Origin of the sequence: Streptomyces acidiscabies (assembly GCF_020010905.1) — a bacterium.
Lineage (GTDB): Bacteria > Actinomycetota > Actinomycetes > Streptomycetales > Streptomycetaceae > Streptomyces > Streptomyces acidiscabies.
In genome coordinates this window covers 3,392,224-3,507,566 of the sequence record NZ_JAGJBY010000001.1, presented here as the reverse complement: position 1 = coordinate 3,507,566, position 115,343 = coordinate 3,392,224, and the positions used below count along the sequence as shown (strand labels likewise).

Sequence of the window (115,343 nt, the reverse complement as noted above, 5' to 3'; positions counted from 1 at the left end):
GGAAGCGGACGAAGCCGGGCTTCAGGGCGGCGACCTTCTCGGCCAAGTCCTTGCGCAGGCCGTTGGGTTGACCCTTGTAGGTGTCGCGGGGGAACAGCGAGACCATGTCCAGCGCGGCGGCCCCGGTGGAGGCGACGGTCAGGCGGCCGGCGCTGCTCGTGCGGGTCGCCGTCAGCGTCACCTTGTACTGCCGCCAGCCGCCCGCCCGTACGGCGACCTCGCGCGCCGTCGCCAGGGTGCCGTCCGCGTCCTGGAGGGTGACCGTCAGCGCGGTGCCGGACTCGGCGCGGGCCCAGACCGAGAAGTCGTACTTCTCGCCCTGGTCGACATGGATCCCGGTGTTGTAGCCGGAGTTCGTGACCGCCGAACCGGCGCCCAGGGCAAGGTAGTTGCGGTTGCGGTCGTTGAGGCGGCCCGCGTCGTCCACGACGTTCGCCGAGCCGGTGACCGTCCACGCCGTCAGCGGGGTGTACGAGCGGTTGTCGACCGTCGAGTACTCGAAGGAGCGGTTCTGGACGAGTTCGGCGTACAGGCCGCCGTCCGCGGCCCTGTTGATGTCCTCGAAGAAGACGCCGTACATCGTGTCGTCGATCTTCGCGCCCTTCGCGGCGGGGTCGACGGTGATCGCGTAGTCGGTGGGGGCGGCGTGCGCGGTGGCGGGCAGGGCGGCCGTGGCCAGCAGGAGGGCGGTGGCGCCGAGACCTAGTCTCAGGCGGGTGCGTGACATGGGGGCTCCGCGGCTCGATGTGCGAAATATCGGACGATGGTCAGCACTTCGAACGGCAAGATAGGGAGGGGGCGCATGCGCGTCAATGAGCCGCGCAGTACCGAAAGTGTCGAAAGGCGGGGACGGATGAGCGAGTTGTGGCCGGTCGCGGATGCGCTGGGCTATCTCGCCGGGTCCTGGCTCGTCTCGCGGTCCGTGCGGGATCTGGCGAGCGGGGAGTCCGGGAAGTTCACCGGTACGACCGTTTTCCAGCCATCCGATTCCCCCGGGCTGCTGCACCTGGAGTCCGGGACGTTCACCTGGCAGGGCGTCGCCCGGCCCGCCTCACGCACCCTGCGGTTCCTGCCGGGAGCGACGCCGGGCTCGGCCGACGTCCGCTTCTCCGACGGGCGGCCCTTCCACGGCCTCGACCTCACGACCGGCCACCATGTCGCCGATCACCCCTGTTCCGCCGACCTCTACCGGGGCGAGTTCACGGTAGAGGACCCCGACCACTGGCTGACGGTGTGGCGGGTGGGCGGCCCGGCGAAGGACCTTGTCCTCACGACGCGTTACACCCGCCGGCCCTGAACTCACCCGAAATACAACGCCATCCACTGATCCGGCTTCTCCAGCGCCGCGAACCCCACCTTCTCGTACACGCCGTGCGCGTCGTGGGTCGCGAGCAGCATCCTGCGGATGCCGAACTGCGCGAGGTGATCCCGGACTCCGGCCACGAACGAGGTCCCGATCCCCTTCCCCCGCACACTCGGATCGACGTACACATCACACAGCCACGCGAAGGTGGCCCGGTCGGTGACCACCCGCGCGTACGCCACCTGCTCCCCCGAACCCACCGCGTACACCCCGAAGTTGAGCGACCCGGCGATGGCCGCGTCCTGCTTCTCCCGGTCCCTGCCGAGCGCCCAGTACGCATCGGTGGACAGCCACTTGTGCACCCGCTCGCCGTCGATGCGGCCGGTGTCGTGCGAGAACTCGTATCCCTCGGCGAGGGGGAAGGTGTCGGTCATGGGAGGAGGGTCGCAGGTGGGGGCGGCCGGCGTCGAAGGGGTTTGCGGGACCCACGGAGCCCACCCCACAGCCGCCTACTTGTAGTGGTCCTTCACCACCCGCGAGAACGCACCGATCGGGTCCGCCCTCACCTCGCGCGCCGCGAAATACACATGCCCCCGCACCTCGGGCCGGGCGTCCGCGAGGGTGAGGTGCCTGGAGAGTTCGGCCGGGTCCTGCCAGGGAGCGGCCTGCGCCGGATCGCCCGCCTTGTACAGCGCCTCGCCGATGTAGAGCTCCGTACGGCTGCCCTTCGCGACCTCCGCCCACCACGGCACCAGCTTCGCGTAGTCCGCCGCCGCGAAGCCGATGTTCCAGTACACCTGGGGGACGATGTAGTCGATCCAGCCCTCGCGCACCCACTTGCGGGTGTCCGCGAAGTTGTCGTCGTAGGACTGGGCGGCGCGGGTGTCGGAGCCGAGGGGGTCGGTCGTCTTGTTGCGCCAGACACCGAAGGGGCTGACGCCGAAGCGGGTGGCGGGGCGGACGGCCTTGATGCGGGCGGCCATGTCGAGGACGAAGCGGTCGATGTTGGCGCGCCGCCAGGAGGCGCGGTCGGGGAAGCCCTTGCCGTACGCCGTGTAGGCCGCGTCGTCGTCGAAGACCTGGCCCGCGACGGGGTACGGGTAGAAGTAGTCGTCGAAGTGGACGGCGTCCAGGGGATAGCGGCGTACGGCGTCGAGGATCGCCCTGCGGCAGAAGGCGCGGGCCTCGGGCAGCCCGGGGTTGTAGTACATACGCCCGCCGTACGTCACGACCCACTCGGGGTGAACGCGGGCGGGGTGCGTGGGGACGAGCTTCGTGGGGTCCGTGTGGTTGGCGATCCGGAACGGGTTGAACCAGGCGTGCAGCTGGAGCCCGCGCGCGTGGGCCCCCGCGACGGCCGTACCGAGCGGGTCCCAGCCGGGGTTCACGCCCTGCGTGCCGGTGAGGACGGCGGACCAGGGCTCGTACGGGGACGGCCAGAGCGCGTCGGCGGTGGGCCGCACCTGGAAGATCACGGTGTTGAGCCGGGACCGGACGGCGAGGTCGAGCCAGGAGACCAGCTCGGCGCGCTGCTGGGCCACGGTGAGGCCGGCCTTGGAGGGGAAGTCCCGGTTGGCGACGGTGGCGAGCCACATGCCCCGCATCTCACGCCGGGCGGACCCCCCGAACTCCCGCCCCGCCGCAGCCGCGTTCGTCGCCCCCGCCACCACCGACAGCGCCGCCACCGCGAACGCCCGCCGAGTCATTCGCCCCATAGCAGAACCCCTTGGAAACTCGATGTGCGGATCATCTCGGGGCACAGCATGCCCGACCCCGGCGATCGATCATCGATACTTGCTAGTAACGTGCACGTTCGGAGCAGGATCAGCACCGTGAGAGGAGCGATGTGACCGACATCGAACGCGTCGGAGTGGTCGGCTGCGGCCAGATGGGCGCCGGTATCGCCGAGGTCTGTGCCCGCGCCGGACTCGACGTGAAGGTCGCCGAGACGACCGGCGAGGCCCTGGAGTACGGCCGGACCCGGCTGCTCACGTCGCTGACGAAGGCCGCCGAACGCGGCAAGATCACCGAGGAGGAGCGGGACGCCACGCTCGCCCGCCTCAGCTTCACCACGGACCTCGGCGAGTTCGCCGACCGGGACCTCGTCATCGAGGCGGTCGTGGAGAACGAGCAGGTGAAGGCGGAGATCTTCCAGGTCCTGGACCAGGTCGTGACCCGCCCGGACGCGATCCTCGCCTCCAACACCTCGTCGATCCCGCTGGTGAAGCTCGCGGTCACGACGTCCCGCCCGGACCACGTGATCGGCATCCACTTCTTCAACCCGGCCCCGGTGCAGAAGCTCGTCGAGCTGATCCCGGCGCTGACCACCAGCGAGGGCACCCTCTCCCGCGCCCAGCTCTTCGCCGAGAAGCTCCTCGGCAAGCACGCGATCCGCGCCCAGGACCGCTCCGGCTTCGTGGTGAACGCGCTGCTGATCCCCTACCTCCTGTCCGCGATCCGGATGTTCGAGACGGGCATCGCGAGCCGCGAGGACATCGACAACGGCATGGAACTGGGCTGCGCACACCCCATGGGCCCGCTGAAACTGTCGGACCTGATCGGCCTGGACACGGTCGCGTCGGTCGCGCACTCCATGTACGAGGAATACAAGGAGCCCCTGTACGCCGCTCCCCCGCTGCTCCAGCGCATGGTGGACGCGGGCCGGCTGGGCCGGAAGTCCGGCGCGGGCTTCTACCCGTACGCCTGATCACGCACCGTCACCCGGAACGGGCCCGGCGCTCTTCGGAGCGCCGGGCCCGCGCCATTCACACACCGTGTGCGCGCCGGGCCCGCATATGCCCTCCGCACACTCTCCCGCCGCGCCCACCAGGGAGGTTCACTCTTCATGCGCATGCAAGGGATGGCGTTCCGTTACGGACCATCACGGATCATCGCGGAGAGGAGCGGAGAGGTGACCGGCGATCCGGAACATCCCACCAGGACGATGAAGGCTGAAGAACTCGCAGAGTTACGGCGCCGGCTCGACGTGGCGTACGCCCGCGTCGAGGGCGGCCTCGCTCTGCTGACCCACCGTACCGAGGAGACCGCCAAGGAACTCGACGAGCTGAACAGCCGGATCGTCACCTTGGAACACCGCCGCTGGCCGCTTCCCTCACTGGCCGCGGTCACGTCCATCGGCGCTCTGGTGGCCACCCTCTGGGAGAGGATGGGCCGCTAGACGTCACCCCAGCCTGAGGTGATGCAGGAGCATCAGGGCGGCGGCCATGTTCGCGGCCGGGACCTCCCCACGGGCGACCATGTCGGGGACGAGCTTGAGCGGGACCCACTCCCTGCGGTCCGACTCGAAGTCGTCGACCGGGTGTCCGACGTACTCCCCCTCGTCCGCCCAGTAGATGTGGTGGCGGGCGTCGGTGAGTCCGTTGGACGGCTCGACGGTCATCAGGTGGTGGAGAGGCCCCGGCCGCCAGCCGGTCTCCTCCTCCAGCTCCCGCGCCGCCGCGTACGCGACGTCCTCGCCGTCCTCGACGACGCCGGCCGCGAGTTCCCACCCCCAGCTGTCCGTAATGAAACGGTGCCGCCACAGGAGCAGCACCTCGTTCGCCTGGTTGACCACCGTCGCGACCGCGACCGGCCGCAGCCGGATGAGGAAGTGGTCCAGGTGCCGCCCGTCGGGCAGTTCGACGTCCGCGAGATTGACGCTGAACCACCGGTTCACGTACACGGCCTGTTCGTTTTTTTTCGTCCACTGCACGGTTCTGCCACCTTCCGTCGGGTAAGGGGCAATATCGCAGCAGGGGATGTGCGGCGGAGAGGTACGGAGGTGGGAGCGGGAGCACACAGGGGGCGGATCGGGGGTGAACCAGGGGGCGCTTTCGGGTACGCGGGCAGGGGCTAGTGGTGCGGCTTCCCCGTACGCCGCTCATCAGTCGTACGGGTACGGGTCTCCCTACAGCGGAACCCGCAGCGCCCCGTCGATCAGCTCGGCGGCCTCGGCCGTACCGGCGCCGCCGCTGCGGGCCAGGTGCTCGCGGACCTCGCGCAGCCGGTCGCGCAGCCGCTGGGACTCCATCCCCCGCGCCTGCTCGGCCATTTCGACGGCCGTGACGACCGCTTTGTCCGCGTTGCCCTGCCGCAGCTCGATCGTGCTGAGCATCGCGAGGCGGTGGACGCGGCCCCGGTCGTGCGCCGGGGTTTCGACGGCCGCGGCGGCGTGCTCGGCGGCGGCTGCGATGTCGCCGAGGCTCAACAGGGCTTCCGCGATCTGGACGTTGACCAGGCCCGGCTGGACGTAGCCCGTCTCGTCGGGCTCGTGGCCGCGCCGGATGCGGTCGGCCGCCGCCTCCGCGCGCCGGATGCAGGAGATCGCGCTCGTCCCGTCACCGAGGTGCGCGTACGCCTTCGCCTGCATCGCGTACAGGTCGGAGGCGAGAGCGGGGGTGATGTGCTTGCCGGCCGTCCGCAGCGCCGCTTCCGCGAACGCGACCGCCTGCCGGAACTCCCGCATGAACAGGGCCTGGTTGACGAGCAGCGCTATCACGTACGCGCCAAGTCCCCGGTCGCCGCTGGCCTTTGCCAGGCGCAGTGCCTGGTGGAAGTAGCGCTGCGCGAGGCCGTGCGCGTCCGAGTCGTACGCGCAGATGCCCGCGATCGCCACCAACCCGCCTGTCGCGCGGTGCAGTTGGCGTCCCGTCGCGTCCGTGTAGCCGCCCCTCAGCAGCGGGGCCGCCTCCGCGTTCAGGAAACCGACGATCCTCGCGCGCGTCGCCACGCCGCCCGCCTTGCGGTACATCTGCTCGTAGTGGGCGCGGGCCGCCCTCAGCATCTCGATGTCCCCGGCGGTCACGCGGTGGCGCCCGCCCCGGCTCACGTCCACGTCCTCCGGCGGGTTCTCCCACTCCCACACCGGCATCACCGCGGGGGTTCCGGTGACCGCCGGGGCCCCGAGGATGTGCGGGCGCTGCTGTTCGTCCGAGCGCCACAACGCCGTTGCTCGCTCCACGAAGCCCGAGAGTGTGCCCGAGTGGGGGGCGCCGGGTTCGCCCGGGACGCCGAGACCTATGTCGTCCAGCGTCACCGGGCGGTGCAGGCGCGCTGCCAGGACCTCGCAGATCAGGTCCGGGACCTGGCCTCTCGGGCGCTGGCCCTTCAACCAGCGGGCCACGGCGGTGTGTTCGTACCTGAGGGCCAGCCCTCGTCTGCGGCCCACCTCGTTGACGTGAGCGGCCAGGCCCGCGTGGGAGATGCCGGCTTCGTCGAGGATGGCGTCGAGGAGGGTGTTGGGCTGCATGCTGGCCCCCGTTGTGGCTCGGTGGGTCCAGCGTAGTGGGGGTGGGTTCACACGGGGTGTGAAGGGAGCGCTCGTGAATGTGGGGTGCGTACGGTTTTGGGGGGCGGGTCGGTGCCGGTTCACTGGAGTGCCTCCGGCCGGGGCGGCGGCTCCCCCTCGAAGTTGCGACGTCCCGGTCGGAGGGTGGGGGACTAAGGATGTGGGGCTAGAGGTGAGTTGTCGGGTGCGGGCCGGATGTGGCTGGTCGCGCCCCGCGGCGGAGCCGCTGATAGATGCTGCCCCGCGCCCCTGAAAGAGCTACCTGAGCGGGCGTTGCGAAGTGCCAGTAAGGCTGCGTCATCCCCTGGCCTTCCCGCCGTGTGTCGTAGGAGGTCCGTGAGGATTGTTGTCACCAACTCCCCTGGCGAACCGCCATGTTCCGCCGCCGCTCTCTCCAGCATGTACGGGAGCGGGAAGAAGCGGCCCCTCCTGTCCCTCGCGTCCTCCGCGCCATCCGTGAACAGGACCATCGACTCGCCAGGGAGGAGAAATCCGTGCTCCGCTGCCAGGTCGGCCGGCAGGGGGAACGGGCCCAGAGGTGGGAGGGGGTCCGCTCTCGAAAGGGGCAGCACCCGACTCCCCGTGATCAAGTACGGCCACGGGTGGCCGCAGTTCAGTGCCAGTACGCCGCCGTCCGCGCCGATCTCCAGCAACAGCACGGTGACGAACTCCTCCCCCACCGGACCCGACTCCAACTCCAGCCCGCTGGAGGGGTGTTCGGCGAGGGCGCGGTCCCGTAGGTGCCGGGCGAGCGTACGGTCCAACCGGCGTAGCACTCCCCCGAGTTCGGGCTCGTCGTACACCGCCTCCCGGAACCCCCCGAGCAGCGCCGCGACGGTCCCCAACGCCGCGAGCCCGTGCCCCCGTACGTCCCCCATCACGACCCGCACCCCGAACTCGGTGCCGACGACGTCGTACAGATCCCCGCCGACGGAGGCCCCCCGCTCGGCGGAAACCTGCACAGCGGCGACGCCGAGCCCCTCGACGCGGGGCGGCAAGGGCCGTAACACCACACTCTGGGCAACCCCGGCGACGTACCGGGCCTGCTTCAACTCCCGTCGCAGATGCAGCGCGACGGCACAGACCACCGCTCCCCCGACGAACGGACAGACCAACTGATACGAGGTGACCGCCACGGCCCCCCACATCACGGGAGTGACCACCCACCCCCACGACCGCCTGACGCTGAACATCCCCGACGGCCCCCCATCTAGGCCAGGAACGAAAACAGACCGGCCCCAATGAGACCGGTCTGCATTCTGTCGGCGGATGACGAATAGGGGCTACCGAGCAGGGACTTGTCACCCGTATGAGTGAAACCCCCTGAGCGGCAACGCCGCTCCAGGGGCGCGGGGAACTGCGCGACCAGCCGCAATCCACCCGCACCCGGCAGCGATACATCAACCCCGCAGAACAGCCCCCGTACGCTCCCCCGCGAGAGCAACAGCAGCATCCCGAGCGGCCGAAGCCTCATCAACCGTCAGTGTCCGGTCACCCGCACGGAAACGCAGAGCATAGGCGAGCGACTTCCGCCCCTCCCCCAACTGCTCAACGTTCTCGTACACATCGAACAACCGAACAGCCTCCAGCAACTCCCCGGCCCCCTCCCGAAGCGCAGCCTCGACCGCAGCAGAAGGAACCCCGCTCTCCACCACCAGCGCAACATCCTGCGTGGCAACGGGGAACGACGAGATCCGAGGCGCCTCAAGAAGCCCCACCCCGGCCGCCTCCACCGCGTCCAGGTCGATCTCCATCGCAGCAGTACGCGCAGGCAGCCCGAACGCCTTGACCACCCGAGGATGCAGCTCGCCCGCATACCCCACGACGGTCTCACCGATCACGAACTCGGCGCACCGACCGGGATGCCAGGGCCCGTACTGCCCCTGCCGCACCACAACCTCCGCCCCGGCCTCACGCACGACCAACCGCCCCGCCTCGACCGCATCGGCCCAGTCCGCAGGACGCCCCTTGCCCCACCACCCGGCCTGCTCCCGAGCACCGGCCAGCACAACCCCCACATGCCGAGGCTGAACCGGCAACACGGCGTCCAGAGACGCGAGTTCCTCATCCGTGGGCCGCCGATCGACCGGCAACACCGCAGCGACGGCCTGCTCTTCCCGAGGATGGAACACCAACCCCGTCTCGAACAGGGCGAGATCATGAGCCCCCCGCCCGTCGTTACGCCGCAGCGCCCCGAGCAACCCGGGCAGCAACGACGTACGAAGCGCGGGCTCCTCGTCATTGAGCGGATTAGTCAGCTTCACAACCCGGCGATGAACGTCGTCCGCGTCCAGCAGCAGCTGATCGAAGACCTGCTCCCCGATGAACGGGTAGGACGGCGCCTCGACATACCCGGCCCCGGCCAGCGCACGGCCCACCCGGCGATGCAACCGCTGACGCCCGGTCAGCCCCCGCCCGGCGGGCGGCTTCGGCAGCGTGGAGGGCAGGTTCTCGTACCCCTCCAGCCGAATGACCTCTTCCGCAAGGTCGTTGGGCGCGGCAAGGTCGGGCCGCCAGGACGGAACCGTCACGATCAGCTCGTCCTGCCCGTACACGTCGCAGCCGATCTGCTGCAACCGCCGTACGACGGTCTCGCGCCCGTACACGACGCCCGCGACGCTGTCGGGATGGTCGGCCGGAATGCTGATCGTGTGCGGCGCGGACGGCGAGATGACCTCGGTGACGCCCGCCTCGGCGGTACCACCGGCAAGCAGAACGAGCAGGTCGACGGCGCGCTGGGCGGCTGCGGACGCGGCCTGCGGGTCGACGCCCCGCTCGAAGCGGCGGGACGCCTCGGACGACAGCTTGTGGCGGCGGGCCGTGCGCGCGATGGCGACCGCGTCGAAGTGGGCGGCCTCGATGACGACGTCACCGGTGGCCCCGTCGTCGTCGATCTCCGTGTTCGCACCGCCCATGACGCCCGCGAGGCCGATGGGCCCGCGCTCGTCGGTGATGACGAGGTCCTCGGAGTGCAGGGTGCGCTCGACGGCGTCGAGGGTGACGAGCTTCTCGCCCTCGGCCGCGCGGCGGACGCCGATCGTGCCCTGGACGCTGGCGCGGTCGTAGGCGTGGAGAGGCTGGCCCAGCTCCATCATCACGTAGTTCGTGACGTCCACGGCGAGGGAGATCGGGCGGACCCCGACCTTCTGGAGGCGGCGGGTCAGCCAGATCGGGGAGCGCGCCTCGGAGCTGAGGCCGGTGACCGTGCGGGCGGTGAACCGGTCGCAGCCGAAGGGGTCACTCACCTGCACCGGGTAGCCGTACGCGTTCGGTCCCGGCACGTCGAGGAGCGCCGGGTCGCTGAGCGGCAGGCCGTACGCGATGGCCGTCTCGCGGGCGACGCCGCGGATGGACAGGCAGTCGCCGCGGTTGGCGGTGACGGCGATGTCGAGGACCTCGTCGACGAGCTGGAGCAGCTCGATGGCGTCCTTGCCGATCTCGGTCTCGGGCGGCAGGACGATGATGCCCTTGGTGCCGTCGTCGCCCATGCCCAGCTCGTCGCTGGAGCAGATCATGCCGTGGGACGTCCTGCCGTACGTCTTGCGCGCGGCGATCGCGAAGTCGCCGGGCAGGACCGCGCCCGGCAGGACGACGACGACCTTGTCGCCGACGGCGAAGTTGCGGGCGCCGCAGACGATCTCCTGCGGCTCGCCGGTCCCGTTGGCGGTGCCGACGTCGACGGTGCAGAAGCGGATCGGCTTCTTGAAGCCCTCCAGCTCCTCGATGGTGAGGACCTGACCGACGACGAGGGGGCCCTTGAGGCCGTCGCCGAGCTGCTCGACGGTCTCGACCTCAAGGCCTGCGGAGACGAGTTTGGCCTGGACGTCACGGCCGGTCTCGGTGGCGGGGAGATCGACGTACTCCCGCAGCCAGGAAAGCGGGATACGCATCAGATCTCACTCCCGAACGGCCGGGTGAAGCGGACGTCACCTTCGACCATGTCTCGCATGTCTTCGACGTTGTGGCGGAACATCAGCAGGCGCTCGATGCCGAACCCGAAGGCGAACCCGCTGTACTTCTCGGGGTCGACGCCGCAGGCGGTCAGCACCTTGGGGTTGACCATGCCGCAGCCGCCCAGCTCGATCCAGCCCTCGGAGGAGCAGGTGCGGCAGGGGCGGTCGGGGTTGCCGACGGACTCGCCCTTGCAGACGTAGCAGACCATGTCCATCTCGGCGGACGGCTCGGTGAACGGGAAGAAGTTCGGCCGCAGCCGGGTCTTCATGTCCGGGCCGAACAGGGAGCGGACCATGTGGTCCAGGGTGCCCTTGAGGTCGGCCATGGTGAGGCCCTCGTCGACCGCGAGCAGCTCGACCTGGCGGAAGACCGGGGTGTGCGTGGCGTCCAGCTCGTCCGTGCGGTAGACGACGCCGGGGCAGATCACGTACACCGGCAGGTCGCGGTCCATGAGGGAGCGGATCTGCACGGGCGAGGTGTGGGTGCGCAGCACCTGGCCGGAGTCGGCGGTGCCGTCGGCGGCCTGGACGAAGAAGGTGTCCTGCTCGCCGCGCGCCGGGTGGTCGGCGCCGATGTTCAGGGCGTCGAAGTTGAACCACTCGGCCTCGACCTGCGGGCCCTCGGCGACCTCGTAGCCCATCGCGACGAAGACGTCCTCGATGCGCTCGGAGAGGGTCGTCAGCGGGTGGCGGGCGCCGGCCGGGATCCGGTCGTACGGCAGGGTGACGTCGACGGCCTCCTCGACGAGGACGCGGGCGTCGCGCTCGGCCTCCAGCTCGGCCTGGCGGGCCGCGAGCGCCTTGTTGACGGCGCCGCGCGCCTGGCCGACGAGCTTGCCCGCGGCGGCCTTGGCCTGCGGGGGGAGCGCGCCGATCTCGCGGTTGGCGAGGGCCAGCGGGGAGGTGCCGCCGGTGTGGGCGACCTTCGCCTCCTGGAGGGCGTCGAGCGAGGTGGCGGCGGCGAAGGCGGCGAGCGCCTCGTCCCGCATGCGCTCGACTTCTTCCGGTTTCAGGGCCTCGACCTCTACTGGGTCGTACGACTTATTCGGTGCCGACATCTCTTCCCGTGCTTCCGATTGCTGGCTGGAGTCCCCGTGACCGGCTCCGCTGAGCTCTGTGGGACACAAAGGTGCCAAAGGCCGAGTCTAACGGGGTGCGGATGTTCGAACGCGCCCGTGGCGGCCTAGCTCAGATAAGCAGGCGCTGCCACGGGCAACGTAAATCGGAACTGTGCGCCGCCCTCGGGGGCGCGGCCGACCGTGATGACGCCGCCGTGGGCCTCGACGATGCCCTTGACGATGTAGAGCCCGAGGCCCGTGCCGCCGCGCTTGCTGCCCCGCCAGAAGCGGGTGAAGACGCGGTTCATGGACTCCTCCGGGATACCCGCCCCCTCGTCGCTCACGGTGACCGACGTGCCCGTGTCCTCCCCCTCACGGGGGGACGCGGCGGACGTGACGTCTATCGTGACGGTTCCCTCGCCGTGGCGCACCGCGTTTTCGATGAGGTTGCTGAGCACCTGGTCGACCTTGTCGGGGTCGGCCCACAGCGAGGGCAGGGGATGGCCGATGCGCAGGAGGAAGCGGTCGGCGGGGAGCCCGGCGGCGACGTACGCCTGGATGTGACGGCCGACGGCGGCGCCCATGTCGACGGGCTGGCGGCGGACTTCGAGACGGCCCGAGTCGATGCGGGAGATGTCGAGCAGCTCGGCGATGAGGCGGGTGACGCGGTCCGCGTCGGCGTCGACGGTCTCCAGCATGAGGCGCTTCTGGTCGTCGGTGAAGCGCTCCCACTTGGCGAGGAGCGTCGCGGTGAAGCCCTTGACGGAGGTGAGGGGGGAGCGCAGTTCGTGGGCGACCGTGGCGATCAGCTCGGCGTGGGAGCGCTCGGTGCGGCGGCGGGCCTCGGTGTCGCGCAGACAGACGACGACACTCTGTACGGGGCCGGCGGGGCGGTCGCGGACGTAGCGGGCGGAGACGAGGAACTCGCGTCCGCCGGGCAGGAGCAGGTTGCGTTCGGGCTGGCGCACCCGGGTGGCGAGGCCGCCGTACGGATCGGTGAGCTGCCACCAGCGGCGGCCCTCCAGGTCCTCTAACGGCAGCGCCTTGTCCAGCGGCCTGCCGAGGACGTCGGCCGCCGCGGTCGCGGTCATCCGTTCCGCGGCGGCGTTGAAACAGACGACCAGGCCGCGCTCATCGGCGACCACCAGGCCGTCCGGCAGTTCGTCCGGCCCCACCCCGGGCGGCCACCACACCCTGCGGGCTTCCGGCGTACCGCTCGTGACCGCACTCATCCTCGCACCCCACCTCCCAGACGAGGACCCCCGAGCACGTCACCCTACAAGTTCTCGGTGACGCTGCGGCACCCTCCTGAGGCGCGCTGTGCACGGGCTGACGCATAGAGACATACGGCGGCGGCGGTGGCCAGGTTCAGACTTTCAGCCTTTCCGTGGATAGGGACGCGCACGACGGCGTCCGCGAGCCCCCTGGTCTCCTCCGGGAGCCCCCACGCCTCGTTCCCGAACACCCAGGCCGTCGGGCCGCCCATCGTCCCCTTGTCCAGCTCGTCGTCCAGGTCGTCCTGACCCGCCCCGTCGGCCGCGAGAATCCTGACCCCGGCCGCCTTCAGCCCTTCCACGGCCCGCTCGATCGGCACACCGACGGCGACGGGGAGGTGGAACAGCGATCCGACGGACGCGCGTACGGCCTTAGGGTTGTACAGGTCCACCGAGGCATCGGTGAGGACGACGGCCTCCGCGCCGGCCGCGTCCGCGCACCGCAGGACCGTACCGGCGTTCCCGGGGTCGCGTACGTGCGCGAGGACGGCGACGAGCCTCGGCCGGGCGGCGAGGATCTCCTCGAAGGGCGTGTCCAGGAACCGGCAGATCCCGACGAGGCCCTGCGGGGTGACGGTGGTGGAGATGTCGGCGACGACCTGCTCGTCGGCGAGGTGGACCCGTACGCCCGCGTCCCGCGCGTCCCCGACGACGTCGGCGTACCGCTCGGCCGCCTCCACGGTCGCGAACAGCTCGACCAGCGTCCCCTTGGCCGCCTCCCGCACCGCCTGCGGCCCCTCCGCGAGGAACAGCCGCTCCTTGCTCCGGAAGTTCCGCTTGGCGAGCCGCCGGGCGGCGGCGACGCGGGGGGAACGGGGGGAGATGAGCTCGGGGGTCAAGGGGGGCATGGCTTCTCTCACCTCAGGAAATTCGGTTCCGCACTCAGCACAACGGACCCGCGGGGAAAACCCACGGGTCCGTCAAGTTACGTCGGCCTAGGCCAGCGCCAGCGTCACGCGGCCTTGGGGGCGTTCACGTCGGCCGGAAGCGCCTTCTGGGCGACCTCGACGAGCGCGGCGAACGCGTTGGCGTCGTTCACGGCCAGCTCGGCCAGGATCTTGCGGTCGACCTCGACGTTCGCGGCCTTCAGACCCTGGATGAAGCGGTTGTACGTGATGCCGTTCGCGCGGGCAGCGGCGTTGATGCGCTGGATCCACAGCTGACGGAAGTCACCCTTGCGCTTCTTGCGGTCGTTGTAGTTGTAGACCAGCGAGTGGGTGACCTGCTCCTTGGCCTTGCGGTACAGGCGCGAACGCTGACCACGGTAGCCGGAGGCTGCTTCGAGGATCGCCCGGCGCTTCTTGTGGGCGTTGACTGCCCGCTTGACGCGTGCCACTTGTTAACTCCTTGTAGCGGGGCCGTGGTTGGACTCACACGACCCGGTATCGATGGGGTCCCGGTGTAAGGCGTAGGGCGCTAGGCGCCGTACGTCACTTGCCGAGAAGCTTCTTGATCTTCGCGGCGTCGCCCGGGGCCATCTCGGCGTTGCCGGTGAGGCGGCGCGTCACGCGGGACGACTTGTGCTCAAGCAGGTGGCGCTTGCCGGCGCGCTCGCGCAGCACCTTGCCGGAGCCCGTGATCTTGAAGCGCTTGCTGGCACCGCTGTGCGACTTGTTCTTCGGCATGGCGCCGTACTCTCCTCGTCGGTGGCGCTCCGGTGCCCGGTCGTGAAACCGGGCACGGGGTGGAGCGTCGCTGTTCTGTCGGTTCGATCCGGGGGACTCGCGTCCCGTGGATCACGCCTCGGCGGGAGCCTCGGCAGGGGTCTCGGCGACCTCGTCGATCTCGACGGCGTCGTCGTCGAACTCGTCGGTCTCGTCGAACTCGTCGGTCTCGTCGAGGTCATGGACGTCGGCGTTCACGGCGTCGGCGTCGGCGGCGTTCTGCGAGCGGCCGGGGTTGGCCTTCGCCTCGGCCTTGCGGGCCTCCTGCGCCTGACGTGCCTCGGCCATGGCCTCGGTCTTCTTCTTGTGCGGACCGAGAACCATGATCATGTTTCGGCCGTCCTGCTTCGGGTTCGACTCGATGAACCCGAGGTCCTCGACGTCCGAAGCGAGCCGCTGGAGCAGGCGGTAGCCCAGCTCCGGGCGGGACTGCTCACGGCCGCGGAACATGATCGTGATCTTGACCTTGTCGCCCTGCTTGAGGAACCGGACGACGTGACCCTTCTTGGTGTCATAGTCGTGCGGGTCGATCTTCGGCCGGAGCTTCATCTCCTTGATGACCGTGTGCGCCTGGTTCTTGCGCGCCTCACGGGCCTTCATGGCCGACTCGTACTTGAACTTCCCGTAGTCCATGAGCTTGCAGACCGGCGGGCGGGCGTTCGCCGCGACCTCGACCAGGTCCAGGTCGTACTCCTGCGCAAGCTCCAGTGCCTTGGCCAGGGGGACGATGCCCACCTGCTCGCCACTGGGACCGACAAGTCGCACCTCGGGAACGCGAATCCGGTCGTTGATGCGGGGCTCGGCGCTGATGAGTCCTCCTCGGTTGCACCACGCGACTCCCTCCGTCGGGCGCCGCGTAACGTCTGTCTCTTAAAGACCTTCAACCATGCCGAGGCAGAAAAAATGCCCCGGACGATCACATGCGGGGTTCCTCGAACTACCGGAACACCGCCGCGGGGATCGCGGGGCGTACTCATCGGACGGCGGCGCCCCCACGAGGGACGGCCGTCTGACCGGTGACCCGCCGCCCCTGGGGGTGGTCGGGTGGGAGTTCGAAGCCTCCACTTGTGGGCCGGGCACAGTCATGCCCAGCCGGTCGTTCTCCAACGTTAACAGTTCGCGTCGGTGCTGGCCAATCCGGGCTCCGTGGTGGACCCTGTGCCGCCTCCCCCTATCGTGTTCCCCATGAGTGACAACCCCGACTTCAACGAAATGACCCGCGACATCGCCGAGGTCCCCGCCGTCGAGGTCATCGTGACGGTCGCCGTCAACCTCATGAGCGCGGCGGCGGTCAAGCTCGGGTTGACCGAGGAGGGCGAGAAGTTCAAGGATCTCGACGAGGCGCGGAAGTTGATCAGTGCGCTGGCGGGGCTTCTTGACGCGTCGGCCACGGAGATCAGTTCGTTTCATGCGGCGCCGTTGCGGGACGGGTTGAAGTCTCTTCAGCTGGCGTTCCAGGAGGCTTCTGTTGTGCCGGACGAGGTGGGGCAGGGGCCGGGCGAGAAGTACACCGGGCCGGTTTACGGCTAAGACGGGTTGAGTTTCGGCTGCCGGCCGGTGGGGGCTGGTCGCGCAGTTCCCCGCGCCCCTAAAAGACCCGCAGCGGGCCGGCGGTCGAGCGTCACGCTCGTACGAACAAAGGCTCACCCGGCGGGTTCGCCTCCGGCGGCAGCAGCGCCAGGTCCAGGCCCCGCACCAGCCTCGCCCTCAGCCTTTCGTCCGCCGCCAGGCGTTCCGCCACTGCTTGTGCCGTCTTCGCCGGTACGGCGTCGTCCGTCAGGACCAGTGCCAGTGTGCCGTCCGACTCTCCCGGGCCCAGGTACGCGCGCTGGACCGCCGGTTCCGATGCCACTGCTGCCCGTACCGCCTCGCGTACCGCCGGGTCCTCCAGTGGGTTCGTTGTTGTGCGGCCCTCCGCCAAGGCCAGCAGGGTTTGGCCCGTCAGTTCGAAGGGGATCGGGCCCGCCAAGTCCAGGATCACCGTGTCCGCCTTTTCGTGGGCCGCCGCCTCCAGGGCCTGGTGGAGGCGGACCGGTACCGGGCGGGCCTGGGGGTCCCACTGGGACAGGGACGCCGTCGATGTGAATGCCGGGAGTGCCTTGCGCGGGCCCGCCTTCAGCGTGGGGATCGCCATGTCGCTCGTTTTTTCGTGGCGTAGGCCGTTCTCGTCCTCCTCCACCTCGCCGAGGACCGCCACCACCGGGACCAGGAGGCGCGCGGTCTTCAGGGCCGTGAGGATCGCGGGGACCTTCGTGCGGTCCTGCGTCCATGCCGCGAGCGCCGCCGTGAGTGCCGGGTCGGCCGTGCCGTCGTCGTCGGGGAAGCCGGGGTCGGGAATGTTCTTGTTCGCCACGGTCGTCGACCCTATCGGGGGGATGCTGCTGCGGTTGTGCGGGGCCGGTAACCCCGTGGTCACCGGTTTCACAGTTTTCTCAGGAATCCCTGACACGGCTCTAACGTCCGTCTCACGGGAGACACAGCCACCGCCCCCAGCATCGCGGGATGGAGCCCTCCAGAGCCGTACGCCGCCACCGCGCCCGCTCCTCCTCCCGGCGCCGGACACTCCTGCTGTCCATGCTCGCCGTCATCGCGATGGCCTGCGGGACGGCGTACGTGAAGACCCACGACGACGGTCACGGCACCCCCGTATCCTCGGCCCCGGCGGCGACGTCCTCGCCGGCCGCGCGTACCCAGGAGGAGCCTGTGCCGGAGCCCGACCGCACCGCGTCGCTGAAGACGGCGATGGGGGCGATCAGCGTCCCCGGTGACGCCGCCGTGTCCGTGGGGGTGCTCGATCTGGCCTCCGGGGACAGTGCCGTGTACGGGGAGGCCGCGTTCGACACGGCCAGCATCGTGAAGGTCGACATCCTCGCGGCGCTGCTGCTCCAGGCGCAGGACGCGGGACGCAAGCTCACCGCGCAGGAGAGGTCGTACGCCACCCTGATGATCGAGAACAGCGACAACGACTCGGCGAGCGCCCTGTGGAACACCATCGGCCAGGCGGAGGGCCTCGACGCGGCCAACGACCGGTTCGGGATGACCGGTACGGAGGGTGGGGAGGGGGCGTTGTGGGGGCTCACGCAGACGACTGCCGCCGATCAACTCGCGCTGCTTCAGCAGGTGTTCGGGGAGTCGTCGAAGTTGAGTGACGCTTCCCGTGAGTACGTCCGTGGGCTGATGGCGCAGGTCGAGGCGGATCAGGCGTGGGGGGTGTCGGCTGCCGCGCAGGGGGCGGGGTGGGCGCTGAAGAACGGGTGGCTCGCGCGGAGTACGACGGGGTTGTGGGATGTGAACAGCATCGGGCGGGTGTCGGCTGGGGGTGGGGGGTATCTGGTGGCGGTGTTGTCGGACGGGAGTGTGAGCATGGCGGCGGGGGTGTCGCTGGTGGAGGAGGTGGCGCGGGCGGCGGTGGGGGCGTTCGCGGCGGGGGCGTAGGGGGTGGCAGCGGTGGGGCGATGGGGCTTGGTGCCCTGCGGCCCGCCCCGCCAAGGTCGTACCGCTAGAACTCCGTACGCCGCCGGCCCCGCCACAGCACCACCGACGCCACCAGCAGCACTCCCCCGGCGCCTCCCGCCAGCGGGCCCGCCCAACCCGACGTGTCGGGGTCGTCCTTCTCCTTGTCGGGGCCCGTGCCGAAGTACTCCTTGCCGTACGACTGGGAGGTCAGGCCCTCCGGCTTGAGTTTCTCGGCGGCCCTGATCGCGGCGGCGGGGTCGATGAAGCCGTAGCCCCGGGAGTCGTCCCGGCCGCCGGTGGGGGCGTCGCGGGCGGTGGACTCCAGGACGTTCTTGATCTGCGCCGGGGTCAGGCCGGGGTGCGCGGACTTGATGAGTGCGACCGCGCCGGAGACGAAGGCCGCCGCCGCGCTTGTGCCCCAGCCCTCGTAGTACTTGTGGTCGGGGTCGGCGATCACGACGTCCACGCCGGGGGCGCTGACCGTCGCGTACCAGCGGCGGGTGGAGAAGGAGGCGCGTACGCCGTTCTTGTCGACGGCCGTCGCGGCGATGACGCCGGGGTAGGCGGCCGGGTACGAGATGTGGTCGCCCTTGTCGCCGCCGTTCCCTGCGGAGGCGACGACGACCGAGCCCTTCTTCAGCGCGTACTGGACGGCCTCGTCCTCGGCGGGCTCGGGGTGCGCGGACTCCGAGTCGTCGCCGAGGGAGAGGTTGATGACGTCGGCGCCCTGGTCTGCGGCCCAGCGGATGCCTTCGGCGAGGGCGTTGCCGCGAGTGTTCCTCGCGCGCGTGCGGGCCGGGTCGCCGTCCTCCAGGATCACCCTGACGGGGAGGATCTTCGCCTCCGGGGCGATGCCCATGACGCCGTCGCCGTTGTCGTACCCGTGCCCGTGGCCTGCGATGATCCCGGCCATCGCGGTACCGTGCCGGGCCCAGGCCCGCTGCCCCGGCACGGCCCCGAACCCGACGAGGTCCTTCGCGGGCAGGACATTGCCGTCGAGGTCGGGGTGATCGGCCTCGACGCCGGTGTCCAGCACGGCGACGGTGATCCCGGCGCCCTTGGTCGTCCGCCACGCCTCTTGCGTGTGCATCGCTTCCAGGGCCCACTGCTGGCCGCGTATGCCGTCGGCGTAGGCGGTGGTCGGGGGGACGAGGGCGACTGCGGCGGCGAGGAGACAGCCGAGGAGGGCGGCGCGGCAGGTGGTGCGGCGGCGGGTGGTGAAGGGGGGTGGGGTGTGCATGGTGGGGGTGGCGGTGGGGTTGCTTGTGGCGGGGGGTGGGTTCGTTCGGCGGGTGTGTGCGGCGGGCGGGGGCTCGGGGTGGGGGCCGCTCGGGGCGGGGGGCGGAGCGGTCGGCGGTGAGTCTCCGCAGCGAGTACCCGTGTCGGCCCGGCGGGTGTGCGGGGCGGTCGGTGAATCGGTGTGGTGGCTGCTCATGGCCGGGACCGGGGTCGCTCGGCGGGTGTGCGGAGCGGTTCGCGAGTCGGTGGGGGCGTTGTTCGTTGCGGGGGGCGATTCGTTTCCGTGGGTGGTCATGACGGCTGCTCCGTCGGGGCGGCGGCCTTGCGCAGGGTTCGTTCGATGCGGTCCGCGAGGCCCTTGGCCTCGTTGCCCAGGCCCGACTGGGCCACGGACGACGTTGCGCCGGTCGCGGTCGCCTCGGCGGCGGGCTGGGGGGTGTCGACCGTGCGGTTGTCCGCCCAGCCGGATACGGCGTAGACCACCACGGGCGCGTCCGTCAGGACCGACACCGTCCATGACGCGCGCTGTGCGGTGCCGAAGCGGGCGGCGAGGGTGTTCGGGGCGGCGTACGGGCGGGGCATCAGGTCCGTACGGCGGGCCAGGCCCTCCTTCTCGAACCTCGTGTCCAGCTCGCGCATGCGGGTCGCGTCGGCGGTCGTGAACAGGAGGCCGACGGTGGTGACGTAACTCTGCGTCGCGTCCACGTACGTCGCCCGCAGGAGGCGGTCGCAGCCGACCGGGGCGAGGACCTGTGTGAGCAGGGGGTCGAACGCGTTCGCGCAGCCCGCGTCCGGGGCGACGCCGATCCTCGTCCACGTCCTGTCCGCGCCGCCGGGGCCCGCGCCCTGTCCGTCCACCGTCACCGGGAACAGCTGGTCCACGGGGACGCTGTGCCAGATCGCCCCGGCCGCCGCGTAACTCCCGCTGGCCGCCGCCGCGTTGTCCCCGACCAGCCAACTACCGGTGACCGCACCGCCGATGAGACCCAGACCGAGGACGACGCAGGCGGCTGCGGCGGCTATGCGGCCACGGGCGAAGGGGGGTTGGGGGGCGACGCCTTCGAAGCGCTCACCGAAGGCGGGGGCCGTCGGGGGGGTGGGGGTGGCGGTCCAGGAGAGGGAGGGGTCGGGGGTGAGGTGGGGGGGCAGGGGGGAGGGGGAGGTGCGGGGAGGTGTGGGGTGGTTGGGGGTGTGGTGGGGGGCCGAGGGGGCGGCGGGGGTGCCTGAAGGGGCGCTGAAGGAGGTCGGGGATGCCATGGAGGCTGGGGGCGCTGTGGAGGCTGGGGGTGCTGTGGAGTTCGAAGGCGCGGCGGAGGCCGGGTGCGCTGCCGAGTTTGAAGGCACGGCGGAGGCCGAGGGCGCTGGCGAGTCCAGGGGCGCCATGGAAGTCGGGGGCGCTGCGGAGGCTGGAGGCCTGGCGTTGCGGGCGGCGCCGGGGGTGTCCGTCGTGGGCTGCGGGGCCGGGGGGCGGGGGGATCCGCCGGTCGCGGGAGCCGGGTGCTCGCCGGCGCGCCCGGAGGAGGTCGGGGGCGTCGGGTTCGGGACGGTCGTGGGCGACGGCATCGGGGGGTTCTGTTCGGGGGTGCCACGGGTGGTACCGGGCCGCGCGGACTTGGGTGGGGTGGAGGGGCGCGGGGGGATGGGGTGGGTGGGTTCGGCGGCTTGGGAGGGCTGGCTCTCGGACGCGGGAGTGGCGGCCGGGCGCGGCGGGGGGACGGGGCGCTCGGAAGCGGGCTCCGTGGCCGGGCGGCGCGACGGGGCTACAGGACTCTCCGACGCAGGCCCCGTGGCGGGGCGGGCTGCGGCACGGTGGCTCTCCGGCACGGGCCCCCTGGCTGGGCCGGGCTCAGCGCGGCGGCCCTCCGGCGCCGGGGCGTCTGTCGGACGCGGTGAGACAGCGCGGCTCTCCGACCCCGGGGCGGTGGTGGGACGAGGAGAGGCAGGACGACTGCCCGACCCGGGCGCAGTGGCCGAGCGAGACTCGACACGGTGCCCCTCCGACGCGGGAGTGCCCGCCGGGCGCGGCGGAACAGAGGAGCTCTCCGACCCGGACGCAGCGCCGGAACGTGGCGAGGCAAAGTGACCCCCCATCCCAGACCCAGACACCGAGCCGGACTCAACGCGACGCCCGTCCGACGCGGGCCCCGAGGCCGAGCGTGGCGGGACGAAGGGACTCTCCGGCACGGGCCCCCTGGCTGGGCCGGGCTCAGCGCGGCGGCCCTCCGGCGCCGGGGCGCCTGCCGGACGCGGTGGGACAGCGCGGCTCTCCGACTCAGGCGCGGTGGCCGGGCGCGGTGGGGCGACAGGGCTCTCCGACTCAGGTGCCGTCCCCGGGCGGGGCTCAGCGTGACGTCCATCCGACGCGGGTCCTGCGGTCGGGCGCGGTGCGGTGTGGTGGTTCTCCGGTGTCGGGGGGCCGGGCAGGTGAGGGGTTGTGGCTCGGCCGGGCTCTGCGGGCCGGGTGCCCTCGGGGGCCTGGGTGCGGGGTGAAGTGGTCCAGCTATCAGGGTTCGGGGTGCTGGAGTGCGGTGCGGTGTCCTGGTGCTTCGTCGCCGGAGTGCCTCGTCCGGCGTCCTGGCCGGAAGCTGCGTACGGCGCCCTGGACGCCGCGTATGACGAGCCCGCCCCGGGCACCGCCGGGTTCCCCGGGCGCGGGGAAGCGCCGTACGGGGAGGCGGCCTGGTCGGAACCCTCAGCGCCGTACGACGAAGCAGCCCGGTCAGACCCTTCGACGCCGTACAGCGAAGCAGCTTGGTCGGGACCCTCGGCGCCATACCGCGAAGCAGCCCGGTCGAACCCCTCGGCGCCATACGACGAATCGCTCCGCCCCGAAGCATCCGCGCCGTACGACGAAGCCACCCGCCCCTGAGCCCCAGCACCCGACGAGAAGGCCCGGCCCTCCTCCTGCGCACCGGAGCCGGAACGGCGGGGCGGCATGCCGGAGCCCTCTTCCTGTACCGAGCCCGAGGAGGTCGGACCTGTCCCGGAGTCCGGGCGAGACGAAGACCCCGAGGTCCCTCCCGAGCCCGAGCCGCCTGCCACGGAGCCGGGGCGGGACGGAGAACTCGGGGCCTGTCCCGAACTCGAAGAAGTCGGACCTGCCACGGAGCCGGGATGGGACGGGGACGCCTGGGCCTGCCCTGAACCTGAAGAAAACCGACCTGCCACGGAGCCGGGGCGGAGTGGAGAGTCCGAGGGCTGCCCCGAGTCTGAAGAGGTCTGACCTGTCACGGAGCCCGAGCGGGACGGAGAACCCGAGAACTGTCCCGAGTCTGAAGAAGCCCGACCTGCCACCGAGCCCGAGCGGGACAGAGGCTCCGGAGCCCGTCCCGAGTCTGAAGAAGCCCGACCTGCCACCGAGCCCGAGCGGGACGGAGGCTCCGGGGCTCGTCCCGAGTCCGAAGTGGGCCGGCCAGGGGCGCGTGGAGACTCCGAGGGGTGTGCCGAGTCCGGAGGGGTGGAATCCGTCGCAGGCCCGGAGCGGGTCGGGGCCTCCGAGGTCCGTCCCGGCGCGGAACCGCCCCGCTCCGGCGAGGCGGAAGCCGCGTACGACACCTCCGGCGCGGACCGAGGACGCGGCGGCACCGTGGGGCGCGGTGGGGTGGCGTCGTCCTGCGGCCGGTCGTCGTATGCCGGCGTCGGACGGGGTGAGGCCGTGCCGCCCGAGGGGAACGGGACGTCGAACTCGGGGGGACGTACCGAGGACGTCGGCGTCCAGGCCGGAGTGTCCGTCGGGACCGGGCGGGCAGGCGACTCACCGGAAGGGCTGCTCGGCGGAGCCATCCGGCTACGCGAGAACGGCGTCCAGGCACTACCGGAAGCGGGCGAACCCGGAGTGTCACCGCTCGACGCCTGCGCGGCACGGGAGACGTACGGACGAACACCGTCGACGCTGAACGCTGCGCTGGACAACCCGGCGTCGGAGGAAGCGCCGCCAGGAAACGTGCCGTCGGCGCTCAACCCAGCCTCGGAGAAAGCGGCACCGGCACCGAAGTCCGCGCCAGAAGACGTACCGCCACCGCCTGGCTGCGCCCCCCGCCTGCCCCCACCCTCACCCGGCCGAGGAGCCGAAGGCGCCACGTCCGGAAACCGGGCAGAAGCCTGCGGCGGCGGAAAAACATCCCCACCAGCACCCTCACTCACGCCATCCCCGGCGACACCCTCCCCCCAACCCCCCTCCTCACTCACCTCATCCCAAGCCTCACCCCCCACAACACGCCCGTCCCCCGCCCCCGCAGACCCCTCCCTCAAGGACGCCCCTTCCGAAACCGTGTGATCCGCCGGAGGGCGCCGCGCTTGCGTGCTCAAGTGCACCCCCCGTTTTTTCCTCGTACCGAGCCACCCCGCGAGCGGCGGCGTCCCGGTGGACGGTGGTTCCCTCGGGCACGCATACCCGCACAGGTCGACCGGCATCCCGGCCGGAGCCGTACCTCGTGCGTGCGCGTCACTCTACGGCTTGTCGTGGGGGGAGGGAGAACCCGTACCACCACCCCGGGGCATCTGCCCGTATCGTCCCCCTACCCTGCGGTAATCGCGTCTGGCAGGCTGCGTGCATGACTGTGCGCGCCGCCGACCGGGCCCGTTACGACCGGGCCACCGCTCATCTGGACGCTCCCCTCGCGATCGTCGATCTGGACGCGTTCGACGCGAACGCGGAGGACCTGCGCCGCCGGGCCGGGGGGAAGCCGGTCCGGGTGGCGAGCAAGTCCGTCCGGTGCCGGGCCCTGCTGGAGCGGGTGCTCACGAGGGACGGCTTCGCGGGGCTGATGTCGTTCACGCTGGCGGAGTCCCTGTGGCTGGCCCGCTCGGGCTTCGAGGACGTCCTGCTGGCGTACCCGTCGGCGGACCGCACCGGGTACGGGGAACTGGCGGCCGACCCGAAGCTCGCCGCCGCCGTGACGGTCATGGTCGACGACGTCGCCCAGCTCGACCTGATCGACGCCGCACGGGGCGACGGCCGTGAAGTGATCCGCGTCTGCCTGGAGTTGGACACGGCCCTCCAGATGCTGGGCGGCCGGATCAGGGTCGGCGCGAGAAGGTCCCCCCTGCGCACGCCCTCCCAACTCGCCGACTTCGCCCGCACGGTGACCCGGCGTCAGGGCTTCAAGCTGGTCGGCATCATGGCGTACGAGGGCCACATCGCGGGCGTCGGCGACGCGGTGTCCGGCCGCCCCTTCCGCTCGCGCGCGATCAGGCTGATGCAGTCCACCGCCCGCCGCGAACTCGCGGAACGCCGGGCCGAAGTGGTGCGCGCGGTACGGGCGGTGGCCCCGGACCTGGAGTTCGTGAACGGCGGCGGCACGGGCAGCGTGGAGAGCACGGTCGCGGAGGACGCGGTCACCGAGGTCGCGGCGGGTTCGGGCCTGTACGTCCCGCGCCTGTTCGACAACTACACGTCGTTCAGGGGCCGTCCGGCGGCGCTGTTCGCGCAGCCGGTCGTACGCCGCCCGGGCGTCGGCGTGGTGACGGTCCTCGGCGGCGGCTACCCGGCCTCGGGTGCGCCCGGCGTGGACCGGCTGCCGGTGCCGTATCTCCCGGAGGGTCTCAAGTACGACCCGCAGGAAGGCCCCGGCGAGGTCCAGACGCCCCTGCTCGGCGCGCCCGCCGACGATCTGCTGATCGGCGACAAGGTGTGGTTCCGGCACGCGAAGGCCGGTGAACTCTGCGAGCGTTTCGACCAGTTGCACCTGATCGAGGGGGACACCGTCACGGAGACGGTGCCCACCTACCGAGGCGAAGGGCACACGTTCCTCTAGAGCGGGGTCACGTACGCGCCCGAAATCCCGCCGTCCACAAGGAAGTCGGTCGCGTTGACGAACGAGGAGTCGTCGCTCGCCAGGAAGGCGACGGCGGCGGCGATCTCCTCGGCCTCGGCGAACCGGCCCACGGGGATGTGCACGAGCCGCCGGGCGGCGCGCTCGGGGTCCTTGGCGAACAGCTCTTGCAGCAAAGGCGTGTTGACGGGCCCCGGGCACAGCGCGTTGACCCGGATGCCCTCGCGCGCGAACTGCACGCCGAGTTCCCGGGACATGGCGAGGACGCCGCCCTTGGACGCGGTGTACGAGATCTGCGAGGTCGCCGCGCCCATCCTGGCCACGAACGACGCCGTGTTGATGATCGAACCCCGCTGCTGCTGCCGCATGTAAGGAAGCGCGGCCTTGCAACACAGGTACACGGACGTCAGGTTGACCTCCTGGACGCGCCTCCAGGCGTCGAGCCCGGTCTCCAGGATCGAGTCGTCGTCGGGGGGCGAGATCCCGGCGTTGTTGAAGGCGATGTCGACGCTGCCGTACGTGTCGTAGGCGGTCTTGAAGAGCGCCTCGACCTGTTCCGGGTTCGTGACGTCGACCTTCACGAAGAGTCCGCCGACCTCGTCGGCGGCGGCCTTTCCGCCGGTCTCGTCGATGTCGGCGCAGACGACGTGTGCGCCCTCGGCGGCGAGGCGGCGGGCGGTGGCGAGGCCGATGCCGCTGCCGGCTCCGGTGATGACGGCGGTACGGCCGACGAGGCGGCGGCAGACAGGAGTCTCGGTCACTGTGCGGGGTCCTCCGTGCTGATGAAGACGTTCTTGGTCTCGGTGAAGGCGGCGAGTGCGTCGGGGCCGAGCTCACGGCCGACCCCGGACTGCTTGTAGCCCCCGAAGGGGGTCGAATAACGCACGCTGGAATGGGAGTTGACGGACAGGTTGCCCGCCTTGACGGCCCGTGAGAGCCGCAGCGCGCGGCCGATGTCCCGGGTCCACAGGGAGCCGGAGAGGCCGTAGGGGGTGTCGTTGGCGAGGCGGATCGCGTCGGCCTCGTCGGTGAAGGGGAGCAGGACGGCGACGGGGCCGAAGATCTCCTCGCGGCAGGCGGGCGAGTCGGGGGCCTCGGCGGTCAGGACGGTCGGCGGGAACCAGAACCCGGGGCCGCCGGGTGCGCTGCCACGCAGCGCGCCGGGTGCGTCGTCCGGCACGAACGACCGTACGCGGTCGAGCTGTTGGCGGGAGATCAGCGGGCCCATCTGGGTCTTCTCGTCGGCCGGGTCGCCGACGACGACGGCCGCGAGGGCCTCGGCGAGGAACGCGCGCGCCTCGTCGTACACGCTCTCCTGGACGAGGATGCGGGTGCGGGCGCAGCAGTCCTGGCCGGTGTTGTCGAGGAACGAGAAGGGGTCGAGGGCTTTCGGCAGGTCGGCGTCGGCAAACACCACGTTGGGGCTCTTGCCGCCGAGTTCGAGGGTGACCGGCTTCACCAACTTCGCGCAGCGTTCCATGACTTCGCGGCCGGTGCGGGTCGAGCCGGTGAACACGATCTTCGCGACGCCGGGATGGTCGACGAGGGCGCGGCCCGCGATGCTGCCGTAGCCGGGGACGACTTGGAAGAGGCCCTCGGGAAGGCCTGCATCCAGGGCGAGTTGAGCGAGGCGCAGGGCGGTGAGCGGGGTCGTCTCAGCGGGCTTGAGGACGACCGCGTTGCCTGCCGCGAGCGCCGGGAAGGAGCCCCAAGCGGCAATGGGCATGGGGAAGTTCCAGGGCGCGATCACGCCGACGACGCCGAGGGGTTCGAGGATGGTGACGTCGAGGCCGCCGGCGACCGGGATCTGACGGCCCGTCAACCTCTCGACGCCGCCCGCCGCGTAGAGGAGCAGGTCGCGTGCGTTGCCCGCCTCCCAGCGGGCGTTGCCGATCGTGTGCCCGGCCTCGCGGACCTCCAGCGCCGCCAACTCCTCGATGTGGGCGTCGACTTGGTCGGCGAACCGGCGCAGGAGGCGGGCGCGGTCGGCGGGGGCGAGGGCGGCCCACGTCTCCTGGGCCTTCGCCGCGCGGGCGACGGCCGCGTCCACCTCGGCGGCGTCGGCGGCGGGGACCCTCTCGACGACCTCCTCGGTGGCCGGGTTGAGGACGATCAGCTCGGACAATTCCTGACCTTTCACAGTCGTGTCACAGTGAACCAGCGGTGAACCAGGGGCCGTTCTACAGGCGTTCGAAGGTCCGGCGCAGTTCCCAGTCCGTGACGGCCGCGTCGAACGCGGCGAGTTCCACGCGCGCCATGTTGAGGTAGTGCGCGACGACCTCCTCGCCGAACGCGGCCTCCGCGATGGGGCTGTGCTCCCAGAGGTCGGCGGCCTCGCGCAGGCTGGTGGGGACGTGTTCGTAGTCGCCGGTGTACGCGTTCCCCGCGCAGGCGTCGGGGAGTTCGAGCTTGTGCTCGACGCCGTACAGGCCCGCCGCGACGAGTGCGGCGACGGCGAGGTGCGGGTTGACGTCGCCGCCGGGGAGGCGGTTCTCGAAGCGCAGGGAGCGGCCGTGGCCGACGACGCGCAGGGCGCAGGTGCGGTTGTCGCGGCCCCAGGCGACGGCGGTCGGCGCGAACGAGCCCGGCTGGAACCGCTTGTAGCTGTTGATGTTGGGCGCGTACAGCAGGGAGAAGTCACGCAGGGCGGCGAGCTGCCCGGCGAGGAAGTGCCGCATGGTGTCCGTCATGCCGTCCGGACCCGCGAAGACGTTCGCGCCGTCGGCGTCCGTCAACGACAGGTGGATATGGCAGGAGTTGCCCTCGCGCTCGTCGAACTTGGCCATGAACGTGAGCGATACGCCCTCCTGCGCCGCAATCTCCTTCGCGCCGGTCTTGTAGACGGCGTGCTGGTCGCAGGTGGTCAGGGCCTCGTCGTAGCGGAAGACGATCTCGTGCTGGCCGAGGTTGCACTCGCCCTTGGCGGACTCGACGGTCAGGCCCGCGCCGGCCATCTCGTTGCGGATGCGGCGCAGGAGCGGTTCGATCCGGCCGGTGCCGAGGATCGAGTAGTCGACGTTGTACTGGTTGACGGGGGTGAGGTTCTTGTAGCCCGCGTCCCACGCCTGCTCGTAGCTGTCGCGGAAGACCATGAACTCCAGCTCCGTGCCGACCTGCGCGGTCCAGCCGAGCTCGGTGAGCCGGTCCAGCTGGCGGCGCAGGATCTGGCGGGGGGCCGCGCCGACCGGGGAGCCGTCCTCCCAGGCGAGGTCGGCGATCAGGAGGGCGGTGCCGGGGTGCCAGGGGATACGGCGCAGGGTGGTGAGGTCGGGGTGCATCGCGAAGTCGCCGTAGCCGCTCTCCCAGGACGACATGGCGTACCCCCGGACGGTGTTCATGTCCGTGTCGACGGCAAGGAGGTAGTTGCAGCCCTCCGTACCGTGCTGGAGTACCTCGTCGAGGAAGAAGCGGGCCGCGAACCGCTTGCCCTGGAGGCGGCCCTGCATGTCGGGGAAGGCGAGGACGACCGTGTCGATCTCGCCCGCCGCGACCAGGGCGTGCAGATCCTCGACGGGCAGCGGGGCGGTGCGGTCTGGCACGGAGGGCCTCCTCTAGGGCTTGAGGTCGTCCCCGTGGGGCGTCCTCGGCTTCGGCGGCCGTACGGGGGCCGTGAAGCGTCCGGGAGCCATAAGGTATTGCTGAAAACCATTGCTTGGGAAGGGGGCACGGCCGGATGACGGTGGAGAAGAACACGGGTACGGGTGACCGGCTGACGCCGGTCCTGCGGCCGGTGCGGGCGGGCAACGGCTTCGAGGAGGCGCTGGAGCAGATCCTCCAGGTGGTCCGCCTCGGCCTGGTCCCCGGCGGCGAACGGCTGCCTGCGGAACGGGAGTTGGCCGAGCGGCTCGGCATCAGCCGGGTGACCCTGCGCGAGGTCCTCAAGGTCCTCCAGGACCAGGGGCTGCTGGAGTCGAGGCGGGGGCGGTACGGCGGTACGTTCGTGCTGCCGCGCTCGGCGGACGGCGAGGACGAACTCCGGCGCCGGATCGCCGAGGTCGACATCGAGGACGTCCTGCGGTTCCGCGAGGTCCTGGAGGTCGGCGCGGCGGGCCTGTGCGCGAGCCACGGCCTCACCGACGTACAGGCCACGCGGCTGCGCGAGGCCCTCGCCGGGACCCACGACGCGCCCCTCGCCGACTACCGCCGCCGCGACACGCTCCTGCACCTCACCCTCGCCGAACTCTGCGGCTCGCCCTCCCTCACCGCCCAGTACGCCGCCGTCCGCGCGCAGGTCAACGACCTCCTCGACTGCATCCCCCTCCTCGTCCGCAACCTCGAACACTCCCAGCGCCAGCACGAGGCCCTCGTCGAAGCGGTCCTCGACGGAGACGCCGACGCCGCGCGCGAGATCATGCGCGAGCACTGCGGGGGCACGGCGGCCCTGCTGCGGGGCTTCCTCACCTGACCTCGGTTCTGCAAAGGTATCCCTGGAGTCCATTACCTGGAGGGTTCATGGCCGGTACGCCGCTCATCGGGATCAGCACCTACCTGGAGCCCGCCGCTCGCTGGCGCATCTGGGAGATGGAGGCGGCGCTGCTGCCCGCCGGCTATCCCCGGCTCGTGCAGCGGGCCGGGGGGATCGCGGCGATGCTGCCGCCGGACGCGCCCGCGCGCGCCGCGTCTGTCGTCGCCCGGCTCGACGGGCTCGTCATCTCCGGGGGGCCCGACGTCGATCCCGCTCTGTACGGGGCCTCGCGCGAGGCCCGTACGGATGTCCCCGCGCGCGAACGCGACGCCTGGGAAACGGCGTTGATCTCAGCGGCCCTCTCCTCCGGCGTGCCCCTGCTCGGCATCTGCCGGGGGATGCAGCTCCTCAACGTCACCCTCGGCGGGACCCTCGTCCAGCACATGGAGGGGCATGTGAAGGCGCCGGGGGTGTTCGGGCGGCATACCGTCACGCCGGTCGCGGGGACTCTGTACGAGGGGATCGTGGCGGAGGCGTCCAGTGTTCCGACGTATCACCATCAGGCGGTCGATCGGCTGGGGGCCGGGCTGGTCGCCTCCGCGTATGCCGAGGACGGGACGGTCGAGGCTGTCGAGCGGGGCGGGGGGTGGACGCTCGGGGTTCAGTGGCATCCCGAGATGGGGGACGACCTGCGGGTGATGCGGGCGCTGGTCGAGGCGGCGGGCTGAGGTCACCGGACGCGGGTGCGGAGCCAGTCCAACGCGGCGTCTCCCTGGGCCTGTTGGAAGGGGCGCAGGGTGGGGAGGCCGGGTGGGGCGGGTCTGCCCGCATGGCCCAGGAAGTATCCGGCGAGCGCGGCCAGGGCGACGGTGACCGCGTCCTGGTCGGCCCTGCGGCCCAGGGGGTGTTCCGTGAACACGGTCTCCGGGTCCGGGCCGCCCTGTGCGCGGACGCTGGGGAGCAGGAGCAGGAGGTCGAACCAGGGGGCGGCTCTGGTGACGTGGGGCCAGTCGACGAACCAGACGCGGTCGGTGTCGCCGGCCAACAGGACGTTGTCGGCTCGCAGGTCTCCGTGCGCGAGGGTGTCCCCTCGTACGGCTTCCTCCCAGCCGTCGGCCCGTTGGAGGACCGGAAGCCCTTGCTCCACCAGCTCCGGCCAGCCGCCGAACGCGTCCGCCAAGTCCTCTTCGGCGGGAGGCGCATCGAACGGGGCGGGGGTCAGAACCCGCCCGAGTTCCCCGACGGCGTCCAGCACAACCTGCAACTCCCCTGCCCTCCAGGGCATATGAGGCTGCCGCCCATCAACGTCCTCAAACACGAGGGCAACCCAGTTCCCGTCATCATGCACCCCCAACAACTTCGGCGCGGGCACCTCTCTGGGCAACGCCGCAGCGTTCCGGGCCTCCCGCCGATGCAGAACGGGACTGAAAGAATTCACGTCCCCACTGACGGCCTTAACGAACCCACGCTTCCCGTGACGGGTCACCACCCGAGCAGCAACTCCCGGCGAAAACCCACCCCGCTGAGTAACAGCGCGCACAACGGGCGCACCGAGTATCCCCGCGACGGCGTCACGCACGGAGGCGGGCAGGGCTTCCCAGTCGAGGCGGACGCCGGTGGCGGGAGGGGCGGAGTTCATGGGGACATGGTGGGTGGGGAGGGGTGGGGATGCCCACTGCTTTTCCAAGGAGCAGGTAGGTGAACTCCCGCAAAAACGTGAGCATTATGCGGCTATGCCGCACCGGCAGAACGGCAGGGTTCGTCGCAAGTCCCCGGCGCGAAGGGTAGGCAAGACACGAACCGGAACGACAGCTCCACCGTGGGCCGAGGCCCCGAAGGACAGCACGCTGAGCCCCCCAAACCCACGGCCACACCAACGCCCCTAAGAGGCGCGGGGAACTGCGCGCCCAGCCACAACGAGCCCGCGCCCAAACACCAGCACAAGCCACCCCTTAGGGGCGCGGGGAACTGCGCGAACAACCACAACGAGCCCGCACCCGAACACCACCACAAGCCACCCCCTTTTCAGGGGCGCGGGGAACTGCGCGAACAACCACGACGAACCCGCACCCGAACACCACCACAAGCCACCCACTTCAGGGGCGCGGGGCTGCATCAACATGCGGCTCCGCCACGCGGGCGCGACCAGCCACAACCGAACCCGCACCCCCCACCCCTCCAGAACCCCCCACCTCAGACCTCGCCCTTCCAACAAACCGAGTCGGGCGGGCGGGTGGGCAAAGGCCCGTCACCCCCGAGTCAGCGCCAACAACTCCCGCGCAGGCCCCACCGGCCGATGCCCAGCCCTCCACACCGCCCTCAACTCCCGCCCCAACGCCACCCCCTCCACCGGCACGGACACCAACCTCCGCATAGCCAACTCCTCCCCCACCACCAGCTCACTCAACACAGCAGGCCCAGCCCCACTAACCGCCGCCGCCTTCACCGCAGTAGTCGACGACAACTCGATCAACGGCCGAAGAACCAGCCCACCAAGCGCCGCATCCAACACCTGCCGAGTCCCGGACCCCTTCTCCCGAAGAATAAGAGGAGTCGCGGCCAACTCCTCCCCCCGCAAAGGCTTCCGCCGCCGCCCCCAGGGATGCCCAGGCGCAACGACGACGATCAACCGGTCGTGCCCAATAACGGCGGAATCAAGCCCCGCAGGCACACTCAACCCCTCCACGAACCCAAGATCGACCTCGTCCGCCAACAGTTGCTCAGCCACAGCAGCGGAGTTCCCGGCAAGCAACGACACAGCCGTATCAGGCCGTTGAGCCCGAAGCGCCAACAACCACCCCGGCAACAGATACTCGGCGATGGTCATACTCGCAGCGACCCGCAACCGGGAGTCCCGCCGATCCCGAAGCGCCTGAGCCCCGACATCGAACGCCTCGGCAGCCTCGATGATCCGCCGAGCCCAGTCGGTGACAAGGGCGCCCGCATCGGTGAGCCGAGACCCGCGGGGCGACCGATCGACGAGCGCAACGCCAAGCTGCCGCTCCATGGACCGAACCCGACTGCTGGCGGCAGGCTGCGTGATCCCCAGCTCACGCGCGGCGGCCCCCAGACTCCCCACCCGGGCAACAGCGAGCAACAACTCAAGGGCACCAAGATCAGGCACCCGATGGGAAAGGGGAACCACCACACCATCACTGCTCATAACACCAGCTTATGCCCAGAGCCCCCATAACCCCAGGTCAACCCCACCTACCGCTGCTTCCCACCCCGCACAGCCTCGATGTGCTCGGCAACGGCCACGACCAGAATCCGCGTATCGGGAACGGTGGCCCGCCACCGATGCCGAACCCCACCGGTCAGATACAGCGTGTCCCCCCGCCCGAGCCGATACGCCCGCCCCTCCGCCTCAACCTCGAGGGCACCATCAGCGACGTACATCAACTGGTCGTTGCGGTACTGGAATTCACGCCCGGCGTCATGGTCACCGGTGAACTCGGTGGCATGCATCTGGTGATGCCCACGAACGAGAGACCGGGACTGAGGAGCACCCCCGGCAACACCCCCAGCCACACCCCCGTCCTCGCCTTCGTCCGCACGGACGACATCAACACTGCAAGCGGGATCGGCGGCGGCAAGCAGCTCGACGGCGGTCGTACGGAGCGCGTCCGCGACCTTCTCCAGGGACCCCGTGGAAGGCCGGGCCCGATCGTTCTCGATCTGGCTGAGAAACGGCACGGACAGCCCACTGCGCTCGGCGACAGCCGCCAGCGTCAGTTCGAGCGCATGCCTCCGACGCCGTACGGCCGCCCCCACGCGCAGGGGCCGTTCCTTGTGGTCGCCCATAGCTCCGGCTCCCTCCTCCAGCTCGTCGGTCCGCGTCGCCGTGCACACGCCGTCTGATGAGTTCTCTGCACCCTACGCATGTTCCGCAAACCGTTTCATGTGCCCGTCACATCGACGACACACCCCGTCACGCTCGACGCACGGGTTCGCGCCAGTGGATCACACCCACAAAGCCCGCGGAAACGGTCCCCGGCCCCCCGGCGGGTCGCGAGCGTACGCCCCGTACGCCCCGAAGTCACCCGTCCGGCTCCCGCGCGGGGGGCCGAAGGGTGACTTCGGGGTACGGCATGACGCTGTGTGGTTGGCCGAATCCTTACCGTGCCGCAGCGGCCTCGCTCCGCACCGGGGCCCACTTCTCCACCAGCCCGGGGTTCGCCTTGAGCCAGGTCCGTACGGCGTCCTGCTCCTTACCCTTCCCGGACTTCTGGATCTGCGCCTCCAGAGACGTCAGCTGTGCCTCGGTCATCCTGAACTCCTTGAGCCAGCGCGCCACTTCGGGCTGGTCCTCCGCGAACCCGGACCGGGCGATGGTGTGCACCTGATCGCCCTTGCCCCAGGCCCCGCGCGGGTCCGCCAGCTTCTTCAGCCCGTACTGGCTGTACGCCCAGTGCGGCGACCACAGCGTGACGACGATCGGCTGCTTGCGCGCGTACGCCCGCTTCAGCTCGGCCAGCATCGCCGGGGTCGAGCCGTCGACGACGTCGTACCCGTCGAGCCCGTACTCCTCGACGACCTTGTCCTTCAGCAGCCCCATCATCCCGGCGCTGGGCTCGATCCCCACGATGCGCCCGCCGAACTCCGAGGACCGACTCCTCAGATCGGCAAGGGAGTTGACGTCCTTCACGTACGACGGGACGGTCAGCTCCAGGGACGTCGGGCCGTACCAGGCGCCGAGGTCGTCGAGCTTGTCGCCGTACTTCTTCCAGTACTCGGCGTGGGTGGTCGGCAGCCAGGAGTCCGTCTGGAAGTCGAGCTGGCCGGTGGCGAGGCCGGTGTAGAGGGGACCTGCGGCGTACTGCGTGGTCGTCACCTTGAAGCCGCGCTCCTGGAGGATCTCCTTCCACAGGTACGTGGACGCGATCCCCTCGTCCCACGGGATGTAGCCGAGCTTGATCTCCTGCCCGCGCCCGACGTCCGTCCCCGACGCGTGCGCCGGAGCCCCGTTCCCGCCGAACACCCCGAGCCCGCCCGCGACGACCGCGAGCACGGTCACGCAGGACATCGCCACGGCCGGACGCGGCCGGTACGTCCATGCGCTCCCCTTCGCCTTCGCCGCCGCCCGGCGCCCGAGCGGCGAGAGGCGGGTGCCGAGCGCGCCCGTCATCCGGTCGAGGTAGATCGCGAGGACGACGATCCCGAGCCCGGCCTCGAAACCGAGCCCGATGTCGAGCTGGCCGATGGCCTCGTTGACGGCGCCGCCGAGTCCGCCCGTGCCGACCATGCCCGCGATGACGACCATGGACAGGCCCAGCATGATGACCTGGTTGACGCCGGCCATGATGGTCGGCAGGGCGAGCGGCAGTTGCACGCGGAAGAGGGTGTCGCGGGGCGTCGTGCCGAACGCCTCGGCGGCCTCGACGAGTTCGGCGTCGACCTGCCGGATGCCCAGCTCGGTCATCCGGACGCCCGGCGCGACCGCGAAGACGAGGGTGGCGACGACCCCGGCCGGTACGCCCATGCCGAAGAAGAGGATCGCCGGGATCAGCAGGACCATCGACGGCATCGTCTGGAGCAGGTCGAGCACCGGCCGCACCGCCGCGCTGACCGCCTTGGACCGCGCCGCCCACACGCCGAGCGGCAGGGCGATCACCAGCGCGATGAAGGTCGCGACCAGCACCAGCGAGAGCGTCGACATCGACTTCTCCCACAGGTCCAGCGAGTCGATCAGCGCGAACCCGGCGAACGACAGCACGCCCGCCGTGAGCCCGCGCAGCCACCAGGCGAGTACGGCGAGGATGCCCGCGAGCAGCAGCGGCTGCGGCGCGTTGAGCACGGCGTCGAGGACGTCGTACAGCCCCTCGACCACCGCCTTCACCGCGTCGAACAGCCAGGCGAGATGGTTGACGAGCCAGTCCACACCGGAGTCGACCCAGTCCCCCAGATGCAGCCTAGGCATGCGTACCCGCCTCCTCGGCCATGACCCCGACCAGCAGATCCGACGTGACGACCCCGACGACCGTCCCCGCGTCGTCGAGCACGGCCACCGGGTGATCCACGCGCGCGCAGATCCCGCACAGCTCCGTGAACGACGTCTCCGGCGTCACGGTCTCGCACGAGCAGTCCGTGTCGTGCGCGTCCGTGTCCATGACGGCGGACGCGGTCAGCACGCGCGAGCGGTCGACGTCCTGGATGAACGAGGCGACGTAGTCGTCCGCCGGGCGCAGCAGGATGTCCTCGGCGGTGCCGTTCTGGACGATGCGGCCGTCGCGCATGACGGCGATGCGGTCGCCGAGGCGCATCGCCTCGTTGAGGTCGTGGGTGATGAACACGATGGTTTTCTTCAGGGTCTGCTGGAGCGTGAGGAGCTGGTCCTGCATGTCGCGGCGGATCAGCGGGTCCAGCGCGCTGAACGACTCGTCCATCAGCAGGAGGTCGGCATCGGTGGCCAACGCGCGGGCCAGGCCCACGCGTTGCTGCATACCGCCGGACAACTCGTCGGGCCAGGACGACTCCCAGCCCTCCAGGCCGCACAACTTCAGCGCCTCGGTGGCGCGTTGCTCGCGCTCGGGGCGCGGGACGCCCTGGACGGCGAGGCCGTACGCCGCGTTGTCGAGGACCGTGCGGTGGGGGAAGAGCGCGAAGTGCTGGAAGACCATGGAGATCTTCCGCGCACGCACCTCCCGCAGCGCGCGGTCGTCGAGCGCGGTCAGGTCCTGGCCGTCGAAGCGGACGTGCCCGGCGGTCGGTTCCAGGAGGCCGTTCAGCATCCGCAGCAGCGTCGACTTGCCGGAGCCCGACAGGCCCATCACGACGAAGATCGAGCCGGGTTCGACGGTGAAGGACGCGTCGATGACGGCGGGCATGGCGCCGTCCGCGCGCAGGTCCTCGCGGGTCTCCCCCTTTCTGAGCCGCTCGACGGCGGCGTCCGGTTTTCTGCCGAACACCTTGTAGATCTGGTCTGCCTCTAGCGTGGCGGACACGCGCACCTCTCCGGTCGGGGACATGGTCGGGAGCGCAACGGGTTGCCGAGTACGCAACGGACGCCGCTCCGAGGGCGCGCCTGCCCGGACCTTTTCCGGCCAAACCCACAGGTGTCCCAGGTCACAGGGCGCGCACGCGGCCACGGGGGTGAACGCGGACAGGTCGCTGTCAGTGCCGTGCGGCATGATGCGGGGGTGACCGGACGACTGATGCTTCTCGACACCGCCTCCCTCTACTTCCGCGCCTATTTCGGCGTCCCGGAGTCCGTGAAGGCGCCGGACGGGACACCTGTGAACGCGGTGCGCGGCCTCCTGGAGTTCATCGACCGGCTGGTCAAGGACCACCACCCCGACGAGCTCGTGGCCTGCATGGACGCCGACTGGCGCCCCCAGTGGCGCGTCGACCTCATCCCGTCGTACAAGGCGCACCGGGTCGCCGAGGAGCGTCCGGCCGGCCCCGACGCCGAGGAGATCCCGGACACGCTGTCGCCGCAGGTGCCGATCATCGAGGCGGTGCTCGACGCGGTGGGCATCGCGCGGGTGGGGGTCGAGGGGTACGAGGCCGACGACGTGATCGGGACGTTCACCGCGCGTGCGAAGGGGCCGGTGGACATCGTCACCGGGGACCGCGACCTGTACCAGCTCGTGGACGACGTACGGGGAGTCCGCGTCCTGTACCCGATCAAGGGCGTCGGCACGCTCCAGATCACCGACGAAGCCGTACTCCGCGAGAAGTACGGGGTCGACGGGCGCGGATACGCGGACCTCGCGCTCCTGCGGGGCGACCCGAGCGACGGGCTGCCCGGTGTGCCGGGGATCGGGGAGAAGACGGCGGCGAAACTGCTGGCCGAGTTCGGGGACCTGGCCGGGATCATGGCGGCCGTGGACGACCCGGCGTCGAAGCTGACGCCCTCGCAGCGCAAGCGGCTCGACGAGTCGCGGCCGTACGTCGCCGTCGCGCCGAAGGTCGTGCAGGTCGCCGGGGACGTACCGCTGCCCGAGGTGGAGACGGCGTTGCCGCGGGGGGCGCGGGACGGCGGACTGGCGGCGGCGCTGGGTGCGCGGTGGGGGTTGGGCGGGTCGCTGGGGAGGTTGCTGGGGACGCTGGAGGGGACCCGGTGAGGTGACGGACTTCCCGTTCCGGAAGTCATGTTCTCGCAAAGAAGCAGGGGCGTTTCCGCAGGTGGACGGGGGTCGTGCGGGAACACGCGAACAAGCCCTCTGGTGAGGGGGGCGAGAGTGGGGGGAGTGATGCTAACTTAGGTAAACCTAACCATAACATCGTGGGAGGCCGTCATGTCAGAACGTCCGGCACGGAAGCCGCGGAAGCCCCACTCCGCGCGGGTCGTCCGCACTGAACGGCTCACCCCGCACATGCAACGGGTCGTGCTCGGCGGCGAGGGGCTGGCCGAATTCGCGGCGGGCACCTGCACCGACCATTACGTCAAGATGCTGTTCGCTCCCGAGGGGGTCTCCTACCCGGAACCCTTCGACGTGGAACGCATCCGCGAGGAACTCCCCCGCGAACAGTGGCCGGTGACCCGTACCTACACGGTCCGCCACTGGGACGCGGAACACCGTGAGCTGACCCTCGACTTCGTCCTGCACGGCGACGAGGGGCTCGCCGGACCCTGGGCGATGCGCGTCCAGCCGGGCGAGACCGCCCACTTCATGGGCCCCGGCGGCGCCTACGCCCCCTCCCCCGACGCCGACTGGCACCTCTTCGCCGGGGACGAGAGCGCGTTGCCCGCGATCGCCGCCGCCCTTGAGGCGCTGCCCGCCGGTGCCGTCGCCCACGCCTTCGTCGAGGTCTCCGGGCCCGAGGAGGAGCAGAAGATCGACTCCGACATCGAAGTCACGTGGCTGCACCGGGGCGATCGGCCGGTGGGCGATCTACTCGTCCCGGCCGTACGCGAGCTTGAGTGGCCCGAGGGGCGCGTGCACGCCTTCGTCCACGGCGAGGCGCACTTCGTGAAGGAGCTGCGGCAACTGCTGCGCGTCGAGCGCGAGTTGACCCGCGACGACCTGTCCATCTCCGGGTACTGGCGGCTCGGGCACGACGAGGACGGGTGGCAGGCGTCGAAGCGGGAGTGGAACGCGCGGATCGAGGCGGAGCAGGAGACTCCGGCGGCGTGAGGCCCTGACACCCGGGGGCCCGTGAGGAGTTGGGTCCGTCTCGGACACGCCCGCGTGACGCGTACGCAACAGCACCTCCCTAATTTCTGTCACCCGACAGGAATACGTGCTGGAGCACGCGCCCAAGGCAGGTGCCGCCGTGACGACCACTCCTCCCCTCCCCGACGTCCACTCCACGACAGCTCAACCCTCCGACTCCCTGGCGGAGTTCGGCTACCGCCAGGAACTGCACCGCAGCCTCGGCCGGTACGCCTCCTTCGCCGCCGGGTTCTCCTTCATCTCCGTCCTCACCACCGTCTTCCAGTTCTTCGCCTTCGGGTACGCGTTCGGCGGCCCCGTCTTCTTCTGGGCCTGGCCGGTGGTGCTGCTCGGCCAGCTCGCGGTGGCCGCCTGCTTCGCCGAACTCGCCGCGCGGTACCCGATCTCCGGGGCGATCTACCAGTGGTCGTCCCGGCTCTCCACGCCCGCGTTCGGCTGGTTCGCGGGCTGGATCATGGTGATCGGCCAGATCGTGGTGGTCGCCGCGGCGGCCCTCGCGCTCCAGATGGTCCTCCCCGCGCTGTGGTCCGGCTTCCAGCTCATCGGCACGGACCCCGCCCCCACGTCCCCCGACGGCGCGGCCAACGCGGCGCTCCTCGGCGTGGCCCTCCTCGCCCTGACGACCGTGGTCAACGTCCTGGACAACCGCGTCCTGTCCGCCGTCAACCGCATCGGCGTCACCGCGGAGATCATCGGCGCGATCCTCATCGTCGTCCTGCTGCTGACGCACTCGGAACGCACCCCGACGATCACGTTCCACACTCAAGGGGCCGCTCAGGACGGCCTGTTGGGCGCGCTCCTCGTCGGCTCCTTCACCGCCGCGTACGTCATGATCGGCTTCGACAGCGCGGGCGAGATGAGCGAGGAGACCCACCATCCCCGCCGCACGGCCCCCCGCACGATCCTCACGGCCCTGACCGCCGCCGGTCTCCTGGGCGGCCTGATCGTCCTCGCCGGCATCCTCGCCGCCCCCAGCCTCACGGACGGCCGGCTGGCGACGGACGGCCTGAGCTACGTCCTGACGAGCAGCCTCGGCGACGGGGTGGGCAAGGCGTTGCTGGCCGACGTGGTGGTGGCCATCGCGGTAGCCACCCTGGCCATCCAGACGTCCGCCTCCCGCATGCTCTTCTCGATGGCCCGGGACGGCCACTTGCCGCTCGCGCGGACCCTGTCCCGCGTCAACCCCCGCACCGGTATGCCGACGGCCCCCGCAGTGACCGTAGGCACCCTCGCGGCAGCCCTGCTCCTGCTCAACTTCACTTCCCCGGAAGCATTTCTGGCGATCGGCACGACCTGCATCGTCATGCTGTACCTGGCCTACGCGATGGTCACGGGCCCGCTCCTCGTCCAACGCGTACGCGGCACTTGGGCCCACTCGGAGGGCACGGACGAAACAGGCGCTCCCTTGTTCTCGCTGGGCCGCTGGGGTCTCCCGATCAACGCGCTGGCAGTCACCTACGGCGTCCTGATGACCATCAACCTCGCCTGGCCCCGAGCGGCCGTGTACGACCCGGAGGGCGGTCACTGGTACTTCCAGTGGTTCACGGTGCTGTTCCTGGGGGCGACGGTGGCGCTGGGGGTGGTGTACCGGGCCCGGCGCACGTCGTGACTCTCAGGGGGCCGGGTCTCCCTGCACCCGTGCGTGGAGGTGCATGTCGTGCCACCCGTCGGCGTGGAGGCCCGCGCCTCGCCGGGTGCCCTCCAGCGTGAAGCCGGCTTTTACGGCGACCCGGCAGGAGGCGTTGTTGGCGGTGGCGTGCTGAAGCTCCAGCCGGTGGAACCCGACGTCGTCCAGGGCCCACCGGCTCAGTACGGCGGTGGCTCGCGCGGCCACGCCCCGGCCTCGGGCCTCGGGAGCCGTCCAGTACGCCATCTCGGCGTGACCGTCATCGAGCACGATCGCCCGCAACGCGACCCGCCCGAGCAACACATCGGTCCCGGCATCAACAACCGCCCACTGAGCATTCCTCTCCCCCGACCACTGTCCCCGCCACTCCTCCACCCACCCCCCGACCTCCTCCAACGACTGCGCCGCCCGCAGGTGCCACCGATGCATCACCGGGTCCTGGAAAACGGCATGCACAGCAGCCACGTCCCCCGCCTCGAAGGGCCGCAGCAACAGCCCGTCCGCCGTGGGCAGGCGGGGCTGGGGACGGCTGGAGAGGGTTCCGGCGGGGAGCACTGGGGCGGTGAGAAAGGGCATGTGCAGATCCTGCCGGGGATGCCTGCTGAGACGCAGAGAATTTCTGACGGACAAGGCCCGAACTCCCACCCCGTACCCTGACCTGCCATGAGACGCCGTCGTACCCCCGCCCCTCCCTCCCCCCTCCCCCAGCGGGACGGCGTGGACCCGGTCCGGGTGCGGCTGCCCGGGGAGGGGGCGTGGGAGACGGTCCAGGAGTACCTCGTGGGGCGGCTCAGCGGCGCCGGAGAGGGTGTCATCGAGGGACTGTTCCGGAGAGGTGAGATCGTCGGCGTCGATGGGCAGGCCCTGGACGGGGACAGCCCCTTCGCGCCGGGGGCGTACGTGTGGTTCCACCGGGAAGTCCCGCCCGAGACCCCCGTACCCTTCGCCATCGACATCGTCTACCGCGACGCCCACCTCCTCGTCGCCGACAAGCCCCACTTCCTCGCCACCACCCCCCGAGGCAGCCACATCACGCAGACGGCGCTGGCCCGTCTCCGCAAGGACCTCGGCATCCCCGCCCTCGGCGCGGCCCACCGTCTGGACCGGCTGACGGCGGGCCTCGTGATGTTCACGGTCCGCCCGGAGGACAGGGGCGCGTACCAGACGTTGTTCAGGGACCGGAAGATCCGGAAGGTGTACGAGGCGGTGGCCCCCCGCACCCCGCGCGAACCTCTCCCCCGCACCCTGAGTTCCCGCATGGAGAAACCCCGCACCTCCCTGACGACGCTGGAGATCCCGGGCCCTCCGAACGCGATCACGCACATCGCCGAGACGGCGCACCGCGAGAACCTGGCCCGGTACCGCCTGACCCCGGAGACGGGCCAGACGCACCAACTCCGGGTGCACATGGCGTCGTTGGGGATCCCCATCCTGGGCGACCCCTTGTACCCGGAGGTCCACCCTCCCATCCCCCCGACGGACTTCCACCGCCCGCTCCAACTCCTCGCCGGGGAACTCCACTTCACGGACCCGGTCACGGGCAGGGAGCACCACCTGCACAGCAGGCGCACGCTGGAGGCGTGGGAGGCGTACGAGGAGTGGTCGGGGGCAGCTCCACCGGCATAAAACGCACGTGTGCGAGGATCCCTTCATGGCAACAACCCCAGGTGGACGACGTGTGGGACGCCCCCGGGCGGTGGAGCGCGCGGGACGCGGCGCGGACCCCCGGAGCGAGCTTCTGACGGCCGCGGCGGAACTGTTCACCGTGAAGGGGTACGCGGCGACGAGCACGAGGGCGGTGGCGGAGCGGGCGGGAATGCGCCAGGCGACGATGTACCACTACGTGTCCGGCAAAGAGGAACTGCTCGCGGAGTTGCTGGAGTCGACGGTGTCCCCGTCGCTGGCGTACGCGCAGGCGCTGCTCGCGAAGGAGCAGCCGGCCAGGGACCGCCTGTGGGAGCTGTGCCGGGCGGACGTGGAGGTGCTGTGCGGCGGCGAGCACAACCTGGGCGGCCTGTATCTGCTCCCCGAGGTGCGGGGGGAACGCTTCGCGGGCTTCAGGGAGTCCCGGGATGAACTGAAGGCGGCGTACCGGGCGTTGGTGGCGGAGGCGACGTCCCTGGCGGACGGCGAGCTGAACCTCCGTACCGACCTGGTCTTCGGCCTGATCGAGGGCGTGATCCTGGTCCACCGCTCGGACCCGGACCGCCCGGTCTCGGAGTTCGCGCGGGCGACGGCCGACGCGGCGCTGAGGATCGCGGGCGCCTGAACTCCCGTACCCAGCGCCGGGGTTCACCCGCTCCGGCGTCAACTCTCGCACATCCGTACCCGGTCACCGTACGCGTTCGAACGATTCCGCAGCGCGCAAACCGAACGACCATACCCCCACAGGGGGATCCCTTTCAGGCGGTTGCCGAACATGACCCGGCGTTGATCCGGTCGGACTAAGCTCGCCCGCGGCGCACCGAGTTGAGATGGATTCGTGCGCTTGTTCCCGAATGTTCTGAAGATGCGGACAATTCCCGACAGAGGGTCCCTCATGGTGAGTGCTCAGTCCTCGACACAGTCCCCGCCCGGGCGTGAACGCCCCTTCGCCCGGGTGCTGTTGCCCCCGGCGATACTGATGACCGCGGTGAGCGGGGCGGCCCTCGCGCTGGTCCCGCGGTCGGCTCGGGTCGCGGTCGGCGTGTGCGGGGCCGTGGCCACGGTGCTGGTGGTGATGACGGCGGTGGAGGTGGTCCGGCGCGGACGCCGGCTCCGGGAGCTGCGCGCGGACGCGGAGCGCCGTACGGCCGCGCTGGAGCGGCGGATCGAGACGTACGCGAACCTCAACCTGAGAGTCGTCGAGGACCACATCCCGACGGCGGTGAAGGTGCTGAGGGCGGGCAACTCCCCCCGGGAAGTGGTCCAGTTGATGCCGGACATCGACCCGACGTTCCGCGACCTCGACCGCGCCCAGGCGGGCGTCGTCACCCGGGTCCTGGACATCGTCGAGCACCAGGAGAACCTCCGGGACTCGGCGCTGCGGTCGTACACCTCGGTCGCCCGCCGCATCCAGGCGATCGTGCACCAGCAGAACGACGAACTGCTGGAGATGGAGTACGACCACGGCAACAACCCGCACGTCTTCGACGACCTGCTGCGCATCGACCACGGCACGGCGATGATCGGCCGCCTCGCGGACTCGGTCGGCGTCATCGGCGGCGGCAGGCCGAGCCGCCAGTGGCCCGCGCCGGTGCCGCTGTACAGCGTGCTGCGCGGCGGCATGTCGCGCATCCTGGAGTACCCGCGGATCAAGCTGGAGTCGATCGCGAAGGTCAACATCCGGGGCATCTCGGTGGAGCCGGTCATCCACGCGTGCGCCGAACTCATGGACAACGCGACGCGGTTCTCCCCTCCGGCGAGCACGGTCCACGTGAACGCGATCGAGGTGCAGACCGGCATCGCCATCGAGATCGAGGACGCCGGCGTCAGCCTCAGCGAGGAGGGCCGCGCGCGCGTCGAGCGCATCCTGGAGGACGCCAAGCGCGGCGAGGACATCCACGACGACGGCGGCGCCCCGCAGCTCGGGCTCGCGGTGGTGGGCCGGCTGTGCACGACGTTCAACATGCAGTGCTCGCTGCGGGTTTCGGCGTACGGCGGGGTCCGCGCCGTCCTGATCGTGCCCGCCGAGATGCTCACCGAGGGCCCGGAGACGATCTACGCGCACGGCATCGGCGCGGGCGCCACCCCGACCCTCGACCTCGGCGGCGTCAAGGGCCCTCAGCGCAGGCCGAAGAAGCGCCGGCCGACCAGTCCCCGGCTGCCCGAGGGGGTGTCCATGGAGGAGGAGACCCCCGAGGTCACCGAGTGGACGACCGAGGGGCTGCCGCAGCGGCGCAGCAAGGCCGTCGTCTCCATCCTCGACTCCTACCCGGAGGCCTACCGGCGCCAGCTCGCCGAGGAGGCCGCCGAGAAGGCCGCCGCCGAGCGCGGCGAGCCGGTGGCGGTCGACGAGGAGGAGGAGATGTGGGCGGAGGCCGCCGCGCGCGTGCTGGCCAAGCCCGCGCCGAGCGGTCCCGCGCCCGGCCTCGGCTTCGAGGCGTTCTGGGCGGGCCTGAAGGACAACACGCCCGAAGGCGTCCACCCCACCGACTTCACCCGCAATCCCACCGCATACCTGCACCTGATCGACGACAAGGCCACGGCCGACGACGAAGGGGACCCGACGTGATCAAGCAGCGCGCCAACTTCGACTGGATGCTCAAGGAGCTCTACAGCGGCGTCCCGGGCATCGAGATGATCGTGGTGCTCTCCGCCGACGGGCTGCGCATCGCCCGCTACGGCGGCGACACGGACGCCGCCGACCGCGTCGCCGCCGCCTGCGCGGGCCTCCAGAGCCTCGCCGGGGCCGTCGCCGAGGAGATCCCCACCGTCCGGGGCGACATGAAACTCGTCGTCATCGAGATGGACGGCGGCTACTTCTACCTGATGGCCGCGGGCGCCGGCGCCTTCCTCGCCGTCCTGTCCGACGTGCGCTGCGAGCCGGGCGCGATGAGCCTGCACATGCGCGACCTCGTCGTACGCATCGGATCGCACCTCACGAGCCCGCCCCGGCACAAAGGGCAGAGCGTATGACTCCTCCGCAACGCCGTCGACGCGGCGCCCTGCGCACCCTGCCCAAGCCGGCCGAACCGGCGGCGGGTGGGGACGGGAAGGAGAAGAAGGCCCCCGAACGGCTCTACACGATCTCGGACGCCGACGGCGAGCGCGCCCCCCTCGACCTGGTGACGCTCGTCGTGGCGCGGACCGAGCCGAACTCCTCGACCGGCCCCGAGCGGACGGTGGTGCTGCGGATGTGCGCGACGCCGCTGTCCCTGGCCGAGGTGTCCGCGTACCTCTCCCTGCCGTTCAGCGTCGTGTCCGTGCTGATCACCGACATGCTCGCGGCCGGACTCCTCGACTCGCGCGCCCCCGTCGTCCGGCAGAAGATCCCCGACCGGTCCCTCCTCGAAGCGGTGATGCATGGACTTCAACGCCTCTGACACGCTCCCCGGCCCACGCGCCGAGGACCGGCTCCCGCACTCCACCGCCGCCGCCGCGAAGATCGTCATCGTGGGCGGGTTCGGCGTCGGCAAGACCACCATGGTCGGCTCCGTCAGCGAGATCAGGCCGCTGACCACCGAGGAGACCATGACGCAGGCCGGGATCGGCGTCGACGACGACCCCGGCTCCGACACGAAGACCGCGACCACCGTCGCCATGGACTTCGGGCGCATCCGCATCAGCGACGAGTTCGTGCTCTACCTCTTCGGGACGCCCGGCCAGGAGCGGTTCTGGTTCCTGTGGAACGGCCTGTTCGAAGGGGCGCTCGGGGCGGTCGTCCTCGTCGACACCCGGCGGATGGACGTGAGTTACGAGGTGATGGGGCGGCTCGAAGAGCGCGGGGTGCCGTTCATCGTCGGCGTCAACACCTTTCCCGACGGGCCCCGTTACCCGATTCCCGTGCTGCGTGGGGCACTTGACCTGCATCCCCGGATCCCGATCATCGAGTGCGACGTACGGCGGCGCGCCTCCAGCCGGGACCTCCTGACGACCCTCATGGCCTTCCTCAACACCCTTCTGGACAACGGCGCTCTCGTCTGACGCCGCCGTCCACGTCATGAAAGCGACCTCTTCCCGTGACGTCTGACCACACCACCACCGAACCCCCCGTCGGCTGCCCCGCCCACGGGCGCGGTGCGGGGGGACTGACCCGGCTGTTCGGGCCCGGCTCCGAGGATCTCAACGCGCTGTACGAGCAGTTGCGCGAGGAGCACGGGCCCGTCGCGCCGGTCCTCCTCCACGACGACGTACCCATCTGGATCGTCCTCGGGCACGCCGAGAACCTGCACATGGTGCGCTCCCCCACGCACTTCACCCGCGACAGCCGGATCTGGACGCCGCTCGTCGAGGGGCAGGTCAAGCCCGACCACCCGCTGATGCCGCACATCGCGTGGCAGCCCATCGCCTCGCACGCCGAGGGCGACGAGCACAAGCGGCTGCGCGCGGCCGTCAAGGCGTCCATGGAGGGGCTCGACGACCGGACGCTGCGCCGGTACATCAACCGGTCCTCGCAGCGGCTCGTCAACGAGTTCTGCGAGAGCGGGAAGGCCGAACTGGTCTCGCAGTTCGCCGAGCATCTGCCGATGGCCGTCATGTGCCACGTCCTCGGCATGCCCGAGGAGTACAACGACCGGCTCGTGCACGCGGCGCGCGACGCGCTCAAGGGGACCGAGACGGCCATCGCCAGTCACGGGTACGTCATGGACGCGCTCAGCCGGCTGACCGCCCGCCGGCGCGCCGAACCCTCCGACGACGCGGCGAGCAAGCTCGTCACGCACCCCGCGAAGCTCACCGACGACGAAGTCCGGGAACACCTGCGGCTGTTGCTGTTCGCCGCGTACGAGGCCAGCGTCAACCTGCTGTCCAGCGTGCTGCTCCAGGTCATCATCGACCCCCGCTTCTACGCCAGGCTCAACGGCGGGCAGATGACCGTGCCCGAGGCGGTGGAGCAATCCCTGTGGGACCACCCGCCGTTCAGCACGATCTTCGCCTACTTCGCCAAGGTCGACACGGAGTTGGGCGGGCAGCGCATCCGCAAGGGCGACGGGCTCCTCTTCGCGCCGGCCCCCGCGAACGTCGACCCCCTGATGCGGCCCGACCTCTCGGCGAACATGCGCGGGAACCGGTCCCACCTGGCCTTCGGCAGCGGCGCGCACGAATGCCCCGGCCAGGACGTGGGCCGTGCGATCGCCGACGTGGGCGTGGACGCGCTGCTCTTCCGCCTCCCCGACGTCCAACTCGACTGCCCCGAATCCGAGTTGAGCTACACCCAGTCCATCTCCTCCCGGCATCTGGTCTCGTTGCCGGTCCACTTCGACCCGAAGCCGCAGCAGGACATCACGCACAAGCCGAGCCATGCGAACTTGCCTCAGCCTCGGGGGAGTTGGCCGTTGCCGACGCGGCGGAAGGTAGTGGCGGAGGTCGCGGCGGAAGAGCCGACGGTGGCGGTGACGCCGGTGACGCCGCCGGTGGTCGAGGAGCGGCGGCCGGGGGTGTGGCGGCGGGTGCTGACGTGGTGGCGGGGGTACTGAGGGGGCACGGGGTTTCAGGGGGCGGCCTGCGCGGCGGACCCCCTCAACTCCCCTTGATCACAACAGGAGAGCCCTCATGCCGATCCACCCCGTCATCGACGTCATGGTCATCCTGGAACGCGACGGCCTCATCCTCCTCGCCGAACGCCGGAACACCGGCTACGCCGACGGCATGCTCAACCTGCCCTCAGGAAAGGTCGAGAACGAAACCGTCGCCCAGGCAGCAGCTCGCGAGGCCCTGGAGGAGGTAGGCGTCCACATCGCCCTGCCGGCCCTGATCCCCGTCCACGTCATGCACTACCGCAACCCCGAGGGCGGCCACCGCATCGGCTGGTTCTTCAAACCCACGCACTGGACGAACACCCCGCACAACGCGGAACCCGCAAAATGCGCGGGCATCGCCTGGCACCCCCCAACCGACCTCCCACCGAACACGGTCCCGTACAACGCCCTGGGAATAGCCCACCACTTGAGAAACGAACCGTTCTCGATCCACGGCTGGGAAAACGGGCCCGCCTGACGACACCGGCCCCCGGGAACAGCACCACAAGAAACACGAACCGACACCGCCGCACACCCCGCACGAGGCACCCCCAACCCGAGCCCCACACGGCACGCTCGCGTGCGACTCCCCGCACCCACCCCCGCGCTTTGCGCCCACCGCCTGCCACTCGCGCACGGCACCCCACATCACACACCCACACCACGCGCCCGCGCGCAGTTCCCGGCAATCCGGCACCACGCACCTTGCGCCTGACGCCCCGCGACACCACACACGCGCACCGCGCGTCCGGCGCCTCACGCACCTCTCAGCCGCTGCACCGCACCGCACCGCACACTAGTGCGCAGTTCCCGCAACCACCCCTCGCCTCCGGCACTCCACGCCCGCACACCCCCCGCACCCTGCGTTTTGCGCCCACCTCCCACCACCCCACGCTCGCGCACGGCTCTCCGCGTTCGGCACTCCGTACCACGCACGCCCCTGGCACCTCACACCCTGCACTAGTACGCAGTTCCCGCACCCGCCCCCGGCACTCCACGCCCGTACACGCCCGCCAACCCTGCGTTTTGCGCCCACCTCCTACCACCCCACACCCACGCACGGCTCCCCGCGCCTCGCGCCCCACACTTGCCCCCCAACACCCAACCCCCGCCTCACCCCCACCCCAACTCCCCCTGGGGGTCTGGGGGCAGCGCCCCCAGGGATGGGACGGGTAGGGGCGGCGGGGGCGAGGAAAAGTTTGTCCCCGCCGCACACGTGAGCCCCCCGCAACCCCACCGAAACCCCCAAGCAATCCCCCCGAATCCCCCCGCCTCTAATTTCTGTCGAGCGACAGAAACCGCCCGCCCGGAGGCCCTCATGGCAACAGCCACCCCGCACGGAGCCCGCGCCCACGCCAGAGCCCAGGAAGGCACGAAGGCAGCGGCCATGCCGGTGATACCGGCGAGAGAGTGGCCGCAACCACCGTGTGAAGCAGGCCATTTGACGTGGGCGGAAACGGTGGCGGGAGGCAACTACACACACCGCACGCTGGCCAGGGGAACGGAGTTGAGGCTCACGGACGTAGAGGGAGACGCCTGCGCGCACATCCTCCTGTACGCCGACACCCGCCCCTGGGAACGTCTGAACGTCGCGGACACGGTGAAGGTCCAGTGGAACGCGTACGTCACGGAGGGCACACTCCTCCTCTCGGACCAGGGAAGGGTCCTGGCGACGATCACGCAGGACACGTCGGGACGGCACGACGCCCTGTGCGGCACGTCAACTCTCGTACGGAACAAGGCCCGTTACGGCGACGGCACCCCCCAGTCCCCCACCCCCGCAGGCAGAGAACTCCTGAAACTCGCGGCGGCGAAGAACGGCCTGGACCCCCGGGACCTCCCCCCGTCGCTGTCGTTCTTCCAGGGCGTACACATCCAGCAGGACGGCACCGTCGACTTCACCGGCTCCGCAGGCCCCGGCGCCGGCATCACCCTCCGCACGGAACAGGACGTAACGATCCTGATCGCGAACGTCCCCCACCCGTCGGACCCCCGCGAGGACTACACGTGTACCCCCCTGGAGGTACTGGCCTGGCGCGCGGCCCCCACGACGGACCAGGACCCCCTGTGGACGTCCACCCCGGAGGCCCGCAGAGCGTTCCTGAACACCGCAGAGTTCCTCACGGCAAGGGGTCAGGCATGACGGTGGTAGCCCCCCGGTCAGCATGGTCGGCGACGGTACGGAAGGGCGAGTCCCTCACGATCACGGACCTGCACGGCAACCAGGCCGTCGACTTCCTGGTGTACGACGCCCAGGACACGACGATCCGCTACAGCGCCCCGGACACGATCCACGCCCAGGGCACCATCTTCCTGACGACGGGAAGCGTGCTGCTGTCGAACGAACACACCCCGCTGATGACGGTGACGAGGGACGACGTGGGCCGCCACGACACGGTGGGCGGCGCCTGCTCGAAGGAGTCGAACACCCTCCGCTACGGCCACCACACCTGGTCCCAGCACGCATGCGTGGACAACTTCCTCGCGGAGGGCGCCAAGTACGGCCTCGGCAAACGGGACTTGGTGTCGAACATCAACTGGTACATGAACGTCCCCGTAGACGAGGACGGCACGCTGGGCATCGTCGACGGCATCTCCTCCCCCGGCCTCTCCGTGACCCTGCGGGCGGACCGCGACGTCCTGGTCCTGGTCTCCAACTGCCCCCAGATCAACAACCCGTGCAACGGCTTCGACCCGACGGCGGTGGAGATGACGATCGAAGGGGCACCGGACGGGGAGGCGGAACAGGCATGACCTTCGACACCCTCCTCATAGCCAACCGGGGCGAGATAGCCGCCCGCATCATCCGCACGGCACGCCAACTAGGCCTGCGCACAGTCGCCGTGTACTCCGACCCGGACCGCGCATCCCCCCACGTACGCCTAGCCGACGAGGCGGTCCGCCTGGGCCCGGCCCCGGCGAAGGACTCGTACCTGAACCCCGACCTCGTCCTGAAGGCCGCACAGGACACCGGCGCGGGAGCGATCCACCCCGGCTACGGATTCCTCTCGGAGAACGCCGACTTCGCCCGCCGCTGCGAGGCCGCGGGCATCGTCTTCGTCGGCCCCACCCCCACCCACCTGGACCTCTTCGGCGCCAAACACACGGCACGGGCAGCGGCCCAGGCGGCAGGCGTCCCCCTGGCCCCCGGCACGGACCTGCTCCCCTCCCTCGAAGTGGCCCTGGAACAGGCCGAGTCGATCGGCTACCCGGTGATGCTGAAGGCGACCGGCGGAGGCGGCGGCATCGGCATGTCGGCCTGCCGCACGCCCCAAGACCTCACCGCCGCCTGGGAGTCGGTCCACCGCGTGGCCGCCGCCTCCTTCTCCTCGGCCGGCGTCTTCCTGGAACGCCTGGTGGAACACGCCCGCCACGTCGAGGTCCAGGTCTTCGGCGACGGCACCGGCAAGGTCGTCACCTTCGGCGACCGCGACTGCTCCCTCCAGCGCCGCAACCAGAAGGTGATCGAGGAGGCCCCGGCCCCCGGCCTCCCGGACCACATCAGACACCAACTCACCGCCAGCGCCCACGACTTGTGCGCCTCGGTCGCCTACCGATCGGCGGGCACCGTCGAGTTCGTGTACGACGCGACCCGCGAGGAGGCGTACTTCCTGGAAGTCAACACCCGCCTCCAGGTGGAACACCCGGTCACGGAGGAGATCTACGGCGTCGACCTGGTCGCCTGGATGCTGCGCCTGGCCCAGGGCGACCGGAACATCGTCCGCACCCCGCCCCAGCCACGCGGCCACGCCGTCGAGGCCCGCCTCTACGCCGAGGACCCCACCCGCGAACACCGCCCCAGCGCAGGCCTGTTGACGCGGGTCGCCTACCCGGACGGCGTACGCGTCGACGGCTGGGTGGAGACCGGCACGGAGGTGACGACGGCGTACGACCCGATGCTCGCGAAGGTCATCGCGCACGGCACCGACCGCGCCGACGCGCTGCGCCGCCTGTCCGAGGCGCTGGCCGGCACCAGGGTCGACGGCATCGAGACGAACCTCGGCCTGCTGCGAGCGGCGCTGGAGCAGGGCGAGTTCAGGTCGGCGGCCCACTCCACGGCGACCCTGACGACGGTCACCGACCCGACGCCCCGCATCGAGGTCGTGTCCGCCGGAACGCTCACGACGGTCCAGGACTGGCCCGGCCGCACCGGGCACTGGCAGGTGGGTGTCCCGCCGTCGGGCCCGATGGACGACCGCTCGTTCCGGGCCGGGAACCTGGCGCTGGGGAACCCGGAGGGCACGGCTGGGCTCGAATGCACGCTCCAGGGCCCGGAGTTGAGGTTCACGCACGCGGCGCGGGTGTGCGTGACGGGCGCACCGGCGCCGGTGACGGTGGACGGTGCGGAGGCTCCGCAGTGGGAGCCGGTGACGGTGCCGGCCGGGGGCGTACTGAAGGTCGGGGCTCCGACGGAACACGGACTGCGGACGTACGTACTGTTCGCGGGCGGCCTGGACGTACCCGAATTCCTGGGCAGCGCAAGCACGTTCACGCTGGGACGGTTCGGCGGGCACGGGGGGAGGACGCTGCGACCGGGGGACGTACTACACCCCAACTGCATCGCCACCGGAGAAAAAACCCCTCACCCAGTCAACTCCCCCGCCTTCAACTCCACTTGGCACCTCGCCGTCACCGAAGGCCCCCACGCCGCCCCGGAGTTCTTCACCGAAGCCGACATCCACGACTTCTACGCCGCCGACTGGAAAGTCCACTTCAACTCGGCCCGCACCGGCGTCCGCCTCGTCGGCCCGAAACCCCGCTGGTCCCGCACCGACGGCGGCGAAGCCGGCCTGCACCCCTCCAACATCCACGACACCCCGTACTCCGTGGGCGCCGTCGACTACACCGGCGACATGCCGGTCCTCCTCGGCCCGGACGGCCCCTCCCTCGGCGGCTTCGTCTGCCCGGCGACGATCCACTCCACGGAACGCTGGAAGCTGGGCCAGCTCCGCCCCGGCGACACGGTCCGCTTCACCCCGGTCGACCCGACAGGCGCCGCACGCGCGGAAATCGTGGACGGCGGCATCCTGGCCCGCGAAGGCGACGTCACCTACCGCCGCAGCGGCGACGACAACCTCCTGGTCGAATTCGGCCCCATGCACCTGGACCTGGCGCTGCGCATACGCGTCCACGCCCTCATGGAAGCGGTGACGCGGGCGGCGATCGAGGGCGTCACGGACCTCACCCCAGGCATCCGCTCCCTCCAGATCAAGACGGACCCGAACCGCCTCCCCCTGCCCGAACTCCTCGCCCGCACACGCGAGTTGGCATCAGCACTCCCGCCCACGGACCAACTCACCGTCCCCTCCCGCACGATCCACCTCCCCCTCTCCTGGGACGACCCCGCCACCCGCGAGGCCATCGCCCGCTACATGGCCGGCGTCCGCGACGACGCCCCCTGGTGCCCCTGGAACATCGAGTTCATCCGCCGCGTCAACGGCCTCGCCACCCCGGACGACGTCCACCGCACGGTCTTCGACGCGGAGTACCTCGTACTCGGCCTGGGCGACGTCTACTTGGGCGCCCCGGTCGCCACCCCGCTCGACCCCCGCCACCGCCTGGTCACCACCAAGTACAACCCGGCCCGCACCTGGACCGCCGAGAACTCCGTCGGCATCGGCGGCGCCTACCTGTGCATCTACGGCATGGAGGGCCCCGGCGGCTACCAGTTCGTCGGCCGCACCACCCAGGTCTGGTCCCCCTGGCAGCAGCGCGGCGCCTTCGAACCCGGCAAACCGTGGCTCCTGCGCTTCTTCGACCGCATCAAGTGGTACCCGGTCGACGCGGACGAACTCCTCGACCTGCGCGCCGACATCACGTCCGGCCGCTTCGTCCCCCGCGTCGAGGAGGGTACGTTCTCCCTGGCGGAGTACGAGCGCTTCATCACCGAACACGCCGACTCCATCACGGAGTTCAGACGAACCCAGCAACAAGCCTTCGCCTCCGAACGCCAAGCCTGGGAAGAGGCGGGCGAGTTCGCCCGAGCCGAAGCCGCCGACGCACCCCCACCGCCCCCGGCCGCCCCCATCGAGATCCCGCCGGGCGGACGCCTCATCGAGGCCGAATTCGCGGCGTCCGTCTGGCAGTTGAACGTCAAGCAAGGCGACCACGTCACCCTGGGCCAACCCCTCCTGGCCCTGGAGGCGATGAAGATGGAGTCACGCGTCAACGCGCCGACTCCCGGAATCGTCCACGAGATCCTGACCAAACCCGGCGACCAGGTGGAAGCTGGAACAGCACTCCTGATCCTGACCCCGGCCGTGAACTGAAAGAGGAGCACGCCCCATGCTCATCACCCGAGTCCGCGCCGCCTACGCCCGCATCCACGCCGTGGACCGCCCGGAGATCTGGATCACCTTGCGCCCCCAGGCGGAGGTGGAGGCGGAGGCCCAAGCCCTGGAGACCCGCCTCGCGTCCGGCGAGCACCTCCCCCTCGCCGGCCAACTCCTCGCCGTCAAGGGCAACATCGACGTGGCCGGCATCCCGACAACGGCCGCCTGCCCCTCGTACGCATACGACCCCCCGGCCGACGCCCCCGTGGTCGCCCGCCTCCGCGCCGCCGGCGCCCTCGTCCTCGGCGCCACGAACCTCGACCAGTTCGCCACAGGCCTGGTCGGCACCCGCTCCCCGCACGGCGCCGTACGCAATGCCCACGACCCGTCCCGCATCAGCGGCGGCTCCAGCTCGGGCTCGGCGGTCGCGGTGGCCCTGGGCATCGCGGACCTGTCCCTGGGCACGGACACGGCGGGCTCCGGCCGGGTCCCGGCGGCCTTCAACGGCATAGTCGGCCTCAAACCGACGAAGGGCCTGGTCCCGACGGACGGCGTGGTCCCGGCCTGCGCCTCCCTGGACTGCGTGACGGTCTTCGCCCGCACCCTGCGAGAAGCCGAACAGGCCCTGTCCCACATGATGACCACCCCCAGCCCCACCCCACCCCGAGCCCCGGGCCCGTGGCGCATAGCGATAGCCACCCCCGACGACCTGGGCCCCTTGGACGAAGGCTGGCAAGAGGCCTACGACGCGGCAGTCCACCAACTCCGGTCCGCAGGCGCCGAGATCCGCACCCTCGACCTCACCCCGTTCACGGAAGCGGCGGCGATGCTCTACGAGGGCGCCTTCGTCGCCGAACGCTACACAGCGGTAGGCGAGTTCATAGAAAAAGCCACCCCCGACCTGGACCCCACGGTAGCCACGATCATCACCAAGGCCCGGAACATCCCGGCCCACCAACTCTTCGCGGACCAGGCAAAGTTGGCAACACTACGCGCCCAGGCCCTAAAGGAACTGGCAGACGCGGACGCCCTATTGCTCCCCACCACCCCAACACACCCCACCCTGGCGGAAGTAGCGGCAAACCCCTTCACCACCAACGCCCGCCTGGGCCGCTTCACCAACTCCACCAACCTCTTCGACCTGGCAGCAGCAGCAATCCCCGCAGGCAAGGTGAACAACCTCCCCTTCGGCGTAATGCTGATAGCCCCGACCCACACGGACGAACGCCTACCCAGAATCGCGGAGCTGCTGACGAGGAACGTCCAACTGGCGGTAGTAGGCGCCCACTTGACGGGCCAACCCTTGAACCCCCAACTCCTGTCACTGGGCGCAACCCTGAACCGCACCACAACAACAGCCCCGACCTACCACCTGTACGCCCTGAACACGACCCCACCAAAGCCGGGCCTGGTGCACGTAGGTGAAGGGGGAGCCCAGATAGAAACAGAGATCTGGAACATCCCTCCGGAGGGCCTGGGCCACTTCCTGTCAGCCCTCCCCCGCCCGATGACACTGGGCAAGGTAGAGCTGACAGACGGCACCCAGGTCACGGGTTTCCTCTGCGAACCCAGCGCACTGAAGAACGCAGAGGACATCACAACGCACGGAGGTTGGCGCGCCTACCTGGAAACTGGCGCGCCCCCTATCAACAGGCGCGAGGCATCGGTCTTTTAGGGGCGCGGGGCTGTATCAATGTGCGGCTACCGCCGCGCGGGCGCGACCAGCCACAGTCAACCCGCACCCGCCCCCCAACCTCACCCCACCGACGAATAGGCGACAACCCCCCGCAACACCCCCTCAACAGCCTTCCGCGCAGCCTTAGGCACAGTAGACCCCTCAGAAGGCGCCGCAGCAGCAACCTGCCCCAACACATCAATCACCTGCTTACACCACCGCACAAAATCCCCCGCAGGCATCTCCGCCTCCCGAAGCACCTCATCCAACCCACTCCCGGAAGCCCACATGAACACAGCCCAGGCAAACCCAAGATCCGGCTCCCGCTGCCCGACCCCCTCCGTCTGACTGATCTTGAACTCTTCCTCAAGCGCATCCAACCGCCCCCAGATCCGCACCGTCTCCCCCAGCGCGGCCTTCGCCGCCCCGGACGGCACCTTGGGAGCCATCGCGTCATCACCGACACGAGCCTCGTACACCAACGCGGAAACGCACGCGGCGAGTTCGGCGGGCGACAACCCTTCCCAGACCCCGGCCCGCAGACATTCACTGGCGAGCAGATCGAGTTCACCGTACAACCGGGCCAACCGCCGCCCATGCTCGGTGACTTCGTCCCCGCGCAGATAATCCAGCTCGGTCAGCAGCGCGACGATCCGATCGAAGGTCCGGGCGATCGTATTGGTCCGCCCCTCGATCCGCCGCTCCAACTGAGACGTGTCCCGCAGCAACCGGTGATACCGCTCGGCCCACCGCGCATGATCCTCGCGCTCGGAGCACCCATGACAGGGATGCGCCCGCAACTCCGCCCGCAGCCGGGCGATCTCCCGATCGTCGGCGGCCTGGGCCCGCTGCTTACGGGCCCGCTCGGGCGGAATATGCCCGGCCTTGGTCCGCAGAGCGGACGCGAGATCCCGCCGCGACTGAGGCGAGCGCGGATTGAAGGTCTTGGGAATCCGCATCCGATCGAGCGCCTCGACCGGCACCGGGAAATCGATGGAGGCAAGCCGCTTGACCTGCCGCTCGGCGGTCAACACCAAAGGCCGGGGCCCGTCATGATGCTCGAACCCCCGATGCCCGTTGGCCCGCCCCGCAGGCAGCCCCGGATCGAGAACGAGCGCGAGCCCGGCGTACTTGCCGGTGGGCACATGAATGACGTCACCAGGCTTGAGCCGCTCCAGCGAGACCGCGGACTCGGCACGCCGCTGAGCCACCCCCTGCCGCGCCAACTCGGTCTCGCGGTCCTTGAGTTCGCGGCGCAGCCGCGCGTACTCCTCGAAGTCCCCGAGATGGCAGGTCATCGACTCCTTGTAGCCGTCGAGCCCCTCCTCGTTGCGCTGGACCTGCCGGGAGATCCCGACGACCGACCGGTCGGCCTGGAACTGCGCGAACGACGTCTCCAGCAGCTCCCGCGACCGGTGCCGCCCGAACTGCTCGACGAGGTTGACGGCCATGTTGTACGACGGCCGGAAACTCGACCGCAGCGGGTACGTCCGCGTGCCCGCGAGCCCCGCGAGGTGCTCGGGGCTCATGGCCCGCTGCCACAGCACGACCGCGTGCCCCTCGACATCGATGCCCCGCCGCCCGGCCCGCCCGGTGAGCTGCGTGTACTCCCCCGGCGTGATGTCCGCGTGCTGCTCGCCGTTCCACTTGACGAGTTTTTCGAGGACGACGGACCTGGCGGGCATGTTGATGCCGAGCGCCAGCGTCTCCGTGGCGAAGACGGCCTTGACGAGCCCGCGCACGAACAGTTCCTCGACGACCTCCTTGAAGGTCGGCAGCATCCCGGCGTGGTGCGCGGCGATGCCCCGCTCCAGCCCCTCCAGCCACTCGAAGTAGCCGAGGACGTGCAGATCCTCGCGGGGGATGGCGGCCGTACGCTCCTCGACGAGCGCCCGCACCTCGGCCCTCGACTCGTCGTCGTTGAGCCTGAGGCCGGCGTACAGACACTGCTGCACGGCGGCCTCGCAGGCGGCGCGGCTGAAGATGAAGGTGATCGCGGGGAGCAGGCCCTCGGCGTCGAGCCGCTCGATGACCTCGGGGCGCCCCGGCGTCCACACGCGCGAGCGCGAACGGCGTTCCCGCTCCCGGTCGGCCTCCCGCATCCGGCCGCGTTTGCGGTCCTGGTACGACGGCTTGGACGCCTCCATGCGCGCGAGCCGGGCGAGGTCGGGGTTGACGGCCTTCTTGCTGCCCTCGCCCTCCTCGAACAGGTCGTACATCCGGCGGCCCGCCAGCACGTGCTGGAACAGGGGCACGGGACGGTGCTCGGAGACGATGACCTCGGTGTCCCCGCGGACGGTGTCCAGCCAGTCGCCGAACTCCTCCGCGTTGGACACGGTCGCGGACAGCGAGACGAGTGTCACCGACTCGGGGAGGTGGATGATCACCTCTTCCCACACGGCGCCCCGGAACCGGTCGGAGAGGTAGTGCACCTCGTCCATCACCACGTACCCGAGGCCCAGCAGCGTCTGCGAGCCCGCGTACAGCATGTTCCGCAGCACCTCGGTCGTCATCACGACCACCGGCGCATCGGAGTTGACGCTGTTGTCGCCCGTCAGCAGCCCGACCTTGTCCGCGCCGTAGCGGCGGCACAGATCGGCGTACTTCTGGTTGGAGAGCGCCTTGATGGGGGTCGTGTAGAAACACTTCTTCCCCTGCCCGAGGGCCAGATGGACGGCGAACTCGCCGACGATCGTCTTGCCCGACCCCGTAGGAGCGGCAACCAGCACCCCCTTCCCCGCCTCAAGCGCCCGACAGGCCTCGATCTGGAAAGCATCGAGCCCGAACTCATACATCTCGCGGAACCCGGCCAGCGCGGTCGCCTGCTCGACAGCACGCCTGCGCGCCGCCGCATACCGCTCAGCCGGGGAGAGGTCCTCTGTCATCGTGCTTCGAGCGTACCGGCCGCCACTGACAACGGGACGATCATTATCCGGATCCTGGACAAACGGAGACGGCCGGGCGCCTTGTGGGCGTCCGGCCGCGTCCTGCGATCGAAGGGGGGTCAGGTCACGTCGTCGTACCCGTTGACCCGTTCCGTGCTCGACTGGCCCGGCAGCGCGCGGGCGGACGGTACCGACTCGACCTCGCCGATGTCCGAGGGAGTCAGGTCCAGTTCGGACGCCTCGTCGTCGCCGGGGCCCATTTCCTCGCGGCGGCGCTTGCGGCGGTCGTTGAGCAGCGAGAAACCGGTCGCGGCGAAGTACAGGGCGACGATGGGAGCCGCGAGCGACAGCATCGAGACCGGGTCGACGGTCGGCGTCGCGAAGGCCGCGAAGACCGTGACGCCCATGACCATGCCGCGCCACCAGCTGAGCATCCGCTTGCCGGTGACGATGCCGGTGAGGTTGAGCAGGACCAGCAGCAGCGGCAGCTCGAAGGAGAGACCGAAGACGATCACCATGCGGGTGACCAGGTCGAGCAGCTCGTCGAGCGGCAGGAGGTTGATCGTCCCGTCGGGGGTGAGGCCGAGCATCACCTCGGCCGCTGCGGGCAGCACGTGGTACGAGAACCAGCCGCCCGCCATGAAGAGCGGAGCGCCGGCGCCGACGAACGCGTACGCATACTTCCGCTCGTGCTTGTGCAGACCGGGAGCGATGAACGCCCACAGCTGGTAGAGCCAGATCGGGCTGGCGAGGACCACGCCGGCCGTCAACGACACCTTGATCATCAGCGTGAACGGGCCCATCAGGCCCGACATCGTGATGTTGCCGCAGGCGCCGTCCTTGCGCTTCGCCAGCTCGGTGAAGTCGGCCGTGCAGCCCACCTGGTGCCGGATCGGCTCCGTCAGGACGTTGATGATGTCCTGGTAATAGACGGCCCCGACAATCGCGCACAGGATGATGGCCAGCACGGCCTTGCCCAGGCGGTTGCGCAGCTCACGAAGGTGTTCCACGAGGGGCATCCGCCCCTCGGGATCCTTCTCCTTCTTGCGGGCAGACTTGAGCAACCCACGTTCCCATCTTGTACGGGCCGGAGGTCACCGGCCCTGCGTCAGCGCTTGGTGGAGTCCGTCGGCTCGGTGACCGGGCGGGAGCTGGTCACGTCGCCGGGGGCCGCCTGGATGGTGCGCTGAGCCTGGTCGCCGGGGGTGGGTGGGGCGGACGGAGCGGCGGCGCTGCTGCCGCTCTCCTCCTTCATCGCCTTGGCCTCGCTCTTGAGGATCCGCGCGGACTTGCCGAGCGAGCGGGCCATGTCCGGAAGCTTCTTCGCACCGAACAGCAGGACGATGACGACGAGGATCAAAATGATCTCGGTGGGGCCGAGCCTACCCATAGCTTTTACCTTCTTCACCGAGGCGACATGGTCCGAATACCTGGCCGGTCGGACATCCGTCCGACCACCGTGCTGTCAGCGATCGTAACGCTCAAGGGTGAACGTCAGGCAATCCCCGTGCGTACTCCCTGTTCCGCGAATCGGGCCTCGTTCTCCGGTCCGCGATCAGCAGCGTACCCGCCGTACCGGTCGGCGCGGGAGGGAGAAGTCGCCCAAATCGCATCCGCCGCCCGACTCACAGAACCGTCACAGCCGCACTCACAGCGAGTCGGCGGCCCGCGCGGTGCTCACCGCCGCCCGCTCCAGCTCCTCCGCGGCCCGCCCGATCCGCTCCGCGGACACCGCCACCTGCGCCCCGAGCCGCCGCGCCGCCACGAACACCCGCACCGCGAGCACCCCCAGCACGACCAGCCCGAGAAATCCCACAGCAACCGCGACCATCGCCCAGAACATGCCCCGAGCGTAGCGCTCCACGGGAAGCCCGCTGACAGGCCCGACCCCTACGACCCCTGCAACCGCAGCGTCCGCACCCCGGCCCCCATCAGCAGCCCCACGATCCGCTCCCCCGCCGGCTTGCGCACCGCCTCCCCGCACTGCGGGCACGTGAAGGAGTAGAACGTCGTCCGGCTGCTCCCCCCGATCGCCAGCATGAACGCCTCGGCCCCCAGCTCGAACTTCTCCCGGCACTCGGGGCACCCGGCGGTGAACACGACCGGCATGACGGTCTCGATTCCCACGTCCTTCATACCCGCGAAGGCCGTGGCGACCGTCATCTCCCCGTCGACCGCGACATCCCGGTCCGCCTCGCCCCTCTGCCCGACCGCCGCGCCGCGGTCCGCCTCGGCCCCCCGCCTCACCGACGCCCACGGATCGACCGGCACCCCCCGCCCCTCAAGCGTCTCGCTCACCCGCCCGCTCCCCCCGTCTCGACCTGGTCGTACGCGGCCAGCGCCTCCCGCGCCGCCCGCCGGGCACTGTCCGCGAGATCCTGCGGCGCGACGATCCGCCCATCGGCCCCCAGCCTGAGCGCGAGCCGCCGCAAGGACGCCGGGTCGGGAGTGCGCAGGGTGATCCGCAGCCCCCCGTCCGGCAGCTCGTCGGCACTGTCGTGCGGGTAGTACTCGGCGACCCAGCGACCGCCGGGACCCACCTCCACGACGACCTCCGGATCCTCCGCGGCAGGCTGCACGAGCCCCAGCGACAGATCCCGCAGCTCCACCTCCGGCGGCACCGACGGCTCGTCGAGGATCTTGATCTCGGCGACCCGGTCGAGCCGGAACGTCCGCCGCGCCTCGGACCGTCGGCACCACGCCTCGACGTACGTGTGCCCGACACTGACCAGCCGGATCGGGTCGATCTCCCGCTCGGTGACCTCGTCGCGCGCGGGCGAGTAGTAGCGGATCCACAGCCGGCGCCGCTCGGCGATCGCCCGGTCGACGTCGGCGAAGACACCGCCCTCGGACTCGAAGGTCACCGACAGACGCGCACTGGAGACGGCCGCCTCACCGGCCGCCGCCTCGACCTTCGCGGTGGCCCGCAGCAGCGCCTGCCGGCCGCCCTCGCGCAGCCCCGGCAGCGTGGCGACCGCACGCGCGGCGACCAGCAGCGCCGTCGCCTCGTCGGCGGCCAGCCGCAGGGGCTCGGCGACGTCGTCCGGGTTGTGCCACCAGATGTGCTCGCCGTCGGTGTCGATGTCGAGAAGGTCCCCGCCCCGGAAGCTGGTCCCGCACATCGGCAGCACATCCAGGTCGGCGACCAGCTCCTCCTCGCTGATCCCGAACGCCCGCGCCACGTCCTCGACGCGCGCGCCGGGCCGCTCCTTCAGATACGTCACCAGCGACAGCATCCGCCGCGTCTGGTCGATCGCGTTCACCGGCCGTACCGGCTTTCCCGCCATGCTCTCCGTCCCCCTCAGCCCTTGGCCACGGCCCGCAGCCGGTCGACGACGTCCGCCCGCAGCTCGGCGGGCTCGACGACCACCACGTCCGGCCCGAACTCCACCAGCCAGGCGTCCAGACCGTGCCCGTACGGAATCTCCAACTCGTCCCACCCGTCCCCGAGTTCCCGGACCACGGTGGCTTTCGCCCGAAGGGGGTACCCGGAGCCGGTCCGCAGCCGGATCAGCGCACTGCGGTCGGCGCCCTCCCCGGCCCAGCCCGCCACGGTCTCCCGCACGGTGACGACGTCCGGCACCGGCATGATGTACCCGGTCCCCTTCGACCGCACCCGCCCGGTGATCCGCGACAGCCGGAACACCCGCTCCGCGCTCCGGTCCCGGTCGAACCCGGCGAGATACCAGTGCCCGCGCCAGCACTCCAGCGCCCACGGCTCCACATGGCGGGGCTCGGGTCGCGCGGCGGTCGCCTTCCGGTAGTCGAAGACGACCGGCCGACGGTCCCGGCACGCCAGCATCAGCGGCTCGAACGACGCCTCGTGCACGGGGATATGGGGCTCCAGCGCGCCGTGCGCCTCGTACGGGTCGACGTCCTCGGGAAGACCTGCGGCGCGCAGCTTCTGCAAGGCGCCCGAGGCGGCTCCGGCCAGCCTCGCCTGCTGCCACACCTTCGCGGCGACGCCCAGCGCGGCGGCCTCCTCCGCGTCCAGCGTGATCGGCGGGAGCCGGTTGCTGTCGCGGCGGGCGAGGTAGCCGACCTCGCCGTCCAGGTTCTCCACCGTCTCGATGACCAGGCCGAGTTCGCGCAGATCGTCCTTGTCGCGCTCGAACATCCGGTTGAAGGCGTCATCCGCACTCGCTTCGAGATACGCCTCGATGGACTCCCGCAACTCCCGCTTGCTGAGCGGCCTGCGCGTCCCCAGCAGACACAGCGCCAGGTTCATGAGCCGCTCTGCCTTGGCAATGGCCATCGACGCCCTACGCCTTTCCTAAGGTGCTTCCGACGGATGACCGTACCGCCCCGCGCCGCCCCGGCAAAAGCCGAGGGCCCACGCCCCTACAGGCATGGGCCCCACTCGGTCAGCGGCGGTCGTACGCTGCTCAGACCGCGATCAGGTCCACCACGAAGATCAGGGTGGAACCGGCCGGGATCGCCGGGGTCGGGGACTGGTCCCCGTACCCGAGGTGCGGCGGGATCGTCAGCCGGCGACGGCCGCCGACCTTCATGCCCTGCACACCCTGGTCCCAGCCCTTGATGACGCGGCCTGCGCCCAGCGGGAACTTGAAGGCCGAGCCCCGGTTCCAGCTCGCGTCGAACTCCTCGCCGGTGGCGAAGGTGACGCCCACGTAGTGCACGGTCACGGTCTGACCGGCCTGCGCGACCTCGCCGTCGCCCTCCCAGATGTCCTTGATCTCCAGGTCCGCCGGCGGCTGACCCTCGGGAAAGTCGATCTCGGGCTTCTCGATGCTCACGTCAAACTCCTGGTCGTTCACAAAAAGGCAACCCGCACAGTCTTACACCCCGAGCCGGGTCCCGAAGAAGCCAGGCGGTGTCAGGAGGCAGCCAGGATGTCCACCGTGAACACCATCGTCGACGTCTTCTCGATCCCGCTCCCGCTCGGCGGGTTGTCGCCGTAGCCCAGCGCCGGCGGTACGACGATGACGACGCGGCTGCCGACCTTCTTGCCGGTCAGCCCCTGCGCCCACCCCTTGACGACCTGCTGCAACGAGAACGACGTCGGCGCGCTGCGCTGGTACGACGAGTCGAACTCCTTGCCGGTCTCCCACACGACGCCCTTGTACTGGACGGCCAGCGTGCTGTCCGCCTTCACCACGGCGCCGTCGCCCTCGATGACGTAGTTCGACACCAGGCCCTTCGGCGCGGCCGACTTCGGGATCTCCACCGACGGCGCCTTGCCGTCCGTGTTCGTCCCGACCTTCGGCAGCGCCGCGTCACCCTGCGCGACGTCCTTGCCCTTCGCGGAGGACTTCGCGTTGAACGTGTCCAGCACGTCCACCACGAACACCAGCGTGTCCGTGCCCTTGATGCCCGCCTGCGACTGGCCCTGCGAGCCGTACCCCCAGGTCGGCGGGACCGAGAACTCGACCCGGCTGCCGGTCTTCTTGCCCGCGAGCGCGTACCGCCAGCCGTCGATGATGCTGCCCTGCGCGAGCTGGATGAACAACGGGGTCTTGCGGTCGTAGGAGTTGTCGAAGACCTTCGCCGTGTCCCAGATCTGGCCCAGGTAGTTCGCCCAGACGAAGTCCTTCTCCGCGATCGTCTGCCCGCTGCCCGCGATCAGCGTCTTCACCGCGAGCTGGTCCGACGGAGAGCCGCTGCCCTTCGCCACGACCGGCTTCTCGCCGAACTTCTGACCCGCCGTCACGGCCGGCAGCGGACCGTCCACGACCTTCGGCGCCGGAGCACCCGACGACGACTCGGACGCCGACTGCGACGCACTGTCGCTCGCCTTGCTCGAATCGGACTTGTCGTCGCCACAGCCGGCGAGCGTGACCAGTCCCACGGGGACGGCGGCGAGAATGAGGGAGCGTCGGCGCACGGTGAAAGCCTCGTAATCGATCGATCAACTGGATGGCGTGCGCGCAACTCTACGGCGTGCAAAGGGCGCCGCACTGGAAACGTACGGCGCCCGTGTTGCGTTCCGGCCTGTCACCGGAACGTGTGTCACATCCCGGCGATCAGCTTCTCCACCCGGTCGTCGACCGAACGGAACGGGTCCTTGCACAGCACCGTCCGCTGCGCCTGGTCGTTCAGCTTCAGATGCACCCAGTCCACCGTGAAGTCCCGGCGCTGCTCCTGCGCCCGCCGGATGAAGTCACCGCGCAACCGGGCCCGCGTGGTCTGCGGCGGCACCGACTTGCCCTGGAAGATCTTCAGGTCGTCACAGATCCGCGCCGCCTGCCCCTTGCGCTCCAGCAGGTAGTACAGACCCCGGCGACGGTGGATGTCGTGGTAGGCGAGGTCGATCTGCGCCACCCGCGGATGCGACATCGTCATGTTGTGCTTGGCCCGGTACCGCTCGATCAGCTGGTACTTCATCACCCAGTCGATCTCGGTGCCGATCCGGTCGAGGTCCTCCGACTCGATCGAGTCCAGTGTCCGGCCCCACAGTTCGAGGACCTGCTCGACCGTCCCCGTGCGGATACCGCGCCGCTCGCAGAAGTCGACGGCCTTCTCGTAGTACTCGCGCTGCACTTCGAGCGCCGACGCCTCGCGTCCGCTCGCCAGGCGCACCTTGCGCCGGCCCGTGATGTCGTGACTGACCTCGCGGATCGCCCGGATCGGGTTCTCCAGCGTCAGGTCCCGCATCACCGTGCCCGCCTCGATCATCCGCAGCACCAGGTCGGTCGCGCCGACCTTCAGCAGCATCGTCGTCTCCGACATGTTCGAGTCGCCCACGATCACATGCAGACGCCGGTAGCGCTCCGCGTCCGCGTGCGGCTCGTCGCGCGTGTTGATGATCGGCCGGGAACGCGTCGTCGCCGAGGAGACGCCCTCCCAGATGTGCTCAGCCCGCTGGCTCACGCAGTACACCGCACCGCGCGGGGTCTGGAGCACCTTGCCCGCCCCGCACAGCAGCTGACGCGTCACCAGGAACGGGATCAGGATGTCCGCGAGGCGGGAGAACTCCCCGTGCCTCGCGACCAGATAGTTCTCGTGACAGCCGTAGGAGTTACCGGCCGAGTCCGTGTTGTTCTTGAAGAGGTAGACGTCGCCCGCGATTCCTTCCTCGTGCAGGCGCCGTTCCGCGTCCACCAGAAGCCCTTCGAGAATGCGCTCGCCGGCCTTGTCGTGAGTCACCAGTTCGGTCACGTTGTCACATTCGGGTGTCGCGTATTCGGGGTGCGAACCCACATCCAGATAGAGGCGGGCTCCGTTCCGCAGAAACACATTGCTGCTGCGGCCCCATGACACGACACGGCGGAAGAGGTACCGCGCCACCTCGTCAGGAGACAGACGCCGCTGTCCCCTGAACGTGCACGTGACGCCGTACTCGTTCTCCAGCCCGAAAATGCGGCGGTCCATGACTGAACATTACGCCCGATCCCCCGAACTGAAACGGGGTTCGGCAGCACGGTTCAGATCATTTTCCGACGACACCACCGTCACCGCGCGAACATCGGGTACCGCCATTACCCCTCTCGTCGCCAGCAAAACCAGCAGCGCGGCAAAGCCCGCGACACCCGGCACCACGAACCCCCACAGCGTGCCGCCCGCCTCCACCACCGGGCCCGTCACCCCCGTCCCCAGCGCCTGCCCCACCCCGACCATCGTCACCAGCCACGAGAACGCCTCCGTCACCGTCCCGCGCGGCGCGTACCGGTCCACCAGCACGAACGAACACGCGATCGCCGGCGCCAGGAACACCCCCGCCAGCGCCGTCAGCGCCACCATCGCCACCGCGCCCGGCCGCAGCATCAACGGCAGATAACACACCGCCAGCAGCGCCACGATCACCTCAAGACGCCGCTGCGCCGACCCCGGCCACGACCGCGCCCCGTACACCGTCCCCCCGGCCAGCGCACCGAGTCCCAGCGCCGCCAGCAGCCAGCCGTACACCGCGTCCCCGCCGTGCGCGTCCGCGTACGGCACCGACGCCACCGTGATCGAACCCAGCGCCACCCCGATGAACACACACGCCCCCAGCAGCGCCAGCAGCGGACGCGAGCGCAGCGCGCCCAGCCAGTGCGCCTCGCGCGGAGCCGACCGCCACGCGCGCGAGGGCGGCGACACCACCACCGACAGCGCCCCCAGCACGCCCACCGCGTTGATCAGCAGCAGCGCCGCCTGCTCCGACCACAGCGCCACGCACAGCGTCACCAGCAGCGGGCCCACCGTGAACATCAGCTCCTGCGCCACCGCGTCCATCGCGTACGCCGTGTGCACCTGGTCCTCGCGCTTCAGCACCGACGGCCACAGCGCCCGCAGGCCGCCCTCCAGCGGCGGCGTCAGGAGGCCGGCGGCCACCACCGCCGCGCAGGCCAGCCAGAGGGGCTCCAGGCCCGTCCAGGCGAACACCGCCATGCCCAGGGCCGAGCCCAGCGCCGCCGGCAGCTGCACGCGCGGCTGGCCGTGCAGGTCCACCAGCCGGCCCAGCACCGGCTGGCCCACCGCGTTCGCCACGCCGTACACCGCCGCCAGCACCCCGGCCAGGCTGTACGTGCCGCCCTGCGCGCGCGTGAACAGCACGATCGTGATCGCCGCCGTCGCGCACGGCAGCCGGCCCACCAGGGTGCCCACCAGCAGCCGCGCCGCGTACCGCGCCCGCACGACCTCCCCGTAACCCGCCAGACCCCCGGCCATCGCGCCTCCCACCGCTCAAGTGTTACGTATAACGTCCAGGGTCATACGTACCATGAGGCAAGACGAACGGTCCAGACAGGAGGCAGGCTCACGGTGGCACGCAGCAGCACCCGACCCACCAGCCGCGACGTCGCCGCAGCCGCCGGAGTCTCCCAGGCCGCCGTCTCCCTCGTCCTCGGCGACAAATGGCGCGGCCGAGTCGCCGAAACCACCGCCGAACGCGTCCGGCAGGCCGCCCGCGACCTCGGCTACCGCCCCAACCTCGCCGCCCGCAACCTCCGCCTCGGCCACACCCGCACCGTCCTGCTCGTCGTCCCCGCCCTCACCACCGAGTTCTTCGCCGGCGTCTACACCGGAGCCGCCCGCGTCGCCGCCGACCACGGCTTCGGCGTCGTCCTCTACCCCTCCCCCGAAGGCGTAGGACCCGCCCGCGACCCCTTCGCCAGCGCCTCCTCCGCCCTCGACGGCGTCATCGCCTCCTCCATGGCCGCCGACGCCCTCACCGCCATCCGCGGCGACCAGCTCCCCCTCGTCATGCTCGACAGCGACCCCCACGGCAGCCTCGGCGCCGCCACCGTCAACCTCGACATCGCCGACGGCACCCGCCAGGTCGCCGACCACCTCCTCAGCCTCGGCCACCGCCACTACCTCCACCTCGCCGCCGACGTACCCTCCTGGACCTTCCACGTCCGCGCCCGCGCCCTCGCCGACCGCCTCCACGCCGTACCCGGCACCACCCTGCGCACCGCGCCCTCCCCCATCACCATCGAGGACGCCCGGCACGCCGTCACCCGGGCCCTCCAGGACGGCCCCCGGCCCACCGCCGTCGTCTGCGACGACGACAAACTCGCCGCCGGCGCCTACAAAGCCCTGCGCCGCCTCGGACTGCGCATCCCCGACGACATCTCCGTCACCGGCCTCGACGACCTCGCCCTCGCCACCGCCATCGACCCCGAACTCACCACCGTCCGCCTCGACGCCGAACTCTTCGGCGAACGCGGCATGCACGCCCTCCTCGCCGTCCTCGACGGCCGCACACCCGACCAGGACGACATCCCGGTCCAGCTCGTCGTACGCGGCTCCACCGCCGCCCCCGCGACTGCGTGAAAGCCCCGTGCCCCAGCCGGAGGACCCGGCCGGGGCACGTACAGGGAAAGAAACGGGCTACTCGCCGGACTCCTCGGAACCCGCGGAGCCCTCGGCCTCCTCCGCGCTCTCCGCCTCCGTCGCCGGGCCCTCCGCCTCCAGCAGGCGCGACAGCTGCGGGCCCACGATCCGCTTGAACTTCCGCTGCTGCGGGCGCGTACGGTCCAGGACCGCCACCTCAAGACGCTCCGCGGGAATCTCCCGCTGCGTCCCGTTCGCCTCCCGCGACAACGCCTGCACCGCCAGCTTCAACGCCTCCGCCAGGCTCATCCCGTCCCGGTGACGCTGGTCCAGATAATTGCTGATCAGCTCCGCATTGCCGCCCACCGCGACCGAACCGTGCTCGTCTACGATCGAACCGTCGTGCGGCAACCGGTAGATCTGGTCACCCTCGACCGTCTCACCGACCTCCGCGACCACCAGCTCCACCTCGTACGGCTTCTCCGCCGACGACGAGAAGATCGTCCCCAACGTCTGCGCGTACACGTTCGCCAGGCCCCGCGCGGTCACATCGTCACGGTCGTAGGTGTAACCCCGCAGATCCGCGTAGCGCACACCGCCGATCCTGAGGTTCTCGTACTCGTTGTACTTGCCCGCCGCGGCGAACCCGATGCGGTCGTAGATCTCGCTGAACTTGTGCAGCGCGCGCGACGGATTCTCACCGACGAACACGATGCCATCGGCATACTGCAGCACGACCAGGCTCCGGCCCCGCGCGATGCCCTTACGGGCATACTCCGCGCGATCCGCCATCGCCTGCTGAGGGGAGACATAGAACGGCGTCGACACCGGTTACCCGTCCTTTTCTGTGGAAGTCACTCGATCACCTGACAAGAAACGAGATCCGCCGCTACAGCAGCGCGGCCCGCGGGCCGTCCGGCTGCTCCAGCCGCCTCTCCAGCACCGAACGCGCGATCTCGGCCGACTGATCATCCGTCAGCCTGCGGAAACCCTCGTCGGTGATCACCGTGACGATCGGATAGATCCGGCGCGCGACATCCGGGCCGCCCGTCGCCGAGTCGTCGTCCGCCGCGTCGTACAGCGCCTGCACCACCAAGGTCGTCGCCTCGGACTCCGTCAGACCACTGTGGAACAGCTTCTTCATCGCGCCCCGCGCGAAGATCGAACCCGAGCCGACCGCCGCGAAGTTCTGCTCCTCCGAACGGCCGCCCGTCACGTCGTAGCTGAAGATCCGGCCCTTCGCGCGGTTCATGTCGTAACCGGCGAACAGCGGGACCACGGCCAGGCCCTGCATCGCCATGCCCAGGTTCGACCTGATCATCGTCGACAGGCGGTTCGCCTTGCCCTCCAGGGAGAGCTGCGCGCCCTCCACCTTCTCGAAGTGCTCCAGCTCCAGCTGGAACAGCTTCACCATCTCCACCGCGAGGCCCGCCGTGCCGGCGATCCCGACCGCCGAGTACTCGTCCGCCGGGAACACCTTCTCGATGTCCCGCTGGGCGATCATGTTGCCCATCGTCGCCCTGCGGTCGCCCGCGAGGATCACGCCACCCTGGAACGTCACCGCGACGATCGTCGTCCCGTGCGGGGCCTCCACCACGCCCTGCATCGGCGGCAACTGCCGGTTGCCCGGCAGCAGTTGCGGCTGATGCACCGACAGGAAGTCCATGAACGACGAGGACCCGGGCGTCAGGAAGGCAGCTGGTAGACGCCCGGTGCTACGAGTGTTGGCTTCCACGAGATTCCTTCCAGGTAGGAGGCCGCCCGACGAACCGCATCGGGGTCGTCCCCCAACTTGCCGATGGCCGAATTGCAGTTGAAGCACAGTACGCCACGGACCCTACCCGTCTCATGGCAGTGATCCACATGAACGGCGGGGGCTTTCAGGCAGATGACACAGAGCCCCTTCTGCCCGGCAATCATCTCGTCGCGCTGGGCTTCGGTGATGCCGTAGCTGCGCTTGAGATGCCCTTGCCGCCCTTCGATCGCCCGGCACGCCTTGCAGCGGGTCGAGAGGCCGTCGGAAGCGGTCCGGTTCCTGTCCCATTGCGCGTGCGGTTTGATCTCACCGCAGGCGCGACAGTATTTGTGCCCCGGAGGCGTCTTCACCTTCGGCCTGACGTTCTTCCCCTTGGCAAGTTGCCTAGCCTGGTGATACGTCGACCAACACTCCCGGCAGTACGCCTGGAGGCCGTCCCGAGCCGCCCTGTTGCTGGCGAAGGCCGCTCGCGGCTTGTCCTCCTTGCACCGCGAGCAACGCTTCACCTCTCCACATCCATCCAAGAAGATCCCCCGCCTTCACCTTCGATTAAAAGGCGAAATCACTCCCCACCCTTCTGAACGAATCCGCGCACGAAGTCCTCCGCGTTCTCCTCGAGGACATCGTCAATTTCGTCAAGAACCGAGTCGACGTCGTCGCTCAGCTTCTCGTGGCGTTCCTTCAGGTCCTCCGAGCCCGACGTCTCCTCTGCCTGCTCCTCGACCTCTTCGTTCGTCCGGGTCGCCTTCTGCTGGCCGCCGCCGGTGTCCTTGGTCGCCATAACCCTCACCCCGCTCGATTCGCCCGACATGTCGGTGATGATCAGACCCTATAGTCCGGGTCCGACATCGGCCCCGTGGTTGGTACAACGCACGAGGGCCACCTCGATGATTCCCGGCGGAGGGGGTTTCCACCCGTGTCCGGGGATCATGTGTTCAGCCGCCGGAGAGGACCCTGACCAGGTCTTCCGCGGTCCGGCAGCGGTCCAGAAGCTCCTTGACGTGATTTCGCGTTCCGCGTAGCGGTTCCAGGGTTGGGACGCGCTGGAGGCTGTCGCGCCCGGGAAGGTCGAAGATGACGGAGTCCCAGGACGCGGCGGCGACGTCGTCGGCGTACTGGTCGAGGCACCGCCCCCGGAAGTACGCCCGGGTGTCCTCCGGCGGCTCGGACATGGCCCGCTCGACGTCCCCCTCGTCCAGCAGCCGCTTGATCCGCCCCCGCGCGACGAGCCGGTTGTAGAGCCCCTTCTCGGCGCGTACGTCGGCGTACTGGAGGTCGACGAGGTGCAGCCGCGCGGCGTCCCAGTCGAGGTCGTCACGGCGCCGGTAGCCCTCCATGAGCTCCTTCTTGGCGACCCAGTCGAGCTCCCCGGCGAGGCTCATGGGGTCGCTCTCCAGCCGCGTGAGGGTGTCCTCCCAGCGCGCGAGGACGTCCTTGGTCTGCTCGTCGGCGTCGGCGCCGTAGCGTTCCTCGACGTACTTGCGGGACAGCTCGTAGTACTCCATCTGGAGTTGTACGGCGGTGAGCGTGCGTCCGCTGCGGAGGGTGACGAGGCGCTGGAGGCTGGGGTCGTGGGAGACCTGGTGGAGGGTGCGGACGGGCTGGTCGACGGCGAGGTCGACGGCGATGAAGCCGTCCTCGATCATCGAGAGCACGAGCGCGGTGGTGCCGAGTTTGAGGTAGGTGGAGATCTCGGAGAGGTTCGCGTCGCCGATGATGACGTGCAGGCGGCGGTATTTCTCCGCGTCGGCGTGGGGTTCGTCGCGGGTGTTGATGATGGGCCGTTTGAGGGTGGTCTCCAGGCCGACCTCGACCTCGAAGTAGTCGGCGCGCTGGCTGATCTGGAAGCCGTGTTCGTGGCCGTCCTGGCCGATGCCGACGCGTCCGGCGCCGGTGAAGACCTGGCGGGAGACGAAGAAGGGCGTGAGGTGGCGCACGATGTCGCTGAAGGCGGTTTCGCGCTTCATGAGGTAGTTCTCGTGCGTGCCGTAGGAGGCGCCCTTGTTGTCGGTGTTGTTCTTGTAGAGGTGGATGGGCTGGGCGCCGGGGAGTTGGGCGGCTCGCTCGGCGGCTTCGGCCATGATGCGTTCGCCGGCCTTGTCCCACAGGACGGCGTCGCGGGGGTTGGTGACTTCGGGCGAGCTGTACTCGGGGTGGGCGTGGTCGACGTAGAGGCGGGCGCCGTTGGTGAGGATGACGTTGGCGAGGCCGATGTCCTCGTCGGTGAGCTGGCTGGAGTCGGCGGCCTCGCGGGCGAGGTCGAATCCCCTGGCGTCGCGCAGGGGGTTCTCCTCCTCGAAGTCCCAGCGGGCCCGGCGGGCCCGGTGCATCGCCGCTGCGTAGGCGTTGACGATCTGGGACGAGGTGAGCATGGCATTGGCGTTGGGGTGGCCGGGGACGGAGATGCCGTACTCCGTCTCGATGCCCATTACTCGCCGTACGGTCATGCGGCCCTCCTTGCCCGGCGGCGCCCTTCGTGGGCGGCGCTCAAGTACCGCTGGTGCTGCGGTGCGTGTGCGGTGCCCGTCCCCGCACTGTGCGACTCGGCGGTACGAAAGAGCCTAGAACGCCTGCGCGCCGTCGGGGAGATCATTTGCGTCATTGCCTGGGTCCGGCTTGTGGCCGGTTTTTCGGTTGTGCCCGGTCGATGCTGCGTTTGTCCGGGGAGTAAAACGGGGCGGCTGCGAGTGCCTCGGGGGCACCCGCAGCCGCCCTGTCTTCTTACAGGTACTGTCCGGTGTTCGCCACCGTGTCGATGGAGCGGCCGGTGTCCGCGCCTTGCTTTCCGGTGATGAGGGTGCGGATGTAGACGATCCGCTCGCCCTTCTTTCCGGAGATGCGGGCCCAGTCGTCCGGGTTGGTGGTGTTGGGGAGGTCCTCGTTCTCCTTGAACTCGTCCACGCAGGCCTGGAGGAGGTGGGAGACGCGGATGCCCTTCTGCTTCTGGTCCAGGAAGTCCTTGATCGCCATTTTCTTGGCGCGGCCGACGATGTTCTCGATCATGGCGCCGGAGTTGAAGTCCTTGAAGTAGAGGACTTCTTTGTCTCCGTTGGCGTAGGTGACTTCGAGGAAGCGGTTTTCCTCGGATTCGGCGTACATGTGCTCGACGGCGGTCTGGATCATGCTGTCGACGGTGACCGTCTTGCTGTCGCCGTGCTCGCCGACGTCGTCGGGGTGGAGCGGGAGGCGTTCGGTGAGGTATTTGCCGAAGATGTCCTTGGCGGCTTCCGCGTCGGGACGTTCGATCTTGATCTTCACGTCGAGGCGGCCGGGGCGCAGGATGGCCGGGTCGATCATGTCCTCGCGGTTGGAGGCGCCGATGACGACGACGTTCTGGAGGCCCTCGACGCCGTCGATCTCGGCGAGGAGCTGGGGGACGATGGTGTTCTCGACGTCGGAGCTGACGCCGGAGCCGCGGGTGCGGAAGAGGGATTCCATCTCGTCGAAGAAGACGATGACGGGGGTGCCCTCGGAGGCCTTCTCGCGGGCGCGCTGGAAGACGAGGCGGATCTGGCGTTCGGTCTCGCCGACGTACTTGTTGAGGAGCTCGGGGCCCTTGATGTTGAGGAAGAAGCTCTTGCCCTGGGCCTGGCCGGTGACTTCGGCGACCTTCTTGGCCAGCGAGTTGGCGACGGCCTTGGCGATGAGCGTCTTTCCGCAGCCGGGGGGTCCGTAGAGCAGGACGCCCTTGGGCGGGCGCAGTTCGTGCTCCTTGAACAGGTCCGGGTAGAGGTAGGGGAGTTCGACGGCGTCGCGGATGGCCTCGATCTGTCCGCCGAGGCCGCCGATCTGCTCGTAGCCGATGTCGGGGACTTCTTCGAGGACGAGTTCCTCGACCTCGCTCTTGGGCACGATCTCGTAGACGTAGCCGGAGCGGGGTTCGAGGAGGAGGGCGTCGCCGGGCCGGATGGTGACGTCGAGGAGTGGTTCGGCGAGCCGGACCACCCTTTCCTCGTCGGTGTGGCCCTGGACGAGGGCGCGTTCGCCGTCCTCCAGGATCTCCTTGAGGGTGACGATGTCGCCGACGCTCTCGTACTCCATGGCCTCGACCACGTTGAGTGCTTCGTTGAGCATCACTTCCTGGCCGCGCCTGAGGTCGTCGAGGTCGACGCTCGGGCTGACGTTCACGCGGAGTTTGCGGCCTCCGGTGAAGATGTCGGCGGTGCCGTCCTCGTTGGCGGTCAGGAAGACTCCGAAGCCGGCCGGGGGTTGTGCGAGCCGGTCGACCTCCTCCTTGAGGGCGACGATCTGGTCGCGGGCCTCGCGGAGCGTGTTGGCGAGTCGTTCGTTCTGGGCGGACACGCCGGCCAGGTTGGTCTGTAGCTCGACGATCCGCTCTTCGAGAATCCTCGTGTGCCGCGGAGAGTCGGCGAGCTTGCGGCGCAGGACGGCGATCTCCTGCTCAAGGTAGGCAATCTGCCCGGACGGGTCGTCGGACCCTCGTCCCGGGCGGATGCCGCGGTTCATGTCGTCGTCGTGGGCTGCCACGGTCCTCACCTCCTCCATGGGGAGCTGGACGCTTCCAGACCCTACCTGGGTGGGTGTCGGTTGAAACCCCTAGATCACAAAGACGGTCGGGGTGTGTCCGATCTTCACCCTTGCGCTCTCCCTCACGCCAGGGGAATACCCACCGAACATGATTGGGAAGCGGGTCCGGGTAGGGTCGAAGTGTTCAACGGCGGTCAGAGCCTGCATGGTTCCCGTGGGGCTCGGTGTTAAACGGCGGGAGTCTCGGGAGTGGTGGACGTGGTCGTGGAGGCGGGTGCGCTGGAGGTCTGGATCGACCAGGATCTCTGCACCGGGGACGGTATCTGTGCGCAGTACGCGCCGGAGGTGTTCGAGCTCGACATCGACGGGCTGGCGTATGTGCGGGGGCCCGGGGACGAGCTGTTGCAGCATCCGGGTGCGGTGGTTCCGGTTCCGTTGCCGCTGCTGGCGGATGTGGTGGATTCGGCGCGGGAGTGTCCGGGCGAGTGCATTCATGTACGGCGCGTTTCGGACAGCGTAGAGGTGTACGGCCCGGACGCGGAGTGACGGTCCGGTCACCCCGGGTCCGGAAACGTGGCTTGTTTCAGACGCTGTGCGCGCCTGCCGGCGTCGTACGGATGAACCTGTCGTCCTTCCACCGCCACTGGGCGTCGCTCTTGACGTCGGGGCAGCAACGGGGCACGTCCGGCGTGGAGTAGCCGAGGATGCTGGCGCGTACGGCGCCGTCGGTGACCGTGACGGCGGTGACCGTGCTGCGGTCCTTGGCGGTGACGAGGGTGGCGACGACGCGCGGGGCGCTGTCCTTCGGGCCCCGGGTGAGGACGTACACGCTGTCGGGCGGGGTGCCCATGGGGGCGTCGCAGTGGACGACGGCGACGGTTTCCGGCCGTCCGTCTCCGTCGAGGTCTCCGGCGGCCTGTTTCACGACCAGCGCCTTCACGGGGCCGCAGTCCAGCGGGAACGTCACGCCGAGTACGGAGGGGGCGACGGCGGCCGGTCTGTCGTCCGCCTTCGTCGTGGGCTGTGCGGCGGTCGCGGGGCCCGGCTGGATCACCGAGGAGAGGGCGACGACTCCGGCGAGGGCGGTGGCGGTCGCGACCCAGTGGATCGGTCGGGTGTGCGTGTGGGCCAGTTCCGGGACGACGGGGTGCTGCACGAGAGCGCGTCTCCTGTGGGGCTGTGCCGAAAGGGGGCGGGAGGCAGTGCGGGGGGGTGGGGGTGCCCAGCATGCTGCCACACGGGGAGGGGTGATGGAACGGCGGGGTGTGAAGGTCGTACAAGATGCCGGTACGACGATGCCGCGGCCGGGTTCCGTGGTGCTGTGGGGGAACTCGGCCGCGGCATGCGGTCGTTGTACGGGGTGTCAGCGGTCCCCGGCACCTGCGTCGGCGTTGGGGCCGGAGTAGTCCTCGCCGTAAGCGCCCTTGGCGGGGCGGCGGCGGCGCATCGGCGGCTCGACGCCGTCGGCGAGGCGGCGGGCGGTGAGGAGGAAGCCGGTGTGGCCGATCATGCGGTGGTCCGGGCGGACGGCGAGGCCCTCGATGTGCCAGTTGCGGATCATCGACTCCCAGGCGGTGGGCTCGTTGAAGGAGCCGATCTCGCGGATGGACTCGACGGTCCGGGCGAGCTGGGTGGTGGTCGCGACGTAGCAGCAGAGGATGCCGCCGGGGACGAGCGCCTTGGAGACGGCCTCCAGGCACTCCCAGGGGGCGAGCATGTCGAGGATGACGCGGTCGACGTCGGGGTCGGACAGGTTGTCCTGGAGGTCACCGACGGTGAGCTGCCAGGCGGGGTGCGGGCCCCCGAAGTAGCGCTCGACGTTCTGCTGCGCGATCTCCGCGAAGTCCTCGCGGCGCTCGTAGCTGTGCAGCATGCCCTGGTCGCCGACGGCGCGCAGCAGGAAGCTGCTGAGCGAGCCGGAGCCGACGCCGGCCTCGACGACGCGGGCGCCGGGGAAGATGTCGGCGAAGGCGAGGATCTGTCCCGCGTCCTTCGGGTAGACGACGGCTGCCCCGCGGGGCATGGACAGGACGTAGTCGGGGAGCAGGGGGCGCAGCGCGAGGTAGGCGACGTTCCCGGTGGTGCGGACAACGCTGCCCTCGGGTGCGCCGATCAGTTCGTCGTGCGGGAAGGAACCCTTGTGGGTGTGGAAGTTCTTCCCGGCTTCGAGCGTGAACGTGTAGTGGCGGCCCTTGGGGTCGGTCAGCTGAACCTGGTCCCCGACCTTGAAGGGCCCGCGCCTGCGGGCGGCACCGGTCGGTTCGGACATGTGAACAGCCTACCGGCGTTTCGGGGGGCCGCCGACCACGCTCAGCTGGGGCGGGCCATGGCCTTCACGAAGGCCCGTTCGACGTCGGCGGCGGACAGGACGCCGTAGATCTCGCCGGTGTCCTCGACGACGAGGTACTCGGTGGCGGGGGTGGCGCGCAGGACGTCGAGGAGGTCCTCGCCGGCGAGTTCCGCGGAGACGCGCATGCCGTCGGTGAGGTCCTGGGCGAGGCCGCTGACGGCGACCCAGGGGCGGCGGTGTTCGGGGACGCCGACGATGGCCGCTTCGCGGACGAGGGAGAGGGGTTCGCCGTTGGCGTCGACGACGACCAGTGCGCGGGCGCCTGCCGCGTTCGCCCGGCGCAGGGCCTCCGAGAGGGGGGTGTCCGTCTCGACGGGGACCGCGCGGCGGGTGAGGTTGCGGGCGCGCAGTTCGGGCAGGTGCTCGCGCAGGCGGGCCATGCGGAGGCTGTTGCCTGCGCCGGTCCAGATGATCGCGGCGAGGATCGCGGCGAGCAGGGCGTCGGTGACCGTGTCCATGCCGACGCTGTCCTCGGCGGTCGTGCCGAGTGCGCCGGACTGGGTGAGCAGGGGGAGGCCGATCAGGACGGAGACGGCGAGCGCCCGGCCGACCCAGGCCGCGGCGATCGTGCCGTTCATCGGCTTGCCGGTGATCTTCCAGACGACCGCGCGCAGCATCCGGCCACCGTCCAGGGGGAGGCCGGGGAGGAGGTTGAAGATCGCCACGATCAGGTTGGAGATCATCAGGCCGGCGAGCAGGACGCCGGGGACCGTGCCCGGTTCCACCAGGAGCATCGCCAGGTAGAACAGGCCGGACAGGACGAGGGACAGCAGCGGGCCGACGAACGCGAGCCAGAACTCCCGGCCCGGTGTCTCCGCTTCCTTCTCGATCTCCGACACGCCTCCGAAGAACTGCAACTGGATACGGCGGACGGGGAGTTCGAAGCGGAGGGCGGCTACCGTGTGGGCGAGTTCGTGGACCAGTACGGAGGCGTAGAAGGCGACGGCGAAGAACAGGGCGACGAGGTAGCGCGTGGCGCCGAGTTCCGGAAGCACGCGGTCCAGTTGTCCGCCGAACACCCAGGTGATGAGCGCGGCGACGAGGAACCAGCTCGGCGCGACGTACACGGGCACCCCGAAGGGCCGGCCCATGAGAATCCCGCTGCGGGGTTCCCGCGCTTTCTCAGCTTCCTTCTTCCCGGCTCCGGCGTGACCGTGCGCGTGCGTGCGGTCGGGGTGGGTGTCGGGGGTGGTGTACGGGCTGGGGGTGGATGCCGGGGACTTCGCGGAGGGCTCGGCGGCCGGGAGCCGGATCTGGCGGGTGGCGTCGTCGAGTTGCGGGGCGGCCGTGTCGCTCGGGCGCTCGGGATCGGCGGGGCGGCTGGGCTGCCGGGTCGTGTCGTCGGTCGGCTCGGCGCTGGGCTCGGCGGGGAGGCGGATCTGGCGGGTCGCGTCATCGGACTGCGGCTCGTCGGAGGGCTGGGAGCTGGGGGCAGCTTGCTCGGGCTCCGCCGGGCGGCTGAGGTGCCGGGTCGCATCGCCGGAGTCTGCCGGGGTGCTGGGGGCTTCGGGTTCGGCGGGGCGGCTCAGGTGACGTGTCGTTTCGTCGGACGGCTGAGGGCCGGAGGCCGGGGTGTCGCTCCCGGTCGGGGGTTCTTCGGGGTGTTCCGGCTCGGCCTGCTGTTCGGGCCGGCGGATCTGGCGGGTCGTTTCGTCGGGGGAGTCGTTCGTGGGGGGTTCGGGGGTGTGGGGGGGCTTGGACGCCTTGGGTGCAGGGTCGGAGGGGTGCTCGGTCGGCTGTTCGTTGTCCGGCCGCGGCTGCCCGCTTCCGCCGCTTTCCACCACGGTGTCCCCTCGATCGAAAGGTCTCCCGCTCCTGCCGGGCGGAAGGGTCTGTGACCGATGGTATGCGGCCGTCGCGACGCGTTCCGCCCCGGCACCCCCTGTGTTCGCCCGGCTGTCGGGAACCGCGCGGGCGGGATGTGGGTGACTGTCAGTGGCGGGTCGTAGGGTCTGGGGCATGGAGAGCAGCAGCGAGGGTGTGGCGGAGGCGGGGACCTCCGGTGGTGGTGCGGTTGTCGGGCGGTTGAGGGCTGGGGGTGTGCGGCCTGTGGTGGCGGGGGTGCCTGTCGCGGTGTCCGGTGCTGCTTCCGCTTACGGCGCCGGCGAGGCGGCTGTCTCCGACGGTGCCCCCGTCGCTCCCCCGGCGCCCCCGGGCAGAGCTGCGGGGCGTGCTGCCGATGCGGTGGCGGCGTTGGTCGCGCGGGTGGGTGGCGAGGGGGCGGACAATGAGGGGGCCCGCGTCGGCGGCGTGGGCGAGGTTGCCGCGTATGTCTCTCTGGCTGCCGTCGGCGGGACTTCTGCTGCTGGGGCTTCCGACGGTGGGACTTCCGCCGACGGGGCTGCGGCTGACGAGGCTTCCTCCGCCGAGACTTCCGTCGGCGGTGACTCTCCCGCTGTCCCTTCTCCTTCTGCCCCTTCCCCCTCCGACACGCCCCCGCTCCACTCCCCCGCCTCCCTGGCCCCCGACTCCAGCGCCCCTGCCTCTCCGTCGGCACCCATCCCCGACTCCGGCGCCCCTGTCTCCCCGCCACCCCCCGCCCTCGACTCCAGCGTCCCGGGCTCCCGCGCCCCCGGCGCCCTGCCCCCCCGTACCCCCGACGCCCCAACCTCCCGCACTCCCGGCACCTCCACCCCCCGTCCCCCCGCCGCCCCCTCCTCCCTCTCCCCCTCCCGTGCCAGTGACTTCATGCAATGCCCGTTGCTGTACCGGTTCCGGGTGATCGATCGGCTGCCGGAGAAGCCGAGTGAGGCGGCGACCCGGGGGACGCTGGTGCACTCGGTGCTGGAGAGGCTGTTCGATGCGCCGGCCGGGGAGCGGACCGTGCCGAAGGCGAAGGGGTTGGTGCCGGGGCAGTGGGAGAGGCTGCGGGAGCACCGGCCCGAGGTGGCCGAGTTGTTCACGGACGACCCGGAAGGGGAGCGGCTCGCCCGGTGGCTGGGTGAGGCGGAGCGGCTCGTGGAGCGGTGGTTCACGCTGGAGGATCCGACGCGGCTGGAGCCCGCAGAGCGGGAGTTGTTCGTCGAGGCGGAGCTGGAGTCGGGGCTGACGTTGCGCGGGATCATCGACCGGGTCGACGTCGCGCCGACCGGTGAGGTGCGGATCGTCGACTACAAGACGGGCAAGGCGCCGCGCCCGGAGTACGCGGAGGGTGCCCTGTTCCAGATGAAGTTCTACGCGCTGGTGGTGTGGCGCCTGAAGAACGTGGTCCCCCGCCGGCTCCAGCTCGTGTACCTGGGCAGCGGCGACGTCATCACGTACGACCCCGACCCCACGGACCTGGAACGCGTCGAACGCAAGCTCCTCGCGCTGTGGGAGGCGATCAGCGAGGCCACCCGCACCGGCGACTGGCGCCCCCGCCCGACCAAGCTGTGCGGCTGGTGCGACCACCAGCTCCACTGCCCGGAGTTCGGCGGCACACCCCCGCCGTACCCGCTCCCGGTCGAGCCGCCCACCGTGCGGGAGCCGCAGCCTCAGGCGTGACCGACCACAGGCCGGTCACCCCCCTCCCCCCTCCGCAAGGCAGAATGGGCCCGGACTATCGAAGGAGACTTTCGTGGCCATCCGTGTCCTACTGGTCGACGACCAGCCGCTGCTGCGTACCGGCTTCCGGATGATTCTGGAGGCGGAGCAGGACATCGCGGTCGTGGGGGAGGCCGGCGATGGTCTTCAGGCGTTGGATCAGGTGCGGGCGTTGCAGCCCGATGTGGTGCTGATGGACATCCGGATGCCGCGGATGGACGGCGTGGAGGCGACCCGGCAGATCACGGGCCCGGAGCGCAACGGCCCGGCGAAAGTCCTGGTGCTGACGACGTTCGACCTGGACGAGTACGTCGTGGAGGCCCTGCGCGCGGGGGCCAGCGGCTTCCTGCTGAAGGACGCGCCGGCGAACGAGCTGGTGCAGGCGATCAGGGTGGTCGCGGGCGGCGAGGCGATGCTGGCGCCCAGCATCACGCGCCGGCTGCTGGACAAGTACGCGACGCACCTGCCGTCCGGCGACGACCCGGTCCCCGACACCCTGCACACCCTGACCGACCGCGAGGTCGAGGTCCTGAAGCTGGTCGCCCGGGGCCTGTCGAACGCGGAGATCGCGGCGGACCTGTTCGTGAGCGAGACGACGGTCAAGACGCACGTGGGCCACGTCCTGACGAAGCTGGGCCTGCGGGACCGGGTGCAGGCGGCGGTGTACGCGTACGAGAGCGGTCTGGTGCGGCCGGGAGCGCAGTAGACGGCCCTCAACACACCGACGCGGGGCGCCTCTTCGAGAAGGGGCGCCCCGCCGTCGTACCGGAAGTATCCGAAATTCCTCAGCCCTTGCTGAGTTCCCAGAAGCGGAAGACCGTCGACGCGTCGAGGCAGTATTCGAGGCCGTAGACCGCGTCCCGGGTGACGGCGTACTGCTTGGCCTGCCAGACCGGGAGGATGGGGAGCTGGTCGGCGACGATGTCCTGGAGCTGGGCGTAGTCGGTGTCGGTGTTGGCACGGTTGCTCTGCGCGGCGGTGCGGGGGATGAGGGTGCCGGTGATGGTCTCGTTGGTGTAGTGGTTGTTCAGGACGTTGCCGTCGCCGAAGAAGGGGGCGGTGAAGTTGTCGGCGTCGGGGTAGTCGGGGACCCAGCCCTTGACGTAGACGCCGTACTTGCCGGCCTCGATGTCCTTCTCGTACTGGTTGAAGGCGACGGACTTGACCTTGGCGTCGAAGAGGCCGCTCGCGTTGAGCTGGGCGGCGATGGCCTTGAGCTCCTGGTCGGTGGCGGGGCCGTAGCGGGACGGCGTGGACCAGAGGGTGAGTTCGACCTTGTCGGTGATGCCGCCGGCGCGCAGGGCCTCTTCGGCCTTCGCGGCGGAGGGGCGGGCGCCGTAGCGGTCGAAGAAGGCGGTGTTGTGGCCGGCGATGCCCGCGGGGATGATCGAGTACAGGGGGTCGGCGGTGCCCTGGTACACGTCCTTGATGAGGGCGTCGCGGTCGATGAGGTAGGCGATGGCCTGGCGGACGGGGAGTTTCCCGGCGACGGGGTCCTTCATGTTGAAGACGAGGTGCTGGACCTCGGCGCTGGAGCCTTCGACGACTTCGACGTCCTTGGTGTGGGCGCTCTGCTGGACGTCGGTGATGTCGGCGGCGGTCAGGCCCCGGTAGGCGATGTCGACCTTGCCGTCGAGGAGGGCTTTCTTGAGGCCCGCCTGGTCGCCGTGGAAGAACTTGAGGGTGACGCCGGAGTTCTTGACCTGGGCGTTTCCCTTGTAGTTCTCGTTGACGGAGAACACGGCCTGGTCCTCGCCGAAGGATTCGAGTTTGTAGGGGCCGGAACCGACGGCTTTGTCGTCCTTGCGCAGGCCGTTCGCGTCGTACTGCCCCCGGTCGACGATGGAGCCGGCGCCGGAGGCGAGTTTGCTGGGGAAGGTGGCGTCGGCGACCTTGAGGCGGAAGACGACGGTGTGTTCGTCGGGGGCCTCGACCTTGTCGAGCATGGGGAACATGATCGCGGGGCCGGACTCGTCGTTGATCTTCAGCGTGCGGTCGAAGGAGTACTTGACGTCCTCGGAGGTGAGGGAGTCACCGTTGCTGAACTTCAGTCCCGATTTCAGGGTGCACTCGTAGACCTTGGTCTCGGTGTCGGTGAAGGTGCATTCCTTCGCGGCGTCCGGCTCGGGGTCGGTGCCGCCCTTGGGGAAGGAGAGCAGGGACTGGAAGACGTTGTTGAACAGCAGCCAGGAGCCGGGGTCGTAGCCGGAGGCGGGGTCGGTGGCGAGGACGTCGTCGGACATCCCCATGACCACGGAGGAGCCGCTGCCCCCGGAGGAGCCGTTCTCGGAGCCGCAGCCGGCCAGCAGGCCGGAGGCGAGCCCTGCCACGATCGGGAGGACCGGCCACTGGGTGCGCTTGTTCACGTGTACGTGCCTTGTCGTCGGGATCTCGGTGTCTCGTCGGTCGGTTCGCGGCGACGATCGCGGGGTTCTCGGGGTTGTTCTGTACGAGGTTAGTGGGCGTCCGCGCGTCGGCTTGCGGGGAACGGAGTTGACGGTTCCTCACGCTGTGGAGCCGGGTATGGACGGACCGGAGAATCAGGGCTGGAATGTTTCGTGCAGCGGTCCATCAATCGGGACACTTGACCGGTCCGGAGTGCGCCGGAATCCCCGTCCGCGAGTGGGGAAGGTCACATCGCGGCGGGGCGGAATTCCGGTCGTTTCCCGGGAATCCCGGAGTTCCGCTGTCGTCCGTGAATTCCCAGGCCGCGGGGGGTTTCCGTCAGCCGGTCACGAGGGCGCGCAGGAAGCTCACGTCGACGTGTTCCAGGGACGGGACGACGGTGCGGCGGGCGGCGGGGGCGATCGGGGCGACCGACGGGACGGCCACGACCTGGCATCCGGCGGCCTCGGCGGCGGCGACGCCGGTCGCGGTGTCCTCGATGACCGCGCATCTGGCCGGATCCACGCCGAGCCGGGAGGCCGCGAGGAGGTAAGGCTCGGGGTGCGGCTTGGTGCGGGCGACCTCGTCGCCGGCGACGGAGAGCCGGAAGTGCTGGGGGCCGAGCGAGGCGAGGACGCGGTCGATGATGCGCCGGTGGGAGGCGGAGACCAGGGCCGTCGGCACGTCGTGCGCGGCGAGTTCGGCGAGCAGGCGGGCGGCGCCGGGCATCAGGGGCAGGGCGCGGCCGATGCGGTCCTCGAAGCCGTCGTTGAGCAGGACGGAGAGCTCGTCGAAGGTGATGTCGGCGCCGGTGGCCTCGATGAGGAAGCCGGCGCTGCGGGTCATGGGGCCGCCGACCACGACGTGCCGCCAGGAGTCGTCGAGGGTGTGGCCGAGGCCGGCGAAGATCTCGACCTCGACGTCCCACCAGAAGCCTTCGGTGTCCACCAGGGTGCCGTCCATGTCGAGGAGGACGGCCTGGAGGGCGGAGCCCTCGGCGGTGAGCGCTGCGGGTGCGGGGACCGTACTGGTCATCCACGACCTCCTTGTGGGACGAGAGGGACACGCAGGCCGGTCACTTCCCGGGTGGGGAGGCGACCGGCCTGCGGTGGACCGACCAGTGTACGACTGGACCGGTCGGGGCGCGTCTCGTTTGTTCCGGCCCGGGTTCTTACAGACGCGAAGGCGGGCCAGAGGGTTCAGTGGGGGTTCAGCGGGCGTTGAAGTACTTCGCCTCCGGGTGGTGGAGGATGATCGCGTCGGTGGACTGCTCGGGGTGGAGCTGGAACTCCTCCGAGAGGTGGACGCCGATGCGCTCGGGCTGGAGGAGTTCGGCGATCTTCGCGCGGTCCTCCAGGTTGGGACAGGCGCCGTAGCCGAGGGAGAAGCGGGCGCCGCGGTACTTGAGGTCGAACATGTCGGTGACCTCGGCGGGGTCCTCGCCGCCGAAGCCGAGTTCGGCGCGTACGCGGGCGTGCCAGTACTCGGCGAGCGCTTCGGCCAACTGGACGGACAGGCCGTGCAGTTCGAGATAGTCGCGGTAGGCGTTGGCCTCGAAGAGCTTGGCGGTCTCCTCGCCGATGCGGTTGCCGACGGTGACGACCTGGAGGCCGACGACGTCGACCTCGCCGGACTCCTCGGGGCGGAAGAAGTCGGCGAGGCACAGGCGGCGGCCCCGGCGCTGGCGGGGGAAGGTGAAGCGGGTGCGTTCGTTGCCCTGCTCGTCGAGGAGGATCAGGTCGTCGTCCTTGGAGACGCACGGGAAGTACCCGTACACGACGGCCGCTTCGAGGAGGTTGTCGGTCTGGAGCCGGTCGAGGAGGCCGCGCAGGCGGGGCCGTCCCTCGTTCTCGACGAGTTCCTCGTACGTCGGTCCGTCGCCCGCGCGGGCCTGCTTGAGGCCCCACTGGCCCTTGAAGAGGGCGCCTTCGTCGAGCCAGCTGGCGTAGTCCTTGAGGGGGATGCCCTTGATGATGCGGGTGCCGTCGAAGGGGGCTTTCGGCAGGGGGTTGTCGATGGCGACGTCCGACCTGACGTGTCCCTCCTCCTCGGGGCGTTCCTCGGTCTGTACGGCGGCTGCGGGGCGCACGCGGCGCTGTTTCAGCTCGGGGAGGGCGGCGCCGGGGACGCCGCGTTTGACGCCGATGAGGGCGTCCATGAGGCGCAGGCCCTCGAAGGCGTCGCGGGCGTAGCGGACCTCGCCCTCGTACAGCTCGTGGAGGTCCTGTTCGACATAGGCGCGGGTGAGGGCGGCGCCGCCGAGGATGACGGGGTAGTCGGCGGCCAGGCCGCGCTGGTTCAGCTCCTGGAGGTTCTCCTTCATGATCACGGTGGATTTCACGAGGAGTCCGGACATCCCGATGACGTCGGCGCGGTGTTCCTCGGCGGCGTCGAGGATCGCGGAGACGGGCTGTTTGATGCCGAGGTTGACGACGGTGTAGCCGTTGTTGGACAGGATGATGTCGACGAGGTTCTTGCCGATGTCGTGGACGTCGCCGCGAACGGTGGCGAGGACGATGGTGCCCTTGCCGTCGTCGTCCGTCTTCTCCATGTGGGGTTCGAGGTGGGCGACGGCCTTCTTCATGACCTCGGCGGACTGCAGGACGAACGGCAGCTGCATCTGTCCGGAGCCGAAGAGTTCACCGACGACCTTCATCCCCTCCAGGAGGGTGTCGTTGACGATGTCGAGCGCGGGGCGGCTGGTCAGTGCCTCGTCGAGGTCGGCTTCGAGGCCGTTCTTCTCGCCGTCGATGATGCGCCGCTGGAGGCGTTCGTCCAGGGGCAGCGCGGCGAGTTCCTCGGCCTTGCCGGCCTTGAGGGACTTGGCGGTGGCGCCCTCGAAGAGCGCCATCAGCTTCTGGAGGGGGTCGTAGCCCTCCGCGCGGCGGTCGTAGACGAGGTCCAGGGCGGTGGTGACCTCCTCCTCGCTGAAGCGGGCGATGGGGAGGATCTTGCTCGCGTGGACGATCGCGGAGTCGAGTCCGGCCTTGACGCATTCGTCGAGGAAGACCGAGTTCAGGAGCATGCGGGCGGCCGGGTTGAGGCCGAAGGAGATGTTGGACAGGCCGAGGGTGGTCTGTACGTCGGGGTGGCGGCGCTTGAGTTCGCGGATCGCCTCGATGGTGGCGATGCCGTCGCCCCTCGACTCCTCCTGGCCGGTGCAGATGGTGAAGGTCAGGGTGTCGATGAGGATGTCGGACTCGTGGATGCCCCAGTTGCCGGTGAGGTCGTCGATGAGGCGTTCGGCGATCTCGACCTTCTTCTCGGGGGTGCGGGCCTGACCCTCCTCGTCGATGGTCAGGGCGATCAGGGCGGCGCCGTGTTCCTGCGCGAGCCTGGTGACCTTCGCGAAGCGGGACTCGGGGCCGTCGCCGTCCTCGTAGTTGACGGAGTTGATGACCGCGCGTCCGCCGAGCCGCTCCAGGCCGGCCTGGATGACGTCCACCTCGGTGGAGTCCAGGACGATCGGGAGCGTCGAGGCGGTGGCGAGGCGGCCGGCGAGTTCGTCCATGTCGGCGACGCCGTCGCGGCCGACGTAGTCCACGCAGAGGTCCAGCATGTGGGCGCCTTCGCGGATCTGTTCGCGGGCGATCTCCACACAGTCGTCCCAGCGGGCCTCCAGCATGGCGTCGCGGAACTTCTTGGAGCCGTTGGCGTTGGTGCGTTCGCCGATCGCCATGTACGCGGTGTCCTGGCGGAACGGGACGGTCTGGTAGAGGGACGCGGCGCCGGGTTCCGGGCGCGGGTCACGGGGGGTGGGGGCGATGCCGCGGACGCGGTGGACGAGCTGGCGCAGGTGCTCGGGGGTGGTGCCGCAGCAGCCGCCGATCAGGCTGAGGCCGTAGTCGCGTACGAACGTCTCGTGGGCGTCGGCGAGTTCGGGGGCCGTGAGGGGGTAGCTGGCGCCGTCCTTGCCGAGGACGGGGAGACCGGCGTTCGGCATGCACGACAGGGGGATGCGGGAGTTGCGGGCGAGGTAGCGCAGGTGCTCGCTCATCTCGGCCGGGCCGGTCGCGCAGTTCATGCCGATCATGTCGATGCCGAGGGGTTCCAGCGCGGTGAGCGCGGCGCCGATCTCGGAGCCGAGGAGCATCGTGCCGGTGGTCTCGACGGTGACCGAGACGATGATCGGTACGTCGATCCCGGCGAGCTCACGGGCGCGCTGGGCGCCGATCACGGCGGCCTTCGTCTGGAGGAGGTCCTGGGTGGTCTCGACGATCAGGGCGTCGGCGCCGCCCTCGATGAGGCCCTCGGCGTTCTGCTGGAACGCGTCCCGGATGGTCGTGTAGGCGACGTGGCCCAGGGTCGGGAGTTTCGTGCCGGGGCCGATGGAGCCGAGGACCCAGCGCTGGCGGCCGTCCCTGGCGGTGTAGGCGTCGGCGGTCTCCCGCGCGATGCGGGCGCCGGACTCGGAGAGTTCGTGGACGCGCTCGGGGATGTCGTACTCGGCGAGGGCCGCGAAGTTGGCGCCGAACGTGTTCGTCTCGACGCAGTCGACCTCGGCGTCGAAGTACGCCTCGTGGACCGAGCGGACGATGTCCGGCCGGGTCAGGTTCAGGATCTCGTTGCAGCCCTCCAGGTCCTGGAAGTCCTCCAGGGTCGGGTCCTGGGCTTGGAGCATCGTGCCCATCGCTCCGTCGGCGACCACCACGCGGGTGGCGAGCGCCTCTCGGAGCGCGGACACACGGGTCCGGCTGTCGGCGGAAGGGGTCAGCGGCACAGAGGCCATGTAAGGGCTCCCTCAGGTGCGACGGCTGTCGGCTTTGGGGCCAGGGTAGCGGGGACCGGGGGTGTGCCGTCAGGTTGTTCCGGGGGACGGACCGCCGGGGCGGGTGATTCCGGTCCGGCCAGGGGGATCCGGTTCGTCCGGGTGTGGGGACACTTCGGGGGTTCCGGCGGGTGGAATGCGGGGGAACACGCGGGTGACGGTCGTTGGCAGGAGGTCGGCATGGACCGGTAGTGTTCGGCATTGTCGAACCGTGGCTGTGTGGGTGGACCATGGGCACGCGGCCGGTGTGGACGTACGGCGGCCGAAGGGGACGGAGGCAGGACGGCGATGGCACGGAACATCCAGTCGCTCGAACGGGCGGCGGCGATGCTGCGGCTCCTCGGGGGCGGCGAGCGGCGGCTCGGCCTGTCGGACATCGCCTCGGCCCTGGGGCTGGCGAAGGGCACGGCGCACGGGATCCTGCGCACCCTCCAGCAGGAGGGGTTCGTGGAGCAGGACGACGCGTCGGGGCGGTACCAGCTGGGCGCGGAGCTGCTGCGCCTGGGGACGACGTACCTGGACGTGCACGAGCTGCGCGCGCGGGCGCTGGTGTGGACCGACGATCTGGCGCGCGCGAGCGGCGAGAGCGTGCACCTGGGGGTGCTGCACCAGCAGGGCGTGCTGATCGTGCACCACGTGTTCCGGCCGGACGACAGCCGGCAGGTGCTGGAGATCGGGGCGATGCAGCCGCTGCACTCGACGGCGCTGGGCAAGGTGCTGTCGGCGTACGACCCGGTCGCGCACAGTGAGGCGCTGGAGTCGGAGCGCAGGTCGTTCACGGACCGTACGGTGTGCGATCCGAAGGTGTTCGAGCAGGTTCTCGACATCACGCGCGCGCGTGGGTACGCGGCGGACGTGGAGGAGACCTGGGAGGGTGTCGCGTCGGTCGCGGCGCCGATCCACGACCGGCGGCGGATGCCGGTGGGCGCGGTGGGGATCACCGGCGCGGTGGAGCGGCTGTGCCCGGACGGGGAGCTGCGGCCGGAGCTGATCGCGTCGGTGCGGGACTGCGCGCGTGCGGTGTCGCGGGATCTGGGTGCGGGCAGGTTCTGAGAAGTACGTAAGAGGCCACCGGGACGTCGGGCGACGTTCCGGTTCTCGGCATACCCTGATCCGGACATAAGTGATCAGAAACGGACCGATCCTGCAAAGATCGATAACTCATGACTATCAATAACGATCGCGTTTCCGATAACAGAACTCTTGACTCACGCGTCACGCCGGGACAAGACTCCCGTCCATCGGTCGGCATTGTCGAACACCTACCGGCAATACGCGCTAGAGTGTGACAGTGCCAAGGGCCGGCATCGCTCTCACTCCCGAGAGCACGGAACTCCCGGAGGGACCCGGGGTTCGGCTTCCCCTGGACGAAGGACAAAGGAGTCGCGGGTGTCCAGCTCCGACATCTTCATCGGCGAGACCATAGGTACCGCCATACTCATCCTGCTCGGCGGCGGTGTGTGCGCCGCCGTCACGCTGAAGGCCAGCAAGGCCCGTAACGCCGGTTGGCTCGCCATCACCTTCGGGTGGGGTTTCGCCGTTCTGACGGCCGTCTACACCTCCGCGCCGCTCTCCGGCGCACATCTCAACCCGGCCGTGACCCTGGCGCTCGCGCTCAAGAAGGACGGCATCTCCTGGAGCGACGTCCCGATCTACTGGGGTGGACAGCTGCTCGGCGCCATGATCGGCGCGACCCTGGTGTGGATCGCCTACTACGGCCAGTTCCTGGCGCACCTCACCGACCGGGAGATCGTCGGCGAGCCGAAGGCCAAGGCGGTCGAGGCGCAGGAGAAGGGCGCGGGTCCCGTGCTCGGCATCTTCTCCACCGGCCCGGAGATCCGGGTGGCCTGGCAGAACGTCGCCACGGAGGTCATCGGCACGATCGTGCTGGTGCTCGCGGTCCTCACGCAGGGTCTCAACGACGGCGGCAAGGGGCTCGGCACGCTGGGCGCCCTGATCACCGCTCTCGTGGTGGTCTCGATCGGTCTCTCCCTCGGTGGCCCGACCGGCTACGCGATCAACCCGGCCCGTGACCTCGGCCCGCGCATCGTGCACGCCCTTCTGCCCCTGCCCAACAAGGGTGGCTCCGACTGGAGCTACGCCTGGGTTCCCGTGGTCGGCCCGCTCGTCGGCGGCGCCATCGCGGCGGGCATCTACAACATCGCGTTCGCCTAGCAGCCGCGGGTTTCACCCGTACGAGGTACGGGTTTTCGAAACTCTCGGCGAACGCCGATCGTCAAGCCCCATAACCACGGAACCCAGGAGCAGACAGTGACCGACGCTCACACCACCGGCCCGTTCATCGCCGCGATCGACCAGGGCACCACCTCCAGCCGCTGCATCGTCTTCGACAAGGACGGCCGGATCGTCTCCGTCGACCAGAAGGAACACGAGCAGATCTTCCCGAAGCCGGGCTGGGTCGAGCACGACGCGAACGAGATCTGGACGAACGTCCAGGAAGTCGTCGCTAGCGCGATAGCCAAGGCGGGCATCACCCGCGACGACATCAAGGCCATCGGCATAACCAACCAGCGTGAGACCACGCTGCTGTGGGACAAGAACACCGGTGAGCCCGTCCACAACGCGATCGTCTGGCAGGACACGCGTACGGACGCCCTCTGCAAGGAGCTGGGCCGCAACGTCGGCCAGGACCGCTTCCGTCGCGAGACCGGCCTCCCGCTGGCCTCCTACTTCGCCGGCCCCAAGGCCCGCTGGCTGCTCGACAACGTCGAGGGCCTGCGCGAGCGCGCCGAGGCGGGCGACATCCTCTTCGGCACGATGGACAGCTGGGTCATCTGGAACCTGACCGGCGGCGTGAACGGCGGCCGGCACGTCACGGACGTCACCAACGCCTCGCGCACGATGCTGATGAACCTGCACACCCTCGCGTGGGACGACAAGATCGCGGAGTCCATCGGCGTGCCGATGCAGATCCTCCCCGAGATCCGCTCCTCCGCCGAGGTGTACGGCGAGGTCACCGGCGGCCCGCTGGGCGAGCTGCTCGGCGGCATCCCGGTCGCCTCCGCGCTCGGCGACCAGCAGGCGGCCCTCTTCGGCCAGACCTGTTTCTCCGAGGGCGAGGCCAAGTCCACGTACGGCACCGGCACGTTCATGCTGATGAACACCGGCGAGAAGATCATCAACTCGTACTCCGGGCTGCTCACCACGGTCGGCTACCGCATCGGCGACCAGGCCCCGGTCTACGCCCTTGAGGGCTCGATCGCGGTCACCGGCTCGCTGGTGCAGTGGATGCGCGACCAGATGGGCCTCATCTCCACCGCCGCCGAGATCGAGACGCTCGCCCTGTCCGTCGAGGACAACGGCGGCGCCTACTTCGTCCCGGCGTTCTCCGGCCTGTTCGCCCCGCACTGGCGCTCCGACGCCCGCGGCGTGATCGCCGGTCTGACCCGGTACGTCACGAAGGCGCACCTCGCGCGCGCCGTCCTGGAGGCCACGGCCTGGCAGACCCGTGAGATCACCGACGCCATGACGAAGGACTCCGGCGTCGAGCTCGCGGCCCTCAAGGTCGACGGCGGCATGACCTCCAACAACCTGCTGATGCAGACCCTCTCGGACTTCGTGGACGCGCCGGTGGTGCGCCCGATGGTCGCCGAGACGACCTGCCTCGGTGCCGCCTACGCCGCCGGCCTCGCCGTCGGCTTCTGGACCAGCACCGACGACCTGCGCGCCAACTGGCGCCGGGCCGCCGAGTGGACCCCCCGCATGGACGCGGAGACCCGCGACCGTGAGTACAAGACCTGGCTCAAGGCCGTCGAGCGGACCATGGGCTGGATCGAGGACGAGAGCTGAGCGAGCACCCCCTCAACAGCTCTGATGAGGAGTAAGAACCCGACATGACCAGTCAGCCCACCCTCCAGACCGTGCCTGCCCTGGGGACGCACCCGGCCTCCGGCTCCAACCCGAGCCGTGCCGAGACCCGGGAACAGCTCTCCAAGGCGTCGTACGACCTTCTCGTGATCGGCGGCGGCATCCTGGGCATCTCCACCGCCTGGCACGCCGCGCAGTCCGGTCTGCGGGTGGCGCTGGTCGACGCCGGCGACTTCGCCGGCGCCACCTCCTCCGCCTCCTCCAAGCTCCTCCACGGCGGTCTGCGCTACCTGCAGACCGGCGCGGTGAAGCTGGTGGCGGAGAACCACTTCGAGCGGCGCGCGGTGTCCCGTCAGGTGGCCCCCCACCTGGCGAACCCGCTCACCTTCTACCTGCCCGTCTACAAGGGCGGCCCGCACGGCGCGGCGAAGCTCGGGGCGGGCGTGTTCGCCTACTCCGCGCTCTCCGCGTTCGGTGACGGCGTCGGCCACCTCCTGTCGCCCGCGAAGGCGGCGCAGGACGTGCCGGAGCTGCGCACCGAGAACCTGAAGGCCGTCGCGGTGTACGGCGACGACCAGATGAACGACGCGCGCATGGCGCTGATGACGGTGCGCGGCGCGGTCGAGGCGGGCGCGGTCGTCCTCAACCACGCCGAGGTCACCGGTCTGCGCTTCACCAACGGGCGGGTGACCGGCGCGGACCTCAAGGACGGGGTGTCGGGCGACGAGTTCGGGGTCAACGCGCGGCTCGTGCTCAACGCGACCGGGCCGTGGGTGGACCACCTGCGCAAGATGGAGGACCCGAACGCGGCGCCCTCCATCCGGCTCTCCAAGGGCGCGCACCTCGTCCTCAAGCGGACCTCCCCGTGGAAGGCCGCGCTCGCGACGCCGATCGACAAGTACCGCATCACGTTCGCGCTGCCCTGGGAGGACATGCTGCTCCTCGGGACGACGGACGAGGAGTACGAGGGCGACCCGGCGGACGTGTCCGTGACCGAGAAGGACACGGCGCAGATCCTGGACGAGGCCGCGTTCTCCGTCCGGGACCAGCAGCTGAGCCGGGACAACATCACGTACGCGTTCGCGGGCCTGCGCGTCCTGCCGGGCGGTCCCGGGGACACGGCCAAGGCGAAGCGGGAGACCGTCGTCACCGAGGGCCGGGGCGGGATGCTGTCCGTCGCGGGCGGCAAGTGGACGACGTTCCGGCACATCGGCCGTACGGTGATGCAGAAGCTGGAGTCCCTGCCGGGCCACCCCCTGGGCGACGACTTCGAGCCGGTCTCCTCCTTGCCGAAGAAGCTCCCCCTGCCGGGCGTCGCCAACCCCCGCGCGGTCGCCCACCGCCTCCTGGTCGACAACCCGGCCCCCGGCCCCCGCATGGCCGCGGACACGGCGAAGCACCTCGCGACCCACTACGGCTCCCTCGCCTTCGACATCGCCCGCCTGGCGAACGAGAACCCGGAACTCTCACAGCGCGTCCACCCCGACGCCCCGGAGATCTGGGCCCAGGTCGTCTACGCCCGCGACAACGAGTGGGCGGAGACCCAGGACGACGTCCTGCGCCGCCGCACGACCCTGACGATCCGCGGCCTGGCCACGGACGAGGTACGGGCGAAGGTCCAGGATCTGCTCGACAAGAAGTAACCGGTACGACGCGACAGGGGCGCTGCCCCCCGGCTTGGCTCCGGGAGGTACCGCCCCTTTCGCGTACCCGGTTGTCAGTGCCGGGTGTTACCCATGAGGCATGGAGATGGATACCGAGAAGGCCGACCCGGAAGAACTCGCGGTGCTGCGGGAGGCGTTCGGTGAGGACGCGTCGCCGTTGGGGTGGGAAGAGGTACGGCGGTTCGAGGAGGCGCACGGCGTGGTGCTGCCGGAGCCGTACCGCACGCTCGTGGCGGAGATCGCGGACGGCTCCTTCCAAGGGCCGCCGGAGTACGGGTGGGTGGAACTGGCCGAGAGCGCCGAGGGCCAGCGGCTGGCCGAGCCTTTCCCGCTCACCGGGATGTGGGTGTGGGAGGAGGACGACGGGGGCCACGAAGACCCCGACGCCGTCATCGAGCGGGTCGCCCACCACGGCTCGCTGAACCTGGGGACGGACGGGTGCGGCATGGACTGGCACCTGGTCGTCACCGGCCCGCAGCGCGGGCGCGTCTGGCTCGTCACCGGCGAGGGGGCGATGCCGCACAGCAGACCGGGCTTCGCCGACTGGGTGCGGCAGTGGGCCGCCGGTGAGGAGTGGTTCCAGGCGAGCGAGGCGGTTCAGGCCAGCGAGGCCACGAGGTGACGTACGGATTCCACGTCGGTCAACTCCTCGCGCCGCACGATCAGTTCGCGGCCCAGGAGCAGTGCCCTGCGGGATGCCGGGGCCGGGTGGGGGAGGGTTGTCAGGTCTGTCAGGTGGGCGAAGCCGATGATGCGGCGGACGATTTCTGTGCCGGCGTAGCCGATCGCGTCCGTCCAGACTCGGTGGAGGAAGCGGTCGAGGTAGGTGTCGTCGAAGAAGGTGTCGACCCTCGTCGGCCACAGGCGGCGGAACTCTGTTGTGAACGCCTCCCAGGAGAGGCGGAGTTGGTCCGCGTGGTCCGTCAACCGGTCCAGGGTTCGTGCGCGTTCCTCCGAGACCAGCGCGTTCGCCCAGTACAGGCCCAGGTCGTAGCCGATCGGGCCCACGAAGGAGAACTCGGGGTCGAAGACGCGGACCACGGGGGCGCCGTCGCGTTCGCCGACCATGACGCTGCCCGTGTGGAGGTCGCCGTGCAGGAGTGCCTGTGCGCTGGTCATGAACGTGTGGCGGAGGTCGGCGACCTCGGTGCGGAGCACCTCGTCCGCGCGGAATGCCGCCGCGAGGTCCGTCAACTCCGGGAGCCAGTGGTTGTGTTCGTGCTCGATGTACGGCTCGGAGAGGACCACGTCCTCGGTGATCTTGCACAGCTCGGGGCTGACCGACGCGGCGATCAGGGCCTTGCGTTCGGCGGACGGCATCCCGAAGTCGCTGGTCGTGAAGGTCAGTTGGGCGACGAACTCGCCGATCCGCGCCGACGTCTCCGTACCGTACGAAGCACCTTCGTTGAGGAGCGTCCGCAGGACCTCCAGGTCGGACATGTCCTCCATGACGAGGGCGTAGTTCTCGGGGTCGTAGCCGAGGATCGCGGGGATCTTGTCGGGGGCGACGAGGGCGACGCGCTCGTACGCGCGCGCCTCGGCGTCCGCGCGGTCGGGGTTCATCGGCCAGGAGGGACCGGCGACCCGCACCCACGGCAGCGCCTGCTTCACCGCGAGGCTGTGGCCGGCGGAGGAGGCGAGGAAGACCCGGTTCATGTTGCCGTCGGAGACCTCGCGGACCTCGGGGTCGACGGCCTGACTCCAGTGGCCGCGCTCCCGCAGGTACGCCGGGATGTCCTCGGTCTCCAGGATGCGGTAACCCATCACAACTCCCTCATGCGGTACGGCGCTTGGACAAGGTGAAGCTGAAGACGAGCGCGAGGATCAGCACGGCGCCCTCGACGACGTCCTGCGTGTAGTACGGCAGGCCCTTGATGGTCAGCCCGGTGCTGATGATGCCGATGAGGACGGCGCCCAGCGCGGTCCCCCACACGTTGGGACGCCCCCGGCCGAGCACCGACGTACCGACCAGCGCGACGGCGACGGCCTCCAGGAGCTGCGAGGTTCCGGCGCTGACGTCGCCCTGCCCGATGCGGGAGGCGAGGATCAGGCCGCCGACCGAGGCGAGGACGCCGGAGATGACGTACGCGAGCGCGCGGTAGGCGCCGACGCGGATGCCGGCCAGCCGGGACGCCTCCGGGTTCGCGCCGATGGCGTACAGCACGCGCCCCCACCGGGTGCGGGCGAGGAACACCCACGCGGCGACGGTCAGCCCGCCGAAGATCAGCACGGAGACCGGGATGCCGAACACGGTCCCCCGGTCGATCTTCAGGAACCCGGCGGTGAACTTCCCGGGCGCCGTCGACCCGTCCGACATGGTCATGCCCGGCGTGATCGACTGCCCGTCGACGAGGATCAGCTTGCTGCCCTGGATGACGAACATCGTGCCGAGCGTGGCCAGCATGTCGGGGATCTTCAGGACGACGATCAGCAGCGCGTTCAGCAGACCGGCGAGGGCGCCCGCGATCAGGACGGCGACGATCGCGACCGCGCCGACCTGGTTGTGGACGACCATCGTCTGCGCCGCGACCGACACCCCGAGCCCGGCGACCGCGCCGACGGACATGTCCATGCCGCCGACAGCCATGGTGAGGGTGACGCCGAGGCCGAGGATCGCGGCGACGGACACGTACCGCAGCGTGTCGAGGAGGGTCGCCGACTCGCGGAAGGAGCCCTCGCTCAGCGCGAAGTACAGGAACAGCACGACCGTCACGAAGATGAACCCGTACTTGATGACGGCGTTCTGGACGCGGACGGCGGTGGAGGTCGCGGACGGGGTCGCCGCCTTCGTAAGGACCTCGGTGCTCTGAGTGGTGGTCATGACAGTTTCCTCAAGAAGCCGGGGTCAGACGGAGGCCGAGATGGTCTGGATCACGCGGTCGCGCTCCGCGTCCTCGCCGTACGCGTCGAGGTGGACCTCGCCCGCGGCGAGGACGACGACGCGATCGGCGGTCTCCAGGATCTCGTCGACGTCGGCGGACAGGACGAGGACGGCCGCCCCCTCGGCGGCGAGCTGACGCGCGCGGCGGCCGATGTCGCGGCGCGCACCGATGTCCACGCCTCGGAACGGTTCGTCCAGGATGAGGACACGGGGGGTCTCGGCGAGCCAGCGGCCGACGACGACCTTCTGCTGGTTGCCGCCGGACAGCTCCTCGACGGTGCTGTGCTCGTCGCGGGTGACGACGCCGAGCGCGGCGATGGTGTCCCGGCCGAGGGCGTCCTCCCTGGCGCTCTGGAGGAGGCCCATCCGGGACAGGGACTTCAGGAACGGCAGCGACACGTTCTGGGCGACCGACCAGCCGGGGACCAGCGCGTCGGCGTGCCGGTCCTCGGGGACGAGGTGGACGCCGGCGCGGATCGCGTCGGCCGGGCGGCGGGGGGCGTACGGCTTGCCGTCCAGGTCGACCGCGCCCGCGAGGAAGGGCTCGGCGCCGAACAGGCCGCGGGCCAGCTCGGTCTTGCCGGCGCCCAACAGGCCGACGACGCCGGTGACTTCACCGGCGCGCAGGTCGAGGTCGAGGGGCTGGTGCTGGGTCGGGAAGAGACGTACGCCTTTCAAAGAAAGCGCCACCTCACCGGCGGCCCCCTCGCGGACCGGGCGTGCCGTCGTCGCCTCCTGCTCCTGCGCGAGCATCGCGCGCAAGGCCGCGTCCCAGTCGAAGGGCTTCACCTGGTCCTCGGTGAGACGGCCGTCCCGCAGGACGACCAGCCGGTCGGCGAGGGCGTCGATCTCGCCGAGGCGGTGGGAGACGTACAGCACGGCGATGCCGTCCTCGCGCATCTTCTCCACCAGGGCGAAGAGGCGCTCGGCCTCGGCTGCGGAGAGCGCGGAGGTCGGCTCGTCGAGGATGAGCAGGCGGGGGCGGGTCGCGAGGGCGCGGGCCAGGATCAGCAACTGGCGGTCGGAGATGCCGAGTTCGGTGACGTCGCGGCGCAGGACCGCGTCGCTCCAGTCGAGGCCGAGGGCCGCCTGGATCTCGCGGGCGCGGGCCAGCGTACGGCGGCCGTTGAGGAAGGGGTTGCCGCGTTGCTGCGCGAGTTCCTCGAAGACGAGGTTCTCGGCGACGGAGAGGCCGGGGACGATGCCCTCACCGATCCGCTGGTGCACGGTCTGGATGCCCAACTTGCGGGCGGCGGACGGGGATTGGAGGGCCACGGGGGCGCCCGCGACCCGCACCTCGCCGCCGTGTCCCGCGTGCACGCCGGACAGGATCTTGATCAGCGTCGACTTCCCGGCACCGTTCGCGCCGAGCAGCGCGACGACGGTGCCGGGGGTGATGTCGAGGGAGACGGAGGCGAGGACGGTCTTGCCGCCGAACGCCATGCTGACGTCGGTGAGGCCGACGGCCGGGGTCTCCGCAGAAGCCGGTGTCTCAGTGGGCGACATTCGCGATCCAGTCCGCGGTCGACACCTGGGACAGGTTCAGCGCCGGCAGCGCCGTCCGCAGCTGGTCCATGTTCGCGATCTTCTTCTCGCGCAGGAAGTCCTGGGTGATGGCGACCGCCGGGAACTCGACGGTCGTCCTGCCGAGCTGGCCGGCCAGCTCCAGGGCCGTCGTACGGACGACCGCCGCGCCGACCGCCGACGGGTCCGTACCCGCCGTGGCCACCCACGGGCTGTCGGCGGCCGTCATCTGCTGGATGTCCGCGTTGGAGACGTCCGCGCCGAAGACCTTGGTCTTGTCCTGGAGCTTCTTGTTCTGGACGGCGAGGACGGTGCCCTTGGCGAGCTCGTCGTAGGGCGCGAAGACGCCGGTGACGTCGGAGTTCTGGGTCAGCGCGGCCGAGACCAGCGGCACGTTGTCCGTGGCGGTGGAGTCGGTGACCTTGCCGACCTTGAACGCCTGCTTCCAGCCCTGCGCGGTGACCTCGGTCTTCCAGACGGAGTCCCGCTTGTCGAGGGCGGCGTACCCGGCGACGTTGACGTACCCGACCTTGGCGTTCTTGCCGAGGGACTTCGCCATGACGTCCAGGACGGCCTGGGCCATGCTCGCGTCGTTCTGGCGGGTGGTGACGACGCCCTTGGTGGCCGTCTCCACGTCGTACACGACGACCTTGATGCCCTTCTTGACGGCCTCGTCGATCTCCGGCTGGATCGTCGCCGGGAAGCCGTGGTCGACGATGATCGCCTTGGCGCCGGAGTTGATCGCGGAGGAGAGGTCGGTGGCCTGCTTGGCGTTGTCGGCCTGCGCGTCGTACACCGTCAGGTCGATGCCCAGCGCCTTGGCCTGGGCCTTCGCGCCGTTGCCCCACTGCTCGAAGTAGTCGCCGGCGCCGCTCTGGCGGACCAGGGCCACCTTGACCGCGCCCGAGGCGAAGGGTGCGGGCTTCTTGCCGGTGGCGGCCTTGGCGGCGGCGGCCGAGTCGCCGCTCGTCTTGGTGGAGGCGTCCGAGGACTGGGAGCAGGCGCTCAGCGCGAGGGCGGAGACGGACACCAGCGAGAGCGCGGCGAGAGGCAGGCGGGTACGGGACATGAGGGGCTCCAGGTACGGGTGGTGCGAAAGAAATGCGCCATCTGGCGCGCGCCGGGGGAGGCGAGGGGGCGGAGGCGAGGGCTCCGGGAACGGTCGGTCAGCGACAGCTGGCTGTGGTCGACCGGAGCAAGTCCACGTACAGCCGCCGCACGAGCAGCAGCGTCTTCATACACAGATCATGAGAACGGTTTCAGCCAAACGTCAAAGGTGTAAAAGGGGATTCTCACGGAATGAGACAACGACTACGTCACACCGGGTGATCGTCCGCCCTGGAGTTACCATCGCGGGACCGGCACCTGCCCCTTTCCTCCCCGACCGTCCGCAGCCCGTCTCGGCATCCGGACGGACCGGCCCTTCCAGACAGATCCTGGAGCTGCTGTCATGACCCTCCTGACCACCTGGTCCGAATCCGGCCCCGAGACTCAGATCCGCCGGACCTCCGACCCCGCCGAGATCGCCGAGGCGCTCAAGCCGCTGGGCGTGCGCTACGAGCAGTGGCCGATCCGCGAGGACGTGCCGTTCGACGCGGACAGCGAGACAGTGTTCTCGGCATACGGACCGGAGATCGAGAAGCTGAACGCGGAGGAGGGCTTCACCACGGTCGACGTCCTCGGTCTGCACCCCAGCGACGACCCGGAGTTCCCGGCGAAGGCGAAGGCCGCGCGCGCGAAGTTCCTCCAGGAGCACACGCACGACGACGATGACGAGGTCCGCTTCTTCGTCTCCGGCTCCGGCATCTTCTACCTGCACGTGAACGGCGAGGTCCACGCGGTGTTCTGCGAGAAGGGCGACCTGCTGGGCGTGCCGCGCGGGACGACGCACTGGTTCGACATGGGCACCAACCCGTCGTTCACCGCGATCCGCTTCTTCCACGAGGAGGACGGCTGGATCGGCAACTTCACCGGTTCCCCGATCGCGTCCCGCTTCCCGGACTACGACACGATCGCCGCCGGGTACGTCGCGTGACGCTCCGGTACGCCGTCGACGCCGTGGTGCTCGACATCGAGGGCACCACGAGCGCGACGGGGTTCGTGGTGGACGTGCTGTACCCGTACTCGCGCGACCGGTTCGCGGAACTGCTGTCTCAGCGGGCGGACGAACCCGAGGTCGCGCGGGCCATCGCGCAGGTCCGTGAGCTGTCGGGCGAGCCGGACGCCGATGCCGCCGCGATCGAGAAGACGCTGAACGCGTGGCTGGACGAGGACCGCAAGGCGACGCCGCTGAAGACCCTCCAAGGGATCATCTGGTCCGAGGGCTTCGCGCGGGGCGACCTGGTCTCGCACTTCTACGACGACGTCGTCCCCGCGCTGCGCGCCTGGCACGCGGCCGGTGTCCGGCTGTACGTCTACTCCTCGGGGTCCGTCGCGGCGCAGCGGGCGTGGTTCTCCTCGACGCCGGACGGCGATCTCCTGCCGCTGACCTCGGGGCTGTACGACACGGAGAACGCCGGGCCCAAGCAGGAAGCGGCGTCCTACCGCCGTATCGCCTCGGCGGCCGGGGTCGAGGCGTCCCGGCTCCTCTTCCTCTCCGACCGGCCCGGTGAGCTGGACGCGGCCCGCGAGGCCGGGTGGCACGCGGTCGGGATCCGGCGGCCCGGGGAGCCGTACTTCGAGCAAGGCGTCGGGGACCATGCGCAGGCCGGGTCCTTCGACGAGATCACCGTTTCCAGGAGCACGTCATGACCGCCGACATCACCGCGCAGGACCTCCACGAGGCGGGGGCCGTGCTCGCCGCCGAGTCCGCCCGGTTCGCCTCCTTCGGCTGGATGCGGGGGACCTCCGGCAACCTGTCTGTGGTGCTGTCCCGGGAGCCGCTGCGGCTCGCGGTGACGGCGAGCGGGCACGACAAGGGGGAACTCACGCCTGCCGACGTGGTGTTGGTCGACGGGCAGGGTGCGGCGGTGCGGGGCGGCAAGCCGTCCGCCGAGGCCGAACTCCACGCGCGGGTCGCCGCGTTGACCGGGGCGGGGGCTGTCGTCCACGTCCACACGGTCGCGTCGGTGACGATGGGGCACCGGCAGCCGGGGGGCATTCCGTTCCGGGACATCGAGATGCTGAAGGGTGTGGGGCAGCCCGCGCACGACGTCGAGGTGATCCTGCCGGTCATCGCCAACAGCCAGGACATGAAGGAGTTGGGCGACCGGCTTGAGGAGGCGCGGAATCCCTTGATGCCGGCGGTGGTTGTGGCCGGGCACGGGCTGTACGTGTGGGGGGCGGATCCGCGGCAGGCTCGGCATCACACCGAAGTCGTGGAGTGGTTGCTGGAGTTGGAGCTGGCGAGGCGCTGAGCGCTTGCACGAGAAGGGGGACCCGGTGAGTCGGGTCCCCCTTCTTCTATGACGTCTTCTTTTATGACGTCCCGTCTACTTGAGGCGCTCTCCCGGCAGTTCGCCCGCCGATACCTCCAACACCCCGCGTTCCGTGACCAGTCCGGTGATCAGGCGGCCCGGGGTGACGTCGAACGCCGGGTTGTGGCCCCGGGACTCGGCCGGGGCCATGCGGATGCCGCCCCACTCCAACACCTCGTCCTCGCCCCGGAGTTCGATGTGGATGTCGTCGCCGGTGGCCGTGGCGAGGTCGACGGTCGTCGTGGGGGCCGCGACCAGGAACGGGATCCCGGCATCGGCGCACGCGAGGGCGACGCCGACCGTGCCGACCTTGTTCGCGGTGTCGCCGTTGGCGGCGATGCGGTCGGCGCCGACGATGGCCGCGTCGACCTCGCCGCGCAGGATCGTGCCGGCGGCGGCGCCGTCCGCCTGGACGTAGTGCGGGATGCCCTCCTGGACCAACTCCCAGGCGGTGAGCCGCGATCCCTGGAGCAACGGCCGCGTCTCGTCGGCGTACACGACCTCGACCCGCCCCCGCGCGTGGAGTTCGCGGACGACGCCGAGGGCCGTGCCCCAGCCGGTCGTGGCGAGGGCGCCGGTGTTGCAGTGGGTGAGGATGCGCAACGGCCGGTCGACGCCGGCCTTCTTGATCAGCCAGTCCGCGCCGTGGACGCCCATCGCGCGGTTCGCCTCGACGTCCTCGCGCTGGACGGCGGCGGCCTCCTCCAGGACGGCGTCGAGTCCCTCGGCGTACCGGGTCATGACGCGGTCGACGCAGGCCATGAGGTTGACGGCGGTGGGGCGGGCCTCGCGGATGCGGGCGACGGCGTCCAGGATCTGGAGGTCGGTCCACCCCTCGCGCTCGCCCTGGATCAGCGCGACGGCGACGCCGTACGCACCGGCGACGCCGATCGCGGGAGCTCCCCGGACGACGAGCCGCTGGATCGCGTCGATCAGGGTGTCCACATCGCGGACGTCCATGGTCTCGGTGCGGTGCGGCAGGAGGGTCTGGTCGATCAGCGCGAGACCGGATCCGGTCCAGTCGACGGCACGCAGTTCCTGGGACATAAGGGATCGCTCCTGGGGGTCCTGTGGTGTCCGACACCGTACATGACCTTGGAGAACCACAGTTCGAGACGGTCTGTCCGTTGGCCGAAACCGGGTGGTACAGTCCACCACCGATTTGACTGGCCGAGGCTGAGTCCTTCCCCACCTCAGTCACCGCTGAACCCTCTGGAAGACCCCTCCCCCAGCGCTCTCGTGGCCCGGCACCGTCGCCCCCACGGAGTGCCGCTCGCCATACCCGGAAGGCCTCCCCCGATGCACCGCAGACTCCACCGCACCCGCCGGCAGCGCCGCACCCTCCAGCTCACGGCGCTCGCCGCAGGCACGGTCCTCCTCGCGACCGCCTGCAACGCCGCCGCGAAGAAGGACACCAGCGCCTCCGGCACTTCCGGCAAGTCGTTCACGCTGGTCACCCCGGACGCCGTGGGCCAGAACGAGTTCCTGAAGCTCGCGGTCACCGGCGTCGAGGCGGCGGCGAAGGAGCACGGCGGCTCGCAGAAGGTGTACCAGTCCACGGACACCGCGTCTCAGCAGCAGAACGTCCAGGCGGCCGTGGACGCGAAGCCGGACGTCATCGTCCTGGTCGGCTTCGAGTTCGCGGACATCGTCGCGCAGCAGGCGCAGAAGAACCCGGGCCAGCAGTTCCTGATCGTCGACGCGTGCACGCCGAAGACGTACAAGAACGTGAGCTGCGCGGTCTTCCGCGAGCACGAGGGCGTCTACCTCGCGGGCGCCGAGGCGGGTCTGCTGTCCAAGTCGGGCAAGGTCGGCGCGGTCGACGTCCTCGACACCCCGCAGTTCCGCCGCTACAGCGACCCGTTCGCGGCCGGCGCGAAGAAGGTCGCGCCGAAGACGTCCACGGGGACCCGGTTCGTCGGTGGCCAGTCCCCCTTCGACGACTCGGCGCGCGCGAAGGAGCAGGCGAACACGCTTCTCTCGCAGGGCTACGACCAGCTGATGGCGGCGGCTGCGGCCGGGAACTACGGCGTCTTCGAGGCGGCGAAGGCCAAGGGCGCGTTCGCGTACGGCGTGGACGTGAACCAGTGCGTCTCGTCCCCCGGGACGGTCGTGGACAACGTGATCAAGCGCACGGACATCGCCGTCCAGAAGGGCATCGACGCGGTGCTCGGCGGCAAGGCGGGCACGACCGTGTCGTACGGCCTGAAGGAGGGCGGCATCAGCCTGACCGGCCTGGAGGCCGGGGTGGCGACCTCGAAGTGCGTGATCGCCCAGCATCCGGACGTGCTGACCAAGGTGAAGGCGCTGCGCGACCAGATCGTCTCCGGTGAGCTGACCGTCGATGACCCCGCCGCCCAGTAGTCACGCGGTCGAGCTGCTGGGGATCACGAAGCGGTTCCCCGGCACGCTCGCCAACGACTCCGTCGACCTCGCCGTCTCGCACGGTGAGATCCACGCTCTGATGGGTGAGAACGGCGCGGGCAAGTCGACGCTCATGTCGGTGCTGTACGGCATGCTGCGCCCCGACGCCGGGACGATCCGCGTGGACGGCCGCGAGGTCGCCTTCGCGAACCCGTCCGACGCGATGGCCGCCGGGCTCGGGATGGTCCACCAGAGCTTCAAGCTGTTCGACTCGCTGACGGTCGCGGAGAACGTCGTGTACGCCGCCGAGCCGCGCCGCTTCGGCCTGGTGGACCGGAAAGCGGCCCGGCGCCGGGTGCGGGAGCTGGCCGAGGAGCACGGCCTCGCGGTCGAACCGGACGCGCGGGTCGGGGAGTTGCCGGTCGGGCTGCGGCAACGCGTGGAGATCCTCAAGCTGTTGCACCGGGGTGCGCGCACGCTGATCCTCGACGAGCCGACGGCCGTGCTGACCCCGGCGGAGGCGGACGCCCTGTTCGCCGTCCTCAAGTCCCTTGCAGCACAGGGGCGTTCGGTCATCCTCGTCACGCACAAGCTGCGTGAGGTGCTGGAGGGTTCGGACCGGGTGACGGTCCTGCGGGACGGGCGGGTCGTGTCGCGGCTGGTGACCGCCGGGACCTCGGCGGAGGAGATCGCCGCCGCGATGACGGGGCGGGCCGTGGAGCTGAACCGGGTGCACGCGGCGGGGACGCCGGGTGACACGGTGCTCGACGTGCGCGGCCTCTCGGCCCAAGGTGTCCACGATGTGGACCTCACCGTCCACGCCGGGGAGATCGTCGGGATCGCGGGCGTCGCCGGGAACGGGCAGAGCGAGCTGGTCGAGGCGCTGGCGGGGCTGCGGCCGGTCACCGGTGGACGCGTCCGCGTCCAGGGCCGCGACCTCACGCACGCCTCCGCCGCCGAACGGCGCGCGCACGGGCTGGCGTACGTCCCCGAGGACCGGTACGCGGTCGGTACGGCGCCGGCGGCGAGCGTCGCGGAGAACCTCGCGATGGGACACCACCGCACCTCGCTGTCCCGGCGCGGCCTGCTGGCCCCCGGCGCGGTCCGCGAGCACGCGCGCACGCTGGTCGAACGGTTCGGCGTGAAGACGGCGTCCACCTCGGCGCCGGCCTCCTCCCTGTCCGGCGGCAACCTCCAGAAACTCCTCATCGGCCGCGAACTCGCGCACGAGGCACCCCTGTTGCTGGTGGAGCAGCCGACCCGGGGCGTCGACATCGGCGCCGTACAGAACATCCACGACCAGCTGATCGCGTACCGGGACGCCGGGCACGCGGTGCTCCTCGTCTCCGCCGAACTGAGCGAGATCCGGGGTCTCGCGGACCGGGTACTGGTGATGTACGAGGGGCGGGTGACGGCGTCGTACGGGAAGGAAGAGGCGGACGAGCGGACGTTGGGGCTCGCGATGGCGGGCGGAAATGAAGGCATCTGATATGACCGTCGCACGCATAACCACCACCCTCCGCTCCCCCGTCACCACCTCCGTCCTCGCCGGCCTCCTCATCGGCGCCCTCTTCCTCCTCGGCACCGGCTCCGACCCCCTCACCGCGTACGACGCCGTCCTGACCGGCGCGCTCGGCGCGGACGGCATCGGGGCGACGCTGACCACCACGACCAGCGTCCTGGGCCTCGCCCTCGCACTGGCCGTCCCGCTGCGGGCCGGGCTGATCAACCTCGGCGGCGACGGACAGATGGTGCTGGGCGGGATCACAGCGGCGACGACGGCCCTGTACTCCCCGCTCCCGGCGCCCCTGACCGTCGTCCTGGCCCTCCTCGCGGGGATGGCCGTAGGCGCCGGGTACGCCGTGCTCGCCGCCCTCTGCGAGAACCGTTTCGGCGTCCCACTGCTGGTCAGCAGCCTGTTGCTGAGCTACCCGGCGGTGTCACTGGCGTCGTACCTGGCCCGGTACCCGCTGAAGGAGCCGGGCTCCAGCCTCCCCCAGACGCGGGCGTTCCCGGACGGCGTGTCCCTGCCGACGTTCGGGGACTCGACGGTCACCGTCGGCCTGGTCCTCGTCGTCCTCGCGGCGGCGGCCTACTGGTTCACGGACAAGCGGACCGCGTTCGGGTACGAGATCCGGATGACGGGCCTCAACTCCCGTTTCTCCGCGTACGCCGGGGTCGAACGGGCGGGCCTGACAGTGAAGTTGATGGCGGTGTCGGGTGCGCTCGCCGGACTCGTGGGCGCGATCGGGGTGTTGAGCTTCCCGTACCGCTTCGTGGACGGCTCGCTGACCGCACCCGGCTACACCTGGACCGGACTCACGGCGGCCCTGCTGGCGACGGCGGCCCCGGTCGGCACGGTGATCGCGTCGTTCTTCTTCGCGGTCCTCCAGGTCGGCGGGCTCGCGATGGAGCGGACGACGGAGGTGCCGCGCGAGCTGACGCAGGTGCTCCAGGCGATCGTGATCGTGTTCCTGGCGGCCCGACTCCGGTTCCCGCAGCGGCTGTTCAGGAAGCTGAGGCCGTCCGGGAAACCGGAGCCGTCCGAGAAGTCCCCGAAAGCGGAGGCCGTCTGATGTTCTTCGACTCCGACCTCCTGATGTCGGCCCTGCGCGCCCTCACCCCGATTCTCCTCGCCGCCCTCGGCGGGGCGATCTGCGAGCGCGCGGGCGTGTTCAACATCGGCCTCGAAGGCATGATGCTGCTGGGCTGCTTCACAGCGGTCGCCACGAGCTGGTTCACCGGCAGCCCCTGGCTCGGTGTCCTCGCAGCGGCCCTCGCGGCGGCGGCGTACTCGCTGATCCTCGCGGTCGGCGCGGTGACGCTGAAGGGCGACGCGGTGGTGCTCGGCATCGCCATGAACCTCCTAGCGGTCGGCCTGACGAGTTTCCTGCTGCGCACGGTCTTCGGCGTGCAGGGCACGTTCAGCGACCCGAGTCTCAACGGCCTTCCCCTGGTGGGGGGTTTCACCCCGCTCGCGTACCTGTCGTGGCTCGCGGTGGCCGTGGCCGCGCTCGTGCTGTCCCGGCACGTGTGGGGCCTGAGGCTGCGCGGCGTCGGTGAATCCCCGGACGCCGCCGCGACGTTGGGGGTCAGCCCGGCGAAGTACCAGTACGGGGCCGTACTGTTGTCCGGCGTGCTGTGCGGACTCGCCGGTGCCCAACTCGCCCTGGGGAACGTCACGTTGTTCACCGAGAACATGACGGCGGGCCGTGGCTGGATCGCGGTCGTCGCGGTGATGCTGGGCCGCGCGCTGCCGGTCGGCGTGCTGCTGGCGGCGCTGCTGTTCGGCCTCGCGGAGGCGGTCGGCTTCCGCCTCCAGGGCGTCGGCCTCCCCCAGCAGGCCACCGACGCCGCGCCGTACGTCGTCACGCTCGGCGCCCTGTTCCTGTCGACGGCCCGCCGCCGTCGCCGTATCCCTTCCTCTGGAGCCCTCTCATGACGCAGGACCTCCTGCCGATCACCCGAATTCCCCGTACCGGCCTGCCGGTTCACGCGGTCGTCGTCGGCGACCCGGCCCGCGCCGCCGCCGTGGCCGGGCTGCTCGACGGGGCGGCCGAGGTGTCGTACCACCGTGAGTACCGTGTCTTCAGCGGGAGTTGGAAGGGCCTGCCGGTCGTCGTCGCCTCGCACGGGGTGGGCGCGCCGGGCGCGAACCTCCTCTTCCAGGAGCTGGCGGACGCCGGTGTGCGGACGATCCTGCGGTTCGGTACGGCGGGTGCGATGAAGCCGGGGATCGCGGACGGCGACCTGGTGATCGCCGAGGCGGCGGTCCGGGACGACGGTGTCACCCAGCAGCTTCTGCCGCCGGAGTACCCGGCGTTCGCGACCCCCGAGGCGGTCCTCGCCCTCCAGCGGGCGGCCCGCGAGACCGGCGCCCCGCACCACCGGGGCGTCGTCTGGACCCGTGCCGCCTTCCAGCCGGGCCACCTCCCCCTGTTCGCGTACACGGGTGTCGGCCTCGCCGCGATCGAGATGGAACTCTCCGCGCTCCTGGTCACGGCGTCCCTGCGGGGCCTGACGGCGGGCGGCGTCCTCGTCGTGGACGGCGCGAACGCCGACGAACTCGTCGACGAGGAGGGGGACAGCGTGTACGACCCGCACCGGGACGTCGTCGCGGAGGGCGTCGAGCGCGGTGCCGTGGTCTCGTTGGAGGCGCTGCGGCTGCTGGCGGAGGAGAACTCCCGGTGAGCATCGACCTGTTGGTGCACGGGGGTGACGTCCTGACGGTGGACGACGCCGGAACTGTCGTACCCGAAGGCGCGGTTGCGATCCACGACGGCGAGATCGTCGCCGTGGGTCCCACCGAGGAACTCCAACAGCGTTACGAGGCCCGGGAGTTCATCGACGCCTCGGGATGCCTCGTCCTGCCGGGGTTCGTCAACACGCACACCCACCTCGCGATGACCCTCCTGCGCGGCCGTGCCGACGACGTCACTCTCCAGGGCTTCCTGGAGCGGGTGTTGAAGTGGGAGGCCGAACTCCTCACGCCGGAGAACGTGGCGGCGGCGGTACGGCTCGCGGCGGCCGAGTCCATCAAGGCCGGGGTCACCACCGCGCTGGACATGTACTGGTTCCACGAGGCGGCCGAGCAGGTCGCGCGGGAGGCGGGCTGGCGGCTGCTGACCGGGCCGACGTTCATGGACGTCCCCGAGCCGCCGGACGGGATGACGTTCGAGGCGCGAACTGCCTGGGCGCGTAAGGACCTTGAGGCCCACACCCGCGTCCGCCCCGTCCTCTTCGCCCACTCCGCCTACACCCTCTCCCCCGCCCAGCTCACCGAAGTCTTCGCCCTGGCGAGGGAGTTCGGCGCGCTGATCCACATCCACGCGGCGGAGAACGCCACCGAGGTCGCGACGGTCGAGGTCAAGTACGGGAAACGCCCTGTGGAGTTGCTGGACTCCCTCGGCCTCCTCGGCCCCGACGTGCTGCTCGCGCACGCCGTCGACCTGACCGGCCCGGAGATCGCCGCGCTGGCCCGCACCGGCACCTCGGTCGCCCACTGTCCCGTGTCGAACCTGAAGCTGGGCTGCGGCATCGCCCCCGTACCGAGGCTGCTCGGCGCGGGCGTCACCGTCGGCCTCGGCACGGACGGCGCGGTCAGTTCCAACACGCTGGACGTGCTGGGCGCCGTACGGCAGGCCGCGCTGGTGCACAAGGCGGGCGGGGACCCGACAGCGGTCGGTGCCGAGCAGGCCGTACGGATGGCGACCGCCTGGGGTGCGCGGGCGCTGGGGCTCGGGGACCGGATCGGGTCGCTGGAGGCGGGCAAGCGGGCGGATCTCGTCGTCGTGGACCTGTCGGGACCGCATCTGCGGCCCCTGCACGACCCGTGGTCGACGCTGGCGTACGCGGCGCGCGCCGACGACGTGCGGGACACGGTCGTCGACGGGAGGGTCCTGCTGCGGGGGCGGGCGCTGACCACGCTGGACGAGCGTTCGGTGGTCGCGGATCTGGAGTCACTGATCGTCTGAACCCTCATAATGGCCGCTAGACCTCCGATGTCTGGGGTGTCGGAAACACGCACGCATGGGAGGCCGGCATGGCAGTCACCGACGAGGCGATCGAGAAGATCAAGGGAATGATCGTCTCGGGTGCGCTGCGCCCCGGCGACCGGCTGCCGAAGGAGAGCGAACTCGCCGCCGAACTGGGCCTGTCGAGGAACTCCCTGCGGGAGGCGGTGCGCGCGCTGTCGCTGATCCGCATCCTGGACGTGCGCCAGGGCGACGGCACGTACGTCACCAGCCTGGACCCCCAACTCCTGCTGGAGGCGCTGAGTTTCGTCGTCGACTTCCACCGCGACGACACCGTCCTGGAGTTCCTCGCGGTGCGCCGCATCCTGGAGCCGGCCGCGACGGCGATGGCGGCGCTGCGCATCAGCGAGCAGCAACTCGACGCGCTGACAGCCCAGTTGGACCGGCTCGGCGACGGCCCCTCGGTGGAGGAGCTGGTCGCGTGCGACCTGGAGTTCCACCGGGGGATCGTGCAGAGCGCCGGGAACTCGGTGCTGTGCTCGCTGCTGGACGGCCTGTCGGGGCCGACGACGCGGGCCCGGATCTGGCGGGGTCTGACGCAGGAGGACGCGGTGGCGCGGACCCTGCACGAGCACCGGGCGATCCTGGAGGCGCTGCGGGACCGGGACGCGGAGGCGGCGCGGTCGTGGGCGACGGTGCACATCGCGAGCGTGGAGCAATGGCTGCGGGCAAGTCTGTGAAACCGGTTTCTGTGCGTTTGCGGTCAGGGGTGTCCGACGGCTCCGGACGGGGCAGTGATCCGTTCACTCCCCCGTCGACGGGGGCTGCGGGCGCCCTTGCCGCACGCCGTAAGGTTGGGTGGTCAGGCGAGGGCACGTCGGAAGGAGGCGCTGGGTGATCGAGCTGGAGGGAGTTCCCGAGCTGATCGACCCAGTCATGGTGGCCGCGTTCGAGGGCTGGAACGATGCCGGCGACGCCGCCTCCACCGCCGTCATGCACCTGGAGCGGGAGTGGAAGGGCGAGGTGTTCGCGGCGCTGGACGCCGAGGACTACTACGACTTCCAGGTGAACCGCCCCACGGTGTTCATGGACGGCGGCGTGCGGAAGATCACATGGCCGACGACGCGGTTGTCGGTCGTGCGGATCGGCGGCGAGAAGCCGCGGGACCTGGTGCTGGTGCGCGGCATCGAGCCGTCGATGCGCTGGCGGTCTTTCTGCAACGAGTTGCTGGGTTTCGCGCATGAGCTGGGCGTCGAGCTGGTGGTGATCCTGGGCGCGCTGCTCGGTGACACCCCGCACACGCGTCCGGTGCCGATCAGCGGGACGACGTCCGATCCGGACCTCGCGCGCCGGATGGACCTGGAGGAGACCAAGTACGAGGGCCCGACGGGCATCGTCGGCGTCCTCCAGGAGGCGTGCACGCACGCGGGCGTACCGGCGGTGTCGCTGTGGGCGGCCGTCCCGCACTACGTGTCGCAGCCCCCGAACCCGAAGGCGACGCTGGCGCTCCTCAACCGCCTCGAAGACCTCATCGACGTCCGCATCCCCCTCGGCGAGCTGGCCGAGGACGCACGCGCCTGGCAGGTCGGCGTGGACCAGCTCGCGGCCGAGGACACCGAGGTCGCGGAGTACGTCCAGACGCTCGAAGAGGCCCGCGACACCGCGGAGTTGCCGGAGGCGTCCGGCGAGGCGATCGCCCGCGAGTTCGAACGCTACCTGCGCCGCCGCGACCCCAACGACCCGAACGAGAAGACACGCCCCCCCAGGCCGCCGAAGGCCACGGGGGACGACGACGATTCGTCGGAGGACTGAGCAGCGGGGAACGCGGAAGCGGTAGAGGCACTGACCCCAGTACCTCTACCGCTTCGGTATTACGCCGGTACCGCGACCACCGCGTACGCCGTCTGAGGCGTCGGCGCCGTCGAGAACCGCGCGTTGGGCAGGTACAGCCGCCCCTTGTACGCGGCGGCCGTCGTCGGCACGTCGAAGTCCGTGTCGGTGATCCGCCGCAGGAACACCCCACTACGGCCGTCGGCGGCCAGCCGGAACACGTCGACCGCGTTCTGCTGGTTCTGTACGACGTACAGGAGCCGTCCGTCGCGCAGCAGCCCGTCGCCGTTGGTGAGCGGCGCCGCGCCCCCGAGGTCGACGAGCTTGGTCACGCCGGTGCGCGGGTCGACCCGGTGCAGCGCGCCCACGCCGGACTGCACGACGAGCAGCGCCGACCCGTCGGGCGTACGCGTGATCCCGTTGGCGTTGAAGACCTCCCCGGGGACCTGCGCCCAGTCGCCGGTCAGGGGGAGGTGCACGACCTCGTCGGCGGCCGGGAGCGCGCCGTCGCGGCCGAGGGGGAGGGCGTAGAGGGTGGGCTGGAAGGAGTCGGTGAACCAGGCGGCGCGCGGGGTGAGGAAGACGTCGTTGGCGAAGGTGGGGGTCGCCGTGGTGAGCCGGTAGGAGGCGAGGATCTCGCCGCTGCGGGCGTCGACGACGCGCGCGCCCTCGCCGCGTCCGGCGATGAACAGGCGGCCTCTGTCGTCGAGTTTGAGGCCGACGGAGGGGGTGCCGGGTCCGGCGGAGATGATCGTGCCCTCGCCGGTGCGCAGGTCGGCGCGGTAGATGGAGCCGTCGCCGAGGGAGCCGAGGTAGGCGTAGGGGGCGCGGCCGATGGCGATGCCTTCGGGCTGGAAGCCGTTCGGGAGGGGTATGAGGTCGGGCCAGGCGGCGTGGGGGCTCGCGTGAGCCGTCGTGCCCGTTGCCGTGCCGATGGCGGCGGCGCCGAGTGCCGCCGCGCCGGCGGTGAGCATCCGGCGGCGGGAAAAGGGGTGTGCGAAGGAACCGTGCGTGGGTGCCACGGAACATCCTTCCGCGTGCGGGGACCGGTAGTTGGCCGATCCGGCGGTCAACTGGAACCCCACCCCATCACAACTGCCGCGCTGGACACAGGGGTTGACAGGTCATCGACAGCGTGAGGGGTGGTTCACCCGTACCGGTGACACGTGCCGGTACGGGTGAACCACCCCTGTTCGCTTCGGCGTTGCCCTTACAGGGCAACGCCCAGAAGAGCGTCCACCGCGCGGGAGACTACCCCGGGTGCGCCGATGTCCGTGCCGCCCTGTTCCTGCTGGCGGGAGGCCCAGCGGTCGACGGCGTCGAGGGCGGCCGGTGCGTCGAGGTCGTGCGCGAGCGCGTCGCGGATCTCCTGGACGAGGGGCTCGGCCTCGGGGCCGTCGGGGCGGGAGACGGCGGCGCGCCAGCGCGCGAGTCGGGCCTCGGCGTCGGCGAGGACCTGGTCGGTCCACTCCCAGTCGGCGCGGTAGTGGTGGGCGAGGAGCGCGAGGCGGATGGCGGCCGGGTCGACGCCCTCGCGGCGCAGCTGCGAGACGAAGACGAGGTTGCCCCGGGACTTGGACATCTTCTCGCCGTCCAGGGCGACCATGCCGGCGTGGACGTACGCCTTGGCCATGGGGAACTCGCCGGTCAGCGCGTGCGCGTGGGAGGCGCCCATCTCGTGGTGCGGGAAGACGAGGTCGGAGCCGCCGCCCTGCACGTCGAAGCCCATGCCGAGGTGTTCCAGGGCGATGGCGACGCACTCGATGTGCCAGCCGGGCCGGCCGCGCCCCAGGGAGGCGCCGTCCCAGCTCGGCTCGCCCTCGCGGGCGGCCATCCACAGCATCGGGTCGAGGGGGTTCTTCTTGCCGGCCCGGTCGGGGTCGCCGCCGCGCTCGGCGGACAGCAGGCGCATCGCGGCGGCGTCCAGGTTGGACACCTTGCCGAAGTGCGGGTCGGCCTCGACGGAGAAGTAGATGTCCCCTTCGAGCTCGTACGCCGCTCCGCAGTCCCGCAGGCGCTCCACGAGCGGCACGATGCCGGGTATGGCCTCGACGGCGCCTATGTACTGCTGCGGGGGCAGCATCCGCAGGGCGGTCATGTCCTCGCGGAAGAGCGCGGTCTCCTTCTCGGCGAGCGCGACCCAGTCCACGCCGTCGCGCTCGGCGCGCTCCAGCAGCGGGTCGTCCACGTCGGTGACGTTCTGGACGTAGTGAACCTGCCGCTTGGTGTCGAGCCACACGCGCTGCACGAGGTCGAACGCGTTGTAGGTCGCCGCGTGTCCGATGTGCGTGGCGTCGTACGGCGTGATGCCGCACACGTAGATACGGGCGACGGGACCGGGGTCGAGGGTGACGAGGTCACCGGTCGCGGTGTCGTGGATCCTCAGGTCGCGGCCCTGACCAGGCAGGGCGGGGACCTCGGAAGCGGGCCAGGCATGCATGTCATGAGCGTAACCGGACCGTAGTTCGGTATACGAACCGGAGAGCGCCGGATGACGGAAAAGGCGGTCTTGCGTGGATCAGGGGGATGTGCAGGGTGGGTGGGGAGGTGTGCGTGAGGTTTTCAGACCGGTGGCCAGGGGATCGCGGGCCACTCGCCACTGGGCTCCGGGTGCTTGCCGGTGGTGAGCAGGTCGTCGACCCGCGCGCGGGTGGCGTCCAGCTCGGCCGGGGTGATGAGGGGCGTGAGGGTCGCCGTGAGGGCTCCGGAGGGCTCCAGGGCCCCTCTGAGGGCCTTGAGCGCCGTCAGGGCCTCGTCGGTCAGGGAGTCGCCCGCCCAGCCCCACAGGAGCGTACGGAGCTTGTTCTCGGCGTTGAAGGTGACGCCGTGGTCGATGCCGTAGAGCAGGCCGTCGGCGGTGGGCAGGAGGTGGCCGCCCTTGCGGTCGGCGTTGTTGATGACGGCGTCCAGGACGGCGAGGCGGCGCAGCCGGTCGTCGTCGGCGTGCACCAGGAGCGCCGTCCGGCCCTCCCCGACCTCGGCGAACCCGATGGCCTTCCAGCCCGGCTCCGGTTCCTCCGTGTCGACGAGCGCGAGGAGTTCGGCCTCGGGGGACGCCTCGATCCACAGCTGGCACATGCCCTCGCCGTAGGGGCCGTCGCGCAGGACGGTCGGCGGGATCAGGCCCCAGCCGGTCGCGGCGGACACCTCGTACGCGGCGACCTCGCGCTGCGCGAGCGTGCCGTCGGGGAAGTCCCACAGGGGCCGTTCCCCGGCGACGGGCTTGTACACGCAGGCCGCCTCCCGGCCGTCGTGGGTCACGGTGCAGTACAGGGCCGCGTTGGAGGCGTCGCTGATGCGCCCGCGCACGGTCAGCTCACCGCGAGCCAGGAGCAGCGTGTCCGCGGGTTCGACGGTGGTCACGCCCCTCGCCGGTATCCGTTCTGGCGCGGACATACGTGTCCCTCCGGGTCGAGCGGCAGGCTGCACAGCGGGCAGGGCGGGCGGCCCGCGTTGACGACGTCCAGGGCGCGCTTGGCGAACGCGCGCGCCTGTGCGCCGGTGAGGCGGACCCGCAGCATCGGGGGGCCGTTCTCCTCGTCCTGGAGGAGGCGTTCCTCCGCCTCGGCGAGGTCCTCGTCGGTGTCCGCGTCGAGTTCCACGAGGGCCTGCGCCTCGACGATCATGCGCTGTTCCTCGCCGTCCCAGGCGAGGGCCATGGTGCCGACCCGGAACTCCTCCTCGACGGGTGCGTCGAGGGGGCGGGTGTCGGGGGTCTCGGCGGGGGCGACGGCGGGTACGGCGGCGTTTCCGCCGCTGCGGCGCACGACCTCGTCCAGCAGTTCGTCCATGCGCTCGGCGAGCGCGGCGACCTGGGTCTTCTCCAGCGCGACGCTGGTCACCCGGGGGCCGGCGACGGCCTGGAGGAAGAAGGTACGGCGTCCGGGCAGTCCGACCGTGCCGGCCACGAAGCGGTCCGGCGGATCGTAGAGGAACACCTGACGGGACACGTCCTGTCTCCAGTAAGAGTCGTGGGTCGGATTACGTCCTGCGCGTGTACGCGCGCTGCGCGGACCGCTTCACCCTACTGCGGGCGACGATCACGGTGCGCCCGCACCGCCTCCCACGGTCGCTTGCCCGGTGGGAGGCTCTTCACGCGGGGCGAGGGAGGAGAGATCGCCGGTGTCGCCGAGGCGGACCAGGAAGGGGCGCAGGCGCGTGTAGCGGATCGCGGTCACGGAGCACGGTTCGACGGAGATGCGCTGGAACAGGTCGAGGTGCAGGCCGAGGGCGTCCGCGACGAGCGCCTTGATGATGTCGCCGTGGGAGCACATGAGGTAGACGGCGCTCTCGCCGTGGTCGCGCTCCACGCGCGCGTTCCACTCGCGTACGGCTTCGGCGGCCCGGGTCTGCATGGAGCGCATGGACTCGCCGCCGGGGAAGGCGGCGGCCGAGGGGTGGGCCTGGACGACCTCCATGAGGGGGTCGCCGCTCAGTTCGGCGAGTTTCCGTCCGCTCCAGTCGCCGTAGTGGGCCTCCCCGATGCGTTCGTCGGAGTGCGCGGTGATCCCGCGCGCGTCCAGGAGGGGCCGTACGGTCTCCTGGCAGCGCTGGAGGGGGCTGGTGACGACTTCCGCTATCGGCAGTCCGTCGAGCCGTCCGGGCAGGGCGGCGGCCTGTGCGGTGCCGCGTTCGTCCAGGGTGACGCCGGGCGTCCAGCCGGCGAGCACTCCGGAGGTGTTGGCGGTGGACCTGCCGTGCCTGAGGAGGATGAGGGTGGGCATGCGGCCAGGGTAGGTGTCCGCGCGCGTGCGCCGTCCTGCGGGCGAAGGGAGAATCTCTCCGTGATCGTCGACTGTGCCGTCTACCGTGAGGGCCGCCGGGTGGCGGGTCCGCCGGACTTCTCCGACGCGCTGGCCGGGGCGCGGGCCTGCGGCGGCTTCGTGTGGATCGGGCTGCACGAGCCCACGGAGGACGAGTTCGCCCTCGTCACCGAGGAGTTCGGCCTCCACCCGCTGGCCGTGGAGGACGCCCTCAAGGCGCATCAGCGGCCCAAGCTGGACGTGTACGACGACTCGCTGTTCGTCGTCCTCAAGCCGGTCGGGTACGACCAGGACCGCGACACCGTCTCGGCGGGCGAGGTGATGGTCTTCCTCGGCGAGGGCTTCGTCGTCACCGTCAGACACGGCCAGGACGCCCCTCTGGCGGCCGTACGGCACCGTCTGGAGACCGAGAGGCCCGAACTCCTCGCGAAGGGCCCCACGGCCGTCCTGTACGCGATCTCGGAC

General features: G+C 70.3%; 101 protein-coding genes and 1 pseudogene (2 of these 102 only partly in view). 44 read left to right on the top strand and 58 right to left on the bottom strand.

Annotated elements, in window-relative coordinates; translation table 11 throughout:
- A protein-coding gene (locus J8M50_RS16260) for an alpha-L-arabinofuranosidase family protein (protein ID WP_010350247.1) crosses the window boundary here: on the bottom strand, window positions 1-727 show its 5' end (the start). The gene continues 1,748 nt to the left of window position 1, outside the view; the window shows 727 of its 2,475 coding nt (coding positions 1-727); its start codon is at window positions 725-727; its stop codon lies off the left edge, out of view.
- Window positions 728-853: 126 nt separating this feature from the next.
- On the opposite strand from J8M50_RS16260, the gene J8M50_RS16255 reads away from it, so the two are divergent.
- Entirely contained in the window at window positions 854-1,297 is a 444-nt protein-coding gene (locus J8M50_RS16255) for a DUF6314 family protein (RefSeq protein ID WP_010350248.1), read from the top strand.
- Window positions 1,298-1,299: 2 nt separating this feature from the next.
- Here J8M50_RS16255 and J8M50_RS16250 read toward each other — a convergent pair whose 3' ends face one another.
- Window positions 1,300-1,737 carry a GNAT family N-acetyltransferase gene (locus tag J8M50_RS16250; protein WP_010350250.1) on the bottom strand — a complete coding sequence of 146 codons (438 nt, stop codon included), beginning with the start codon at window positions 1,735-1,737 and terminating at the stop codon, window positions 1,300-1,302.
- Between the two features lie 75 nt (window positions 1,738-1,812).
- On the bottom strand, window positions 1,813-3,018 hold the full coding sequence (locus tag J8M50_RS16245) for a glycoside hydrolase family 10-like protein (RefSeq protein ID WP_029183345.1): 1,206 nt from the start codon (window positions 3,016-3,018) through the stop codon (window positions 1,813-1,815).
- A gap of 131 nt (window positions 3,019-3,149) precedes the next feature.
- On the opposite strand from J8M50_RS16245, the gene J8M50_RS16240 reads away from it, so the two are divergent.
- Both J8M50_RS16240 and J8M50_RS16235 read left to right on the top strand, forming a co-directional pair.
- Window positions 3,150-4,010 carry a 3-hydroxybutyryl-CoA dehydrogenase gene (locus J8M50_RS16240; RefSeq protein WP_010350252.1) on the top strand — a complete coding sequence of 287 codons (861 nt, stop codon included), beginning with the start codon at window positions 3,150-3,152 and terminating at the stop codon, window positions 4,008-4,010.
- A gap of 204 nt (window positions 4,011-4,214) precedes the next feature.
- Entirely contained in the window at window positions 4,215-4,481 is a 267-nt protein-coding gene (locus J8M50_RS16235; protein ID WP_010350253.1) for a hypothetical protein, read from the top strand.
- A gap of 3 nt (window positions 4,482-4,484) precedes the next feature.
- On the opposite strand, the gene J8M50_RS16230 is transcribed toward J8M50_RS16235, so the two are convergent.
- From J8M50_RS16230 to infC, 10 genes are all read right to left on the bottom strand, one after another.
- The gene (locus J8M50_RS16230) at window positions 4,485-5,015 is read right to left on the bottom strand and encodes an NUDIX hydrolase (protein WP_010350254.1); all 531 of its coding nucleotides are present in this window, start codon (window positions 5,013-5,015) and stop codon (window positions 4,485-4,487) included.
- Window positions 5,016-5,210: 195 nt separating this feature from the next.
- Window positions 5,211-6,551 (bottom strand): NsdA family TPR-like regulatory protein, encoded by a 1,341-nt coding sequence (locus J8M50_RS16225; RefSeq protein ID WP_010350255.1) that lies wholly within the window; start codon window positions 6,549-6,551, stop codon window positions 5,211-5,213.
- A gap of 191 nt (window positions 6,552-6,742) precedes the next feature.
- On the bottom strand, window positions 6,743-7,726 hold the full coding sequence (locus J8M50_RS16220; RefSeq protein WP_306044932.1) for a PP2C family protein-serine/threonine phosphatase: 984 nt from the start codon (window positions 7,724-7,726) through the stop codon (window positions 6,743-6,745).
- 264 nt (window positions 7,727-7,990) lie between these two features.
- Window positions 7,991-10,480: a phenylalanine--tRNA ligase subunit beta gene (gene pheT / locus J8M50_RS16215; RefSeq protein ID WP_010350257.1), complete on the bottom strand. Its 2,490-nt coding sequence runs from the start codon at window positions 10,478-10,480 to the stop codon at window positions 7,991-7,993.
- Window positions 10,480-11,601 (bottom strand): phenylalanine--tRNA ligase subunit alpha, encoded by a 1,122-nt coding sequence (gene pheS / locus J8M50_RS16210; protein ID WP_010350258.1) that lies wholly within the window; start codon window positions 11,599-11,601, stop codon window positions 10,480-10,482. The genes pheT and pheS overlap by 1 nt, the downstream gene beginning before the upstream one ends.
- 125 nt (window positions 11,602-11,726) lie before the next feature.
- Complete coding sequence (locus J8M50_RS16205) at window positions 11,727-12,833, bottom strand: sensor histidine kinase (RefSeq protein ID WP_010350259.1); 1,107 nt, start codon at window positions 12,831-12,833, stop codon at window positions 11,727-11,729.
- A 44-nt stretch (window positions 12,834-12,877) separates the two neighbouring features.
- A complete protein-coding gene (locus J8M50_RS16200) occupies window positions 12,878-13,723 on the bottom strand; it encodes a TrmH family RNA methyltransferase (protein WP_010350260.1) in 846 nt (281 codons plus the stop codon).
- A 104-nt stretch (window positions 13,724-13,827) separates the two neighbouring features.
- A complete protein-coding gene (gene rplT, locus J8M50_RS16195) occupies window positions 13,828-14,211 on the bottom strand; it encodes a 50S ribosomal protein L20 (protein WP_010350261.1) in 384 nt (127 codons plus the stop codon).
- A gap of 94 nt (window positions 14,212-14,305) precedes the next feature.
- Window positions 14,306-14,500: a 50S ribosomal protein L35 gene (gene rpmI, locus J8M50_RS16190; protein WP_003977225.1), complete on the bottom strand. Its 195-nt coding sequence runs from the start codon at window positions 14,498-14,500 to the stop codon at window positions 14,306-14,308.
- A 111-nt stretch (window positions 14,501-14,611) separates the two neighbouring features.
- Window positions 14,612-15,349: a translation initiation factor IF-3 gene (gene infC, locus J8M50_RS16185; RefSeq protein WP_075661806.1), complete on the bottom strand. Its 738-nt coding sequence runs from the start codon at window positions 15,347-15,349 to the stop codon at window positions 14,612-14,614.
- 375 nt (window positions 15,350-15,724) lie between these two features.
- Here infC and J8M50_RS16180 point away from each other — a divergent pair, with 375 nt between their 5' ends.
- Window positions 15,725-16,069 (top strand): DUF1844 domain-containing protein, encoded by a 345-nt coding sequence (locus J8M50_RS16180; RefSeq protein WP_050987105.1) that lies wholly within the window; start codon window positions 15,725-15,727, stop codon window positions 16,067-16,069.
- 91 nt (window positions 16,070-16,160) lie between these two features.
- Here J8M50_RS16180 and J8M50_RS16175 read toward each other — a convergent pair whose 3' ends face one another.
- On the bottom strand, window positions 16,161-16,892 hold the full coding sequence (locus J8M50_RS16175) for an SseB family protein (protein ID WP_010350266.1): 732 nt from the start codon (window positions 16,890-16,892) through the stop codon (window positions 16,161-16,163).
- Between the two features lie 149 nt (window positions 16,893-17,041).
- Here J8M50_RS16175 and J8M50_RS16170 point away from each other — a divergent pair, with 149 nt between their 5' ends.
- Window positions 17,042-17,974 carry a serine hydrolase gene (locus tag J8M50_RS16170; protein ID WP_029183347.1) on the top strand — a complete coding sequence of 311 codons (933 nt, stop codon included), beginning with the start codon at window positions 17,042-17,044 and terminating at the stop codon, window positions 17,972-17,974.
- A 64-nt stretch (window positions 17,975-18,038) separates the two neighbouring features.
- On the opposite strand, the gene mycP is transcribed toward J8M50_RS16170, so the two are convergent.
- Together mycP and J8M50_RS16160 are read right to left on the bottom strand one after the other, a co-directional pair.
- A complete protein-coding gene (mycP, locus tag J8M50_RS16165) occupies window positions 18,039-19,235 on the bottom strand; it encodes a type VII secretion-associated serine protease mycosin (RefSeq protein WP_010350268.1) in 1,197 nt (398 codons plus the stop codon).
- A gap of 290 nt (window positions 19,236-19,525) precedes the next feature.
- On the bottom strand, window positions 19,526-20,491 hold the full coding sequence (locus J8M50_RS16160) for a hypothetical protein (RefSeq protein WP_223786212.1): 966 nt from the start codon (window positions 20,489-20,491) through the stop codon (window positions 19,526-19,528).
- A gap of 3,296 nt (window positions 20,492-23,787) precedes the next feature.
- On the opposite strand from J8M50_RS16160, the gene J8M50_RS16155 reads away from it, so the two are divergent.
- Entirely contained in the window at window positions 23,788-24,990 is a 1,203-nt protein-coding gene (locus J8M50_RS16155; protein WP_010350271.1) for an amino acid deaminase/aldolase, read from the top strand.
- Here the strand turns inward: J8M50_RS16155 and J8M50_RS16150 are convergent.
- Genes J8M50_RS16150 through J8M50_RS16140 form a run of 3 tightly spaced genes read right to left on the bottom strand, consistent with a single transcriptional unit; the run spans window position 24,987 to window position 28,547 of the window.
- Entirely contained in the window at window positions 24,987-25,769 is a 783-nt protein-coding gene (locus J8M50_RS16150) for a 3-oxoacyl-ACP reductase (protein ID WP_010350272.1), read from the bottom strand. The genes J8M50_RS16155 and J8M50_RS16150 overlap by 4 nt on opposite strands.
- On the bottom strand, window positions 25,766-27,133 hold the full coding sequence (locus J8M50_RS16145; protein WP_010350273.1) for an aldehyde dehydrogenase family protein: 1,368 nt from the start codon (window positions 27,131-27,133) through the stop codon (window positions 25,766-25,768). Before J8M50_RS16145 ends, J8M50_RS16150 begins: the two co-directional genes overlap by 4 nt.
- A gap of 55 nt (window positions 27,134-27,188) precedes the next feature.
- Window positions 27,189-28,547, bottom strand: a complete 1,359-nt coding sequence (locus tag J8M50_RS16140) for a glutamine synthetase family protein (protein WP_010350274.1) — start codon at window positions 28,545-28,547, stop codon at window positions 27,189-27,191.
- A gap of 134 nt (window positions 28,548-28,681) precedes the next feature.
- Between J8M50_RS16140 and J8M50_RS16135 the strand changes: the two genes are divergently transcribed.
- Together J8M50_RS16135 and J8M50_RS16130 are read left to right on the top strand one after the other, a co-directional pair.
- Complete coding sequence (locus J8M50_RS16135; protein ID WP_010350275.1) at window positions 28,682-29,413, top strand: FadR/GntR family transcriptional regulator; 732 nt, start codon at window positions 28,682-28,684, stop codon at window positions 29,411-29,413.
- Between the two features lie 47 nt (window positions 29,414-29,460).
- The gene (locus J8M50_RS16130) at window positions 29,461-30,141 is read left to right on the top strand and encodes a gamma-glutamyl-gamma-aminobutyrate hydrolase family protein (protein ID WP_010350276.1); all 681 of its coding nucleotides are present in this window, start codon (window positions 29,461-29,463) and stop codon (window positions 30,139-30,141) included.
- 2 nt (window positions 30,142-30,143) lie between these two features.
- Here the strand turns inward: J8M50_RS16130 and J8M50_RS16125 are convergent, their stop codons facing one another.
- The 5 genes from J8M50_RS16125 to J8M50_RS16105 form a co-directional block, all read right to left on the bottom strand.
- Window positions 30,144-31,052 (bottom strand): phosphotransferase family protein, encoded by a 909-nt coding sequence (locus J8M50_RS16125; RefSeq protein WP_029183348.1) that lies wholly within the window; start codon window positions 31,050-31,052, stop codon window positions 30,144-30,146.
- Window positions 31,053-31,661: 609 nt separating this feature from the next.
- A complete protein-coding gene (locus tag J8M50_RS16120) occupies window positions 31,662-32,576 on the bottom strand; it encodes a LysR family transcriptional regulator (RefSeq protein WP_029183349.1) in 915 nt (304 codons plus the stop codon).
- Between the two features lie 47 nt (window positions 32,577-32,623).
- Entirely contained in the window at window positions 32,624-33,217 is a 594-nt protein-coding gene (locus J8M50_RS16115; protein WP_010350279.1) for a helix-turn-helix domain-containing protein, read from the bottom strand.
- Between the two features lie 313 nt (window positions 33,218-33,530).
- On the bottom strand, window positions 33,531-35,333 hold the full coding sequence (locus J8M50_RS16110; RefSeq protein ID WP_010350280.1) for an ABC transporter permease/substrate binding protein: 1,803 nt from the start codon (window positions 35,331-35,333) through the stop codon (window positions 33,531-33,533).
- Entirely contained in the window at window positions 35,326-36,357 is a 1,032-nt protein-coding gene (locus J8M50_RS16105) for a quaternary amine ABC transporter ATP-binding protein (RefSeq protein WP_010350281.1), read from the bottom strand. Before J8M50_RS16105 ends, J8M50_RS16110 begins: the two co-directional genes overlap by 8 nt.
- Before the next feature lie 195 nt (window positions 36,358-36,552).
- On the opposite strand from J8M50_RS16105, the gene J8M50_RS16100 reads away from it, so the two are divergent.
- The 3 genes from J8M50_RS16100 (at window position 36,553) to J8M50_RS16090 (ending at window position 40,141) form a co-directional block, all read left to right on the top strand.
- Window positions 36,553-37,479 (top strand): 5'-3' exonuclease, encoded by a 927-nt coding sequence (locus J8M50_RS16100; RefSeq protein ID WP_010350282.1) that lies wholly within the window; start codon window positions 36,553-36,555, stop codon window positions 37,477-37,479.
- A gap of 174 nt (window positions 37,480-37,653) precedes the next feature.
- Window positions 37,654-38,493, top strand: a complete 840-nt coding sequence (locus J8M50_RS16095; protein WP_010350283.1) for a siderophore-interacting protein — start codon at window positions 37,654-37,656, stop codon at window positions 38,491-38,493.
- 139 nt (window positions 38,494-38,632) lie between these two features.
- Window positions 38,633-40,141 carry an amino acid permease gene (locus J8M50_RS16090; RefSeq protein WP_040835229.1) on the top strand — a complete coding sequence of 503 codons (1,509 nt, stop codon included), beginning with the start codon at window positions 38,633-38,635 and terminating at the stop codon, window positions 40,139-40,141.
- A gap of 3 nt (window positions 40,142-40,144) precedes the next feature.
- Here J8M50_RS16090 and J8M50_RS16085 read toward each other — a convergent pair whose 3' ends face one another.
- Window positions 40,145-40,735, bottom strand: coding sequence for a GNAT family N-acetyltransferase (locus J8M50_RS16085; protein ID WP_010350285.1), 591 nt, complete (start codon window positions 40,733-40,735; stop codon window positions 40,145-40,147).
- Window positions 40,736-40,822: 87 nt separating this feature from the next.
- Between J8M50_RS16085 and J8M50_RS16080 the strand changes: the two genes are divergently transcribed.
- The 12 genes from J8M50_RS16080 (at window position 40,823) to atzF (ending at window position 55,263) form a co-directional block, all read left to right on the top strand.
- Window positions 40,823-41,785, top strand: coding sequence for a pseudouridine synthase (locus J8M50_RS16080; protein ID WP_029183350.1), 963 nt, complete (start codon window positions 40,823-40,825; stop codon window positions 41,783-41,785).
- Between the two features lie 25 nt (window positions 41,786-41,810).
- Window positions 41,811-42,428, top strand: a complete 618-nt coding sequence (locus tag J8M50_RS16075) for a TetR/AcrR family transcriptional regulator (RefSeq protein WP_029183351.1) — start codon at window positions 41,811-41,813, stop codon at window positions 42,426-42,428.
- Window positions 42,429-42,698: 270 nt separating this feature from the next.
- Window positions 42,699-44,372 carry an ATP-binding protein gene (locus J8M50_RS16070; protein ID WP_223786211.1) on the top strand — a complete coding sequence of 558 codons (1,674 nt, stop codon included), beginning with the start codon at window positions 42,699-42,701 and terminating at the stop codon, window positions 44,370-44,372.
- Window positions 44,369-44,776 (top strand): roadblock/LC7 domain-containing protein, encoded by a 408-nt coding sequence (locus tag J8M50_RS16065; RefSeq protein WP_010350290.1) that lies wholly within the window; start codon window positions 44,369-44,371, stop codon window positions 44,774-44,776. Before J8M50_RS16070 ends, J8M50_RS16065 begins: the two co-directional genes overlap by 4 nt.
- Complete coding sequence (locus J8M50_RS16060) at window positions 44,773-45,183, top strand: DUF742 domain-containing protein (protein WP_010350291.1); 411 nt, start codon at window positions 44,773-44,775, stop codon at window positions 45,181-45,183. Before J8M50_RS16065 ends, J8M50_RS16060 begins: the two co-directional genes overlap by 4 nt.
- Window positions 45,164-45,784: a GTP-binding protein gene (locus J8M50_RS16055; protein ID WP_010350292.1), complete on the top strand. Its 621-nt coding sequence runs from the start codon at window positions 45,164-45,166 to the stop codon at window positions 45,782-45,784. Before J8M50_RS16060 ends, J8M50_RS16055 begins: the two co-directional genes overlap by 20 nt.
- Window positions 45,785-45,819: 35 nt before the next feature.
- Window positions 45,820-47,274: a cytochrome P450 gene (locus tag J8M50_RS16050; RefSeq protein WP_010350293.1), complete on the top strand. Its 1,455-nt coding sequence runs from the start codon at window positions 45,820-45,822 to the stop codon at window positions 47,272-47,274.
- A gap of 76 nt (window positions 47,275-47,350) precedes the next feature.
- Window positions 47,351-47,794: an NUDIX hydrolase gene (locus J8M50_RS16045; protein WP_010350294.1), complete on the top strand. Its 444-nt coding sequence runs from the start codon at window positions 47,351-47,353 to the stop codon at window positions 47,792-47,794.
- 840 nt (window positions 47,795-48,634) lie between these two features.
- Window positions 48,635-49,459, top strand: coding sequence for an urea amidolyase associated protein UAAP1 (locus J8M50_RS16040; protein ID WP_029183352.1), 825 nt, complete (start codon window positions 48,635-48,637; stop codon window positions 49,457-49,459).
- Complete coding sequence (locus J8M50_RS16035) at window positions 49,456-50,070, top strand: urea amidolyase associated protein UAAP2 (RefSeq protein WP_010350296.1); 615 nt, start codon at window positions 49,456-49,458, stop codon at window positions 50,068-50,070. Before J8M50_RS16040 ends, J8M50_RS16035 begins: the two co-directional genes overlap by 4 nt.
- A complete protein-coding gene (locus J8M50_RS16030; RefSeq protein ID WP_010350297.1) occupies window positions 50,067-53,585 on the top strand; it encodes a 5-oxoprolinase/urea amidolyase family protein in 3,519 nt (1,172 codons plus the stop codon). The genes J8M50_RS16035 and J8M50_RS16030 overlap by 4 nt, the downstream gene beginning before the upstream one ends.
- A 16-nt stretch (window positions 53,586-53,601) precedes the next feature.
- A complete protein-coding gene (gene atzF, locus J8M50_RS16025; protein WP_010350299.1) occupies window positions 53,602-55,263 on the top strand; it encodes an allophanate hydrolase in 1,662 nt (553 codons plus the stop codon).
- An 80-nt stretch (window positions 55,264-55,343) separates the two neighbouring features.
- On the opposite strand, the gene J8M50_RS16020 is transcribed toward atzF, so the two are convergent.
- The 11 genes from J8M50_RS16020 to J8M50_RS15970 all read right to left on the bottom strand — a co-directional run bounded on the left by J8M50_RS16020 (window position 55,344) and on the right by J8M50_RS15970 (window position 66,758).
- Entirely contained in the window at window positions 55,344-58,148 is a 2,805-nt protein-coding gene (locus tag J8M50_RS16020) for a DEAD/DEAH box helicase (RefSeq protein WP_010350300.1), read from the bottom strand.
- A gap of 119 nt (window positions 58,149-58,267) precedes the next feature.
- The gene (gene tatC / locus J8M50_RS16015) at window positions 58,268-59,212 is read right to left on the bottom strand and encodes a twin-arginine translocase subunit TatC (protein ID WP_010350301.1); all 945 of its coding nucleotides are present in this window, start codon (window positions 59,210-59,212) and stop codon (window positions 58,268-58,270) included.
- 44 nt (window positions 59,213-59,256) lie between these two features.
- On the bottom strand, window positions 59,257-59,538 hold the full coding sequence (tatA, locus tag J8M50_RS16010) for a Sec-independent protein translocase subunit TatA (protein ID WP_010350302.1): 282 nt from the start codon (window positions 59,536-59,538) through the stop codon (window positions 59,257-59,259).
- Window positions 59,539-59,796: 258 nt separating this feature from the next.
- Window positions 59,797-59,991, bottom strand: a complete 195-nt coding sequence (locus tag J8M50_RS16005) for a hypothetical protein (protein ID WP_010350303.1) — start codon at window positions 59,989-59,991, stop codon at window positions 59,797-59,799.
- Window positions 59,992-60,038: 47 nt separating this feature from the next.
- Window positions 60,039-60,311, bottom strand: coding sequence for a hypothetical protein (locus J8M50_RS16000; RefSeq protein WP_029183354.1), 273 nt, complete (start codon window positions 60,309-60,311; stop codon window positions 60,039-60,041).
- A gap of 131 nt (window positions 60,312-60,442) precedes the next feature.
- Window positions 60,443-61,435: a helix-turn-helix transcriptional regulator gene (locus J8M50_RS15995; protein ID WP_029183355.1), complete on the bottom strand. Its 993-nt coding sequence runs from the start codon at window positions 61,433-61,435 to the stop codon at window positions 60,443-60,445.
- 14 nt (window positions 61,436-61,449) lie between these two features.
- Window positions 61,450-62,403: a helix-turn-helix transcriptional regulator gene (locus J8M50_RS15990; protein WP_010350306.1), complete on the bottom strand. Its 954-nt coding sequence runs from the start codon at window positions 62,401-62,403 to the stop codon at window positions 61,450-61,452.
- A gap of 130 nt (window positions 62,404-62,533) precedes the next feature.
- Window positions 62,534-62,905 (bottom strand): FKBP-type peptidyl-prolyl cis-trans isomerase, encoded by a 372-nt coding sequence (locus J8M50_RS15985; RefSeq protein WP_010350307.1) that lies wholly within the window; start codon window positions 62,903-62,905, stop codon window positions 62,534-62,536.
- An 80-nt stretch (window positions 62,906-62,985) separates the two neighbouring features.
- Window positions 62,986-63,993: an FKBP-type peptidyl-prolyl cis-trans isomerase gene (locus J8M50_RS15980; RefSeq protein WP_010350308.1), complete on the bottom strand. Its 1,008-nt coding sequence runs from the start codon at window positions 63,991-63,993 to the stop codon at window positions 62,986-62,988.
- 125 nt (window positions 63,994-64,118) lie between these two features.
- Window positions 64,119-65,480: a Pup--protein ligase gene (gene pafA / locus J8M50_RS15975; protein ID WP_010350309.1), complete on the bottom strand. Its 1,362-nt coding sequence runs from the start codon at window positions 65,478-65,480 to the stop codon at window positions 64,119-64,121.
- A 9-nt stretch (window positions 65,481-65,489) separates the two neighbouring features.
- Window positions 65,490-66,758 carry an MFS transporter gene (locus tag J8M50_RS15970; RefSeq protein WP_010350310.1) on the bottom strand — a complete coding sequence of 423 codons (1,269 nt, stop codon included), beginning with the start codon at window positions 66,756-66,758 and terminating at the stop codon, window positions 65,490-65,492.
- 93 nt (window positions 66,759-66,851) lie between these two features.
- On the opposite strand from J8M50_RS15970, the gene J8M50_RS15965 reads away from it, so the two are divergent.
- Window positions 66,852-67,865, top strand: coding sequence for a LacI family DNA-binding transcriptional regulator (locus tag J8M50_RS15965; RefSeq protein ID WP_010350311.1), 1,014 nt, complete (start codon window positions 66,852-66,854; stop codon window positions 67,863-67,865).
- A 57-nt stretch (window positions 67,866-67,922) separates the two neighbouring features.
- Here the strand turns inward: J8M50_RS15965 and prcA are convergent, their stop codons facing one another.
- The 6 genes from prcA to arc form a co-directional block, all read right to left on the bottom strand.
- Window positions 67,923-68,693: a proteasome subunit alpha gene (prcA, locus tag J8M50_RS15960; RefSeq protein ID WP_010350312.1), complete on the bottom strand. Its 771-nt coding sequence runs from the start codon at window positions 68,691-68,693 to the stop codon at window positions 67,923-67,925.
- Between the two features lie 61 nt (window positions 68,694-68,754).
- Entirely contained in the window at window positions 68,755-69,600 is an 846-nt protein-coding gene (gene prcB, locus J8M50_RS15955; protein WP_010350313.1) for a proteasome subunit beta, read from the bottom strand.
- Window positions 69,552-69,971, bottom strand: coding sequence for an endonuclease VII domain-containing protein (locus J8M50_RS15950; RefSeq protein WP_010350315.1), 420 nt, complete (start codon window positions 69,969-69,971; stop codon window positions 69,552-69,554). Before J8M50_RS15950 ends, prcB begins: the two co-directional genes overlap by 49 nt.
- A 212-nt stretch (window positions 69,972-70,183) precedes the next feature.
- Window positions 70,184-70,402, bottom strand: a complete 219-nt coding sequence (locus tag J8M50_RS15945) for a ubiquitin-like protein Pup (protein ID WP_010350317.1) — start codon at window positions 70,400-70,402, stop codon at window positions 70,184-70,186.
- 154 nt (window positions 70,403-70,556) lie between these two features.
- Entirely contained in the window at window positions 70,557-72,068 is a 1,512-nt protein-coding gene (gene dop, locus J8M50_RS15940; protein WP_010350318.1) for a depupylase/deamidase Dop, read from the bottom strand.
- Window positions 72,069-72,342: 274 nt separating this feature from the next.
- The gene (gene arc, locus J8M50_RS15935; RefSeq protein WP_010350319.1) at window positions 72,343-74,109 is read right to left on the bottom strand and encodes a proteasome ATPase; all 1,767 of its coding nucleotides are present in this window, start codon (window positions 74,107-74,109) and stop codon (window positions 72,343-72,345) included.
- 252 nt (window positions 74,110-74,361) lie between these two features.
- Here arc and J8M50_RS15930 point away from each other — a divergent pair, with 252 nt between their 5' ends.
- Window positions 74,362-74,655, top strand: a complete 294-nt coding sequence (locus J8M50_RS15930; RefSeq protein WP_029183358.1) for a ferredoxin — start codon at window positions 74,362-74,364, stop codon at window positions 74,653-74,655.
- 37 nt (window positions 74,656-74,692) lie between these two features.
- Here J8M50_RS15930 and J8M50_RS15925 read toward each other — a convergent pair whose 3' ends face one another.
- From J8M50_RS15925 to J8M50_RS15915, 3 genes are all read right to left on the bottom strand, one after another.
- Window positions 74,693-75,265, bottom strand: coding sequence for a hypothetical protein (locus J8M50_RS15925; protein WP_010350321.1), 573 nt, complete (start codon window positions 75,263-75,265; stop codon window positions 74,693-74,695).
- Window positions 75,266-75,472: 207 nt separating this feature from the next.
- On the bottom strand, window positions 75,473-76,378 hold the full coding sequence (locus tag J8M50_RS15920; protein ID WP_010350322.1) for a tRNA (adenine-N1)-methyltransferase: 906 nt from the start codon (window positions 76,376-76,378) through the stop codon (window positions 75,473-75,475).
- Window positions 76,379-76,419: 41 nt separating this feature from the next.
- Window positions 76,420-78,243 carry a site-2 protease family protein gene (locus J8M50_RS15915; protein ID WP_010350323.1) on the bottom strand — a complete coding sequence of 608 codons (1,824 nt, stop codon included), beginning with the start codon at window positions 78,241-78,243 and terminating at the stop codon, window positions 76,420-76,422.
- A 796-nt stretch (window positions 78,244-79,039) separates the two neighbouring features.
- On the opposite strand from J8M50_RS15915, the pseudogene J8M50_RS15910 reads away from it, so the two are divergent.
- Together J8M50_RS15910 and J8M50_RS15905 are read left to right on the top strand one after the other, a co-directional pair.
- Window positions 79,040-79,998 (top strand): annotated as a pseudogene (locus tag J8M50_RS15910) (RecB family exonuclease); the annotation flags it as partial.
- Between the two features lie 17 nt (window positions 79,999-80,015).
- Window positions 80,016-80,687, top strand: coding sequence for a response regulator (locus J8M50_RS15905; protein WP_010350325.1), 672 nt, complete (start codon window positions 80,016-80,018; stop codon window positions 80,685-80,687).
- A gap of 79 nt (window positions 80,688-80,766) precedes the next feature.
- Here J8M50_RS15905 and J8M50_RS15900 read toward each other — a convergent pair whose 3' ends face one another.
- The 3 genes from J8M50_RS15900 to metH form a co-directional block, all read right to left on the bottom strand.
- Window positions 80,767-82,347 carry an ABC transporter substrate-binding protein gene (locus J8M50_RS15900; RefSeq protein ID WP_010350326.1) on the bottom strand — a complete coding sequence of 527 codons (1,581 nt, stop codon included), beginning with the start codon at window positions 82,345-82,347 and terminating at the stop codon, window positions 80,767-80,769.
- 358 nt (window positions 82,348-82,705) lie between these two features.
- Window positions 82,706-83,401: an HAD family hydrolase gene (locus J8M50_RS15895; RefSeq protein WP_010350328.1), complete on the bottom strand. Its 696-nt coding sequence runs from the start codon at window positions 83,399-83,401 to the stop codon at window positions 82,706-82,708.
- Window positions 83,402-83,576: 175 nt separating this feature from the next.
- Window positions 83,577-87,095: a methionine synthase gene (metH, locus tag J8M50_RS15890; protein WP_010350329.1), complete on the bottom strand. Its 3,519-nt coding sequence runs from the start codon at window positions 87,093-87,095 to the stop codon at window positions 83,577-83,579.
- Window positions 87,096-87,422: 327 nt separating this feature from the next.
- On the opposite strand from metH, the gene J8M50_RS15885 reads away from it, so the two are divergent.
- From J8M50_RS15885 to J8M50_RS15865, 5 genes are all read left to right on the top strand, one after another.
- A complete protein-coding gene (locus tag J8M50_RS15885; protein ID WP_010350330.1) occupies window positions 87,423-88,187 on the top strand; it encodes an IclR family transcriptional regulator in 765 nt (254 codons plus the stop codon).
- A 336-nt stretch (window positions 88,188-88,523) separates the two neighbouring features.
- Window positions 88,524-89,309, top strand: a complete 786-nt coding sequence (locus J8M50_RS15880; protein ID WP_010350331.1) for an MIP/aquaporin family protein — start codon at window positions 88,524-88,526, stop codon at window positions 89,307-89,309.
- A gap of 96 nt (window positions 89,310-89,405) precedes the next feature.
- A complete protein-coding gene (glpK, locus tag J8M50_RS15875) occupies window positions 89,406-90,944 on the top strand; it encodes a glycerol kinase GlpK (protein WP_010350332.1) in 1,539 nt (512 codons plus the stop codon).
- 44 nt (window positions 90,945-90,988) lie between these two features.
- A complete protein-coding gene (locus J8M50_RS15870) occupies window positions 90,989-92,605 on the top strand; it encodes a glycerol-3-phosphate dehydrogenase/oxidase (RefSeq protein WP_010350333.1) in 1,617 nt (538 codons plus the stop codon).
- 106 nt (window positions 92,606-92,711) lie between these two features.
- Window positions 92,712-93,248, top strand: coding sequence for an SMI1/KNR4 family protein (locus J8M50_RS15865; protein ID WP_040835234.1), 537 nt, complete (start codon window positions 92,712-92,714; stop codon window positions 93,246-93,248).
- On the opposite strand, the gene mtnK is transcribed toward J8M50_RS15865, so the two are convergent.
- From mtnK to J8M50_RS15845, 4 genes are read right to left on the bottom strand one after another with little or no spacing between them, the layout of a single operon-like run.
- A complete protein-coding gene (mtnK, locus tag J8M50_RS15860) occupies window positions 93,224-94,390 on the bottom strand; it encodes an S-methyl-5-thioribose kinase (RefSeq protein ID WP_010350336.1) in 1,167 nt (388 codons plus the stop codon). The genes J8M50_RS15865 and mtnK overlap by 25 nt on opposite strands.
- Window positions 94,391-94,400: 10 nt before the next feature.
- Window positions 94,401-95,447, bottom strand: coding sequence for an ABC transporter permease (locus J8M50_RS15855; protein WP_010350337.1), 1,047 nt, complete (start codon window positions 95,445-95,447; stop codon window positions 94,401-94,403).
- A 24-nt stretch (window positions 95,448-95,471) separates the two neighbouring features.
- The gene (locus J8M50_RS15850; protein WP_010350338.1) at window positions 95,472-97,013 is read right to left on the bottom strand and encodes a sugar ABC transporter ATP-binding protein; all 1,542 of its coding nucleotides are present in this window, start codon (window positions 97,011-97,013) and stop codon (window positions 95,472-95,474) included.
- On the bottom strand, window positions 97,000-98,100 hold the full coding sequence (locus tag J8M50_RS15845; RefSeq protein WP_010350339.1) for a substrate-binding domain-containing protein: 1,101 nt from the start codon (window positions 98,098-98,100) through the stop codon (window positions 97,000-97,002). The genes J8M50_RS15850 and J8M50_RS15845 overlap by 14 nt, the downstream gene beginning before the upstream one ends.
- A gap of 381 nt (window positions 98,101-98,481) precedes the next feature.
- On the opposite strand from J8M50_RS15845, the gene J8M50_RS15840 reads away from it, so the two are divergent.
- From J8M50_RS15840 to mtnB, 3 genes are read left to right on the top strand one after another with little or no spacing between them, the layout of a single operon-like run.
- A complete protein-coding gene (locus J8M50_RS15840; protein ID WP_010350341.1) occupies window positions 98,482-99,066 on the top strand; it encodes a 1,2-dihydroxy-3-keto-5-methylthiopentene dioxygenase in 585 nt (194 codons plus the stop codon).
- Window positions 99,063-99,782: an acireductone synthase gene (mtnC, locus tag J8M50_RS15835; protein ID WP_010350342.1), complete on the top strand. Its 720-nt coding sequence runs from the start codon at window positions 99,063-99,065 to the stop codon at window positions 99,780-99,782. Before J8M50_RS15840 ends, mtnC begins: the two co-directional genes overlap by 4 nt.
- Entirely contained in the window at window positions 99,779-100,387 is a 609-nt protein-coding gene (gene mtnB, locus J8M50_RS15830) for a methylthioribulose 1-phosphate dehydratase (RefSeq protein ID WP_010350343.1), read from the top strand. The genes mtnC and mtnB overlap by 4 nt, the downstream gene beginning before the upstream one ends.
- 75 nt (window positions 100,388-100,462) lie before the next feature.
- Here mtnB and mtnA read toward each other — a convergent pair whose 3' ends face one another.
- Window positions 100,463-101,494 carry an S-methyl-5-thioribose-1-phosphate isomerase gene (gene mtnA, locus J8M50_RS15825; RefSeq protein ID WP_010350344.1) on the bottom strand — a complete coding sequence of 344 codons (1,032 nt, stop codon included), beginning with the start codon at window positions 101,492-101,494 and terminating at the stop codon, window positions 100,463-100,465.
- Window positions 101,495-101,746: 252 nt separating this feature from the next.
- Between mtnA and J8M50_RS15820 the strand changes: the two genes are divergently transcribed.
- From J8M50_RS15820 to J8M50_RS15785, 8 genes are all read left to right on the top strand, one after another.
- Window positions 101,747-102,811 carry a BMP family ABC transporter substrate-binding protein gene (locus J8M50_RS15820; protein ID WP_010350346.1) on the top strand — a complete coding sequence of 355 codons (1,065 nt, stop codon included), beginning with the start codon at window positions 101,747-101,749 and terminating at the stop codon, window positions 102,809-102,811.
- Window positions 102,792-104,300: an ABC transporter ATP-binding protein gene (locus tag J8M50_RS15815; RefSeq protein WP_010350347.1), complete on the top strand. Its 1,509-nt coding sequence runs from the start codon at window positions 102,792-102,794 to the stop codon at window positions 104,298-104,300. Before J8M50_RS15820 ends, J8M50_RS15815 begins: the two co-directional genes overlap by 20 nt.
- 1 nt (window position 104,301) lies before the next feature.
- On the top strand, window positions 104,302-105,387 hold the full coding sequence (locus J8M50_RS15810; protein WP_010350348.1) for an ABC transporter permease: 1,086 nt from the start codon (window positions 104,302-104,304) through the stop codon (window positions 105,385-105,387).
- The gene (locus tag J8M50_RS15805; RefSeq protein WP_010350349.1) at window positions 105,387-106,253 is read left to right on the top strand and encodes an ABC transporter permease; all 867 of its coding nucleotides are present in this window, start codon (window positions 105,387-105,389) and stop codon (window positions 106,251-106,253) included. The genes J8M50_RS15810 and J8M50_RS15805 overlap by 1 nt, the downstream gene beginning before the upstream one ends.
- Entirely contained in the window at window positions 106,250-107,002 is a 753-nt protein-coding gene (locus tag J8M50_RS15800; protein WP_010350350.1) for a nucleoside phosphorylase, read from the top strand. Before J8M50_RS15805 ends, J8M50_RS15800 begins: the two co-directional genes overlap by 4 nt.
- The gene (locus tag J8M50_RS15795; protein ID WP_010350351.1) at window positions 106,999-108,285 is read left to right on the top strand and encodes an amidohydrolase; all 1,287 of its coding nucleotides are present in this window, start codon (window positions 106,999-107,001) and stop codon (window positions 108,283-108,285) included. The genes J8M50_RS15800 and J8M50_RS15795 overlap by 4 nt, the downstream gene beginning before the upstream one ends.
- A 68-nt stretch (window positions 108,286-108,353) precedes the next feature.
- Window positions 108,354-109,025 (top strand): FadR/GntR family transcriptional regulator, encoded by a 672-nt coding sequence (locus J8M50_RS15790; protein ID WP_010350352.1) that lies wholly within the window; start codon window positions 108,354-108,356, stop codon window positions 109,023-109,025.
- 154 nt (window positions 109,026-109,179) lie between these two features.
- The gene (locus J8M50_RS15785; RefSeq protein WP_010350353.1) at window positions 109,180-110,097 is read left to right on the top strand and encodes a PAC2 family protein; all 918 of its coding nucleotides are present in this window, start codon (window positions 109,180-109,182) and stop codon (window positions 110,095-110,097) included.
- A 59-nt stretch (window positions 110,098-110,156) separates the two neighbouring features.
- Here J8M50_RS15785 and J8M50_RS15780 read toward each other — a convergent pair whose 3' ends face one another.
- The 5 genes from J8M50_RS15780 to J8M50_RS15760 form a co-directional block, all read right to left on the bottom strand.
- Window positions 110,157-111,137, bottom strand: coding sequence for an SMP-30/gluconolactonase/LRE family protein (locus J8M50_RS15780; protein WP_010350354.1), 981 nt, complete (start codon window positions 111,135-111,137; stop codon window positions 110,157-110,159).
- Between the two features lie 188 nt (window positions 111,138-111,325).
- A complete protein-coding gene (gene mshC, locus J8M50_RS15775) occupies window positions 111,326-112,555 on the bottom strand; it encodes a cysteine--1-D-myo-inosityl 2-amino-2-deoxy-alpha-D-glucopyranoside ligase (RefSeq protein ID WP_010350355.1) in 1,230 nt (409 codons plus the stop codon).
- 122 nt (window positions 112,556-112,677) lie between these two features.
- Window positions 112,678-113,511 (bottom strand): SCO1664 family protein, encoded by an 834-nt coding sequence (locus J8M50_RS15770; RefSeq protein ID WP_263303514.1) that lies wholly within the window; start codon window positions 113,509-113,511, stop codon window positions 112,678-112,680.
- Window positions 113,475-114,065, bottom strand: coding sequence for a DUF3090 domain-containing protein (locus J8M50_RS15765; RefSeq protein ID WP_010350357.1), 591 nt, complete (start codon window positions 114,063-114,065; stop codon window positions 113,475-113,477). Before J8M50_RS15765 ends, J8M50_RS15770 begins: the two co-directional genes overlap by 37 nt.
- A gap of 90 nt (window positions 114,066-114,155) precedes the next feature.
- Complete coding sequence (locus J8M50_RS15760; RefSeq protein WP_010350358.1) at window positions 114,156-114,839, bottom strand: histidine phosphatase family protein; 684 nt, start codon at window positions 114,837-114,839, stop codon at window positions 114,156-114,158.
- A 60-nt stretch (window positions 114,840-114,899) separates the two neighbouring features.
- On the opposite strand from J8M50_RS15760, the gene corA reads away from it, so the two are divergent.
- Window positions 114,900-115,343: the 5' portion of a magnesium/cobalt transporter CorA gene (gene corA / locus J8M50_RS15755; RefSeq protein WP_010350359.1), read on the top strand. Its footprint extends 549 nt past the window's final position; only the first 444 of its 993 coding nucleotides appear in the window; the start codon lies at window positions 114,900-114,902; the stop codon falls past the right edge of the window.

Coding starts and splice junctions, on each gene's coding strand:
- J8M50_RS16255 (WP_010350248.1), top strand. CDS start 854: ATGAGCGAGTTGTGGCCGGTCGCGGATGCGCTGGGCTATCTCGCCGGG.
- J8M50_RS16250 (WP_010350250.1), bottom strand. CDS start 1,737: ATGACCGACACCTTCCCCCTCGCCGAGGGATACGAGTTCTCGCACGAC.
- J8M50_RS16245 (WP_029183345.1), bottom strand. CDS start 3,018: ATGGGGCGAATGACTCGGCGGGCGTTCGCGGTGGCGGCGCTGTCGGTG.
- J8M50_RS16225 (WP_010350255.1), bottom strand. CDS start 6,551: ATGCAGCCCAACACCCTCCTCGACGCCATCCTCGACGAAGCCGGCATC.
- pheT (WP_010350257.1), bottom strand. CDS start 10,480: ATGCGTATCCCGCTTTCCTGGCTGCGGGAGTACGTCGATCTCCCCGCC.
- pheS (WP_010350258.1), bottom strand. CDS start 11,601: ATGTCGGCACCGAATAAGTCGTACGACCCAGTAGAGGTCGAGGCCCTG.
- J8M50_RS16205 (WP_010350259.1), bottom strand. CDS start 12,833: ATGAGTGCGGTCACGAGCGGTACGCCGGAAGCCCGCAGGGTGTGGTGG.
- J8M50_RS16200 (WP_010350260.1), bottom strand. CDS start 13,723: ATGCCCCCCTTGACCCCCGAGCTCATCTCCCCCCGTTCCCCCCGCGTC.
- rpmI (WP_003977225.1), bottom strand. CDS start 14,500: ATGCCGAAGAACAAGTCGCACAGCGGTGCCAGCAAGCGCTTCAAGATC.
- J8M50_RS16180 (WP_050987105.1), top strand. CDS start 15,725: ATGAGTGACAACCCCGACTTCAACGAAATGACCCGCGACATCGCCGAG.
- J8M50_RS16170 (WP_029183347.1), top strand. CDS start 17,042: ATGGAGCCCTCCAGAGCCGTACGCCGCCACCGCGCCCGCTCCTCCTCC.
- mycP (WP_010350268.1), bottom strand. CDS start 19,235: ATGCACACCCCACCCCCCTTCACCACCCGCCGCCGCACCACCTGCCGC.
- J8M50_RS16160 (WP_223786212.1), bottom strand. CDS start 20,491: ATGGCATCCCCGACCTCCTTCAGCGCCCCTTCAGGCACCCCCGCCGCC.
- J8M50_RS16155 (WP_010350271.1), top strand. CDS start 23,788: ATGACTGTGCGCGCCGCCGACCGGGCCCGTTACGACCGGGCCACCGCT.
- J8M50_RS16135 (WP_010350275.1), top strand. CDS start 28,682: ATGACGGTGGAGAAGAACACGGGTACGGGTGACCGGCTGACGCCGGTC.
- J8M50_RS16130 (WP_010350276.1), top strand. CDS start 29,461: ATGGCCGGTACGCCGCTCATCGGGATCAGCACCTACCTGGAGCCCGCC.
- J8M50_RS16125 (WP_029183348.1), bottom strand. CDS start 31,052: ATGAACTCCGCCCCTCCCGCCACCGGCGTCCGCCTCGACTGGGAAGCC.
- J8M50_RS16120 (WP_029183349.1), bottom strand. CDS start 32,576: ATGAGCAGTGATGGTGTGGTGGTTCCCCTTTCCCATCGGGTGCCTGAT.
- J8M50_RS16115 (WP_010350279.1), bottom strand. CDS start 33,217: ATGGGCGACCACAAGGAACGGCCCCTGCGCGTGGGGGCGGCCGTACGG.
- J8M50_RS16110 (WP_010350280.1), bottom strand. CDS start 35,333: ATGCCTAGGCTGCATCTGGGGGACTGGGTCGACTCCGGTGTGGACTGG.
- J8M50_RS16095 (WP_010350283.1), top strand. CDS start 37,654: ATGTCAGAACGTCCGGCACGGAAGCCGCGGAAGCCCCACTCCGCGCGG.
- J8M50_RS16085 (WP_010350285.1), bottom strand. CDS start 40,735: ATGCCCTTTCTCACCGCCCCAGTGCTCCCCGCCGGAACCCTCTCCAGC.
- J8M50_RS16080 (WP_029183350.1), top strand. CDS start 40,823: ATGAGACGCCGTCGTACCCCCGCCCCTCCCTCCCCCCTCCCCCAGCGG.
- J8M50_RS16075 (WP_029183351.1), top strand. CDS start 41,811: ATGGCAACAACCCCAGGTGGACGACGTGTGGGACGCCCCCGGGCGGTG.
- J8M50_RS16070 (WP_223786211.1), top strand. CDS start 42,699: ATGGTGAGTGCTCAGTCCTCGACACAGTCCCCGCCCGGGCGTGAACGC.
- J8M50_RS16060 (WP_010350291.1), top strand. CDS start 44,773: ATGACTCCTCCGCAACGCCGTCGACGCGGCGCCCTGCGCACCCTGCCC.
- J8M50_RS16055 (WP_010350292.1), top strand. CDS start 45,164: ATGGACTTCAACGCCTCTGACACGCTCCCCGGCCCACGCGCCGAGGAC.
- J8M50_RS16045 (WP_010350294.1), top strand. CDS start 47,351: ATGCCGATCCACCCCGTCATCGACGTCATGGTCATCCTGGAACGCGAC.
- J8M50_RS16040 (WP_029183352.1), top strand. CDS start 48,635: ATGGCAACAGCCACCCCGCACGGAGCCCGCGCCCACGCCAGAGCCCAG.
- J8M50_RS16035 (WP_010350296.1), top strand. CDS start 49,456: ATGACGGTGGTAGCCCCCCGGTCAGCATGGTCGGCGACGGTACGGAAG.
- J8M50_RS16030 (WP_010350297.1), top strand. CDS start 50,067: ATGACCTTCGACACCCTCCTCATAGCCAACCGGGGCGAGATAGCCGCC.
- atzF (WP_010350299.1), top strand. CDS start 53,602: ATGCTCATCACCCGAGTCCGCGCCGCCTACGCCCGCATCCACGCCGTG.
- J8M50_RS16020 (WP_010350300.1), bottom strand. CDS start 58,148: ATGACAGAGGACCTCTCCCCGGCTGAGCGGTATGCGGCGGCGCGCAGG.
- tatA (WP_010350302.1), bottom strand. CDS start 59,538: ATGGGTAGGCTCGGCCCCACCGAGATCATTTTGATCCTCGTCGTCATC.
- J8M50_RS16005 (WP_010350303.1), bottom strand. CDS start 59,991: ATGTTCTGGGCGATGGTCGCGGTTGCTGTGGGATTTCTCGGGCTGGTC.
- J8M50_RS16000 (WP_029183354.1), bottom strand. CDS start 60,311: ATGACGGTCGCCACGGCCTTCGCGGGTATGAAGGACGTGGGAATCGAG.
- J8M50_RS15995 (WP_029183355.1), bottom strand. CDS start 61,435: ATGGCGGGAAAGCCGGTACGGCCGGTGAACGCGATCGACCAGACGCGG.
- J8M50_RS15990 (WP_010350306.1), bottom strand. CDS start 62,403: ATGGCCATTGCCAAGGCAGAGCGGCTCATGAACCTGGCGCTGTGTCTG.
- pafA (WP_010350309.1), bottom strand. CDS start 65,480: ATGGACCGCCGCATTTTCGGGCTGGAGAACGAGTACGGCGTCACGTGC.
- J8M50_RS15970 (WP_010350310.1), bottom strand. CDS start 66,758: ATGGCCGGGGGTCTGGCGGGTTACGGGGAGGTCGTGCGGGCGCGGTAC.
- J8M50_RS15945 (WP_010350317.1), bottom strand. CDS start 70,402: ATGGCGACCAAGGACACCGGCGGCGGCCAGCAGAAGGCGACCCGGACG.
- dop (WP_010350318.1), bottom strand. CDS start 72,068: ATGACCGTACGGCGAGTAATGGGCATCGAGACGGAGTACGGCATCTCC.
- J8M50_RS15920 (WP_010350322.1), bottom strand. CDS start 76,378: ATGTCCGAACCGACCGGTGCCGCCCGCAGGCGCGGGCCCTTCAAGGTC.
- J8M50_RS15895 (WP_010350328.1), bottom strand. CDS start 83,401: ATGACCAGTACGGTCCCCGCACCCGCAGCGCTCACCGCCGAGGGCTCC.
- metH (WP_010350329.1), bottom strand. CDS start 87,095: ATGGCCTCTGTGCCGCTGACCCCTTCCGCCGACAGCCGGACCCGTGTG.
- J8M50_RS15885 (WP_010350330.1), top strand. CDS start 87,423: ATGGCACGGAACATCCAGTCGCTCGAACGGGCGGCGGCGATGCTGCGG.
- J8M50_RS15870 (WP_010350333.1), top strand. CDS start 90,989: ATGACCAGTCAGCCCACCCTCCAGACCGTGCCTGCCCTGGGGACGCAC.
- J8M50_RS15865 (WP_040835234.1), top strand. CDS start 92,712: ATGGATACCGAGAAGGCCGACCCGGAAGAACTCGCGGTGCTGCGGGAG.
- mtnK (WP_010350336.1), bottom strand. CDS start 94,390: ATGGGTTACCGCATCCTGGAGACCGAGGACATCCCGGCGTACCTGCGG.
- J8M50_RS15855 (WP_010350337.1), bottom strand. CDS start 95,447: ATGACCACCACTCAGAGCACCGAGGTCCTTACGAAGGCGGCGACCCCG.
- J8M50_RS15850 (WP_010350338.1), bottom strand. CDS start 97,013: ATGTCGCCCACTGAGACACCGGCTTCTGCGGAGACCCCGGCCGTCGGC.
- J8M50_RS15845 (WP_010350339.1), bottom strand. CDS start 98,100: ATGTCCCGTACCCGCCTGCCTCTCGCCGCGCTCTCGCTGGTGTCCGTC.
- J8M50_RS15840 (WP_010350341.1), top strand. CDS start 98,482: ATGACCCTCCTGACCACCTGGTCCGAATCCGGCCCCGAGACTCAGATC.
- mtnB (WP_010350343.1), top strand. CDS start 99,779: ATGACCGCCGACATCACCGCGCAGGACCTCCACGAGGCGGGGGCCGTG.
- mtnA (WP_010350344.1), bottom strand. CDS start 101,494: ATGTCCCAGGAACTGCGTGCCGTCGACTGGACCGGATCCGGTCTCGCG.
- J8M50_RS15820 (WP_010350346.1), top strand. CDS start 101,747: ATGCACCGCAGACTCCACCGCACCCGCCGGCAGCGCCGCACCCTCCAG.
- J8M50_RS15815 (WP_010350347.1), top strand. CDS start 102,792: ATGACCCCGCCGCCCAGTAGTCACGCGGTCGAGCTGCTGGGGATCACG.
- J8M50_RS15810 (WP_010350348.1), top strand. CDS start 104,302: ATGACCGTCGCACGCATAACCACCACCCTCCGCTCCCCCGTCACCACC.
- J8M50_RS15805 (WP_010350349.1), top strand. CDS start 105,387: ATGTTCTTCGACTCCGACCTCCTGATGTCGGCCCTGCGCGCCCTCACC.
- J8M50_RS15800 (WP_010350350.1), top strand. CDS start 106,250: ATGACGCAGGACCTCCTGCCGATCACCCGAATTCCCCGTACCGGCCTG.
- J8M50_RS15790 (WP_010350352.1), top strand. CDS start 108,354: ATGGCAGTCACCGACGAGGCGATCGAGAAGATCAAGGGAATGATCGTC.
- mshC (WP_010350355.1), bottom strand. CDS start 112,555: ATGCATGCCTGGCCCGCTTCCGAGGTCCCCGCCCTGCCTGGTCAGGGC.
- J8M50_RS15770 (WP_263303514.1), bottom strand. CDS start 113,511: ATGTCCGCGCCAGAACGGATACCGGCGAGGGGCGTGACCACCGTCGAA.
- J8M50_RS15760 (WP_010350358.1), bottom strand. CDS start 114,839: ATGCCCACCCTCATCCTCCTCAGGCACGGCAGGTCCACCGCCAACACC.